At 72.5% G+C, this 113,531-nt stretch carries 108 protein-coding genes (1 of these 108 only partly in view); 66 read left to right on the top strand and 42 right to left on the bottom strand.

The features are described from left to right. Nucleotides 1-294, bottom strand: the 5' end (the start) of a protein-coding gene (locus AB0B20_RS14440; protein WP_357381976.1) for a glycosyltransferase. Its footprint begins 981 nt before the window's first position; 294 of the gene's 1,275 nt are visible here — the first part of the coding sequence; it begins with the start codon at nucleotides 292-294; the stop codon falls past the left edge of the window. 24 nt (nucleotides 295-318) lie between these two features. Here AB0B20_RS14440 and AB0B20_RS14435 point away from each other — a divergent pair, with 24 nt between their 5' ends. The 5 genes from AB0B20_RS14435 to AB0B20_RS14415 all read left to right on the top strand — a co-directional run bounded on the left by AB0B20_RS14435 (nucleotide 319) and on the right by AB0B20_RS14415 (nucleotide 5,781). Further along, nucleotides 319-1,179, top strand: coding sequence for a DNA-formamidopyrimidine glycosylase family protein (locus tag AB0B20_RS14435; protein WP_357381978.1), 861 nt, complete (start codon nucleotides 319-321; stop codon nucleotides 1,177-1,179). 324 nt (nucleotides 1,180-1,503) lie between these two features. After that, entirely contained in the window at nucleotides 1,504-3,012 is a 1,509-nt protein-coding gene (locus tag AB0B20_RS14430; protein WP_357381980.1) for a sugar transferase, read from the top strand. Between the two features lie 33 nt (nucleotides 3,013-3,045). Continuing rightward, entirely contained in the window at nucleotides 3,046-4,269 is a 1,224-nt protein-coding gene (locus AB0B20_RS14425) for a histidine kinase (protein WP_357381982.1), read from the top strand. Then, a complete protein-coding gene (locus AB0B20_RS14420; protein ID WP_357381984.1) occupies nucleotides 4,266-5,033 on the top strand; it encodes a LytTR family DNA-binding domain-containing protein in 768 nt (255 codons plus the stop codon). Before AB0B20_RS14425 ends, AB0B20_RS14420 begins: the two co-directional genes overlap by 4 nt. Nucleotides 5,034-5,082: 49 nt before the next feature. Next, the gene (locus AB0B20_RS14415; RefSeq protein WP_357470769.1) at nucleotides 5,083-5,781 is read left to right on the top strand and encodes a DUF5701 family protein; all 699 of its coding nucleotides are present in this window, start codon (nucleotides 5,083-5,085) and stop codon (nucleotides 5,779-5,781) included. 41 nt (nucleotides 5,782-5,822) lie between these two features. Here AB0B20_RS14415 and AB0B20_RS14410 read toward each other — a convergent pair whose 3' ends face one another. Then, nucleotides 5,823-5,996 carry a hypothetical protein gene (locus tag AB0B20_RS14410; protein ID WP_357470766.1) on the bottom strand — a complete coding sequence of 58 codons (174 nt, stop codon included), beginning with the start codon at nucleotides 5,994-5,996 and terminating at the stop codon, nucleotides 5,823-5,825. 52 nt (nucleotides 5,997-6,048) lie between these two features. Continuing rightward, the gene (locus AB0B20_RS14405; protein WP_357470763.1) at nucleotides 6,049-6,600 is read right to left on the bottom strand and encodes a Uma2 family endonuclease; all 552 of its coding nucleotides are present in this window, start codon (nucleotides 6,598-6,600) and stop codon (nucleotides 6,049-6,051) included. A 313-nt stretch (nucleotides 6,601-6,913) separates the two neighbouring features. Between AB0B20_RS14405 and AB0B20_RS14400 the strand changes: the two genes are divergently transcribed. From AB0B20_RS14400 to AB0B20_RS14380, 5 genes are all read left to right on the top strand, one after another. After that, nucleotides 6,914-7,264, top strand: coding sequence for a hypothetical protein (locus AB0B20_RS14400; RefSeq protein ID WP_354866788.1), 351 nt, complete (start codon nucleotides 6,914-6,916; stop codon nucleotides 7,262-7,264). Next, complete coding sequence (locus AB0B20_RS14395; protein ID WP_357381992.1) at nucleotides 7,264-8,904, top strand: cation acetate symporter; 1,641 nt, start codon at nucleotides 7,264-7,266, stop codon at nucleotides 8,902-8,904. Before AB0B20_RS14400 ends, AB0B20_RS14395 begins: the two co-directional genes overlap by 1 nt. A gap of 82 nt (nucleotides 8,905-8,986) precedes the next feature. Then, nucleotides 8,987-9,751, top strand: a complete 765-nt coding sequence (locus AB0B20_RS14390) for an ABC transporter ATP-binding protein (protein ID WP_357381994.1) — start codon at nucleotides 8,987-8,989, stop codon at nucleotides 9,749-9,751. After that, nucleotides 9,736-11,424 (top strand): ABC transporter permease, encoded by a 1,689-nt coding sequence (locus AB0B20_RS14385; RefSeq protein WP_357381996.1) that lies wholly within the window; start codon nucleotides 9,736-9,738, stop codon nucleotides 11,422-11,424. Before AB0B20_RS14390 ends, AB0B20_RS14385 begins: the two co-directional genes overlap by 16 nt. After that, nucleotides 11,424-11,915 carry an SRPBCC family protein gene (locus AB0B20_RS14380; protein WP_357470760.1) on the top strand — a complete coding sequence of 164 codons (492 nt, stop codon included), beginning with the start codon at nucleotides 11,424-11,426 and terminating at the stop codon, nucleotides 11,913-11,915. The genes AB0B20_RS14385 and AB0B20_RS14380 overlap by 1 nt, the downstream gene beginning before the upstream one ends. Before the next feature lie 21 nt (nucleotides 11,916-11,936). Here the strand turns inward: AB0B20_RS14380 and AB0B20_RS14375 are convergent, their stop codons facing one another. Further along, complete coding sequence (locus AB0B20_RS14375; RefSeq protein ID WP_357382000.1) at nucleotides 11,937-12,194, bottom strand: hypothetical protein; 258 nt, start codon at nucleotides 12,192-12,194, stop codon at nucleotides 11,937-11,939. A gap of 56 nt (nucleotides 12,195-12,250) precedes the next feature. On the opposite strand from AB0B20_RS14375, the gene AB0B20_RS14370 reads away from it, so the two are divergent. The 12 genes from AB0B20_RS14370 to AB0B20_RS14315 all read left to right on the top strand — a co-directional run bounded on the left by AB0B20_RS14370 (nucleotide 12,251) and on the right by AB0B20_RS14315 (nucleotide 24,095). Continuing rightward, complete coding sequence (locus AB0B20_RS14370) at nucleotides 12,251-12,784, top strand: flavin reductase family protein (RefSeq protein WP_357382002.1); 534 nt, start codon at nucleotides 12,251-12,253, stop codon at nucleotides 12,782-12,784. A 238-nt stretch (nucleotides 12,785-13,022) separates the two neighbouring features. Beyond that, nucleotides 13,023-13,391: a DUF485 domain-containing protein gene (locus tag AB0B20_RS14365; RefSeq protein ID WP_357382004.1), complete on the top strand. Its 369-nt coding sequence runs from the start codon at nucleotides 13,023-13,025 to the stop codon at nucleotides 13,389-13,391. Beyond that, nucleotides 13,369-15,042: a cation acetate symporter gene (locus AB0B20_RS14360; protein ID WP_357382006.1), complete on the top strand. Its 1,674-nt coding sequence runs from the start codon at nucleotides 13,369-13,371 to the stop codon at nucleotides 15,040-15,042. Before AB0B20_RS14365 ends, AB0B20_RS14360 begins: the two co-directional genes overlap by 23 nt. Before the next feature lie 67 nt (nucleotides 15,043-15,109). Further along, entirely contained in the window at nucleotides 15,110-16,087 is a 978-nt protein-coding gene (locus AB0B20_RS14355) for an NAD-dependent epimerase/dehydratase family protein (protein WP_357382008.1), read from the top strand. Nucleotides 16,088-16,161: 74 nt separating this feature from the next. After that, on the top strand, nucleotides 16,162-17,409 hold the full coding sequence (locus AB0B20_RS14350) for an LCP family protein (protein ID WP_357382010.1): 1,248 nt from the start codon (nucleotides 16,162-16,164) through the stop codon (nucleotides 17,407-17,409). Nucleotides 17,410-17,612: 203 nt separating this feature from the next. Continuing rightward, nucleotides 17,613-18,824, top strand: coding sequence for an LCP family protein (locus tag AB0B20_RS14345; RefSeq protein WP_357382012.1), 1,212 nt, complete (start codon nucleotides 17,613-17,615; stop codon nucleotides 18,822-18,824). A 176-nt stretch (nucleotides 18,825-19,000) separates the two neighbouring features. After that, nucleotides 19,001-19,939, top strand: coding sequence for an LCP family protein (locus tag AB0B20_RS14340; protein ID WP_357470756.1), 939 nt, complete (start codon nucleotides 19,001-19,003; stop codon nucleotides 19,937-19,939). 28 nt (nucleotides 19,940-19,967) lie between these two features. Beyond that, nucleotides 19,968-20,303, top strand: a complete 336-nt coding sequence (locus tag AB0B20_RS14335; RefSeq protein ID WP_013289303.1) for a rhodanese-like domain-containing protein — start codon at nucleotides 19,968-19,970, stop codon at nucleotides 20,301-20,303. A gap of 16 nt (nucleotides 20,304-20,319) precedes the next feature. Continuing rightward, entirely contained in the window at nucleotides 20,320-21,111 is a 792-nt protein-coding gene (locus tag AB0B20_RS14330) for a glycerophosphodiester phosphodiesterase family protein (protein ID WP_357382017.1), read from the top strand. A 76-nt stretch (nucleotides 21,112-21,187) separates the two neighbouring features. Beyond that, on the top strand, nucleotides 21,188-22,642 hold the full coding sequence (locus AB0B20_RS14325; protein ID WP_357470752.1) for an ATP-binding protein: 1,455 nt from the start codon (nucleotides 21,188-21,190) through the stop codon (nucleotides 22,640-22,642). Between the two features lie 65 nt (nucleotides 22,643-22,707). Then, nucleotides 22,708-23,124, top strand: coding sequence for an ATP-binding protein (locus AB0B20_RS14320; RefSeq protein ID WP_357382299.1), 417 nt, complete (start codon nucleotides 22,708-22,710; stop codon nucleotides 23,122-23,124). Nucleotides 23,125-23,210: 86 nt separating this feature from the next. After that, the gene (locus AB0B20_RS14315; RefSeq protein ID WP_357470749.1) at nucleotides 23,211-24,095 is read left to right on the top strand and encodes a DUF5926 family protein; all 885 of its coding nucleotides are present in this window, start codon (nucleotides 23,211-23,213) and stop codon (nucleotides 24,093-24,095) included. A gap of 10 nt (nucleotides 24,096-24,105) precedes the next feature. Here the strand turns inward: AB0B20_RS14315 and AB0B20_RS14310 are convergent, their stop codons facing one another. After that, nucleotides 24,106-25,320, bottom strand: coding sequence for an arginine deiminase (locus AB0B20_RS14310; protein ID WP_357470746.1), 1,215 nt, complete (start codon nucleotides 25,318-25,320; stop codon nucleotides 24,106-24,108). Nucleotides 25,321-25,482: 162 nt separating this feature from the next. Here AB0B20_RS14310 and AB0B20_RS14305 point away from each other — a divergent pair, with 162 nt between their 5' ends. The 4 genes from AB0B20_RS14305 to pheA all read left to right on the top strand — a co-directional run bounded on the left by AB0B20_RS14305 (nucleotide 25,483) and on the right by pheA (nucleotide 28,404). After that, nucleotides 25,483-26,220, top strand: a complete 738-nt coding sequence (locus tag AB0B20_RS14305) for a hypothetical protein (RefSeq protein WP_357382025.1) — start codon at nucleotides 25,483-25,485, stop codon at nucleotides 26,218-26,220. Nucleotides 26,221-26,364: 144 nt separating this feature from the next. Further along, nucleotides 26,365-26,814 carry a hypothetical protein gene (locus AB0B20_RS14300; protein WP_013289310.1) on the top strand — a complete coding sequence of 150 codons (450 nt, stop codon included), beginning with the start codon at nucleotides 26,365-26,367 and terminating at the stop codon, nucleotides 26,812-26,814. A gap of 83 nt (nucleotides 26,815-26,897) precedes the next feature. Further along, nucleotides 26,898-27,440, top strand: coding sequence for a hypothetical protein (locus tag AB0B20_RS14295; protein WP_357470742.1), 543 nt, complete (start codon nucleotides 26,898-26,900; stop codon nucleotides 27,438-27,440). A gap of 10 nt (nucleotides 27,441-27,450) precedes the next feature. After that, complete coding sequence (pheA, locus tag AB0B20_RS14290; protein WP_357382030.1) at nucleotides 27,451-28,404, top strand: prephenate dehydratase; 954 nt, start codon at nucleotides 27,451-27,453, stop codon at nucleotides 28,402-28,404. A gap of 42 nt (nucleotides 28,405-28,446) precedes the next feature. On the opposite strand, the gene AB0B20_RS14285 is transcribed toward pheA, so the two are convergent. From AB0B20_RS14285 to AB0B20_RS14275, 3 genes are all read right to left on the bottom strand, one after another. After that, nucleotides 28,447-29,166: an AIM24 family protein gene (locus AB0B20_RS14285; RefSeq protein WP_357382032.1), complete on the bottom strand. Its 720-nt coding sequence runs from the start codon at nucleotides 29,164-29,166 to the stop codon at nucleotides 28,447-28,449. A gap of 95 nt (nucleotides 29,167-29,261) precedes the next feature. After that, nucleotides 29,262-29,606: a metallopeptidase family protein gene (locus tag AB0B20_RS14280; RefSeq protein WP_176722904.1), complete on the bottom strand. Its 345-nt coding sequence runs from the start codon at nucleotides 29,604-29,606 to the stop codon at nucleotides 29,262-29,264. A gap of 88 nt (nucleotides 29,607-29,694) precedes the next feature. Then, on the bottom strand, nucleotides 29,695-30,123 hold the full coding sequence (locus tag AB0B20_RS14275) for an OsmC family protein (RefSeq protein WP_354866593.1): 429 nt from the start codon (nucleotides 30,121-30,123) through the stop codon (nucleotides 29,695-29,697). 117 nt (nucleotides 30,124-30,240) lie between these two features. Here AB0B20_RS14275 and AB0B20_RS14270 point away from each other — a divergent pair, with 117 nt between their 5' ends. From AB0B20_RS14270 to AB0B20_RS14260, 3 genes are all read left to right on the top strand, one after another. Continuing rightward, on the top strand, nucleotides 30,241-30,975 hold the full coding sequence (locus tag AB0B20_RS14270) for a hypothetical protein (protein ID WP_357470739.1): 735 nt from the start codon (nucleotides 30,241-30,243) through the stop codon (nucleotides 30,973-30,975). 167 nt (nucleotides 30,976-31,142) lie between these two features. Next, the gene (locus tag AB0B20_RS14265) at nucleotides 31,143-31,964 is read left to right on the top strand and encodes an HAD family hydrolase (protein WP_357470736.1); all 822 of its coding nucleotides are present in this window, start codon (nucleotides 31,143-31,145) and stop codon (nucleotides 31,962-31,964) included. Next, nucleotides 31,964-32,776, top strand: coding sequence for an HAD family hydrolase (locus tag AB0B20_RS14260; protein ID WP_357470733.1), 813 nt, complete (start codon nucleotides 31,964-31,966; stop codon nucleotides 32,774-32,776). Before AB0B20_RS14265 ends, AB0B20_RS14260 begins: the two co-directional genes overlap by 1 nt. Nucleotides 32,777-32,811: 35 nt before the next feature. Here AB0B20_RS14260 and AB0B20_RS14255 read toward each other — a convergent pair whose 3' ends face one another. Next, the gene (locus AB0B20_RS14255) at nucleotides 32,812-33,402 is read right to left on the bottom strand and encodes a bacterial proteasome activator family protein (protein WP_355093734.1); all 591 of its coding nucleotides are present in this window, start codon (nucleotides 33,400-33,402) and stop codon (nucleotides 32,812-32,814) included. 57 nt (nucleotides 33,403-33,459) lie between these two features. Here AB0B20_RS14255 and AB0B20_RS14250 point away from each other — a divergent pair, with 57 nt between their 5' ends. Both AB0B20_RS14250 and AB0B20_RS14245 read left to right on the top strand, forming a co-directional pair. Beyond that, nucleotides 33,460-34,287, top strand: coding sequence for an alpha/beta hydrolase (locus tag AB0B20_RS14250; RefSeq protein ID WP_357470730.1), 828 nt, complete (start codon nucleotides 33,460-33,462; stop codon nucleotides 34,285-34,287). 48 nt (nucleotides 34,288-34,335) lie between these two features. Next, complete coding sequence (locus tag AB0B20_RS14245; RefSeq protein WP_357382042.1) at nucleotides 34,336-35,559, top strand: ABC transporter substrate-binding protein; 1,224 nt, start codon at nucleotides 34,336-34,338, stop codon at nucleotides 35,557-35,559. 64 nt (nucleotides 35,560-35,623) lie between these two features. Here the strand turns inward: AB0B20_RS14245 and ddaH are convergent, their stop codons facing one another. Beyond that, nucleotides 35,624-36,457: a dimethylargininase gene (ddaH, locus tag AB0B20_RS14240; protein ID WP_357470727.1), complete on the bottom strand. Its 834-nt coding sequence runs from the start codon at nucleotides 36,455-36,457 to the stop codon at nucleotides 35,624-35,626. A 59-nt stretch (nucleotides 36,458-36,516) separates the two neighbouring features. On the opposite strand from ddaH, the gene AB0B20_RS14235 reads away from it, so the two are divergent. Next, nucleotides 36,517-36,975, top strand: coding sequence for an Lrp/AsnC family transcriptional regulator (locus tag AB0B20_RS14235; protein ID WP_013289323.1), 459 nt, complete (start codon nucleotides 36,517-36,519; stop codon nucleotides 36,973-36,975). Nucleotides 36,976-37,030: 55 nt separating this feature from the next. Next, nucleotides 37,031-37,987, top strand: coding sequence for a zinc-binding dehydrogenase (locus AB0B20_RS14230; protein ID WP_357470724.1), 957 nt, complete (start codon nucleotides 37,031-37,033; stop codon nucleotides 37,985-37,987). A gap of 6 nt (nucleotides 37,988-37,993) precedes the next feature. On the opposite strand, the gene AB0B20_RS14225 is transcribed toward AB0B20_RS14230, so the two are convergent. From AB0B20_RS14225 to AB0B20_RS14215, 3 genes are all read right to left on the bottom strand, one after another. Continuing rightward, nucleotides 37,994-39,094 (bottom strand): hypothetical protein, encoded by a 1,101-nt coding sequence (locus AB0B20_RS14225; RefSeq protein ID WP_357470721.1) that lies wholly within the window; start codon nucleotides 39,092-39,094, stop codon nucleotides 37,994-37,996. Nucleotides 39,095-39,160: 66 nt separating this feature from the next. Next, nucleotides 39,161-39,418, bottom strand: coding sequence for a DUF6457 domain-containing protein (locus AB0B20_RS14220; RefSeq protein ID WP_357382049.1), 258 nt, complete (start codon nucleotides 39,416-39,418; stop codon nucleotides 39,161-39,163). Beyond that, nucleotides 39,415-40,092, bottom strand: a complete 678-nt coding sequence (locus tag AB0B20_RS14215; RefSeq protein ID WP_357382051.1) for an NTP transferase domain-containing protein — start codon at nucleotides 40,090-40,092, stop codon at nucleotides 39,415-39,417. Before AB0B20_RS14215 ends, AB0B20_RS14220 begins: the two co-directional genes overlap by 4 nt. Nucleotides 40,093-40,335: 243 nt before the next feature. Here AB0B20_RS14215 and fdhD point away from each other — a divergent pair, with 243 nt between their 5' ends. Continuing rightward, entirely contained in the window at nucleotides 40,336-41,187 is an 852-nt protein-coding gene (gene fdhD / locus AB0B20_RS14210) for a formate dehydrogenase accessory sulfurtransferase FdhD (protein WP_357382053.1), read from the top strand. Between the two features lie 66 nt (nucleotides 41,188-41,253). Here fdhD and AB0B20_RS14205 read toward each other — a convergent pair whose 3' ends face one another. Further along, on the bottom strand, nucleotides 41,254-42,576 hold the full coding sequence (locus tag AB0B20_RS14205; RefSeq protein WP_357470718.1) for a DUF4192 domain-containing protein: 1,323 nt from the start codon (nucleotides 42,574-42,576) through the stop codon (nucleotides 41,254-41,256). A gap of 152 nt (nucleotides 42,577-42,728) precedes the next feature. Here AB0B20_RS14205 and AB0B20_RS14200 point away from each other — a divergent pair, with 152 nt between their 5' ends. The 5 genes from AB0B20_RS14200 (at nucleotide 42,729) to AB0B20_RS14180 (ending at nucleotide 49,470) form a co-directional block, all read left to right on the top strand. Then, a complete protein-coding gene (locus tag AB0B20_RS14200; RefSeq protein ID WP_357470715.1) occupies nucleotides 42,729-43,643 on the top strand; it encodes a fructosamine kinase family protein in 915 nt (304 codons plus the stop codon). Further along, nucleotides 43,640-44,656 carry a GTP 3',8-cyclase MoaA gene (gene moaA / locus AB0B20_RS14195; RefSeq protein ID WP_357382061.1) on the top strand — a complete coding sequence of 339 codons (1,017 nt, stop codon included), beginning with the start codon at nucleotides 43,640-43,642 and terminating at the stop codon, nucleotides 44,654-44,656. The genes AB0B20_RS14200 and moaA overlap by 4 nt, the downstream gene beginning before the upstream one ends. Nucleotides 44,657-44,658: 2 nt before the next feature. Further along, nucleotides 44,659-44,904, top strand: a complete 246-nt coding sequence (locus AB0B20_RS14190; RefSeq protein ID WP_357382063.1) for a MoaD/ThiS family protein — start codon at nucleotides 44,659-44,661, stop codon at nucleotides 44,902-44,904. Nucleotides 44,905-44,915: 11 nt separating this feature from the next. Beyond that, nucleotides 44,916-46,190, top strand: coding sequence for a metallophosphoesterase (locus AB0B20_RS14185; RefSeq protein ID WP_357382065.1), 1,275 nt, complete (start codon nucleotides 44,916-44,918; stop codon nucleotides 46,188-46,190). A gap of 94 nt (nucleotides 46,191-46,284) precedes the next feature. Further along, the gene (locus AB0B20_RS14180) at nucleotides 46,285-49,470 is read left to right on the top strand and encodes a UvrD-helicase domain-containing protein (protein ID WP_357470712.1); all 3,186 of its coding nucleotides are present in this window, start codon (nucleotides 46,285-46,287) and stop codon (nucleotides 49,468-49,470) included. A gap of 10 nt (nucleotides 49,471-49,480) precedes the next feature. Here AB0B20_RS14180 and AB0B20_RS14175 read toward each other — a convergent pair whose 3' ends face one another. Further along, complete coding sequence (locus AB0B20_RS14175; RefSeq protein ID WP_357470709.1) at nucleotides 49,481-50,116, bottom strand: prepilin peptidase; 636 nt, start codon at nucleotides 50,114-50,116, stop codon at nucleotides 49,481-49,483. Nucleotides 50,117-50,126: 10 nt separating this feature from the next. Further along, nucleotides 50,127-51,089 (bottom strand): EamA family transporter, encoded by a 963-nt coding sequence (locus AB0B20_RS14170; RefSeq protein ID WP_357470706.1) that lies wholly within the window; start codon nucleotides 51,087-51,089, stop codon nucleotides 50,127-50,129. Between the two features lie 46 nt (nucleotides 51,090-51,135). On the opposite strand from AB0B20_RS14170, the gene AB0B20_RS14165 reads away from it, so the two are divergent. Then, a complete protein-coding gene (locus AB0B20_RS14165) occupies nucleotides 51,136-52,026 on the top strand; it encodes a flagellar basal body protein FliL (RefSeq protein WP_357470703.1) in 891 nt (296 codons plus the stop codon). Between the two features lie 143 nt (nucleotides 52,027-52,169). Next, on the top strand, nucleotides 52,170-53,405 hold the full coding sequence (locus AB0B20_RS14160; protein ID WP_357382075.1) for an ATP-binding protein: 1,236 nt from the start codon (nucleotides 52,170-52,172) through the stop codon (nucleotides 53,403-53,405). A gap of 49 nt (nucleotides 53,406-53,454) precedes the next feature. Here the strand turns inward: AB0B20_RS14160 and AB0B20_RS14155 are convergent, their stop codons facing one another. Then, nucleotides 53,455-54,000 carry an N-acetyltransferase gene (locus AB0B20_RS14155; RefSeq protein ID WP_357382077.1) on the bottom strand — a complete coding sequence of 182 codons (546 nt, stop codon included), beginning with the start codon at nucleotides 53,998-54,000 and terminating at the stop codon, nucleotides 53,455-53,457. 135 nt (nucleotides 54,001-54,135) lie between these two features. Here AB0B20_RS14155 and AB0B20_RS14150 point away from each other — a divergent pair, with 135 nt between their 5' ends. Beyond that, nucleotides 54,136-54,681, top strand: coding sequence for a DoxX family protein (locus AB0B20_RS14150; RefSeq protein WP_357382079.1), 546 nt, complete (start codon nucleotides 54,136-54,138; stop codon nucleotides 54,679-54,681). A gap of 207 nt (nucleotides 54,682-54,888) precedes the next feature. Beyond that, nucleotides 54,889-56,313, top strand: a complete 1,425-nt coding sequence (locus tag AB0B20_RS14145) for a glycosyltransferase 87 family protein (protein WP_357382081.1) — start codon at nucleotides 54,889-54,891, stop codon at nucleotides 56,311-56,313. Between the two features lie 4 nt (nucleotides 56,314-56,317). Here AB0B20_RS14145 and AB0B20_RS14140 read toward each other — a convergent pair whose 3' ends face one another. The 5 genes from AB0B20_RS14140 to AB0B20_RS14120 form a co-directional block, all read right to left on the bottom strand. Beyond that, a complete protein-coding gene (locus AB0B20_RS14140; protein ID WP_357470911.1) occupies nucleotides 56,318-56,743 on the bottom strand; it encodes a molybdenum cofactor biosynthesis protein MoaE in 426 nt (141 codons plus the stop codon). 35 nt (nucleotides 56,744-56,778) lie between these two features. Then, complete coding sequence (locus AB0B20_RS14135) at nucleotides 56,779-58,038, bottom strand: molybdopterin molybdotransferase MoeA (RefSeq protein ID WP_357470700.1); 1,260 nt, start codon at nucleotides 58,036-58,038, stop codon at nucleotides 56,779-56,781. 37 nt (nucleotides 58,039-58,075) lie between these two features. Further along, nucleotides 58,076-58,546, bottom strand: coding sequence for a MogA/MoaB family molybdenum cofactor biosynthesis protein (locus AB0B20_RS14130; RefSeq protein WP_357382085.1), 471 nt, complete (start codon nucleotides 58,544-58,546; stop codon nucleotides 58,076-58,078). Beyond that, nucleotides 58,543-59,034 carry a cyclic pyranopterin monophosphate synthase MoaC gene (gene moaC / locus AB0B20_RS14125; protein WP_357382087.1) on the bottom strand — a complete coding sequence of 164 codons (492 nt, stop codon included), beginning with the start codon at nucleotides 59,032-59,034 and terminating at the stop codon, nucleotides 58,543-58,545. Before moaC ends, AB0B20_RS14130 begins: the two co-directional genes overlap by 4 nt. Nucleotides 59,035-59,270: 236 nt before the next feature. Next, nucleotides 59,271-62,339, bottom strand: a complete 3,069-nt coding sequence (locus AB0B20_RS14120; protein WP_357470697.1) for a BTAD domain-containing putative transcriptional regulator — start codon at nucleotides 62,337-62,339, stop codon at nucleotides 59,271-59,273. 468 nt (nucleotides 62,340-62,807) lie between these two features. Between AB0B20_RS14120 and AB0B20_RS14115 the strand changes: the two genes are divergently transcribed. The 5 genes from AB0B20_RS14115 (at nucleotide 62,808) to AB0B20_RS14095 (ending at nucleotide 68,549) form a co-directional block, all read left to right on the top strand. Beyond that, nucleotides 62,808-65,345 (top strand): bifunctional diguanylate cyclase/phosphodiesterase, encoded by a 2,538-nt coding sequence (locus tag AB0B20_RS14115; RefSeq protein WP_357382091.1) that lies wholly within the window; start codon nucleotides 62,808-62,810, stop codon nucleotides 65,343-65,345. Between the two features lie 40 nt (nucleotides 65,346-65,385). Further along, nucleotides 65,386-66,729: a glycosyltransferase family 87 protein gene (locus AB0B20_RS14110; RefSeq protein WP_357382093.1), complete on the top strand. Its 1,344-nt coding sequence runs from the start codon at nucleotides 65,386-65,388 to the stop codon at nucleotides 66,727-66,729. Then, nucleotides 66,726-67,358, top strand: a complete 633-nt coding sequence (locus AB0B20_RS14105) for a phosphoribosyltransferase (RefSeq protein WP_357382095.1) — start codon at nucleotides 66,726-66,728, stop codon at nucleotides 67,356-67,358. Before AB0B20_RS14110 ends, AB0B20_RS14105 begins: the two co-directional genes overlap by 4 nt. A 23-nt stretch (nucleotides 67,359-67,381) precedes the next feature. Continuing rightward, nucleotides 67,382-67,774 (top strand): zf-TFIIB domain-containing protein, encoded by a 393-nt coding sequence (locus AB0B20_RS14100; protein WP_357382097.1) that lies wholly within the window; start codon nucleotides 67,382-67,384, stop codon nucleotides 67,772-67,774. Nucleotides 67,775-67,868: 94 nt separating this feature from the next. Beyond that, entirely contained in the window at nucleotides 67,869-68,549 is a 681-nt protein-coding gene (locus AB0B20_RS14095) for a maleylpyruvate isomerase N-terminal domain-containing protein (protein ID WP_357382099.1), read from the top strand. A gap of 6 nt (nucleotides 68,550-68,555) precedes the next feature. Here AB0B20_RS14095 and dnaB read toward each other — a convergent pair whose 3' ends face one another. Continuing rightward, nucleotides 68,556-71,375 (bottom strand): replicative DNA helicase, encoded by a 2,820-nt coding sequence (gene dnaB / locus AB0B20_RS14090; RefSeq protein ID WP_357382101.1) that lies wholly within the window; start codon nucleotides 71,373-71,375, stop codon nucleotides 68,556-68,558. Between the two features lie 397 nt (nucleotides 71,376-71,772). Between dnaB and AB0B20_RS14085 the strand changes: the two genes are divergently transcribed. Continuing rightward, nucleotides 71,773-73,470, top strand: a complete 1,698-nt coding sequence (locus tag AB0B20_RS14085) for a hypothetical protein (protein WP_357382103.1) — start codon at nucleotides 71,773-71,775, stop codon at nucleotides 73,468-73,470. A gap of 94 nt (nucleotides 73,471-73,564) precedes the next feature. On the opposite strand, the gene rplI is transcribed toward AB0B20_RS14085, so the two are convergent. The 4 genes from rplI to rpsF form a co-directional block, all read right to left on the bottom strand. Continuing rightward, on the bottom strand, nucleotides 73,565-74,011 hold the full coding sequence (gene rplI, locus AB0B20_RS14080; protein WP_357382105.1) for a 50S ribosomal protein L9: 447 nt from the start codon (nucleotides 74,009-74,011) through the stop codon (nucleotides 73,565-73,567). 14 nt (nucleotides 74,012-74,025) lie between these two features. Next, the gene (gene rpsR, locus AB0B20_RS14075; protein WP_007073789.1) at nucleotides 74,026-74,265 is read right to left on the bottom strand and encodes a 30S ribosomal protein S18; all 240 of its coding nucleotides are present in this window, start codon (nucleotides 74,263-74,265) and stop codon (nucleotides 74,026-74,028) included. Nucleotides 74,266-74,306: 41 nt separating this feature from the next. Then, nucleotides 74,307-74,837 carry a single-stranded DNA-binding protein gene (locus AB0B20_RS14070; protein WP_281588989.1) on the bottom strand — a complete coding sequence of 177 codons (531 nt, stop codon included), beginning with the start codon at nucleotides 74,835-74,837 and terminating at the stop codon, nucleotides 74,307-74,309. 80 nt (nucleotides 74,838-74,917) lie between these two features. Further along, the gene (rpsF, locus tag AB0B20_RS14065) at nucleotides 74,918-75,208 is read right to left on the bottom strand and encodes a 30S ribosomal protein S6 (protein ID WP_013289357.1); all 291 of its coding nucleotides are present in this window, start codon (nucleotides 75,206-75,208) and stop codon (nucleotides 74,918-74,920) included. 627 nt (nucleotides 75,209-75,835) lie between these two features. On the opposite strand from rpsF, the gene AB0B20_RS14060 reads away from it, so the two are divergent. Next, nucleotides 75,836-76,618 (top strand): deoxyribonuclease IV, encoded by a 783-nt coding sequence (locus AB0B20_RS14060; RefSeq protein ID WP_357382108.1) that lies wholly within the window; start codon nucleotides 75,836-75,838, stop codon nucleotides 76,616-76,618. Beyond that, complete coding sequence (locus tag AB0B20_RS14055; RefSeq protein ID WP_357470693.1) at nucleotides 76,615-78,669, top strand: hypothetical protein; 2,055 nt, start codon at nucleotides 76,615-76,617, stop codon at nucleotides 78,667-78,669. Before AB0B20_RS14060 ends, AB0B20_RS14055 begins: the two co-directional genes overlap by 4 nt. Before the next feature lie 21 nt (nucleotides 78,670-78,690). Here AB0B20_RS14055 and AB0B20_RS14050 read toward each other — a convergent pair whose 3' ends face one another. From AB0B20_RS14050 to AB0B20_RS14040, 3 genes are all read right to left on the bottom strand, one after another. Then, the gene (locus AB0B20_RS14050; protein ID WP_357470690.1) at nucleotides 78,691-80,247 is read right to left on the bottom strand and encodes a glycosyltransferase 87 family protein; all 1,557 of its coding nucleotides are present in this window, start codon (nucleotides 80,245-80,247) and stop codon (nucleotides 78,691-78,693) included. A 119-nt stretch (nucleotides 80,248-80,366) separates the two neighbouring features. Beyond that, nucleotides 80,367-83,171 carry a transglycosylase domain-containing protein gene (locus AB0B20_RS14045; RefSeq protein WP_357382114.1) on the bottom strand — a complete coding sequence of 935 codons (2,805 nt, stop codon included), beginning with the start codon at nucleotides 83,169-83,171 and terminating at the stop codon, nucleotides 80,367-80,369. A gap of 194 nt (nucleotides 83,172-83,365) precedes the next feature. Continuing rightward, nucleotides 83,366-83,812 carry a DUF5318 domain-containing protein gene (locus AB0B20_RS14040; RefSeq protein ID WP_357382116.1) on the bottom strand — a complete coding sequence of 149 codons (447 nt, stop codon included), beginning with the start codon at nucleotides 83,810-83,812 and terminating at the stop codon, nucleotides 83,366-83,368. Nucleotides 83,813-83,987: 175 nt separating this feature from the next. On the opposite strand from AB0B20_RS14040, the gene AB0B20_RS14035 reads away from it, so the two are divergent. Continuing rightward, complete coding sequence (locus AB0B20_RS14035) at nucleotides 83,988-84,626, top strand: PadR family transcriptional regulator (RefSeq protein ID WP_357382118.1); 639 nt, start codon at nucleotides 83,988-83,990, stop codon at nucleotides 84,624-84,626. A gap of 23 nt (nucleotides 84,627-84,649) precedes the next feature. After that, complete coding sequence (locus AB0B20_RS14030; RefSeq protein WP_030499482.1) at nucleotides 84,650-85,729, top strand: inositol-3-phosphate synthase; 1,080 nt, start codon at nucleotides 84,650-84,652, stop codon at nucleotides 85,727-85,729. A 65-nt stretch (nucleotides 85,730-85,794) separates the two neighbouring features. Here AB0B20_RS14030 and AB0B20_RS14025 read toward each other — a convergent pair whose 3' ends face one another. Next, nucleotides 85,795-86,274 (bottom strand): methylated-DNA--[protein]-cysteine S-methyltransferase, encoded by a 480-nt coding sequence (locus tag AB0B20_RS14025; protein ID WP_357470686.1) that lies wholly within the window; start codon nucleotides 86,272-86,274, stop codon nucleotides 85,795-85,797. 81 nt (nucleotides 86,275-86,355) lie between these two features. Here AB0B20_RS14025 and AB0B20_RS14020 point away from each other — a divergent pair, with 81 nt between their 5' ends. After that, entirely contained in the window at nucleotides 86,356-86,898 is a 543-nt protein-coding gene (locus AB0B20_RS14020; protein ID WP_357470683.1) for a hypothetical protein, read from the top strand. Between the two features lie 25 nt (nucleotides 86,899-86,923). Next, on the top strand, nucleotides 86,924-88,432 hold the full coding sequence (locus tag AB0B20_RS14015; RefSeq protein ID WP_357382125.1) for an SPFH domain-containing protein: 1,509 nt from the start codon (nucleotides 86,924-86,926) through the stop codon (nucleotides 88,430-88,432). A gap of 54 nt (nucleotides 88,433-88,486) precedes the next feature. Here the strand turns inward: AB0B20_RS14015 and AB0B20_RS14010 are convergent, their stop codons facing one another. Then, nucleotides 88,487-89,947 carry a CCA tRNA nucleotidyltransferase gene (locus tag AB0B20_RS14010; RefSeq protein WP_357382127.1) on the bottom strand — a complete coding sequence of 487 codons (1,461 nt, stop codon included), beginning with the start codon at nucleotides 89,945-89,947 and terminating at the stop codon, nucleotides 88,487-88,489. A 132-nt stretch (nucleotides 89,948-90,079) separates the two neighbouring features. Here AB0B20_RS14010 and murJ point away from each other — a divergent pair, with 132 nt between their 5' ends. The 7 genes from murJ to AB0B20_RS13975 all read left to right on the top strand — a co-directional run bounded on the left by murJ (nucleotide 90,080) and on the right by AB0B20_RS13975 (nucleotide 98,333). Then, entirely contained in the window at nucleotides 90,080-91,822 is a 1,743-nt protein-coding gene (murJ, locus tag AB0B20_RS14005) for a murein biosynthesis integral membrane protein MurJ (protein ID WP_357382129.1), read from the top strand. A gap of 409 nt (nucleotides 91,823-92,231) precedes the next feature. Continuing rightward, entirely contained in the window at nucleotides 92,232-93,839 is a 1,608-nt protein-coding gene (locus AB0B20_RS14000; protein WP_355509490.1) for a protein kinase family protein, read from the top strand. A gap of 43 nt (nucleotides 93,840-93,882) precedes the next feature. Continuing rightward, a complete protein-coding gene (sigM, locus tag AB0B20_RS13995; RefSeq protein WP_357470680.1) occupies nucleotides 93,883-94,587 on the top strand; it encodes an RNA polymerase sigma factor SigM in 705 nt (234 codons plus the stop codon). Further along, nucleotides 94,584-95,525, top strand: a complete 942-nt coding sequence (locus AB0B20_RS13990) for a hypothetical protein (RefSeq protein ID WP_357470677.1) — start codon at nucleotides 94,584-94,586, stop codon at nucleotides 95,523-95,525. Before sigM ends, AB0B20_RS13990 begins: the two co-directional genes overlap by 4 nt. A gap of 176 nt (nucleotides 95,526-95,701) precedes the next feature. Continuing rightward, nucleotides 95,702-96,655 carry a thioredoxin-disulfide reductase gene (trxB, locus tag AB0B20_RS13985; protein WP_357382135.1) on the top strand — a complete coding sequence of 318 codons (954 nt, stop codon included), beginning with the start codon at nucleotides 95,702-95,704 and terminating at the stop codon, nucleotides 96,653-96,655. Between the two features lie 31 nt (nucleotides 96,656-96,686). After that, nucleotides 96,687-97,010 carry a thioredoxin gene (trxA, locus tag AB0B20_RS13980; protein WP_357382137.1) on the top strand — a complete coding sequence of 108 codons (324 nt, stop codon included), beginning with the start codon at nucleotides 96,687-96,689 and terminating at the stop codon, nucleotides 97,008-97,010. A 162-nt stretch (nucleotides 97,011-97,172) separates the two neighbouring features. Continuing rightward, on the top strand, nucleotides 97,173-98,333 hold the full coding sequence (locus tag AB0B20_RS13975) for an N-acetylmuramoyl-L-alanine amidase (protein ID WP_357382139.1): 1,161 nt from the start codon (nucleotides 97,173-97,175) through the stop codon (nucleotides 98,331-98,333). Between the two features lie 8 nt (nucleotides 98,334-98,341). On the opposite strand, the gene AB0B20_RS13970 is transcribed toward AB0B20_RS13975, so the two are convergent. Further along, complete coding sequence (locus AB0B20_RS13970; RefSeq protein WP_357382141.1) at nucleotides 98,342-99,007, bottom strand: GNAT family N-acetyltransferase; 666 nt, start codon at nucleotides 99,005-99,007, stop codon at nucleotides 98,342-98,344. Between the two features lie 281 nt (nucleotides 99,008-99,288). On the opposite strand from AB0B20_RS13970, the gene AB0B20_RS13965 reads away from it, so the two are divergent. Both AB0B20_RS13965 and AB0B20_RS13960 read left to right on the top strand, forming a co-directional pair. Beyond that, nucleotides 99,289-100,602 (top strand): PLP-dependent aminotransferase family protein, encoded by a 1,314-nt coding sequence (locus tag AB0B20_RS13965; protein ID WP_357382143.1) that lies wholly within the window; start codon nucleotides 99,289-99,291, stop codon nucleotides 100,600-100,602. Nucleotides 100,603-100,609: 7 nt separating this feature from the next. Continuing rightward, a complete protein-coding gene (locus tag AB0B20_RS13960; protein ID WP_357382145.1) occupies nucleotides 100,610-101,605 on the top strand; it encodes a D-alanine--D-alanine ligase in 996 nt (331 codons plus the stop codon). Between the two features lie 2 nt (nucleotides 101,606-101,607). On the opposite strand, the gene AB0B20_RS13955 is transcribed toward AB0B20_RS13960, so the two are convergent. The 3 genes from AB0B20_RS13955 to AB0B20_RS13945 form a co-directional block, all read right to left on the bottom strand. Next, nucleotides 101,608-102,477 carry a hypothetical protein gene (locus AB0B20_RS13955; protein ID WP_357382147.1) on the bottom strand — a complete coding sequence of 290 codons (870 nt, stop codon included), beginning with the start codon at nucleotides 102,475-102,477 and terminating at the stop codon, nucleotides 101,608-101,610. A 1,589-nt stretch (nucleotides 102,478-104,066) separates the two neighbouring features. After that, nucleotides 104,067-105,107 (bottom strand): ParB/RepB/Spo0J family partition protein, encoded by a 1,041-nt coding sequence (locus AB0B20_RS13950; RefSeq protein ID WP_357382149.1) that lies wholly within the window; start codon nucleotides 105,105-105,107, stop codon nucleotides 104,067-104,069. Nucleotides 105,108-105,134: 27 nt separating this feature from the next. Further along, nucleotides 105,135-106,190 (bottom strand): ParA family protein, encoded by a 1,056-nt coding sequence (locus AB0B20_RS13945; protein ID WP_357470907.1) that lies wholly within the window; start codon nucleotides 106,188-106,190, stop codon nucleotides 105,135-105,137. On the opposite strand from AB0B20_RS13945, the gene AB0B20_RS13940 reads away from it, so the two are divergent. Continuing rightward, nucleotides 106,165-106,383 carry a hypothetical protein gene (locus AB0B20_RS13940; RefSeq protein WP_357382319.1) on the top strand — a complete coding sequence of 73 codons (219 nt, stop codon included), beginning with the start codon at nucleotides 106,165-106,167 and terminating at the stop codon, nucleotides 106,381-106,383. The genes AB0B20_RS13945 and AB0B20_RS13940 overlap by 26 nt on opposite strands. A 331-nt stretch (nucleotides 106,384-106,714) precedes the next feature. On the opposite strand, the gene rsmG is transcribed toward AB0B20_RS13940, so the two are convergent. The 6 genes from rsmG to rpmH all read right to left on the bottom strand — a co-directional run bounded on the left by rsmG (nucleotide 106,715) and on the right by rpmH (nucleotide 110,511). Next, a complete protein-coding gene (rsmG, locus tag AB0B20_RS13935) occupies nucleotides 106,715-107,494 on the bottom strand; it encodes a 16S rRNA (guanine(527)-N(7))-methyltransferase RsmG (protein WP_357382307.1) in 780 nt (259 codons plus the stop codon). Between the two features lie 341 nt (nucleotides 107,495-107,835). After that, the gene (locus AB0B20_RS13930; protein WP_357382151.1) at nucleotides 107,836-108,426 is read right to left on the bottom strand and encodes a R3H domain-containing nucleic acid-binding protein; all 591 of its coding nucleotides are present in this window, start codon (nucleotides 108,424-108,426) and stop codon (nucleotides 107,836-107,838) included. A 210-nt stretch (nucleotides 108,427-108,636) separates the two neighbouring features. Continuing rightward, complete coding sequence (gene yidC, locus AB0B20_RS13925) at nucleotides 108,637-109,641, bottom strand: membrane protein insertase YidC (protein WP_357382153.1); 1,005 nt, start codon at nucleotides 109,639-109,641, stop codon at nucleotides 108,637-108,639. Beyond that, complete coding sequence (gene yidD, locus AB0B20_RS13920) at nucleotides 109,642-109,881, bottom strand: membrane protein insertion efficiency factor YidD (protein WP_013477538.1); 240 nt, start codon at nucleotides 109,879-109,881, stop codon at nucleotides 109,642-109,644. Between the two features lie 44 nt (nucleotides 109,882-109,925). Beyond that, the gene (gene rnpA, locus AB0B20_RS13915; protein WP_357382155.1) at nucleotides 109,926-110,339 is read right to left on the bottom strand and encodes a ribonuclease P protein component; all 414 of its coding nucleotides are present in this window, start codon (nucleotides 110,337-110,339) and stop codon (nucleotides 109,926-109,928) included. 34 nt (nucleotides 110,340-110,373) lie between these two features. Further along, on the bottom strand, nucleotides 110,374-110,511 hold the full coding sequence (gene rpmH, locus AB0B20_RS13910) for a 50S ribosomal protein L34 (RefSeq protein WP_091100492.1): 138 nt from the start codon (nucleotides 110,509-110,511) through the stop codon (nucleotides 110,374-110,376). A 576-nt stretch (nucleotides 110,512-111,087) separates the two neighbouring features. Here rpmH and dnaA point away from each other — a divergent pair. Further along, on the top strand, nucleotides 111,088-112,935 hold the full coding sequence (gene dnaA / locus AB0B20_RS13905; protein ID WP_357382158.1) for a chromosomal replication initiator protein DnaA: 1,848 nt from the start codon (nucleotides 111,088-111,090) through the stop codon (nucleotides 112,933-112,935). Nucleotides 112,936-113,531 lie beyond the last annotated feature (596 nt).

Here is a 113,531-nt window from a genome sequence, read left to right as displayed (position 1 = left end):
CCGCACCACCCAGGGCGAGAGCAGAGGGTACGGGTTGTGCAGGTGCAACACGTCCGGCCGGTGCTCGGTGAGCAGGCGGTCGAGGTCGTGCTGGGCCTTCGGGGCCCAGATCGGCGAGATCGGCAGCAGCGCCTTGGCCGGCTTGGACATCGACGGGATCTCGTCGGAGCTGCGCAGGAACGGCAGCACCTCCACACCGGCGGCGGTGAGCTGGGCGATCTCCGCGTCGACGATGGTGTTCTCGCCGGAGGGCTGGGCTTCCCGGTACCGGTTGTGCGCCACCACGATTCTCACGGGAAAGAAGGCTACCGTTGGACGATGCCCGAACTACCGGAGGTGGAAGCGCTCGCCGGTTACCTGCGCGAGCGTGCGGTGGGCCGCCGCGTCGAGCGGTTCGAGGTCGCCGCGATCAGCGCGCTGAAGACGTACGACCCGCCGCCGAGCGCGGTCACCGGCCGGGCGGTCACCGGCGCGGGCCGGTACGGCAAGTTCCTGGACGTCCGGTTCGACGAGGGACTGCACCTGGTGGTCCACCTGGCCCGGGCGGGCTGGCTGCACTACCGGGAGGCGTTCCCGTCGGCGGCCCCGCTGCGACCGGGCAAGGGCCCGATCGCGGTGCGGGTACGCCTCGACGACGGCTCCGGCTTCGACCTGACCGAGGCGGGCACCCAGAAGAAGCTGGCCGCCTACCTGGTCACCGAGCCGGCGCAGGTGCCGGGTGTGTCCAAGCTCGGGCCGGACGCGCTGGAGGCGGACCTGCCGACCTTCGCCGAACGGCTGCGCAGCCGACGGGGTCAGGTGAAGGGTGTGCTGACCGACCAGTCGGTGCTGGCCGGCGTCGGGAACGCGTACTCGGACGAGATCCTGCACGCGGCGCGGCTCTCGCCGTTCGCGATCACCGACCGGCTCACCGACGATCAGCTCGCCGGTCTGCACGCGGCGACGCGCGCGGTCCTGGGTGACGCGGTGCGCCGGTCGATGGGGCAGCGGGCCGCCGAGCTGAAGGGTGAGAAGCGCTCGGGCCTGAAGGTGCACGCCCGCAAGGGACTGCCGTGTCCGGTCTGTGGCGACACCGTGCGGGAGGTCTCGTTCGCCGATTCGAGCCTCCAGTACTGCCCCACCTGTCAGACCGGCGGCAAGCCGCTGGCTGACCGAAGGTTGTCCCGCCTCGTACGGTGAGTAATGGCATTCGCCGGTTACCGAGCGGAATCGGCCCGCGATCACCGAAGGTCCGGTCCGCCCCTCTACCCGAGCCGTCATCCATCGGTATAGTGGCTCGGTCCCCGGCTTCACAACTGATTCGGAGCCGGCCAGATCTCACCGAGCACCAGCGGAACGGCTTCCTCGCGGGGGCCGGTCCGGGCCGGGCCCGCGTGGGAGACTGGGACGGTGAGCGACCCGGGCCCTCACGCCGAGTGAGGACGCGGGTCATGCGGGAGGACATGGGTTGAGGTGACGACAAGCCTCCAGCGCCCGGTAACCGAAAGAGGCCGGAGCAAGAGCGTGCGGCACGTCGACAGCTTTGAGATCCAGCCGCCGACTCCGCCGTCGCACAACGGCGTGCCCCGGTCGGCGTGGGCCCGCGCCCGGCGCCGGGTGTCCCGGTGGCACCGGCCCTACATCTTCTTCTTGCTGCTGCTCGACTTCGGCGCGGCCGCGCTGGCCAGCTTCCTGGCCGTGCAGATCTTCGAGCAGGCCGACTCCGGCTTCCGCAACTCGCCGCAGGCCTGGTTCTACACCGTGGCGTTCGTGCTCCTGCCGCTCGGGTGGCTGCTCTTCCTCTGGGGCAACCGGGCCTACGACCGGCGCTACCTGGGTCTCGGCCCGGACGAGTTCAAGCGGGTGACCCGGGCCGGCGTCGCGGTGGCGGCGGCGGTCTCGTTCATCGCCTTCGCCACGAAGACCTACTCCCTGTCCCGGTGGACTGTCGGCTTCGCGCTGCTCGGCGCGATGCTGCTGATCCTGCTCGGCCGCATGATCGCCCGGGCCTGCCTGCACGCGCTGCGCCGCCGCGCCGGCCACGCCGGGCACCGGATGGTGCTCGTCGGCACGCTCCCGGAGTGCCTGGAGGTCTACACCACTGTCACCCGGAACCCGTCGGTCGGCCTGGTGCCGGTGGCCATCCACCTCACCGACGGGTACGCCGCCGCGCGCGGCCTGGAGACCCCGGTGCCGGTGTACGCGGGCCGCGACGTGCTGGCCCTGGTGCGGGAGGTCGGCGGCGACACCATCGCGGTCTGCGGTTCGGCCAGCGCCGAGCCGGGCGAGCTGCGCCGGCTGGCCTGGCAGCTGGAGGGCTCCGGTGTCGACCTTGTGGTCGCACCCCAGCTCACCGACATCGCCGGTCCCCGGGTGCACATCCGCCCGATCGAGGGCCTGCCGCTGCTGCACGTCGAGGAGCCGACCCTGTCCGGGCCGGCGCTGCTGGCCAAGAACCTGATGGACCGGGTCGCCGCCGGGCTGGGCCTGTTGCTGCTGGTCCCGCTCTTCCTCGCCATCGGCCTCGCCATCCGCATCTCCGACCCCGGGCCGGTCTTCTTCCGTCAGCCCCGGGTCGGCCACGAGGGGCGGACGTTCCGGGTCTGGAAGTTCCGCACCATGTACGTCGACGCCGAGGAGCGGCTGGCCGGCCTGGTCGACCGGAACGAGACCGACGGCATGCTGTTCAAGATGAAGCAGGACCCCCGTGTCTTCCCGGTGGGCCGCTTCCTGCGGGCCACCTCGCTGGACGAGCTGCCCCAGTTGATCAACGTGCTCTGGGGCGAGATGTCGCTGGTCGGCCCGCGCCCGCTGCCCGCCGACGACGGCGACTTCCTCGGCGACGTCCGGCGCCGCCTGCTGGTCCGGCCGGGCATGACCGGTCTGTGGCAGGTCTCCGGCCGCTCCGACCTGTCCTGGGACGAGGCGGTCCGGCTCGACCTCTACTACGTCGACAACTGGTCGCTGGCGTACGACCTGAGCATCCTGTGGCGGACCGTCGGCGTGGTGCTGGCCCGTAAGGGCGCGTACTAGCGCTATCGGGCCGGCACCCGGCAGGATCGCTGCGTGGGTGGCAACCTCTCCGCCGTCTTCGCCGTCGTCTCGCTGGTCACCGCGCTGGCCGCGGCGCTCTGGGCGGTGCTGCGGCTGCGCGGCCGGCGGGGCATCGCCACCGCCACGCAACGGGCCACGTACGAGGTTCTGCACACCGCGGGGCTCGCGGCCGAGCCGCTGCGGGCTGGCCTGACCGCGGCGGACGCGGCGAAGGCCGTACGCCATCTGCGGGCCCTGGTGGGTGCGGCCGGGCTGGCGCTGACGGACCGGGACGCGTTGCTCGCGATCGACGGGCAGGGGGCGCACCACGGCGACCAGCTGGTCGCGGCGGCCCGGCGGGCGGCCGACAGTGGGCGCTCCACGGTGCTGGGCGAGTCGGAGCTGCGCTGCGACCTGGTCGACTGCCCGGTACGCGGCGCGGTGGTGGCGCCGCTGCGCGCGGACGGGCGGGTGGTCGGCGCGTTGGTGGCGGTGGCCGACGAGCGGCCGGCGCCGGGTCTGGTGCAGGCGACGCTGGAGACCGCGCACTGGGCCGGTGACCAGCTCGCGCTGGCCGAGCTGGAGTCGTCGCGGGAGCGGCTGGCCCGGGCCGAGGTACGCGCGCTGCGCGCCCAGATCAGCCCGCACTTCATCTACAACGCGCTCACCGCGATCGGCTCGTTCGTGCGCACCGACCCGGAACGGGCGCGGGAGCTGATCCTGGAGTTCGCCGAGTTCACCCGCTACTCGTTCCGGGCGCACGGCGAGTTCACCACGCTCGCCGAGGAGCTGCGCTCGATCGACCGCTACCTGACCATCGAGCGGGCACGCTTCGGCGAGCGGCTCCAGGTGCGCCTCCAGATCGCGCCCGAGGTGCTGCCGGTGACGCTGCCGTTCCTCTGCCTCCAGCCGCTCGTGGAGAACGCCGTCCGGCACGGGTTGTCCCGCAAGCCGGGCACCGGCATGGTGAGCATCGAGGCCCGGGACGCGGGCGCCGAGTGTCACATCACGGTGGAGGACGACGGGGTGGGGATGGATCCGACGACGCTCACCGCAGGCATCGCCGAGGTGTCCGGCGCGGCCGGTGACCCGGCCGACGACCCGGGGCAGCACGTCGGCCTGTCGAACGTCGACGAACGGCTCCGGTCGGTCTTCGGGGACGGGTTCGGCCTGGTCGTGGAGACCGGCCTGGGTTCGGGTACGAAGGTCAGCATGCGTGTGCCGAAGTTCCACCCCGGGGTACGGGTGTCGTCATGACAGTCACCGGCACCGGGTTCCTGCGGGTGCTGGCGGTGGACGACGAGCCGCCCGCGCTGGACGAACTGGCGTACCACCTGCGCGCCGACCCCCGGGTGGCCCGGCTGCACACGGCCGGCGACGCGACCGAGGCGCTGCGCGTGCTGCGCGACGACGACGTGGACGTGGTGTTCCTGGACATCCGCATGCCGGGGCTGGACGGCATGGAGCTGGCCCGGGTGCTGCGCCGGTTCGCCCGCCCGCCGGCGATCGTGTTCGTCACCGCGTACGACGACGGCGCGGTGGACGCGTTCGACCTGGGTGCCACCGACTACGTGCGCAAGCCGGTACGCGCCGAGCGGCTGTCCGAGTCGCTGCGCCGGGTGATCGGTTCCCGGGTGGTGGCGTCGCATCCGGCCGCGCTGGCCCGGGCGGAGGAGGATCCGACCATCCCGATCGAGCTGGCCGGCACCACCCGGATGCTGCCCCGCTCGGCGGTGCGGTGGGTGGAGGCGCAGGGCGACTACGCGCGGCTGCACACGGCGGAGGGGTCGCACCTGGTCCGGGTCTCGCTGGCCACGCTCGCCGAGCGCTGGGCCGATGCCGGGTTCGTCCGCATCCATCGCTCCTATCTGGTGCAGCTGCGGCTGATCGCCGAGCTGCGGCTGGTCAACTCCGGCTACGTGGTGGTGATCGACGGGTCGGAGCTGCCGGTGAGCCGCCGGCACACCCGGGAACTGAAGGACAAGCTGGTCCGCGCCGCGAAGCAGGACTGGAACCGCTGAGGGCCGGGTTCGCGTCCGGCGGCTCGCCCTCGCCCGACGCTGGCGTACAATGTACGGCAGACCGTACGACAGCATGGGGGACCGCATGTCCGACGCCCGCTTCGACGCCGCCACCGAATTCGACAGCCAGCTCGACCGCCTCGTGCGGCTCGGCTACCCGGCGCTGGCCGGTCAGACCGAGGAGGAGTTCCGCGCGCTGCTCAGCCCACTGCGCGACGCGGCCGTCACCGGTGCCGCCGGGCTGGCCGCCCCCACCGACGCGCGCGTGCCGTTCCTGCTGGTGACCACGCGGGAGCTGGTGCCGGTACCGGAGCGAATCGCGCTCACCACGCTCGCCGGCAAGCGCAAGACCGGTGTCCTGGACCGCAACTTCCCCGCCGACGACCTGCCCACCTTCCACCCGATCAAGGAACTGGAGGTGCCGGCCGGTCCCGCGTACCTGCTCTTCGACGTGGACCGGGGCGAGGAGTACCGCAACGTGCCGCCGTCCGCGGCGCTGGAGGACATGACCACGAAGGACCGGCTGCCGATCACCATCGACGAGGGACTGGCGTTCGTCACGCTGCACCCGGCGGCGCTGGCGAGCAACAGGTGCTTCTCGCTCGTCGGATCGCGCTGCCGCGACCGGCGGGTGCCGGCGCTCTGGATCAGCCAGGGTGCGCCGAAGCTCGGCTGGTGCTGGTTCGGCAACCCGCACACCTGGCTCGGTTCGGCGACCGCGAACCCGGTCCGCGTGGGGCTGGGCTGACCCGGCCGGGGCGGGGCCGAACCGGTCCCGCCCCGGCACGCTCAGGAGGGCGCGAGCAGGATCCGGGTCCAGAAACGCCCGTCCGGCGTGAGGACCAGATGGTCCGCCTCCCGGGCCTCGCTCAGGTCACCGGTCACCGCGTAGAGCTGGACCACCAGCCGGCGGAAGGACCCCGCGTAGAGCTCCGCGATCAGATCACCGTCGGACACCGTCACCCTCTCTCCCCACCTGTCCACTCACGGGACGGCGGCAAGGTTCCGGGGTCGTTCAGAAGACCTCGCCGACCGGCAGGACGAGAGGGAACGGCCGGCCGGCGCGGTACACGTCGGCCGTGGAGAGCACCACTGACTCGCGGTAACGGCCACCGGCGTTCTCCAGCACCGTCACGGTCTGCTTGCGCGGCTCCACGAGCCAGTAGTTCGCGATGCCGGCCACGCCGTACTCGTGGCGCTTGAGCACCAGGTCACGGCCGGCGTTGCCGGGCGAGACGACCTCGACCACGAGCAGCACGTCGGCCGGGGTGAGCGCCGGGCCTCCACGCTCCAACGCCTCCTCGCGGGCGACGAAGACGTCCGGCACGAAGTAGGACGAGCGGTTCGCGCTGACGCCGACGTCCTGCCCGACGAGCAGACCGGGCGGCGCCTGCCGGTCGAGGAGGCGACGGAGACGGTTGGCGATCGCCCCGTGGCGGACGTCCGCGTGTGGGGACACGAGCAGGCTCCCGTCGAAGATCTCGTAGTCCTGACCGTCCTCGGGGAGATCCTGGAGGTCGTCCACCGTCCAGACGTCGCCGCTGCCGGGCCGTGCCGGGCTGGTCACTGTCACACCTCCTCTCTACCGGCTCACCCTGACACCCCGTCCGGTCGTCCACAACGACTCCGCGCCATCCATCGGGTTATCCACAGGCGTGAAGCGTTATCCACAGGTTGTGCACAGGGCTCGGAATTGTGCCCTTGACATTCCCGCTGAGCGGGCGAGACTGCCGGGGGTGACCGGAGCCGAGGAACAGCACCCTCCGGGCCGGGCCGCCGAGGCCGCCCCGGTTCCGGGCCCCCGCACGCCCGGCCTCCGCGAGCCGGCCAGCAGGCCGGAAAGCGGGCCGCAGCCGGCCGCCGCGCCGAAGCGGACCCGGATCGTGCTGGCCGAGGTCTCCCGGGTGGGCAGCCCGGCCGACCGCGCCCGCTCCGAGCTGACCCAGCAGACCCCGGTCGGCGAGACGCTCGTACGTGGGCTGATGCGCGCCCAGCTCTCGCTGGCGCTGCGGCTCAGCCTGCTGGTGCTGATCGGGCTCGGCGGCCTGCCCTGGCTGTTCGCCATCGCGCCCACCGTCGGCCGGGTGACGGTGCTCGGGGTCAACCTGCCGTGGCTGCTGCTCGGCGTCGTGTCGTTCCCGTTCCTGATCGTGGTGGGCTGGGCGTACGTGCGGCTGGCCGAACGCAACGAGCAGGACTTCGTCGACCTGATCCGACGGCCGGAACGCTGATGTCGAACGACTACGTGGTCCCGGCGATAGTCGCCGTCACACTGGTCACCGTCGGCATCGGCTTCTACGGGCTGCGGCTGGCCCGGACCACCTCGGACTTCCTGGTCGCCTCCCGGGCGGTGAGCCCCACCTGGAACGCCGCCGCGATCGGCGGGGAGTACCTGTCGGCGGCGAGCTTCCTCGGCGTCGCCGGGCTGATCCTGAAGTACGGCGTGGACGTGCTCTGGTACCCCGTCGGCTTCGCCGCCGGATACCTGGCGTTGCTGCTGTTCGTGGCCGCGCCGCTACGCCGCTCCGGCGCGTTCACGCTGCCCGACTTCTGCGAGGTGCGGCTCGGCTCGCGCCGGCTGCGGACGCTCGCCACCGTCTTCGTGATCTTCATCGGGTGGCTCTACCTGGTGCCGCAGTTGCAGGGCGCCGGGCTGACGCTCGCCACGCTCACCGGCTCGCCGTACCCGCTCGGTGCGCTGCTCGTCGCCGTCGTGGTGACCGCGAACGTGGCGCTGGGCGGCATGCGGGCGATCACGTTCGTGCAGGCGTTCCAGTACTGGCTGAAGCTCACCGCCCTCGCCGTACCCGCGATCTTCCTGGCGTTGCAGTGGCAGGCCGACGCCCGCCCGGCGGTGACCCCGCCCGACGGGCCGACGTTCCGGACCGCGACCACAGTGGTGGTCGAGCACCGCGCGACCCTCACCCTGCCCGACGGCGACATCCGGGAGGTACGCCCCGGCGACCGCATCGAATTCGCCGCCGGTGACCCGGTGCCGGAGGTGTCCGGCGCGGCCAACGGCGCCACCGAATGGCTGCTGCCGGACACGGCCGGCGAGGACGACCGCGGGCTGTTCGCCACGTACTCGCTGATCCTGGCCACGTTCCTCGGCACCATGGGCCTGCCGCACGTACTGGTCCGCTTCTACACCAACCCCGACGGCGCCGCCGCCCGCCGCACCACGCTCGTGGTGCTGGCGCTCGTCGGCGTCTTCTACCTGTTGCCCACCGTCTACGGCGTGCTGGGCCGCGTCTACACCCCGCAACTGCTGGTGAGCGGCCAGACCGACGCGGTGGTGGTGCTGCTGCCCGGTGCGGCGCTCGGCGACGGCACCACCGGCCGGCTGCTCGCCGCGCTCGTCGCGGCCGGCGCGTTCGCGGCGTTCCTCTCCACCTCGTCCGGCCTGCTCACCAGCGTGGCCGGGGTGATCTCCACGGACGTGCTGGGGCGCGGCTCGGTACGCGGCTTCCGGCTCGCCACTGTGATCGCCGGGGCGGTGCCCGCGGTGCTCTCCCTGAACGTCTCCGGGCTCGACGTGTCGCAGGTGGTCGGGCTGGCGTTCGCGGTGGCAGCGTCGAGTTTCTGCCCGCTGCTGGTGCTCGGCATCTGGTGGCGTGGCCTGACCGACCTGGGCGCCGCCGCCGGGGTGCTGGTCGGTGGCGGCGCGGCGGTCGGGGCGGTGCTGCTCACCGTGCTCGGCCCGCCGCTGACCGGGTGGCCGGCCACGCTGACCACCCAGCCCGCCGCGTGGACGGTGCCGCTGGCGTTCACGGTGATGGTGGTGGTGTCGATGGCGAGCCGGCGGCGTCTTCCCCGCGACGTCGGCGCCACCATGCTCCGCCTGCACACCCCGGAGTCGCTGCGCCTGTGATCCGCGCCGTACCTCTCAGGGATGACGCGAGATCATCCTGCCGCCCGAGCAGCCGCTGGCCGGAGCCCGATACGGTCGGACCATGACCGATCAGCACGCGGCGCTCTCCCTTCGCGGTCTGGCCAAGCGCTTCGACACCAAGGTCGCGGTGGCGGGCGTCGACCTCGCCGTGCCGACCGGCTCGTTCTACGGCCTGCTCGGCCCGAACGGCGCGGGCAAGACCACCACCCTCTCCATGGCCGTCGGCCTGCTGCGGCCCGACGCGGGTGAGGCGCGGGTGCTCGGGTACGACGTCTGGGCCGACCCGGTGCGCGCCAAGAGCCTGCTCGGTGTGATGCCGGACGGCGTACGCCTCTTCGACCGACTCAGCGGGGCGGAGCTGCTGGCGTACCACGGTCTGCTGCGTGGCATGGACCCGGCGGTGGTCGACCAGCGGGCGGCGGAGCTGCTCGACGTGCTGGCGCTCTCCGACGCCGGCCGCACGCTCGTGGTCGACTACTCGGCGGGCATGAAGAAGAAGATCGGGCTGGCCTGCGCGCTGCTGCACGGTCCGCGCCTGCTCGTGCTGGACGAGCCGTTCGAGGCGGTCGACCCGGTCTCGGCGGCGCTGATCCGCGACATCCTGCACCGGTACGTCAGCGGTGGCGGCACGGTGATCTTCTCCAGCCACGTGATGGAGGTGGTCGAGCGGCTCTGCTCCCACGTCGCGATCCTGGCCGAGGGCCGGATCAAGCAGGTGGGCACGCTGGCCGAGGTGCGCGGCGACCGGTCGCTGGAAGACGTCTTCGTGGAGGTGGTCGGCGGCCGGACCGCGACCGGCGAGGAGCTGTCGTGGCTGTCCCGGTGACCGTCCCCGAGCGGCCGGCCCGGCGCGTGTCACCCTGGCACTTCGTCCGGCTCAAGCTGCGGGTGCTCGGCAACAACTTCCGGGGTCAGACCTGGCGGATCGCACTGTTCGTCCTCGGCCTGCTGTTCGGGCTCTGGTTCGCCGCCGTCGGGTTCTTCCTGCTCGCCGCGCCAGGGCTGGCCGACGAGTCCCGGTACGCGCTGATGGTCTCCGCCCTCGGTGGTGGCCTGCTGACGCTCGGCTGGCTGCTCCTGCCGCTCGTCTTCTTCGGCGTTGACGAGACGCTCGACCCGGCCCGGTTCGCGCTGCTGCCGCTGCCGCGCCGCACCCTGGTCACCGGCCTGCTCGCCGCCGCCCTGGTCAGCGTGCCGGCCCTGGCGACGGCGATCACGGCAGCCGGGCTGGTGGTCACCGCCGGTGCGCTCGGCGGCTGGGCGGCCGCCCTGGCCGGCGCGCTCGGCGTGGTCGTCGGGCTGCTCGTCTGCCTGGCCGGCGCCCGCGCGCTGACGAGCGCGTTCGCCACCATGCTGCGCTCCCGCCGGGTACGCGACCTGGCCGCCGTGCTGCTGGCCGTGCTGGCCGCACTGCTCGGGCCGCTGCAGTTGCTGGTGCTCGCGGCGGTACGGCAGACCGACTGGGGCCGGCTGGACGGTGTGGCCCGGGTGGTCGGCTGGACGCCGTTCGGCGCACCGTGGACCGTCGGTCTGGAGGTGGCCCAGGGCCGGGCCGGCGCGGCGGTGGTGAAGCTGCTGATCGCGCTCGCGACGCTCGGCGTACTCCTGTTCTGGTGGTCCCGGTCGCTGGAGACGGCGATGGTGGGCGCGGCGAGCAGCGGCCCCGCGCGGACGCCGCGCGGCGTGACCGGCGGCGCGGTCACGCAACTCTTCCCCCGCGCGGTGGGCTGGGCCCGGCGGGACCGGTTCGGCGCGCTCGTCGCCCGCGAGTGCCGCTACTGGTGGCGGGACGCCCGGCGGCGGGCCAACCTGATCACCGTGGCCGTGGTCGGTGTGTTCGTGCCGCTGATGGTCAACCTCGGCGGCGTGTCGTTCACCACCGAGGGCGGGGCGGAGTTCGGTGGCGGTGATTCCTCCCCGGCGCTGGTCAGCCTTTCCATGATCTTCGTCGGGGCGCTCGCGTCGTTGACGCTGGCCAACCAGTTCGGCTTCGACGGCAGCGCGTACGCCGCGAACCTGGTCGCCGGGGTGCCCGGCCGGGTGGAGCTGCGGGCACGGATGGCCGCGTTCTCGATCTACGTGCTGCCGATGCTCGTCGCGATCGCGATCGCGCTGGCCGTCATCCTCGGCCGGCCCGGATGGCTCGGCGTCATGGGTGGCGCGTTGATCGCCTCGTACGGCTGCGGGCTCGCGATCAACGCGTACGTCTCGGTGTTCGGCGCCTACTCGCTGCCCGAGTCGAGCAACCCGTTCGCCATGAACAGCGGTGCGGGTTTCACCAAGGGCCTGCTCACCCTGGTCTCCATGGTCGTCTCGGCGGTGGCGGCGGTGCCGTTCGTGGTGGCCGCCGCGCTGCTCGGCGACGTGTGGCTCTGGCTGGCGCTGCCGGTCGGCCTGGCGTACGGCGGGGGCGCGGCACTGCTGGGGGCGTACCTGGCGGGGGACACACTCGATCACCGGCAGCCGGAGCTGCTGGCCGCTGTCACCCCGAGGCGCTGATGCCCGTCGTCGAAGCGGTCACCACGGTCCCGGTTCCCCCGGAGCTGGCGTTCGCCGTCTCCCAGACCACCGCCCCGGTGCGGTACCGCTGGGATCCGTTCGTCCGCGAGCAGCACTTCGTCGACGGCGCGACGCGGCCCGGCCGGGGCGTGCGGACGTACACCCACTCCCGGCACGGACTGGTCATGGTCAGCGAGTACGTCTCCTGGTCACCACCGACGAACGTCGGCATGAAGATGGTGCGCGGACCGTGGTTCTTCGAGCGGTTCGGCGGCGGCTGGCGCTTCGCGCCCGGCCCGGAGCCCGGCACCACGCTCGCGACGTGGCGGTACAACTTCCGCTGCCGCCCCGCGTTCCTGCGCCCGGTCGCCGAGCGGATCGGGCAGTGGTTGCTCGGGCGCGACATCCGCCGCCGGATCGCCGGGTACGCGGCCGGCTGCGCCGACCCGGAGGTGCTGGCCGCCGCCCGCCGGCTGCTCGCCGACGACTGATCCGCGCGCCCCCGGCCGCCGTCAGGCGGTGCGGCGCATCACCGCGTAGACGGCGGGACCCTCGGAGAGGGCGAGCACGTTCACCAGATCCCAGCCGTAGTTCGACAGGTGCTCGACCGCCGCCAGGAGCAGCGGTAAGCCGCTTCTGCCCCACCTGTGCCGGGTGACGATCATCAGGTGCCGGTGCGGATAGGCCCGGAGATCGACCTGGCCGCCGAGGACGGCGTCGGCGTCGACCGTCCGTTCCTGGGCGATCTGGTGCGGGGGGATCAGCGACATGCCCGGCAGGGTAGGCGCCGGCGTCGAGCCGCGCCCGGGCCGGACCGGGCGGCACAATGTTTCACGTGAATCCAGAGCCGGGCGCGCAGATCCATTCCACCGACCCGTTCGCGGCACCGGCCGCGCAACGTTCACCGGTACGCCGGCTGCGCGGGCGGCTGGCCGCCCCGGTGACGCTCTGGACCGCGCCCGGCCCGGCCGGGCTGACCGTCTCGTCCACGCTCGTCGCCGAGGGCGAGCCGGACCGGCTGCTCGGGTTGATCGATCCGGAGTCGGACCTGTGGGCGGCGGTCGAGGACGCCGGGCGGTTCGCGGTGGCCGCGCTGGGCCCGCGGCACCGGCAGCTCGCCGACCGCTTCGCCGGGCTGTTCCCGTCCCCCGGCGGCCTGTTCGCTCTGGACGCCTGGACCGAGACGCCGTACGGCCCGGTGCCGGCCGACGCCGGCGGGTGGGCGGGCTGCCGCCTCGACACCGCCCGGGAGTACGGCTGGAGCCTGCTGATCGAGGCGACCATCGAATCGGTGGATCTGCCCCGGGACACCCCTCCGTTGCTCCACTACCGAGGCCGCTACCACGACCTCCCCGGCTGACCCCCCAGCTCCGTCGATCATGAAGTTGACGGCGCTCGGCGTCCGATTTGTCGCCGTCAACCTCATGATCGGCCGGGTGGGGGTGACCGGTTAGCGGAGTGATGTGGGTCACTGGGCGCAGTGGGGGTGCCGTTCGGCGCAACCGTTCGCCGCCGGGCGGCGGAGCCTTCCGGGGCCGGGAGCGCGCTCTCTACGGTGCGCGAAACTCCCCACGCCTTGCGAAGGTGGTGATCCACAGATGTCCACGGACACACCCGCGTCCGCACCCGCCGAGTCGGCGGCGGAACGGTACCTCGCCGTCCAGCGGTCGGACGAGTTCGCCGGGTTGCGGCGCACGCTGCGCGGCTTCGTCTTCCCGATGACCGTCGCGTTCTTCCTGTGGTACGCGCTCTACGTCATCCTCTCCGCGTACGCGCGGGGATTCATGGGCACGAAGCTGATCGGCAACATCAACGTCGCCCTGGTCTTCGGCCTGCTCCAGTTCGTCTCCACGTTCCTCATCGCCTGGTTCTACTCGCGGTTCGCCAACCGCCGGATCGATCCGGTCGCCGACCGGATCCGCGACGAGATGGGGGAGGTGACCCATGAACACGGTCCTCGCGGCTGAGGCGGGCAGCACCACCGCCCGGAACCTCACCATCACGCTGTTCCTGGTCTTCGTGGCCATCACGCTGGCGATCACCGTCTGGGCCAGCCGGCAGACCAAGACCGCCACCGACTTCTACGCCGGCGGCCGGTCCTTCTCCGGCTTCCAGAACGGCATGGCGATCGGCGGCGACTACATGTCGGCCGCGTCGTTCCTCGGCATCGCCGGCATCATCGCGCTCTACGGCTACGACGGCTTCCTCTACTCGATCGGCTTCCTGGTCGCCTGGCTGGTGGCGCTGCTGCTCGTGGCCGAACTGCTGCGCAACTCCGGCCGGTACACGATGGCTGACGTACTCGCGTTCCGGATGCGGCAGCGGCCGGTGCGGACGGCGGCGGCGGTCTCCACCATCACCGTGTCGATCTTCTACCTGCTGGCCCAGATGGTCGGCGCGGGCGCGCTCGTCGCCCTGCTGCTCGGCATCAAGCCGGACACCACGTTCCTCGGCATGGACGCCGACACCGCCAAGGTCGCCACCATCATCATGGTCGGTGCCCTGATGATCATCTACGTGACGGTCGGCGGCATGAAGGGCACCACGTACGTACAGATCGTCAAGGCGTTCCTGCTGATGGGCGGCGCGCTGGCGATGACGCTGCTGGTGCTCGCCAAGTACAAGTTCAACCTGTCCTCGCTGCTCGGCGACGCGGCCAGCGCCTCGGGCAAGGGAGCGGCGTTCCTCGAACCCGGGCTGCGCTACGGCGTGGAGACACCCGGCGACGCGCTGAAGACGTTCTACAGCAAGATGGACCTGCTCTCGCTGGGCATCGCGCTGGTCCTCGGCACGGCCGGCCTGCCGCACATCCTGATCCGCTTCTACACCGTGCCGACCGCGCGGGCGGCCCGCAAGAGCGTGCTCTGGGCGATCGGCATCATCGGCACCTTCTACCTGCTCACCCTGGCGCTCGGCTTCGGCGCGGCGGCGATCGTCGGCGGGTCGGAGATCACCGCGCAGGACAAGGCGGGCAACACCGCGGCGCCACAGCTCGCCGAGAAGCTGGGCGAGCAGTTCCTCGGCGGGGACCTGGGCGGCGCGACACTGCTGGCGATCATCGCGGCGGTCGCGTTCGCCACGATCCTCGCGGTGGTCGCCGGGCTGACCCTGGCGTCGTCGTCCAGCCTGGCGCACGACTTCTACGCCAACGTGATGAAGAACGGGCAGGCGTCGGAACGGCAGGAGGTGACTGTCGCCCGGGTCTCCGCGCTGGTGATCGGCGCGGTCTCGATCGTGCTGTCGATCTACGCGCAGAACCTGAACGTGGCGTTCCTGGTCGCGCTGGCGTTCGCGGTCGCCGCGTCGGGCAACCTGCCGGCGATCCTCTACAGCCTGTTCTGGAAGCGGTTCAACACCTCGGGCGCGGTCTGGGCGATCTACGGCGGCCTGCTCGCCGCCGTGGTGCTCGTCTTCTTCTCGCCGGTCGTCTCCGGCGTGCCGACGGCGATGTTCCCCGACCACGACTGGCACTGGTTCCCGCTGTCGAACCCGGGCATCATCTCGATCCCGTTCGGCTTCCTGTGCGGCTGGCTCGGCACGATCCTGTCGAAGGAGAGCGACGAGGAGAAGTACGCGGAGCTGGAGGTGCGCTCGCTCACCGGAGCCGGCGCGCACTGATCACCACCGTCGAGCGGGGTCCCTGCCTTACGCGGGGGCCCCGCCTCGCGTGTATAGGCTGACCGCCATGAAGGTCGCTCCCCGCTTCGGTACCGGACACCGCATCCTCGTCACCGGCGGCGCCGGTTTCGTCCCGTCACACCTGGTCGACCGGCTCGTCGAGCGCGGCTGCACCGTCGTGGTGCTGGACAACTTCGTCACCGGGTCCAAGGACAACGTGGCCCACCTGCTGGACAAGCCGACCTTCACCCTCGTCGAGGCGGACATCTCCGAAGGCCTGCCGCAGCACCCGGCGATGGCCGAGCGGTTCGACGCCATCCTGCACATGGCGTCCCCGGCCAGCCCCACCGACTTCGAGAAGCTGCCGGTGGAGATCCTCCGGGTCGGCTCGGTAGCCACGCTGGCGCTGCTGGAGCGGGCCACCGACGACGGCGCGCGGTTCCTGATGGCCTCCACCTCCGAGGCGTACGGCGACCCGAAGGAGCACCCGCAGCGCGAGACGTACTGGGGCAACGTCAACCCGATCGGCATCCGGAGCGTCTACGACGAGGCGAAGCGGTTCTCCGAGGCGGCCACCATGGCCTACCACCGCAGCCGGGGCACCGACACGGCGATCGTGCGGATCTTCAACACGTACGGCCCCCGGATGCGACCGGACGACGGCCGGGCCATCCCGACGTTCATCTCCCAGGCGCTGCGCGGGGAGCCGATCACGGTGCACGGCACCGGCAACCAGACCCGGTCGATCTGCTACGTCGACGATCTGGTGCGCGGCATCCTGCTGCTGCTGGACTCGACCGAGACCGGGCCGATCAACTGCGGCACCGAGCACGAGATGTCGATGCGGCAACTGGCCGAGACGATCGTGTCACTCACCGGAAGCACGTCCGAGGTGAGCTACATCACTCGTGCTTCCGATGACCCGGAGATGCGCCGCCCGGACCTGACCCTCGCCCGCGAACTGCTCGGATACGAGCCGAGCGTCACGCCCGAAGACGGCCTCCGACGCACCATCGAGTACTTCCGCGAGCGTCTCGGGTACTGAACCCGCCGAGGACGCGGCTGACATCGGCGCGCGTACGAGGGCGTCGGTGGCCCGGCCGACCTACCCTCGGTTACATGTCAGCGACCTCGTCTGCCGGCGCCCCGCTCCCCCGACACCTGAACCGGGGCGCGGGCCGCGCCCCGGTTCCCGGCTCCGGCCGGGCCGCCACCGGGCGTGCCCGGCCCTCGGAAACCAGGTGGTACCCCGCGCACGACGAGGCGCCCCGCTCCGGCGGTCCCGGCGGCCCGGCGGGCCCGGCCGGTCCCGGTGGTCCGGGCGGCGGCGGTCCGGGTGGGTCCGGCCGGCGTGGTCCCCGGCCGCGCTGGGGGCGCATCGGCCTGGTGGCCGGCGTGGCGGTGCTGGTGCTGGCGCTGCTCGGCGGCCTCGGCGCCTGGTTCTACGCCCGCAACCTGGACGACGACCTGGCGCGTACCGACCCGTTCGCCGGGATCACCGGGGGACGGCCGGCCAAGCAGGTCGAGGGCGCGTTCAACATCCTGCTCGTGGGCAGCGACTCGCGGGACCCGGACGCCCCTGTCGACGGCTCGGGCAAGTGGCGCGCGGACACCGTGATCGTCATGCACATCCCGGCCGACCACAAGAGCGCCTACCTGGTCTCGGTGCCGCGCGACCTGTACGTGCCGATCCCGGAGAGCGCCGGCGCGTCCTGCGACTCCGGCTCACGCAACAAGATCAACGCGGCGTTCGCGTTCGGCGGCCTGCCGCTGGCGGTGAAGACCGTGGAGTGCTTCACCGACGTACGCATCGACCACGTCATGGCCATCGACTTCGGCGGCTTCAAGGAGGTCACCGACGCGCTGGGCGGGGTCGACCTCAAGGTGGAGCGGACCATCACCTCGATTCACAAGCCGTACCGGACGTTCACCAAGGGCGTGAACCACATGAACGGCGCCGAGGCGCTGGACTGGGTCCGGCAGCGCAAGCAGTTCCCGGACGGCGACTTCGCCCGGATGCGGCACCAGCAGGAGTTCCTGAAGGCGCTGATGGACAAGGCGGCGAGCACCGGGACGCTCACCAACCCGAAGAAGCTGAACGACTTCCTCAAGGCGGTGACCGCCGCCGTCACGGTCGACCAGGGATTCTCGTTGACCGACATGGCAGTGCAGTTCCGCAGCCTGCGGGGCGAGAACCTGACGTTCGTCACCAGCCCGCACCTGGGCGGCCAGACCATCGACGGCCAGTCGGTGGTGGTGTCCGATCGGGAGAAGGCGCTGGCGATGTACAAGGCGATCGCCGCGGACCGGATGGCCGAGTGGATGCAGGCCAACCAGAAGGGTTCGGGCGACAGCGCGGGCGGCTGACGCCGGCACGGCACGACCTGTGTCGCGTGCTGGATCCTCGCCACCACGGAGGCCAACCGCCGACCGGCTCCTTACTCCTGCCCGTTCGGCCACACCCCGAGGATGTTGGCCGGGATTGACGGGAATTGCCGCCCGACGAGGTCGCAGAAACGAGAACCAGTACGTAAAGTGGTCCCGCCCCCGATCCCCGAGCTGGAGCACGCATGTCGGTCCAGACCAGCCGTCGCACCCACTCACCGGCACCCGGGTCATCCGGGCGGGTTCCTCCGGTCATCCCCACACAGCCCGGTTCCGGCGGTCGCGGTCCCGGCGGTGGCAAGAAGAAGCGCACGAAGCGCAAGGACCCGCTCTGGGCGAAGCTCACGCTCGTGCTCGGCGCCGTGCTGATGGTGACGAGCGGCGTGGCGATCGTCGGCAGCAAGGCGGTCATCGGCCAGGCCACCAACAACATCGCCCAGCGCAACCTGCTCGGCGAGGCGGGCAAGACCGAGGCCGAGGGTGGCAACAACCTCGAAGGCCCGATCGACATGCTGCTGCTCGGCGTGGACGCGCGGGCCCGCTGGGCCGCCGACGACGTCCGGGCCGACACGATCATCGTGCTGCACATCCCGGCCAGCCACGACCAGGCGTACCTGATCTCGATCCCGCGTGACACCGAGGCGCACATCCCGGCGTCCGACAACGGCTTCAAGGGCGGCACCGACAAGATCAACGCTGCCTTCCAGATCGGCGCGCGCAACGGCGGCGGCTGGGAGGGCGGCGCCCAGATGATGGCCAAGACCATCAAGGGGATGACCGGGATCAGCTTCGACGGGGCCGCGATCATCAACTTCGGCGGCTTCAAAAACGTCATCGACGAGCTCGGCACGGTGCGGATCTGCGTGACCGAGGAGGTCTCCTCCCTGCACATGTCGTACGTCGACGGCAAGCCGATGTGGAACGCGGACGCCAAGAAGACCGGCAAGGCGCGCAAGCCGGTGACGTACAAGAAGGGTTGCCAGGAGATGGAGGGCTGGCAGGCGCTGGACTACTCCCGGCAGCGCAAGACCCTTCGCAACGGCGACTACGACCGCCAGCAGAACCAGCAGCAGCTGATCAAGGCGATGGCCAAGAAGGCCTCCGAGAGCGGCACGCTGACCAACCCGATCAAGCTGAACGGGCTCATCAAGGCGGCCGGCAAGGCGTTCGTGCTGGACACCGGCGGCGTGTCGATCGAGGACTTCATCTTCACGATGAAGGGTGTGACCGGCAACGACCTCGTCACCCTGCGGACCAACGGCGGCACCTTCAACGGCAACGGCAACAACCGCGAGGTGCTCAACCAGCTCAGCATGGACATGTTCCAGGCGGTCAAGGACGACAAGCTGGCCGAGTTCGTGGTGAACAACCCGGACGTCCTCTCCACCCGTAAATGACGCTCTGACCTGCGCGAAAGCGATACCGGTCGGCCGATCCCCCCGTAGCCTGACGTGAGCGGGTCTCATGTCGCGGCTACGGGGGGATCGTCACGTCCAGGCCAGCACGGAACCGACGCGGGCGGGGTGGACCCGCCCGCCGGGCCCGGTTCCTGCTCGGCGCCGGGCTCGCCCTGGTGCTGCTGGCCACGCTCGGCGTCGCCGGTCTGCACTGGCTCACCTCGCGCTACGACCGCACCGTCGCCAAGGAGCAACTGCTCGACCCGGCCGCCCGGAAGAAGCGGACAGACCTGGACGGCGCACTCAACTACCTGCTGATCGGCTCGGACCACCGGCCCGGCGCGAGCCCGGAGGACCAGCGCTCCGACAGCATCCTGATCGTGCACGTACCGGCCGGGATGCGGCAGGCGTACCTGATCTCCGTGCCGCGCGACCTGCTGGTGGCGCTCCCCGCCGCGCCCGGATTCCCCGGCGGCCAGGACAAGGTGAACGCCGCGTACGAGCACGGCGGCGGCGGTGAGGGCGGCGCGCGGCTGCTCAGCACCACCCTGAGCCGGCTCACCGGGATCCGCTTCGACGGCGCGGCGCTCGTCGACTTCTCCGGCTTCAAGCAGGTGATCGACCAGCTCGGCGGCATCCGGATGTGTGTGGACACGCCGGTGCGCTCGATCCACACCCAGCACCAGTTCGACGCCGGCTGCCAGCAGATGGACGGCGCGCGGACGCTGGACTACGTACGGCAGCGCTACGACCTGCCCGGCGGCGACTACGACAGGCAGCGGCACCAGCAGCAGATGCTGCGGGCGATGGTCGACCGGGCCGGCCAGACGCGGCTGCGCGACGACCCGGTCAAGCTGGACCGGGTGCTGCGCGCGGCGGGCGGGGCGCTGACCGTGGACACCAACGGCGTACCCCTCGGCGAGCTGCTGTTCGCGCTGCGCGGCCTGCCCGCGGACGCCCTGCGCGGGGTCCAGGTGCCCTCCTACCCGCAGACCATCGACGGCGTCTCGTACGTGGTGCTCGACGACGGTGGCGCCGGGCTGTTCGCCGCGCTGCGCGACACGCGGGTGCCGCAGTGGGCCGGCGCGAATCCGCGCTGGGTCAACCGGCTGTGAGCGGCTCGGGCGACTAGGCTTGGTTACCGTGTTCGGAGCCTCACTACCCAGCGTCCCCGCGTCGGCCGTGCCCGACGACGTCTACCTGCTCGACGTCCGGGAGGACGACGAATGGGCCGCCGGCCACGCGCCGGCCGCCCATCACCTGCCGATGACCGAGCTGCCCGCCCGGATCGCCGAGATCCCGCAGGACCGCGACGTGGCGGTGATCTGCCGCTCGGGCGGACGGTCCGCCCAGGTGGTCGGTTACCTCATGCGCAACGGCTGGGACCAGGTGCGCAACGTCGACGGAGGGATGGGCGACTGGGCCGCCGCCGGCCGTCCGGTGGTAACCGACGACGGGCAGCCGGGCCGGGTCGCCTGAAGTCGGTGACGCGTCCGTGACCGCCCCCCTGGTCTTCGCCCATCGCGGCGCCTCGTACGACCTGCCGGAGCACACGCTCGCCGCCTACCTGCGCGCCCTCGACGAGGGCGCGGACGGGCTGGAGTGCGACGTCCGGCTGACCCGCGACGGGCATCTGGTCTGCGTCCACGACCGTCGGCTGGACCGCACCAGCAACGGCCGTGGGCTGGTCAGCGCGCGTACGCTCGCCGAGCTGGAGGCGCTCGACTTCGGCTCCTGGCACCGCGCCGCGACGCTCGCCGAGGACGACGTGCGGCTGGACGAGTCGCACACCCGGCTGCTCACGCTGGAACGGCTGCTCGACGCGGTGCTGGCGGCCGGGCGGCCGGTCCGGCTGCTGATCGAGACCAAGCACCCGTCGCGCTACCGGGGCGACGTGGAGCGGCGCCTGGTCGAGATGCTGCGCCGGTACGGGCTGGCCGAGCCCCGCCCGGACGATCCGGTCCAGGTGACCGTGATGTCGTTCTCGCCGCTCGCCGTACGCCGGGTCCGGGAACTCGCGCCGGCGCTGCCCACGGTGCTGCTGCTGGAGGTCCTGCCCCGCCTGCTGCCGCTGGGCCGGCTGCCGTTCGGCGCCCGGATCGCCGGTCCCGGCGTGGATCTCGTCCGGGCCCGCCCGCGCCTGGTCCCCGCGCTGCGCGCCGCCGGCAATTCGGTCTACGTCTGGACCGTCAACGAGCCGGAGGACCTGGAACTCGTGCTGGAAGCGGGCGTGGACGGGGTGATCACGGACCGGCCGGCCCGCGCGCTGGCCCGGTTGGGCCGGTGAGTCCCGTCGATCGGTACGGGGGACGGTCGACCGGCCGGGGGTGTCCCGGACGCGGACGGCGCGGCACACTCGGGACATGCCGGAGCGAACCGACTACCCCGCCTTCATCGCCGGCCACACCGCAGTGATCAATATGATCAACTCCGGCGAGTCCGGTCTCGCCGTGCTCACCCGACTCCTCGGCGAGGTCCAGCCGGCGGTCGGCGCGGCCGGCCTGGTCTTCGTGGAGTTCACCCCGGCCGGCGGACGGGTCGTCGCCGCGACCGGCAGCGCCGAGTTCGTCCTCGGCCGCCCGCTGCCCGCCACCGACCCGGCCACCGTCTGCCTGCTCGCCGGCCCGCCGGTACGGGAGGTCCGGGTCGACGCGATCCCCGGTGCGCTCGCCGACGAGGTCGCCGGCCGGGGCCTCTGCCGGATGATCGTGGCGCGCGCCGAGATCGGCGGGCTCACCGTCGGCAGCCTGCACGCGCTCTACCCGCTGGGCGAACCGCTGCAACCCTCGCAACGCGCCGTCATCGGCTACATCGCCGCCTGCGTCGCCCACATGTACGGCGACCAGACCGGCCTGCCCGTACACGGGGACGGCCCGGTCGTGGCGGCGCTCGCCGACGGCCTCGCGGTGGTGGACCGGGACGGCCGGGTCCGGCTCTGGAACCCGGCCGCGGTACAGGTGACCGGCCGGCCGGCGGACGAGGCGCTGAGCCGCCCGCTGCCGTTCCCGCTGCCGCCGCCCGGCCAGGTGCTCGACCACCGGCTGCCGGACGGCCGCTGGCTGCGGATCACCTCCGGCGAGCTGCCCGGCCCGAACGCGCTGCGCGTGGTCACCTTCCGCGACACCACCGACCAGCAGCGGCGCGACCACGACCGGGACCTGTTCGTCGCGGTGACCAGCCACGAGCTGCGTACCCCGGTCACCGTCATCAAGGGGTACGCGGACACGCTCACGGACCACTGGGACTCGCTGAGCGACGGCGACCGCAGGCAGGCCGCCCGGATCATCGGCCAGCGCGCGAACGAGCTGGCCCGCCTGGTCGACCGGCTGCTGACCGCCGCCACCGAGAACCGTCCCGGCGGTGAGCCGGCCGCGCCGTTCGACCTGGTCGACGCGCTGCGCGCGGCGGTGACCGACCTGCCGGCCGACGTCCGGCACCGGGTCGTGCTCGACCTGCCCGCCGACCTGCCGAAGGCGCTCGGCGACCGGCACAGCCTCGCCACTGTGCTCACCGAACTGGGCACCAACGCCGGGAAGTACTCGCTGCCGGACACGCCGATCGAGATCACCGCCGAGGCGAACGAGCGGACCGTCTCGTTCCGGGTGGCCGACCGGGGCATCGGCATCCGCCCGGAACACGTGGAGCGGGCCTTCGAACGGTTCTGGCAGGGGGAGTCCGGCGACCGCCGCCGCTATCCCGGCGCCGGGCTCGGCCTCTATCTCGTCCGCCAGATCGTTGAACAGCAGAATGGATGGGTATCCCTCCGGCCCAGAGCCGGTGGCGGTACGGTCGCAGAGGTGCGGCTGCCCCGGGGCTGACCCGGGGCGCTCACGGGCGGGGAAGGAACGACGTGTCGACTGGTCCGGCCGAACGGTCGTGGTGCGTGGTGGTGCCCCACGACGCCACCGGCGCGCGCCTGGCCCGGCACCGCCTCGCCGACGAGCTGACCGGCGTCGTACCCCCGGTCCTGATGGCCGACCTGGTCGCGGTCCTCGCCGAACTGGTCGGCAACGCGGTCCGGCACGCCGACGCCCTGCCCGGCGGCGTGGTGCGGGTCGCCTGGCGGCTGCGTCCGACCGAGCAGGGGCCGAGCATCGAGCTGCGGGTCACCGACGGCGGTGCCGGTGCCGGCCCGTGCATGCGTACCGCCTCGCCGGACGCGGCCGACGGGCGTGGGCTGCACATCGTCGCCGGGCTCGCCAGCGGCTGGGGGGTGGAGCGCGACGGTCTGGGCCAGAGCGTGTGGGCCCGGTTCGACCCGGTCCCGGCGCATCGGACGGACCTGGTCGCCGCGGGCTGACCGGCGCGACAGCCGGGTCCGGCCCCCACCGCCGGGGCCCGGCATCTAGGCTGTCTCGCCATGGGCGAGCGGAGCGGAGCGGGCGCATGAGCAAGCGTCGGAAGAACCAGCGGGCCGTCGAGGCCACCCCGAAGCGGGAGAAGGTGCGCGACGTCTTCGTGCCCCGGCCGTTCGAGGGCCTGGCCGACGAGCCGGAGTGGATCGCCCTGCGCGAGCTGGTCCCGGCCGCGTCCGCGCCGCTGCGGCTGACCCCGGAACTGATCGAGGAGTACGGCGACCGGCCGGTCACGCTGGCCACCGTGCTGCCGATGGCCGCCCCGGCGATGACCAAGCCGGACGGGCGGGTCTTCATCGGCCTGCAGCGGCACCAGCAGTCCGGCGACGTCTCCCGCGACCTGGCCGACGCGCTGATCTCCGCGCTGCGTACCGAGCCGGGCGGCCAGGTGAGCGTGCCACCGCTGCCCGGGCCGGGCCCCCGCCTCCAGGACATCCTGGTGGACGGCCCGCTGGAGATCACCATGCACGACGGGTTCGACTTCTGGCTCGACCCGGGCGCCGCCGACGACCCGAACGTGCAGGCGTCCCTGGAGCGGGCCAACTCGGCGATCTACCCGACGGTCAAGCTGGCCGCCGCGCGGGCCGCGTACTGGTGCCAGGTGCCGGAGAAGGCCCACGTGCGCCTGGTCCTGCCGGAGGACGAGGACGCCGCGCTGGACGCGCTGTCCCGGCTCGCCGCGGCGGGCGCGCTGACACTCGGCGACGACACGAAGTTCGCTGGCATGTTCCGGGCACACGGACGGCTGGCGCCGGTCTGGGACCTGCCGGAGGACACCCCGGCCGCCGAGTGGGAGGCGCCGGTGGCGGAGTTCGCCAAGCGCTACGCCGAGGCGGTGGCGGAGCGGGAGCCGCTCGACGCGGCCGGCCGCCGGGCCCGCCAGGGCCTGCTCGGCCGCCAGCTGACGCTGCGCTGACGGCTCCGGGTCAGGCGGCCCCGCCCTTCTCCCGCACCAGCGGGCAGGACATACAGCGCGGGCCGCCCCGCCCGGAGCCCAGTTCCGACCCGGCGATGGCGATCACCTCGATGCCGGCGCGTTCCAGTTGCGCGTTGGTCTCCACGTTGCGCTCGTAGCCGACGCAGAGCCGGGGCGCGAGCGCGAGCGTGTTGTTGCCGTCGTCCCACTGCTCGCGTTCGGCGGTGACCGGGTCGAGGCCGGTGTCGATCACGCGGAGCTGGTCGAGGTCCATCGCGTCGGCGGCGGCCCGCAGGAACGGCGCCGGCCCGTCGACCCGCAGGTCGTCGCCGTCCGCGCCGGCGATGACCGTGTACGCGGACAGCTCGTGGGCGACGTTCGGGTACATCAGCACGGCGTCCACGTCGACCATCGTGCAGATCGTGTCCAGGTGCATGGTGGCGCGTTCCTGCGCGATCGGCACCACCAGGATGGTGTGTGCCAGTCCGGCCGCGAACACCTGCCGGGCCAGCCGTTCCGCACCGGCCGGGGTGGTGCGCTCACCGACACCGACGGCGAGCACTCCCGGCGCGAGCAGCAGCACGTCGCCGCCCTCCAGATGCTCCAGCCGGGGGTGGTAGACGAACTCGGTGCCGGCGAAGCGCGGGTGGTGGCGGTAGATGGCGTCGGTGAGCGTGGTCTCCCGCCGCCGGGCCGGCATGGCCAGGCTGGTCACACCGACCCGGTCGCCGATCCAGACCGACGAGTCGCGGGTGAACAGCAGGTTCGGCAGCGGGTCGATGACGAAGTCGTGCCGGTTCATGAGCGTCCAGACCAGACCGCCGGGGCGGTCGGCGCCGAGCCGCAGTTCCTCGTGGGCGAGCCCGGCGGTGAGCACGTCGGCCAGCCCGGCCGGGTCGAGGTACGTCAGATGGTCGGCGACCCGGCGCCGCAGGGTGTGGCCGAGCCGGCGGGACCGCAGCACCTGCTCGGTCAGCTCGGCCCGGGCGTCTGCCACGGCGAGCGTCTCGACCAGCAGGTCGACCAGATAGAGCACCTCGACCCCACGGGACCGCAGCGCCGCCGCGAACGCGTCGTGCTCCTCCTGCGCGCGTCCCACCCACGGGATAGCGTCGAACAGGAGACTGTCGTTGTTGCGTGGGGTGAGGCGGGCCAGTTCCGGTCCCGGGCGGTGCAGCAGCACCGTCCCGAGTCGGGCGACTTCGCTGTCCACATAGTGGGTCACTCCCGCAGCCTAGGGCAGGCTTGCGCAGCATCCGGAAAAGAAGTGTGAATGAATATGGCATTCATCCGCACTCACTCCGGCGGTCCAACTTGCCGAGCCCCCGGGGGCGCAACGTAGGGTAGTGGAGACATAACTTCGAGAGACCTTTTGCCGGAGGTCGCGATGACTGTCTTTCCCGCTCGTCGAGCCGTACCGAGCAGGGCACTGCCGCCCCGCACGGTGCCGCACTCCCGGGTCGAGCCCACCTCGGTGCTCGAGCCGGCCCGACCGACTCCATTGGAGTGGGCCCGGCGTCGCCGGGCGGAGCGGGGGGCCCGCCGGTTGGAAGCGGCAGGGGCCCGCGCCCTGGGCCAACTCGACCACCTCGGTCCCGCCTGGCACGTCATCGAGTGGCCCCGGACGGATCCGGCCGACATGCTGCTCGACCGCGACGGCGACGACCGGGCCGGGTTCCTGGCCATCGGCCCGAGCGGCTTGTTCGCGGTCACCATCGCCGACCACGGCCGGGCCCGGGTGCTGGTGGCCGGAGACGTGGTCCAGATCAACGGCAAGCGCCCGCCGTACGTGGCGGAGGCACGCCGGGACGCCAAGCGCGCCAGCAAGGCCCTCTCCGACGCGGTCGGCCTGCCGATCCCGGTCACCCCGGTGCTGACGTTCGTCGGCTCCGGGGTGATCAGCGTCTACGGCCTGCCGAAGGACTGCCTCATGGCCACCCACCGCGAGCTGGACCGCCTGCTCGTGGCCGGCGGGAACCGGATCAGTCCGGCCACCGCCGAGAAGCTCTCCCGCGTCGCCCAGGCGCCGGCGACCTGGTTCAACGGCACGTACCGTCCATCCGCCGACTACCGGTGGTATGACGAGGGCCGAACGGCCGCTGACAAGCGGGCCGCCCGCCGGTAACGTCTCCGGCGACGCCACGCGGCCCCCGGCACCGCCCCCGACTGGTTCCGTCGGTCCGCGCCGTCGCCGGCCGCCCGGCAGCCGATGCTTCCGCCGCACCGACCGGCTAGCGTGGACAGACCGTCGGTGTACATAGGAGGCGCGGTGGCCCACGTCGAACTCTCACTCTCGGAAGTGTTCGCGCCCGCGGCATCCACCGAGCAGGAGTCCGACAACTTCGGGCAGTGGTCCGGCATGGTCTCCCGGGCCGCCGAGCCGTGCCTGCTGATCGACGCCGGCACCACTGTGGTGGCGATCTCCTCGTCCGGCTGCGACCTGCTCTGCCTGGGCGCCCCGGAGGACGTCATCGGCCTGCCGCTGCTGGAGGGTGGCCTGCGCCTGGTCGACTTCACGGCCAGCCCGAGCGAGCTGACCGAGCAGGAGACCGACAAGATCCCGCCGTTGCTGGCGCTGCACTCCGGGCGGCTCGCCCGCGGCCTGCTGCGCGTGCAGGGGCCCGGCTCCGACGCCGGCCGGACGGTCGACGCCATCTCCACGCCGGTGCTCACCGACGGCGCGGTGGCCGGCTCGCTCACCTTCCTCTCCGCGGTCTGACCGGCGACGAGAGCCACGCCCTTCACCCGGGCCGGTCATCCTCCTACGATGGCCTCGGCCCCACCACACGACGACATCCCTCGATGCCCGAGGACGCCCCCGTGCCCCGCACCCCACAGCCCCGACGCCGCCACCGCCCGCTGGCACTGCTGACGCTGCTCGCCCTCGCCGCCTGCGGCACACCACCCGAACTGCGCGCACCACCACCCGCCGCGGCCACGCCCGTACCGGCCCCGACGGCGTCCGCCACGCCGACCCCGAGCGCCACCCCCACCCCACCGGCGCCCGTCCTCCCGCCCACGCTCTCCCCGTCCGTGCCGTCGTCGGCGGCGCCCTGCCGGGGGCGGCCCTCCGGCGACCGGATCGTCGCGCTGCTGCGCGGCTCCGCAGGCGTGCTGCCCCGCGACGTCCGGGTCACGGTGGCGACCGGTCCGCTCTGCGCCGACGGTTGGCAGTACACCGTGCTGACCGTCCCCGGGCACGAGGAGTTGCAGGTGGTCACGCGCGGCGAGACCGGCACGCCGAGGCTGGTCACCGCCGGCACCGACGTGTGCGGCATCGAGGTGCGGACCGTGGCGCCGGCCGGCATCCGTACCCTGGCCTGCGACGGCACGCCGGGTGCGTAGGCTGGTCGGCATGCCGGGAACACCGCCGACCCGCTTCGTCTACCTGGGCCCCGAGGGCACCTTCGCCGAGCAGGCGCTGCGCACGGTGCCCGCCGCCGAGCGCGGGGACCGCACACCCGCCCGCAGCGTCGGCGAGGCGCTCGACGCGGTACGCGCCGGAGAGGCGGACGCGGCACTGGTGCCGCTGGAGAACTCCATCGGCGGCGCGGTCGGGGTGACGCTCGACGAACTGGTCGAGGGCGACCCGCTGGTGATCACCCGCGAGGTGGTCCTGCCGGTGGAGTTCGTGCTGGCCGCCCGCGCCGGCACCACGCTGTCCGACGTCCGCGCCGTCGCGGCCCACCCACAGGCGTCCACCCAGTGCCGGGGCTGGCTGCGGGAGCACCTGCCCGACGCCACAGTGGTCGACGTGCTCTCCAACGGCGCCGCCGCGGCCGGGGCGGCCGGCGGCGAGTACGACGCCGCCATCTGCGCCCCGATCGGCGCGAGCCGGCACCGGTTGGCGGTGCTCGCCGACAAGATCGCCGACCACTCGGACGCGGTGACCCGGTTCGCGCTCGTGGCCCGCCCCGGGCCGCCCCCGCCGCCCACCGGCGACGACCTCACCTCGCTCGCGGTGTTCCTCGCCCACGACCGGGTGGGCGCGCTGCTCGCGGTGCTGATGGAGCTGGCGGTACGCGGCGTGAACATGACCCGGATCGAGTCCCGCCCCACCGGCGAGGCGCTCGGCCGTTACGTGTTCTTCCTGGACTGCGCCGGGCACGTCGCCGACGTACGCCTCGGCGAGGCGTTGCAGGGGCTGCGCCGGGTCTGCGCCGACGTGCGGTTCCTGGGGTCGTACCCCCGGCACCGCTGGAGCACGGCGGGTGGCCAGCCGACGCCGGTGCCGCCCGGGCTCACCGACGCCGACTACGCCGACGCGGCGGCCTGGGTGGCCCGGCTGCGGGCCGGAGAGCTGAGCTGACCGGCCCGGGGCGACCTCGGCGGACACCCCGGGCACCGGAGGTCACTGCAGCAGGCCGCCGAGCACGCCGCCCTGCTGCTGGGAGCCGCTGCCGGCCACCGGAGGCTCCTCCGAGGGCTGGACCACCACGAAGCCCTGCCCGGCGAAGCTCATCGTGAACGCCTCGCCGGTGCTGCGGCCGAGCAGCGTGCCGAGGCCGAGCTGCTCGGCACGGTGGTAGCCGGTCTGGAGGTTCGCCGACCAGCAGACCGCCGCCTGCGGGTCCACGTACGTCGGCGCGTCCACGTTCAGCACCACCGGGGTGCCCTTTGTGGTGATGGCGATCCGGCCGTGCCCGGTGAAGACACAGTTGAACAGGCCGGAGGAGGACGCGAAACCGGCGCCGCCGACCATCTTGATGTCGTACTGAAGGGTCGGGTCGAACGCCAGCACGCTGGAGCCGTTAATGGACAGCGCGTCGCCCGGCTCCAGGTCGATGATGTGCACGTCCTTGGCGAAGTCGGCGAGGAACACGTCACCGCGGCCGGAGAGCTTCATCAGCGGCACGCCCTCACCGGTGAGCCGCTGCTTGATGAACTTGCCGATGCCGCCGGAGCCGAGCGCCTGGAACTGCACCTGCCCCTGGTAGGCGACCATCGAGCCGACGCGGGCCATCGCCTCGCCGTTCAGCTCGATCTTCAGCATCTTGGCGTTCTGCAACCGCATGCCCGGCTGCTGGGACTCCTTCTCAAGGTTCTCCGCGGAGAACAGCGCGCTGCGCATGGGTTTTCCTCCCGCATCAGGTTCTGCCTGATCCGCAGGTTAGGGGACCGGCGCAACCGCCGGGACCAGCCGGGCGGGGACGCGCCGGAGGCCGGTCAGCCCCAGCCCAGGGCGTGCAGCCGCTCGTCGTCGATGCCGAAGTGGTGGGCGATCTCGTGCACCACGGTCACCGCCACCTCCTCGACGACGTCGTCGTCGGTGTCGCAGATCGCCAGGATCGGGTTGCGGTAGATCAGGATGCGGTCGGGCAGCACGCCTGAGTAGTCCCAGCCGCGATCGGTGAGCGCGTGCCCCTCGTACAGGCCGAGCAGGTCCTCGCCCGGCGGCGGGTCGTCCTCCACCAGGATGACCACGTTGCTCATCAACCCGAGCAGTTCCTCGGGCACCTCGTCGAGCGCCTCGCCGACCAGTTCCTCGAACCGGTCCCGGCTCATCTCCACGGCCACGCGGCCCGGTCACTCCCTCCGGTCGGGCACACCGCACGGCGAGGGCGTCCCGCGGGACACCCTCGCCGTGCCGTGCGCGATGTCAGGCCAGACGGGCGTTCAGCGTGATCTGCGCGCCCGGGGACAGCAGCCGGGAGATCGGGCAGTTCTCCTTGGCCGCCTCGGCGAGCTTGGTGAACTCGGTCTGGTCGATGCCCGGGACCTGGCCGACGGTCTCCAGGTCGATGCGGGTCACCGTCATGCCGGCGTCGGTCTTGTCGAAGTGCACCTTGGCGGTGGTCTCCACCGCCGACTCCTGGGCGCCGGCGTCGGCGAGCTGCTTGGAGAGGGCCATCGAGAAGCAGCCGGCGTGCGCGGCGCCGATCAGCTCCTCGGGGTTGGTGCCCTCGCCCTCCTCGAAGCGCGACTTGAAGGAGTAGTTGCCGGACAGGCCGCCCTTGCCGGTGCGGACGGTGCCGGACCCCTCGGTGAGGTTGCCCTGCCAGCGAGCGGATGCGGTACGGATAGGCATGGCACCGACGCTAACCGAAAGCGGGCCGTACCGCACCGGACCTCGGGTCGCGATCCCGGCCGGTGGGCGCGGGCTGTGCCATGATTCGACCCAGGCCCGCGTACGGGAAGGGTGGCCATGTCGCAGGATCTCCCCGTTCCCCGGCAGGACAAGCGGATCCCCATGCAGGACAACAGGTCCGACGACACCACGATCGTCGAGTGGGGCGACGCCGAGCCGGAGTCGTCCGGCCGGGCCGGGCGCTCGCTCGCCGCGCTGAGCCGGGACCGTCGCCTGCCGACGGTGCTCACCGGGCTCGGCGCGGTGGCCGCTGTCGCCTCGCTGATCGGCGAGTGGCTGGTGATCGCGGTGCCGGCCGAAGTCCGGGGCGGCGAGACACCCACCCGGCTGACGAACGGCATCTCCGACATCGGCGGGTTCGGGACGGCGTACCTGGTGGGTGTGCTCGGGCTGTCGGTGGCGGTGGCGCTGGCGCTGCGCGGCACCCCGGCGGTACGGCAGCACGCCCGGCTGGCCGGGCTGGGTCTTGCCGCGGGCGTGCTCGGGGTGCTCGTCGCGACCGCCGCCTCCCTCGAACAGATCGCCCGGCGCATCCTGTTCTTCGTCGGTGAGCAGCGCCTCCAGGTCGAGCACGGACGCGGCCTGGTCAGCGCGTTCGTCGCCGTCGCGCTGCTGGCGGGCGCGCTGTACCTGGCCGGCCGGGCGGCCGGCGGTGTGACCGGCGACGCGGAGCCGGACGGGGAGCGGCCCGGCCGTGGCCGCCGGGCGGACGAGGACGATCTGCCCCCCGCCCCGGCGGACCTGACTGTGCAGCCCACGACGCCGTTCGCCGACCCCGACCGGTCCCGCTGAGCCAAGCCCGGCAGGGCGTACGCCGGCCACCGGGGCTTCGCCGCCGATTCGCCGGAAAGCCGTGGTTGCCGCCCGTCGCGCGAGATACGGTTGCTGCCCGCCGTCCCATGGTCGCGGCACCGAGGACCTGGTCGGCCGGCGTGACGGCGGCGGGCGAAGGAGGAACCATGACCCGCCCGGGGCTGCCCAAGCTGATCGCCACCGACCTCGACGGCACGCTCGTCCGCAGCGACGAGACCGTCTCCGCGTACACCCATCGGGTGCTGGACCGGGTGCGGTCCGCCGGGATCCCGGTGGTCGGCGCGACCGGCCGCGGACCGCGCCTGACCGAACTCACCCGCAACGACATCCGGGCCGCCGACTTCCTGGTGATGGCCGGCGGCGGCCGGGTGGTGGACCAGAGCGACCCCGAGGGGCCGCTGGTGCTGCGCGACGAGCGCCTGCCCGGCGAGGTGCTGGCCCGGATCCTCACCGACCTGGAGGCGGCGGTCGGTCCGCTGACGGTGATGGTGGAGGCGTCGGACGAGCACGACGCGCCGCTGTGGGGCGACTACCACCCGAGCTGGCCCTACCCGGACCGGTTCGAGGCGCGCAGCCGGATGGAGTGCCTGTCCTGCGACGTGATCAAGGCGTTCGCGCGGACCGCCGACCACCACGTCGACGAACTGCTGGCGGCGGCCCGCGCGGTCGTGCCGCCGGAGGTTGCCACGCTCACCCAGGCCGGGCTCGGCTTCGTCGAGATCTGCCCGCCGCGCACGGACAAGGCCAGCGGGCTGAGCGTGGTCGCCGAGCGGCTCGGCGTGGACCCGGCCGACGTGCTGGTCTTCGGCGACCAGCCGAACGACCTGCCGATGTTCGGCTGGGCGGGGTGGGCGCGGGTGGCGGTGGCGAACGCCCACCCGGAGGTGCGCGCCGCGGCGGACGAGGTCACCCTGCGCAACGACGACGACGGCGTGGCCGTCTACCTGGACCGACTACTGTCCCGGTGATGCAGGAAACCCCTCGCCTCGTCGCCAGCGACATCGACGGCACGCTGCTGCGCGACGACCGGACGCTCAGCCCGCGTACCGCCGCGGTGCTGGCCCGGGTCGCCGCCGCCGGCACACCGGTGGTCCTGGTCACCGGCCGTCCGATCCGCTGGCTCCAGCTCGTGTACGAGCAGCTCGCCGAGCCGCTGCCGGCGATCTGCGCCAACGGCGCGGTGGTGTACGACCCGGACACCGACCAGGTGCTGCGGGCCGACCCGCTCGCCCCGGAGTTGCTGGCCGAGGTGGCCCGGCGGCTGCGGGCCGAGGTGCCCGGCGTGAGCCTCGCCGTGGAGATCGTGGACAGCCGGCAGATGCGGCACGAGGCGGACTATCCGCTGCGCTGGGACGCCGACCACGACGCGATCCGGGCGGTCGAGTCGCCGGAGGAGCTGCTCGCCGCGCCCGCGGTGAAGCTGCTGGCGCGGGCGAGTGAGCAGGACCCGGACGTCTTCGTGCGGGTGGTGGCGGGCGCGCTGGAAGGGCTGGCCGAGGCGACGCACTCGTCGTACAGCGGGCTGATCGAGATCTCCGCCGCAGGCGTGACGAAGGCGGCCGGCCTGGCCTGGTACGCGGAGCGGCTGGGCGTCGACGAGCGGGACGTGCTGGCCTTCGGCGACATGCCGAACGACGTGCCGATGCTGGCCTGGGCCGGGCGGGCGGTGGCGGTCGCCAACGCCCACCCGGCCGTACGGGAGATCGCACACGAGGTCACCGGGCCGAACACCGAGGACGGTGTGGCGGCGTACCTGGAGAAGGTCTTCGGGGTGGACTGAGCGGCCGGGGCGCCTCACGCGCCCCGGCCGGCGGGTCACAGGTACTGGCCGGGCGCGTGGCCCTCGGCGCTCCCGGGCATCCCGGGCATGCCCGGGATCACGCCGCCCGGGCCGCTGGGCAGCGCCTGACGGCCGGAACGCATCTGCTCCAGCTGGACGCGGGCGGCCATCTGCTGGGCCACGAGCGCGGCCTGGATGCCGTGGAACAGCCCTTCCAGCCACCCCACGAGCTGGGCGTGCGCGATGCGCAGCTCGCCCTCGCTCGGCGTCTGCTGCTCGGTGAACGGCAGGGAGATCCGCTCCAGCTCCTCGCGCAGCTCGGGGGCGAGGCCCTCCTTCAGCTCGACGATCGAGCGTTCGTGGATCTCCCGCATCCGGTTCCGGCTGGCGTCGTCCAGCGGCGCGGCCTTCACCTCCTCCAGCAGCTGCTTGATCATGCTGCCGATCCGCATCACCTTGGCCGGCTGCTCGACCAGGCGGGTCGGGTCCTCGCCCTTGCCCTCATCGGTCTGCACCGTGCCGACCGGGCGGCCGTCCGGCCCGACCACCACCACGGTGCCGGGGATGCCATCGTTGCCCTGTTCGTCGTCGTGTCCGGCGGAGTGCGCTTCGGTCATGGCACCCATCTTTACCCACGCGAACCAGGTGCACGCGGCCGGACCGGGGGGCGCTACCGTCGCCGCATGCTCTCCGACCCGCGTGAGGTGCTGACCCGCCCGTCCCCGCCCCCGGATGCCACAGTCGCCTACGGCGACCACCCGGACCAGTGCGCCGACCTGCGCCGGCCGGCCGGCGACGGGCCACCCCGGCCGCTGGTGGTCGTGGTGCACGGCGGCTTCTGGCGGGCGGAGTACGACCGTAGCCACACCGGTCCGATGGCGGCGGCGCTCGCCGCGCTCGGACACCCCGTCGCGCAGGTCGAGTACCGCCGGACCGGCCGGCCGGGCGGTGGCTGGCCGCACACGCTCACCGACGTCCGCGCCGGGATCGCCGCGCTGCCGGAGCTGGCCGCCGCCGCGCTGCCCGGCCGGGTGGCGCCGGTGCCGCCGATCCTGGTCGGTCACTCCGCGGGCGGGCACCTGGCCCTGTACGTGGCCGCGCAGGCCCCGGAGACGGTCGGCGGGGTACTCGCGCTGGCACCGGTCGCCGACCTCGCGCAGGCGTACCGGCTGGACCTGGACGGGGGTGCGGTGGCCGCGCTGCTCGGCGGCGGCCCGGAGGAGGTGCCGGACCGGTACGCGGCGGCGGATCCATCGGCATTGGTGCCCGTTCGCACACGCACGGTAGTTGTTCATGGCGAGGCGGACGTCCAGGTCCCCGTGGCGATCAGCCGGTCCTGGGTGGCCGCCGATCGGGCCGCCGGCGGCTCCGCCACGCTCGTTGAGCTGCCCGAATGCGAGCATTTCGGACTCATCGCCCCGGGCTCCACCGCCTGGCCCCTGGTCATCGAGGCGTTGCGGTCGCTTCACGATGATCTTCAAGGCATTGACGCAGCGTCGCCGAGCAGGTAGAACGCCGAAGGGGTGTGCACCATGGCCACCCCGTCGGGAAGGAAATCGGTGGCACAGATGAACCGCAGGCGGGCGCTGCAACTGCTGGCCGCGCTGGGTACCACCGGACTGGCGGCGGGCTGCGGCTCCGGTGACGACGACTCCGGAGAGCAGGCCGGATCCGGCAGCCCGATCAAAGTCGGGCTGATCGTGCCCGGCAGCGGGGCGAACAAGGCCATCGGCGACGAGATCACCAACGGCTTCCAGCTCTTCCTCAGCATGCGCGGCCAGCAGATCGCCGGCCACCCGGTCACGCTCGTGACCGCCGAGGAGGGCGACACCGCCGCCACCGGCAAGGCCGCCGTCGACCGGCTGCTCAAAGAGGGCGTGCTCGCGCTCACCGGCGTGGTCAGCCCGACCGTGATGACCGGGATCAAGGACGCCGTCGAAGAGGCCCGGGTGCCGCTGCTCGGCTCCAACGCCTCCCCGTCGACGCTCCAGGGTGTGGTCTACATCTGGCGCACGTCGTACGTCCTGACCGAGCCCGGCGAGGCGCTCGGCGAGTACCTGCGCCAGAAGCTGGACGCGTCGAGCCGGATCGCCATCTTCGGCACCCGCGGCCCGGGCAGCCAGGACGTCGTCGAAGGGCTGCGGCGCGCGTACGAGCGGGGCCGCCGGCTCACCGAGGACCCGATCTTCACCGACGACGACCCCAACCCCTCCCGGACGCTCTACTCCGGGCCGATCCGCAAGGCGCTCGGGCGCAAGCCGGACGCGGTCTTCTGCCACTACTCCGGCGCGCAGGCCGTGCAGTTCGTCAAGCAGCTCTACGCCCAGGGCTACCGGGGACCGATCTACGCCCCCGGGTTCCTCACCGAGGGCACCGCGCTCGACCAACTCGACGACGGGGAGAAGGGCCGCGAGCGCAAGCTGATCCAGTCGTACGGCATCGAGACCGCGCTGAACTACTCGGCCGACCTCAACAACACCGCGAACCGGATCTTCGCCTCCGCGTACCGGAAGACGTTCAACTCGGCGCCGACCACGTACGCGATGGCCTCCTACGACGCCGCGCTGGTGCTGGACAAGGCGATCCGGCTGGCCGGGGCCAACCCGTCGCCGCAGCAGGTCAACCTGGCGCTCGGCAAGATCGGCCAGGTGGACAGCCCGCGCGGCACCTGGCAGTTCAACCAGACACGTACCCCACAGCAGAAGTGGTACCTGCGCCGGGTGCAGACCGACGGCCGGCTGCTCTCCAACGTCGTGATCAACGAACTGGCCACGCTGGGCTGACCGGCGCCCGTACACGTCGAAGGGCGGTCTCCCCGCGGGGAGGCCGCCCTTCGTCCGCGCCGGCTCAGTGCCGCAGCTCGGCGACGCAGCACTTCACGCTGCCGCCGCCCTTCTTCAGCTCGGCCAGCTCCACTCCGACCGGGTGGTAGCCGGCCGCCTTCAGCGTGCCGGCCAGCCGGGTCGCCTCGCTGTTCAGCACCACGTTGAGCCCGTCGCTGACCAGGTTCAGGCCGAACGCCAGCGCGTCCTCGTCGTCCGCGACGATCGCGTCCGGGAAGAGCTGGGCCAGCACCTGCTGGCTGGCGTGGGAGAAGGCGCCCGGGTAGTAGACGATGTTCTCGTCGTCGATCGAGGCCAGCGCGACGTCCAGGTGGTAGAAGCGCGGATCGACCAGGTGCAACGAGACCACCGGCCGGCCGAGCGCCTCCTGCGCCTGGGCGTGCGCGGCCGGCTCGGTCCGGAAGCCGTAGCCGGCGAGGATCAGGCCGCCGTGCGCGTCCGGCAGGTACGCGAAGTCACCCTCGCCCTCGTTCGTCTCGCTCGGCGCGATGAACCGCCAGCCCCGCTCCTCGTAGAACGCCCGGTGCGCGGCGGCCTCGGCGGACCGCTGCTCGTGCTTGAACCGGGCGCCGTAGGCGGTGCCGTCGACCACGAAGGCGCCGTTCGCGGCGTAGACCATGTCCGGCAGGCCCGCCTCGGGGGTGAGCAGGTGCACCTCGTGCCCCAGCCCGACGAGCGTCTCCCGCAGCCGGTCCCACTGCTTGACCGCCAGGTCGGCGTCGACCGGCGTGGTCACGTCCATCCACGGGTTGATCGCGTACTCGACCGTGAAGTGCTCGGGCGAGCACATGAGATATGTCCGCTTTCGCGGGACTCGCTGCTGGTTCACGGTCACCAAGAGTAGGTACGGTACAACTTTGGTAACAGCCACAAGCATTGCTTCCCGGGAGCAGAACGTTGCAGATTGACGCGGTTGACCAGCGAATCATTGCGCTACTCGTCGCGGATGCTCGCGCCTCGTACGCGGACATCGGCAGCCGGGTGTCACTCTCCGCCCCCGCCGTCAAGCGACGGGTCGACCGCCTCCGATCCGCCGGTGTGATCCGGGGGTTCACCGCCGTCGTCGACCCGGCCGCGGTCGGCTGGACCACCGAGGCGTTCGTCGAGCTGTTCTGCGCCGGCCGGACCACACCGGCGCAGATCGGTGCCGCCGCCCGCCGGCATCCCGAGGTGGTCGGCGCGTACACCGTCTCCGGGGAGGCGGACGCGCTCGTGCACCTGCGCGCCGCGGACATCTCTCACCTGGAGGAGGCGCTGGAACGGCTGCGCGCCGAATCGTTCGTCACCTCGTCCCGCAGCACCATCGTGCTCTCCCGGCTGGTCGAGTCCCCGGGCGTCGGGCCGTCCACCCCTTGACCTCAACCTCGCTTCATGTCGTGCACTCGTGTCCGGCGGAAGACGAGGAGGCGGTATGCGTGCGGTGTGGCTGCGGGAGTTCGGCGGACCGGAGGTGCTCGTGCCCGGGACGGCACCCGACCCGGCACCCGGACCGGGCCAGGTGCTCGTCGACGTGGCACACGCGAACATCACGTTCGTCGAGACGATGTTCCGGGCCAGCGGCTTCGGGCCGTTCGGCGCCGAACTGCCGGTGATTCCCGGCAACGGGGTCGGCGGCACGATCACCGCGCTGGGACCGGACGCCGACCCGGCGCTCGCCGGCCGCGTCGTGGTCACCGCCACCGGCGGCACCGGCGGGTACGCCGAGCGCGTCGTGGTCGACCAGGCCGCGCCGGTCCCCGTACCCCCGGGGTTGCCGCTGGACGCGGCGGTGGCGCTGATGGCCGACGGCCGGACCGCCCTCATGCTGGCGCGGGCTGCCGGGCTGCGGCGGGGTGACCGGGTCCTGGTCGAGGCGGCGGCCGGTGGCGTCGGGTCGCTGCTCACGCAGTCGGCGGCGGCGGCCGGGGCGACGGTGGTGGCCGCCGCCGGCGGCGCCCGCAAGGTCGACCTGCTCCGCGCCGCCGACCTCGACGTGGTGGTCGACTACCGGCAGGCCGGCTGGACCGACCGCGTCCGGGACGCCGTCGGCGCGGTCGACGTGGTGTTCGACGGCGTCGGCGGGTCGATCGCCCGGGAGGCGTTCGGCCTGCTGGACCGCGGCGGGCGGATGCTCAGCTTCGGGCTGGCCGGCGGCACCTGGGCGGACATCCCGGCCGAGGCGGCCGCCGCACGCGGCGTCACGCTGCTGAGCCCACGGCCCGGCCCGGACGAGCTGCGCGCCCTCACCGAGGCGGCGCTCGCCGAGGGCGCCGCCGGACGGCTGCGCCCCCTGATCGGGCAGCGCTTCCCGCTGGACCGGGCCGCCGCCGCGCACGCCGCGATCGAGGCGCGGGAGACCGTCGGCAAGACCCTGCTCGACGTACGCTGATCCGGCTCAGAGGTACATGCCGGTGCGGTGGTCCTCGGCCCGGGCCGGCTTGTCGCCCTCGCCGAAGAAGCGCTTGCCGCCGAACTCGCCGTGCAGACGGTCGTCCAGCTCGTCGGCGAGACCGGTCATCACCTGCACCGCGAGCATCAGATGGGTGGCCTGGAAGTTGCGGCCGAAGACCGGGATCGACGCCCACACCGTGTCGTCGGCGCAGTAGAGCCGGCCGATCGGCATCCGGTTGGTCAACTCGGAGAGCTTCACATACAGGCGCTCGGTCGGCTCGACCTCGGTCAGCACCGGCGAGAAGACGTCCACCAGCGGCGGGTTGTCCCGCACCCGGACGAAGACCATGGCCGACCCGGCCCGGATGTTTATGTCACCGTCGGAGTCGACCTGGAGCTTGTCGGACGTGGACTTCAGCATCGTCGACACGACGGTGCGGACCCGCTCCGCCAGCGCCAGCACGTCGTTCTCGCCGGCCTGGGCGGCCGCCGCCGCGGCCAGCGCCTCGTCCAGGTCGGCCTCGACGTCGCGGTCCGGGCCGAACTCGCTGCGAGCGGTGCCGAGCGGTTCCACAGGCAACGGCTCACCCTCGGTGTCGTGCACCAGGTAGACCAGGAAGGCGGGATGCGGGGCGCCGTAGACGTCGCGCAGCGTCCGGGACAGCACGGCGGCCAGCCGGGTCGCCTCGTCGGCGCCGCAGTCCAGCCCGAACTGCTCGCCGGAGCCCGGCACCACACCCGGCGGTGACCAGCCGAGCGCCACCATGTCGGCCACCGCCGCCCGGTCCAGCCGGTAGCCCTGCGGCAGCGTGGCGTTGCCGACCGCGCGGGCCGAGAGGTGTCCCTCCTCGCCGGCGTCCACGCTCACCGAGTAGACGGCGTCCCCCGTGCCCGAGGCGGTCGGGTCGAGCGTCACCTCCAGATGCCCGCCCGTGGGCAGCCCGCGCAGCCGGTCGGCGAGCGCCCGGGCGAACTCGCGCCAGGCCTCGGTGACCTTGGCGCGGAGATCAGCAGTGGTCGGCTCGTCGAGCAGGATCGGCTCGTGGTGCTCCGGCGTGGCGCCGGTGGCGTGGTGCTCCGGCGCCGAGGGGTGGTCTGCCGTCATAGATCGCCTCCGTCCGTTCCCGCCACCCTACCCAGGCGCGAGGGGGACCGAATCCCGCGCGAGGCGCTATTCCTTCGGTGTGGAACCGCCCAGGTCCACCGGCCAGGAGCCGGCCAGGGCGATGAGCCGCTCGGCCGCCGCGGCCGGGTCCGCGCCGCGCCCCACCGCCACCCCCAGCAGGTACGCGGTGACCGGCGCACCGGGCCGGACCACCTGGTGGGCCACGTCCCGGGCCACGTCGAGCACTGCCGACACGGGCACCCCCGCCGGGTCCAGGTCCAGTTCGGCGCAGACCGCCGTCACCCAGTCGTCAAGCACCGTCATCTCGTCCACTCCTCCGCCCGGCGTACGTCCTCGTCAGTGTCGCAGTCGAACCAGGGCGGCGGCCCTGAGCCGGACCAGGACACCTCCCGTACCGGAACCCCGGCGAGCAGCCCGCGTACCGGCGCACCGTCGAGCGAGCCGTCGCGCGTCGCGGCGAGCCGGTCGAGGGCGGCCCGCAGAGCGGGCACCCGCCAGAGGGCACAGAGGTGCTGACGGCGGCCGTCCCCGTCCACATAGCAGGCGAGCGCGGCGGCGGGCCCATCCAGCGCCTGCCGTCCGGCGGCCAGCGCGTCATCCGGCCCGGCGATCAGGGCGTCTTCCGGCCCGGCGGTCGGGGCGGCGAGGGCGCGTCGCAGCTCGGCCACCGCCGCGGCGGTGAGCAGCGGCAGGTCGGCGGCGAGCAGGGCGACAGTCGTCGTACCGGGGTCGAGCAGCGCCAACCCGGCCGCCGTGGCGGCCACCGGACCGCCACCCGGCGGCTCCTCCCGGGTCGTCCGGACTCCACTGGGCACCGGGCCGGACGAGCCGACCACGATCCGCTGGTCCGCGTCGGTCACGGCGTCCAGGACCCGGTGCAGCATCGGCCGGCCGCCGACCGCACGGGCCGGCTTGTCCACCCCGCCCATCCGCCGGGCCGCGCCACCGGCGAGCAGGATCGCCGCGTACCCCGTCACCGCCTCACAGTAGCCACAGCCACAACCGCCGCTTCCCCACCCGGGCCGGCGCCCGGCGTTGTCCGGCGTTCATCGACTGTTCCTCACCGAAGTGGTGGGGAATCCAGGCCTCCGGTACCGCCACTTCACTGAACTGGTATCGATCATCGGGCCGAGGGCTGGCCGGGGCCGGCCGAGGGCCGGGGAAGGCGGGAAGACCTGGGGCGACGTGCGGGCGGCGGGGCGCCCGGGGAGGATGGCGGCATGGGACGGGCGACGGATCGGCGTGGTGTGCTGCGGATCGACCTCGGCGCGGCCGGGGACGGCAGGGGGCGGATCCGGCGGCAGGACACCCTGGCCGTGGAGGAGCCGCTGGAGATCCGCGTCGGTGCGGCCGGTCCGGGCCGGCGCCGGCCGCTGGCGGTGACGATGCGTACGCCCGGCGACGACCTGGACCTGGCGATCGGCTTCCTGCTCACCGAAGGGCTGATCCGGTCGGCGGAGGACGTGCACACCGCGCAGCTCTGCGCCGGGGTGGAGACCCCGAACACCTACAACGTGGTCGACGTGGTGCTCTCGCCCGGCGTGCCCGAGCCCGTCACCGACCCGTCGCGCAACTTCTACACCACCAGCTCGTGCGGCGTGTGCGGCAAGGCGAGCATCGAGTCGGTGCGGACCCGCTCGCAGTTCCCGGTGCGGGACGACCCACTGGTGGTCACCGCCGAGCTGCTGGCCGGGCTGCCGGACCGGCTGCGCGCCGCGCAGCGTGCCTTCGACCGCACCGGCGGCCTGCACGCCGCCGGCCTCTTCACCGCCGACGGGGAGCTGGTCGTGCTGCGCGAGGACGTCGGGCGGCACAACGCGGTGGACAAGGTGCTCGGCTGGGCCACCCGGGAAGGGCGGCTGCCGCTGGCCGGGCATGTGCTGCTGGTCTCCGGACGGGCCAGCTTCGAACTCACCCAGAAGGCGTGGATGGCGGGTGTGCCGCTGCTCGCGGCGGTGTCCGCGCCCAGCACGCTCGCGGTCGAGCTGGCCGAGGAGGCGGGGATGACGCTGGTCGGCTTCCTGCGCGGGCCGACAATGAACGTCTACACCGGCGCGGCGCGCATCGGCTGACCGCTCACCGGGGCGTGCGTCTCGGTGGCTGACCGCTCAGCGGGCGCGCACGGCGGCGGGTGGCGGCTACCGGCGTGGCCGGCGTCGGCGGCGTCGCAGGACCGCGCCGTCGTCGGAACCGGGCCACCCGTCCAGCGCGGACGGGGCGACTCCGCGCCGGAGCGCCTCGTCGAGCAGCACCGCGAGCGAGTAGCCGGGGTGGGCGGACAGCACCCGTTCCAGGGCGACAGCCGCGAGGGCCCCGTGTCCGGCTCGCCAGGCGGCGAACGCGAGCAGACATCCCGGCGCGGCGGTCAGGTCCGGCTCGGCGCGTCGCAGCACGTCCGTCCAGAGGCTGATGTCGTCGTCCCGGCCATCGGTGCGGGACCAGGCGTGGTCGCGCACCGCCACGTGGGCGAGGAGCACCGTCAGCCAGGCCACCTCGTCGTCGTCCAGCCGCTCGCCGCGCCGCTGCCTGCGGAACGCGGCTCGCACAGCCGCCGTGCCCGCCGTCCGCACGGCCCGACGCTCACCCCCCGATCCGGCTCTGTCCGCCGGAACCGACGGCTCGCCGCCCGGACCCGCACCCTCGGCCGGAACCAGCGACACCTCGTCCGACGCGGGACCGTCCTCCAGGACCGGCGGCTCCCCGTCCGACGCGGGACCGTCCTCCAGGACCGGCGGCTCCCCGTCCGACGCGGGACCGTCCTCCAGGACCGGCGGCTCCCCGTCCGACGGGGGACGGTCGGCCGGGACCGGTAACTCCGGGGTCGGTCCGGTTCCGCCGGCTGGTGCGCCGGCCGGCGGCGGACTTCCGGTCGTCGGCGCGGACGGCCGTCCGGTGAGCGCGGCCAGGCGGAGACGGGCCCGCGCGGTGGCCCGGCGCATGGCGAGCCGGACCGGCCCGCCGAGCGGGGACACCTGCGCCGCGAGCGCCGCCCGGTCGGGCAGCGCCACCTGACCGGCGAACACCGCCGCCGCGCTGACCTGACTGGCGGCCGGGTCGTACGGGGTGCCCTCGGGCGGGCAGCAGGACGGCTCCGCGCACAGGTAGGAGAACCAGCGGCCCTCGGTGACCCGCAGCGCGTCGAGCACCACCAGGCCGGTGGCGGTCAGCGCCTCGCCGAGCGCGTCCACGATCACCGTCACCCGGGCGGCCGGACCGTAGCCGACGACAGTGGCGGCATCGGCGTCCTGCCGGGCCACCACCTGCGCCAGGTGCCGGGCCGCCGGACCGGGGTCGGCGCCCGGTGCGGGCAGGTCGCCACGGGCGGCGAAGACGACGCGCCGGCCGCGTACCGCGACCACCACGACGCTGTCGGCGGGGTGGAAGCCGAGCAGGTAGGGCACGGCCGCCACCATGTCGGCGGGCGAGCGGACGGAGAGACGCGCTGGCTCGGTGGAGTTCATGACGGGAGCGTGGGCGGCCGGGCGCCACCGCGTCAGCCCCTGTGGACGACACGCGGTCCGTCCACAGATACGGAGCGTATCGGTGCAGGTCAGCGGCGATCGGCAACGTCGCACGGCACACGGATGTCCGGGGTACCCGCTACCTTGCGCACATGGACCTGGCGTACCTGCGGGCACACCCGGAGCACCTGCCGACCTTCCTGACCCACCAGCGGATCCGGGAAACCCCGGTCTCCGGCGGTGACATCTGCGCCGCCTCCCGGCTCACGCTCGACGACGGGCACTCGGTGTTCGCCAAGACCTGGCCGGAACAGGCCGCGCGTCCGCTGCCGGAGGGCTTCTTCGCCGCCGAGGCGTCCGGGCTGCGCTGGCTGCGCGAGGCCGGTTCGGTGCCCGTACCGGATGTGCTCGTCGCCCTGCCCGGCCTGCTCGCGCTCGACTGGGTGGAGCCCGGCGAGCCGACGCCGGAGGCCGCGGAGGCGTTCGGCCGCGACCTGGCCGGTCTGCACCGCGCCGGGGCGCCCGCCTTCGGCGCGGACTGGGCCGGTTTCATCGGCGCGCTGCCGCAGGACAACACGCCTGCCCCCGGTCCGTGGGCGGGCTGGTTCGCCCGGTGCCGTCTCCTGCCCTACCTGCGCATGTCGGTCGACGGCGGCGCGCTCGACCACGCCGGTGCGGCGCTCGTCGAGCAGGTCGTCGACCGGATCGGCGAGTTCGGCGGGGACGAGCCACCGGCCCGGCTGCACGGCGACCTCTGGCCGGGCAACCTGCTCTGGGGTGCCGACGGGCGGGTCTGGCTGGTCGACCCGGCCGCGCACGGCGGGCACCGCGAGACCGACCTGGCGCAACTCGCGCTGTTCGGCGGCCCGCCGCACCTGGACCGGATCATGGCGGCCTACCGGGAGGCGTGGCCGCCGGGTGACGGGTGGCGGGAACGTGTGCCGCTGCACCAACTGCACCTGCTGCTCGTGCACACCGCGATCTTCGGAGCGGGGTACGCGGATGCCGTGCGCTCCACCGCTCGGGCCGCCCTCCGAGGGCTCGACCGCGCTACGGTCGACGGATGAGCGCCCCCCGGACGACGACCGACGGCCCTCTCGCCGACCGGTACGGCCGTGTCGCCCAGGACCTGCGGGTCTCGCTCACCGACAAGTGCAACCTGCGCTGCACCTACTGCATGCCGGCGGAGGGCCTGCCCTGGCTGGCCAATCCGCAGCTGCTCAGCGACGACGAGGTCGTCCGGCTGGTGGGTGTCGCGGTGAGCCGGCTCGGCGTCACCGAGGTGCGCTTCACCGGCGGTGAGCCGCTGATCCGGCCGGGCCTGCCGGGCATCGTGGCGGCGGTCGCCGCGCTCACGCCCCGGCCGCGCATCTCGCTCACCACGAACGGCATCGGCCTGGCCCGGATGGCGACGGCGCTGCGCACGGCCGGGCTGGACCGCGTGAACGTCTCGCTCGACACGCTGGACCGGGACCGGTTCACCGCGCTGACCCGCCGTGACCGGCTCGCCGACGTACTCGCCGGGCTGGCCGGCGCGGCGGACGCCGGGCTGACCCCCGTGAAGATCAATTCGGTGCTGATGCGGGGCACCAACGACGACGAGGCGCCCGCATTGCTCCGGTTCGCCCTCGCGCACGGCTACGAGCTGCGGTTCATCGAGCAGATGCCGCTCGACGCCCAGCACGGCTGGGACCGCTCGACCATGGTTACCGCCGACGAGATCCTGACCTCACTGCGGGCCGCGTTCGCGCTGACGCCGGACCCGTCCGAGCGGGGTGCGGCACCGGCCGAGACGTGGCTGGTGGACGGCGGGCCGGCCCGGGTCGGCGTGATCGCCAGCGTGACCCGGCCGTTCTGCGGCGACTGTGACCGCACCCGGCTCACCGCCGACGGCCAGGTGCGCAACTGCCTGTTCGCCACCGAGGAGTCGGACCTGCGCGGCGCGCTGCGCGACGGCGCGGACGACGAGGAACTGGCCCGGCGCTGGCGTGCGGCGATGTGGGTCAAGCGGGCCGGGCACGGCATCGACGACCCGGCGTTCCTCCAGCCCGCGCGTTCGATGTCGGCGATCGGAGGCTGAGGGTGGAGCTGACCGTCCGCTACTTCGCCGGCGCCCGCGCGGCCGCCGGACGATCCGAGGAGACCGCATCCGCCGGCCGGTCGCTGGACGAACTCCTCGACGAACTGGCCGCCCGGCACGGCGAACGCCTCGGCGTGGTGCTGAAGGCGGCGAGTTTCCTGGTCGACGGCGTCGCCTGTCATGATCGACGGGCGCTGTTGCCGGCCGGGGTGACGGTGGACGTGTTGCCGCCCTTCGCGGGCGGCTGAGGGGGGCACACGTGCTGGCCATGGCGACATTCCTGGGCTTCGTCGTGCTCGTGATCGGCCTGATCCACTTCTACCTGTGGAAGCGGCTGGTCCGGGACACCACGCGCCCCGGGCGGTGGCGCCGGGCCGGCACGGTGGCGATCGCGGCGCTGGCGGTGCTCGTACCGGTGACCCTGGCCGGCACGCGCAACGGCTGGTACTGGCTGGCCTGGCCCGGCTACCTCTGGGTCGCGCTCATGTTCTACCTGCTGGTGCTGCTGCTGGTGCTGGAGGTGCCGACCGCTGTGGTCCGGCTCGTGCTGCGCCGGCGGGCCCGATCGGCGGCCACCGCCGGCCTCGAGCCCGAGCCCGCGCCCGCGCTCGTCGGCGCGGCCACCGCGGATGGTCCGCCGCCGCCTGTCGACAGCACCGAGGCAGCGCCAGCCGGTACCGACGCGCCGGACCACGACCCCTCCCGGCGGCTGCTGCTCGCCCGTGGGGCGGCGATCTTCGCCGGGCTCACCGCCGCCGGCATCACCGGGTACGGCGTACGCACCGCGATGGGTCCGCCGCAGCTCGACCGGGTGCAGATCCCGCTGGCCAAGCTGCCCCGCGGCATGGACGGGCTGCGCATCGCCACCGTCTCCGACATCCACCTCGGGCCGTTGCGCGGCCGGGCGCACACCGAGCGGATCGTCGCGATGATCAACCGGATGGACGCCGACCTGGTCGCGGTGGTGGGTGACCTCGTCGACGGCACGGTAGCCGAACTGGGCGAGGCCGCCGAGCCGCTGCGCGACCTGCAGTCCCGGTACGGCAGCTTCTTCGTCACCGGCAACCACGAGTACTACTCCGGCGTGGAGGAGTGGGTCCGTGAGGTGGACCGGCTCGGCCTGCGGGTGCTGCAGAACGAGCGGCAGGAGATCCAGGCCCGGGGCGGTGTGCTGGACCTGGCCGGGGTGAACGACGTGAGCGCCGTCGGCACCGGGGTGGCCGGGCCCGCCGACTACGCCGCCGCGCTCGGCGACCGTGACCCGAGCCGGCCGGTGGTGCTGCTGGCGCACCAGCCGGTGGCCGCGCAGGAGGCGGCGAAGTTCGGCGTCGACCTCCAGCTCTCCGGGCACACCCACGGCGGCCAGATCGTGCCGTTCAACCTGGCGGTGAAGCTCCAGCAACCGGTGGTCTCCGGTCTCGGCGAGGTGGATGGCACGAAGGTCTACGTCACAAACGGCGCCGGTTTCTGGGGCCCGCCGGTGCGGGTGGGTGCACCGCCCCAGGTGACGCTCGTCGAGCTGCGCGCGCAATAGCGTGCCGGGGCCGCCGAGTCCAGCACCGCATTGCTCAGGTCACCCGTACGCGTGGCGGCGGGCGGGCGGGGGACCGGACGTGACAGGATGCGGCGTGCCTCCGTTCAGCGCCGCACCCCCCGGTGGCCTCCCGCCATACGTCGCGGATCTGCACATCCACTCGAAGTACTCCCGCGCGTGCAGCCGCGACCTGACCCTGCCGAACCTGGCCTGGTGGGCCCGGCGCAAGGGCATCGGCGTGCTCGGCACCGGCGACTTCACCCATCCCGCCTGGTACGACCACCTGCGGGAGACGCTGCACCCGGCCGAGCCGGGCCTGTACCGGCTCTCGCCCGACGCGGAGCGGGACGTCGCCCGGCGGCTGCCGCCCCGGCTGGCGAGCGAGGCGGAGGCCGACCCGGTCCGGTACATGCTGAGCGTGGAGATCTCCACGATCTACAAGCGCGACGACCGCACGCGCAAGGTGCACCACCTCATCTACCTGCCGGATCTGGACGCGGTGGCCCGGTTCAACACGGCGCTGGGCCGGATCGGCAACCTCGGCTCGGACGGCCGGCCGATCCTCGGGCTGGACTCCCGCGACCTGCTGGAGATCACGCTGGAGGCGAGCCCGGACGGCTTCCTCGTGCCCGCGCACATCTGGACGCCCTGGTTCTCCGCGCTCGGCTCGAAGTCCGGCTTCGACGCTATCGCCGACTGCTACGCCGACCTGGCCGGGCACATCTTCGCGGTGGAGACCGGCCTGTCGTCCGACCCGGAGATGAACTGGCGGGTCGGCAGCCTGGACCGCTACCAACTGGTGTCGAACTCGGACGCCCACTCGCCGCCCGCGCTGGCCCGGGAGGCCACGGTCCTGACCGCCGCCCGCGACTACTTCGCGATCCGCGAGGCGCTGCGTACCGGCGACGGGCTCGCGGGCACCGTGGAGTTCTTCCCGGAGGAGGGCAAGTACCACGCCGACGGGCACCGGCTGTGCGGGGTGAACTGGTCGCCGGAGCGGACCCGTGAGGCCGGCGGGCGCTGCCCGGAGTGCGGCAAGCCGCTCACCGTGGGCGTACTCAGCCGGGTCGAGGAGCTGGCGGACCGCCCGGCCGGGCACCGTCCGGCGCACGCGCGCGAGGTGACGCACCTGGTGCCGCTGGCCGAGATCCTGGGCGAGCTGAACCGGGTCGGCGCGCGGTCGAAGAAGGTCGAGGGCAAGCTCAACGAGCTGATCGCCGCGCTCGGCCCGGAGCTGGAGATCCTGACCCGTACCCCGATCGAGGAGATCGGCCGGGTCGGTGGCGAGCTGCTCGCGGAGGGCATCGGCCGGCTGCGCCGCGGCGACGTGCGCCGGGTGCCGGGCTACGACGGCGAGTACGGCGTGATCACCCTGTTCGACCCGGCGGAACTGGGCGGACCGGGTGCCGGGGCGGGGCAGGAGACGCTGTTCGACGTACCCGTGCCGGTGCAGCGGCGGCCGGCGGAGCCGGCGCCGAAGCCGAAGGCCAAGCGCCCGGCGGCGGCCCGGCCGGAGCCGAGGCGCACGCCGCCGCCCGCGCCTCCGATCGCGCCGTCACCGTCCCCACATGAGCCGTTCGAGCCGATGCTCGCCGGGATGGAGGAGGTCGGCACCGGCCTGCTGGACCGGCTGGACGCGATGCAGCGGGTGGCCGCGTCCGCGCCGGGGGGTCCGCTGCTCATCGTGGCCGGTCCGGGCACCGGCAAGACGCGGACGCTCACCCACCGGATCGCGTACCTGTGCGCGGAGCTGAACGTCTTCCCCGACCAGTGCCTGGCGATCACGTTCACCAGGCGGGCGGCCGAGGAACTGCGGCACCGGCTGGACGGGCTGCTCGGCCCGGTCGCCGAGGACGTCACAGTGGGCACGTTCCACTCGCTCGGCCTGACCGTGCTGCGGGAGAACGCGGCGGCGGCCGGGCTGCCGGCGGACTTCCGGATCGCCGACGACGCGGACCGGGCGGCGGCACGCGCCGAGGCCGGTGCCGACGACGAGCGGTACGCGGCGCTGCTGCGCAAGCGGGATCTGGTCGACCTGGACGAGCTGCTGACGCTGCCGGTGGCCCTGCTCAAGGGCGACCGGAAGCTGGTCCGGGAGTACCGCGAGCGCTGGAAGTGGATCTTCGTCGACGAGTACCAGGACGTCGACGCGGTGCAGTACGACCTGCTGCGGCTGCTCAGCCCGCCGGACGGGAACCTGTGCGCGATCGGTGACCCGGACCAGGCGATCTACTCGTTCCGGGGCGCCGACGTCGGCTACTTCCTGCGCTTCTCGCAGGACTTCACCGACGCCCGGCTGGTGCGGCTGAACCGCAACTACCGCTCTTCGGCGCCGATCCTGGCCGCCGCGGTGCAGGCCATCGCGCCGTCGTCGCTGGTGCGCGGCCGTCGTCTCGACCCGGCCCGGCTCGATCCGGAGGCGCCGCTGGTCGGCCGGTACGCGGCGAGTTCCGCCTACGACGAGGCCGACTTCGTGGTCCGTACCGTGGACGAGCTGGTCGGCGGCCTGTCCCACCGCTCGCTGGACTCGGGGCGGATCGACGGGCGGGCCACCTCGCTGTCCTTCTCCGACATCGCGGTGCTGTACCGCACCGACGCGCAGGCCGCGCCGATCGTGGACGCGCTGGCCCGGGCGAACATCCCGGTGCAGAAGCGCTCGCACGACCGGCTGCGTGACCGCCCCGGCGTGCCGGCCATCGCCCGCGAGCTGCGCCACGCCGGTCTGGACGGCTCGCTCGCCGCCCGGGTACGCCAGGCCGGGCAGATCCTGGCCGAGCGCTTCGCGGTGCCCACGCTGGACGGCTCCGGCGCGGTACGCCCCGAGGACATCCGCACGGCGGTGGACCTGCTCACCCCGCTGGCCCGGCGCTGCGACGACGACCTGGAGCTGTTCCTCAACCAGCTCGCCACCGGCGCGGAGGTGGACGCGCTGGACCCGCGCGCCGAGGCGGTCACGCTGCTCACGCTGCACGCCGCCAAGGGGCTGGAGTTCCCGGTGGTGTTCCTGGTCGGCGCCGAGGACGGCCTGCTGCCGCTGCGCTGGCCCGGCTCCGAGCCGGACGACGACGCGGTGGCCGAGGAGCGCCGGCTGTTCTTCGTCGGGCTGACCCGGGCACAGGACCGGCTCTACGTCAGCCACGCGGGTCGCCGCGCCCGGCACGGGGCGGAACGCGACACCCGCCCGTCGCCGTTCCTCGACGTGATCGACCCGGCGTTGTTCGAGCGCCTGGACGCGACCGAACCCCGCCGCCCGAAGGACCACCAGCTCCGGTTGATCTGAGCGGCGCGCGTCAGGTCAGCACGGCGGCGAGCCAGGCGCCGCCGAGCAGCGCCGGGCCGAACGGCACCGGCGTGTCAGGGCGTACCCGGCGGGCGGCGAGCAGGAGAAGGACCGCGACTCCGGCGAGCACGTGCGGCAGGAGCAGTCCGAGGCGCAGGGCCGGCCAGCCGAGCCAGCCCAGCGGCAACCCGAGCGCGGCGGCAAGCTTCACGTCGCCGAAGCCGAGGCGGGCGCGGGGCAGCAGCGCCAGCACCGCGTACCCGGTGAAGGAGAGTGCGGCCCCGGCCACCGCGACGGCCAGGCGGCGCGGCTCGCCGGTCGCCGCCGTGGCTGCGGTGAGGCCGAGCCCGCCGCCGAGCGCGGCCACGCCGACCAGCGGGTCGGGCAGGCGCAGCGCGGTCAGGTCGGTGACCGCGAGGACCAGCCCGGCGACGGCGACGAGCAGCAGCGCGGGCAGCACCGGATCGGCACCCCGGGCGGCGGCGAGCCCGCCGAACGCCACGACGCCGGCCAGTGCGAACGCACCCCGGCTCGGCGCGTGCCTCCCGGCGATCCGATCCGTGCAGAACGACCGGCCGACCGGGACAGCAGCCCATCCGGCCGCCGCGCCGAGCAGCGCGACCCCCGTCACCAGCAGTGCCGACACGGGCGGGACGCTACCGCCCGGCGGGTTCTCCGGCCGTCCCGTCGACGGCTGGTGGCGGGGACCGGCGCGGGCGTTCGGTGCTGACCACCACCGCCACGCCGACCACGATGACCGCGCCGCCCATCAGCACCTGCGAGGTGACGGGTTCCGCGACGAACAACGCGCCGAGCGCCACCGCCACCACCGGATTCACGTACGCGTACGTGGACACCAGCGAGATCGGCGCGTGGGCGAGCAGCCAGACGTACGCGGTGAAGGCGACCAGCGAACCGGCCACCATCAGGTACGCCATCGCCGCCCAGGACCGCCCGGTCACGTCGGCGAAGGAGAAGCCGCGCAGCTCGCCCCGGGCCACGCCGACGAGCGCGAGCACCGCCGCGCCGGCCACCATCTCGTAGACGGTGGCCACGAACGGGTCGGCGGGCATCGGGATCTTCCCGGACAGGTACGAGCCGACCGACCAGCTCACTGCCGCGGCGACCACCGTGAGCGCCCCGGCCACCGGCACCGCGTCCACCCCGTCCCGGGGCAGCACGAGCAGGACCAGTCCGGCGAAGCCGAGCGCCACCCCGACGAACGTCCACGGCCGCGGCCGGTCGCCGCCTGCCGTACGCAGCAGCACCAGGAGCAGCGGCACGGTGGCGACGAGCAGCGCAGCCACACCGGACGGTACGGCGGTCCCGGCCGGGCCCGACTCGGCCAGCACCACCAGGCCGTTGCCGCCGGCCAGCAGCAGCACGCCGATCAGCGCGGCGGAGCCGACGCGGCGCGCGGGTACCCGCAACGCTCCCGGTCCGCGCCGCAGGCGCAGCACCACGGCGAGCACCACCGCGGCGGCGGCGAACCGCATCGCCGAGGAGACGAGCGGCGGCAGGGACTCGACAGCGACCCGGATGCCCAGGTAGGTCGAGCCCCACAGCAGATAGACCAGCACGAGGGCGGCCCAGATCAGTGCGGTGCGGGCCGGTGGCATCGCGGAATCGACAACGTTCGTCGCACTCGTGGGGCGTGAGCTCATCGTGGGACCACGCTACGGTGACCACGGCGTCGGCGTCGCCAGTTGGTGGCCGGCCTCTCAGCACTGGCGTACGCAGGAGGCGTTCATGTCGAACTTCGGTCCACCGGGCGGCGGCTCTCCCGAGCCGTGGGGACGGCGCGACGACGGCTACGCCCCGCAGCCCGACCCGCGCTACGCCCCGCAGGGCGACCCGCGCTACGCCCCGCCGGACGCGCGGCCGTACGGCCCGCCCGCCGATCAGTACGGGCCGCCCGACCAGTACGGAACGCCCACCCAGCAGTACGGGCCCGCCGACCGGTACGGCCCGCCGGCCGATCAGTACGGCCCGCCGACGCAGCGATACGAGCCGGGTCCGGCCTGGTCCCCCGGCCCGCCGCAGGGCCACCCGGCCGGCCCGTACGCCGGGCCGCCGCCCAACGCCGAGCCGACTCCACCGAAGCGCGGGAAGGGCCCGCTGCTGGTGGTCGTGATCGTGCTGGCCGTGCTGCTGCTGGGCGGCGCCGGGGCGTACTGGATGCTGGGCCGGGACGAGCAGACCCCGACCGGCGGCACGACCGCCGCCACCGCGCCGGCCGCGGATCCGACCGGGGCGGCGCCGAGCGAACCGGCCGGCACGACGCCCACGACGGCGTCTCCGGCCTCGTCGACCGATCCGCGCTTCGTCAAGGCGGGCCAGTGCGTCGCCAACGAGGGTGGCGGCGGCCAGCCCAAGCTGGTGATCGCCGACTGCGGCCCGAAGACGTACGAGGTGCTGCGCCGCATCGACGGGGCGACGAGCGGCAAGAAGGACGCGGAGGCGAAGTGCGGGAAGGTGGCCGGTTACACCGACTGGTACTTCTTCGACAGCGAGCTGGACACGCTCGACTTCGTGCTCTGCCTGAAGCGCCGCTGACGCTCCACGGGAGTCGGTAACCAAAACTAGGGCTGTCTAGCATCCACGCTAGACAGCCCTAGTTTCAGGTCGAGGCCGACACGCGGTAGCCGCCTCTACGCGCATCTAGCCTGGTCGCTAGAGAACCCGATACTGTGCGATTCGTGGATCCGGTCCGCAACCCGTACGCGCCGGGCGCCGGCCAGCGCCCGCCCGAACTCGCCGGGCGGGGGCGGGAACTGGACGTCTTCGACGTGGTGCTGGAACGGATCGCACGCGGCCGGCCGGAACGCAGCCTGATGCTCACCGGCCTGCGTGGAGTGGGCAAGACGGTCCTGCTCAACACGCTGCGCTCGGAGGCGATAAACCACCTCTGGGGCACCGGCAAGATCGAGGCGCGGCCCGACCAGTCGTTGCGCCGGCCGATCGCCGCCGCGCTGCACATGGCGGTCCGTGAGCTGGCGCCCCGGCACCGCGCCCCGGACCGGATCGACGCGTTCCTCGGCGTCCTCAAGGCGTTCGCGCAACGCTCCGCGCCGACCGGCCGGGGTGGCACGGCACCCAAGCTGCGCGACCGCTGGCAGCCCGGCATCGACGTACCGGCGAGCAGCGGACGCGCCGACTCCGGCGACATCGAGATCGACCTGGTCGAGCTGCTGAGCGACGCGGCGGCGGTCGCCACCGACGTCGGCACCGGTATCGCCGTCTTCATCGACGAGATGCAGGACGTCGGCGCCGAGGACGTCTCCGCGCTCTGCGCCGCCTGCCACGAGCTGTCCCAGCTCGGCGCACCGCTGATCGTCGTGGGCGCGGGCCTGCCGCACCTGCCGGCCGTGCTCAGCGCCGCCAAGTCCTACTCCGAGCGGCTCTACCGCTACCAGCGCATCGACCGGCTCGACCGGATCGCCGCCGACCAGGCGCTCTGCGCGCCAGCCGAGCGGGAGGAGGTCGAGTACGAGCAGAAGGCCCTCGACCTGCTCTACGAGAAGTCCGGCGGCTATCCCTACTTCGTCCAGGCGTACGGCAAGGCCACCTGGGACCACGCGCCCCGCTCACCGATCACCGCGGCGGACGTCCGGGTGGCCGCGCCGGAGGCGGAGGCCGAGCTGGCGGTGGGCTTCTTCGGCTCCCGGTTCGAGCGGGCCACACCCGCCGAACGCGAGTACATGCGCGCGATGGCCACGCTGGCGCTGGTGGACGGCGAGGAGGGTGGCCGGGACGACATGGACGCGGCGGTGCCCACCGCCGAGATCGCCCGCGCGCTCGGCCGCAAGCCGGCCAGTCTCTCCCCGGCGCGGGACGCGCTGATCAAGAAGGGGCTGATCTACTCCGGTGAGCGGGGAACTGTGGCGTTCACGGTGCCGCACTTCGGCCGCTACCTGCGCACCCAGCCCGCCTGAGGGGCCGGATCGCGTCGGCTCAGACCGTGTCGGCCCGGATCGCGTCGGCTCAGACCCGCGACCAGGGCGCCGGGAAGACCACCTCGCCGGCCGGCGGCGGTGGCTCGTCGCTCGCCGACGGCGGCAGCACCAGCGCCTGCCACGGCTCCCCCAGCCCGGACCAGGGACTGGTCAGGCCGAGCCGGACCGCCGGGCCGAACCCGAACCGCCGGTAGTAGGCCGGATCGCCGAGCACCACCACCAGCCGTTCCCCCAGCTCGGTCGCGGCATCCAGTGCCGCCTGGACGGCTGCCGTGCCGTGCCCCAGCCGCTGCCGGTGCCGGGCCACCGCCACCGGACCCAGTGCCAGCGCCGGCCAGGTGCCGCGCCCGGTGCGTACATCGACGCGCGTGAGCAGCGCGTATGCCACCACCTCGCCGCCGTACTCGGCGACCATGGCCAGCTCCGGGATCCACGCCGGGCTGTGTCGCAGCTCCTCGACCAGACCCACCTCCGGTGGGGCGGCCACGTCGGGCCGGGCGAAGGCGGCGGCCAGCACCCGGGCCACCGGCGCCTCGTCGGCCGGGCCCTCCGGGCGCAGTCGCAGCGTCGTCACCCGCGCGACCTTACCGAACGCGACGGGTCCATCCGCGACTGTCGCTGAAATCGATACCGTTCGGACGTCCACGCCGGCCGATACCTTTCGTGTGTTGCGGGGATGACGACGCCCTCGACGGGGTAAGACTGAGCCATGAAGCCCGTGCGTTCCCTCGCCCGAGTCATGTTGAGCGGCATCTTCGTGGTCAGCGGCGCCCGTAACCTGCGCAACCCGGAACGCGTGGCGCAGGCCGCGGAACCGGTCACCGGGAAGGTCGCCCCGCTGATCCGGAACGTCCACCCCCGCATCCCCACCGACACGGTCTCGCTCATCCGCGCCAACGCCGCCGCCCAGCTCGCCGGCGGCCTGATGCTCGCCACCGGCCGGTTCACCCGGCCGGCCGCGCTGGTGCTCGCGGGCACGCTGATCCCGACCACCGCCGCCGGTCACCCCTTCTGGACCAACGACGACCCGGCCACGCGAACCAGCAACCAGGTCCACTTCCTGAAGAACCTCGGCCTGCTCGGTGGCCTCCTCCTCGCCGCCGCCGACACCGAGGGCAAGCCGGGGCTGCGCTGGCGCGCGGGCCACCGGATCGACCACTCGCGCCGGTCGGTGAAGCGTGCGGTCCGCACCGCGCGACGCGAGGCGAAGATCGCCGTACGCTCCGCGGCGACCGCCCGCCGCATGCCCGGCTGACCAGGCGTTTCGTACGGCCCATCACCCCCCGCAAGGCCATCAATCACCTGAACCGTCCGACACCCGTTAACGCGGTGGAAATGTCGCAAACACGTGTGGGATCGGACACGGTCGCGTAACGCGGGAGGCAGCAACGTGAGGCGCCGTTCTAGGCTCCGTTCTGGACCTGAACGGGTACGACGACCTTGGTACGGGGGTGGCCACGCCATGCCGACGACAGTCGGTAGACGGACCAACCGCCTCGCCCCGGCCTCCCGCGTCGACCGCCGGATCGCGATGCGTCTCGGCGTGGTCGCCGCCGTGTCGTACGCGGCGTGGCTCGCCATCGGCGCCTTCGGACGGCCCTACAACTTCTTCGACATGAAGATCTACCACGGCGCGGTGCTGTGGTGGGCCGGCGGCAACGAGCTGTACGACTTCGTCGCGCCCTCGACCACGCTGGGCTTCACCTACCCGCCGTTCGCCGCGCTGGTCATGCTGCCGATGTCCTGGCTCCCGGTCGACGGCGCCGGTTTCGTGAACGCGCTGGCCAGCATCGGCGCGCTCGCTGTCGTCCTAGCGGCGCTGCTCCGTCCCATCGTGGACCGGCTCGGCTGGCCGCTCTGGTTCAGCGTCGGCATCGCCACCCCGCTCGCCGTCGCCATCGAGCCGTCCCGGGAGACGCTCGGCTACGGGCAGGTAAACCTGCTGCTGTTCGCGCTGATCATGGCGGACATGGTGGGCCTGCGCTGGCGGGCCAAGCGGGGCACCCACCACGAGACGGCCGACTCGCCGCTGGCCCGGTTCGTCTACAGCGGCGCCTGGGCCGGTGTGGGCATCGGGCTCGCCACCGCCGTCAAGCTCACCCCGGCGCTGTTCGTGGCGTACCTGATGCTCACCCGGCAGTGGCGGGCCGCGCTCACCGCTGTGGCCACCACGATCGGCGTGACGATCGCGACGTTCGGCGTGCTCGGTGAGGAGTCCCGCGCGTACTTCACCGGCGTGCTCTGGCAGACCGAGCGGGTCGGCGCGGCGGACATGACCGCCAACCAGTCCCTCGCCGGCCTGCTGGCGCGGCTCTACGACTCGATCGAGACGCCCGGGCTGCTCTGGTTGGCGTTCTCGGTGCTGGTCCTGGCGCTGGGCCTGTCCCGGGCGATGAGCGCCCGCGCCGACGGCGACGAGCTGACCGCGTTCACGCTCGTCGGGCTCACCGCCAACGTGATCAGCCCGATCTCCTGGTCGCACCACCTGATCTGGGTCATCCCGGCGATCATCGTGCTGGCCGACGCCGCGGTACGCCGCCGCGAAGCCAGTCGCGGCCTGCCGCCGCGCGGCACCGGCAGCCCCTCGGCCACCGGCGTGCCGGCACTACGCCCGCCGATCTGGTATCCCACGCTGACCGGGCTCCGCCACGGTGCCGGCGCGCTGGTGCTCTACCTGCTGTTCCTGATCTCACCGATCTGGCCGTACGAGCACCAGCTCCCCGAGGTGTCCCACTACCAGGACGGCCTGTTCGGCGCGCTCATGGAGAACTCCCTGGCCATCGCCCTGATCGTGCTCGTCGCGGCGCTGCCGTGGCGCCCTGGCGCCGAGCCGGCGTTCTACCACGACCGGTTGGGCCGCACCGCCGCGCTCGCCGCCCGGCGCTGAGCCTTCAGGGGCAGTTCACCCACTCTTCGGTGCCGTCGTCGAAGACCTGGCGCTTCCAGATCGGCAGCCGCGCCTTCACCTCGTCGACCAGCCGGGCGCAGGCGGCGAACGCGGCCGCCCGGTGCGCCGTGCTGACCGCCGCTACCAGCGCCACGTCCCCGATCTCCAGCGGGCCGATCCGGTGCGACACCGCCACCGCGTAGACCAGCGGGTCGGCCGCGATCTCGGCCGCCACCTCGCGCAGCACCGCCTCGGCGGAGGGGTGGCCCTCGTATTCCAGCCGGGTGACCGCCCGCCCGTGGTCGTGGTCGCGGACGACGCCCTGGAAGGACACCACCGCCCCGGCCCGGCGGTCGGTGACCGCCGCCTCGTGCGCGGCCAGGTCGAGCGGCCGGTCGGAGACCGTCCCGATCGTCACGCCTGCTTTCACGGTCACGGCGTCTCCCGTCGGCTCGTTCGTCGCGCTCACCCGAATCGCTCCCCCGGGGTCAGCGGCAGCGGCACGAACGGCACCCGGTCGCCGGCCGCGCCGCTGGTGCCGGGCCGGATCACCGCGAAGCCGTCCGCGCCGGCCAGCCCGCGCAGCATCGCCGAGCCCACGTGCCGCACCGGGTACGCCGTCCCGGCGACCCGGTCCCAGCGGGCCAGCGCCAGATGGGTGTAGCGACCGCGCCCGGCAACCGGCTCGGCGAGCGTCACGTGTGGCAGCACCGGCATCGGCCGGCCGGTGAGACCGGCGAGCAGCGGCGCGACGAGCGACACGAGCGCCACCACGGCTGACTGCGGGTTGCCGGGCAGGCCGGCCACGAACCGGACCCGCCCGTCGCCGTCCACCAGCCGGGCGAGCAGCATCGGGAAGCCCGGGCGCACCGCCACCGTGTTCACCACGTAGTCGGCGCCGAGCGCCTCCAGCGTCGGGTGCAGGTGGTCGACCGGGCCGTGCATGGTGCCGCCGGTGGTGCAGACCAGGTCGGCGTTGGCGAGCGCGCCCCGCACCGCGGCGACGTGCGCGGGCAGCGTGTCGGCGACCGGGCCGACCACGTCGGCCGCGCGCACCTGGCAGCCGTAGCGGCGCAGCCAGCCCGGCACCGACGGGCCGAGCGCGTCCCGGACCCGCCCGGCGCCGGGCGGACCCGAGGTGAGCAGTTCGTCGCCGAAGACCAGCAGCGCGGCCCGGGGTGGGCGGCGGACCCGCAGCGTGTCGTGCCCGCAGGAGGCGGCCAGGCCGATCACCGCCGGGTCCACCGGCGTGCCGGCGGGCAACAGCTCCTCCCCGAGGTACGCCTCCTCGCCCGGCTCCCGCCACTCCGGCGCCGGGCGGGGTGTGCCGGACACCAGGCCGTCCGCCGTACGTGTCGACTCCTCGATCCGCAGGATCGCCGTCGCGCCCTCGGGCACCATCGCACCGGTGGCGATCTCCACGGTGCTACCGTCCGCCTCCAGCGGCGGCGCGGTGTGCCCGGCGAGCACCCGCCCGACCACCCGCCACGGCCCGGGACCCCGCACCGCCCAACCGTCCACGCTGGAGGTCGGGAACGCCGGCAGGTCGGTGCGCGTGCCCAACGGCTCGGCCAGCGTGTGCCCGTCGGCCTCGGCCAGCGGGCGGGCGACAGCGGGCAGCGCGGCGGACAGGCCCACCGCGTACACCCGGGAGCGGGCCTCCTCCCACCCGGCCGGGGGTGGCGTGCCCGCCTCGGCTGCGGCGGCTTCGGTTTCCGTGCTCATCCGGCGAGCCTAGCGCCGGGGCACGTGCCTCGCGGGTTCAGTGGTCACCGCCGCGAAGCTGGTCCACGGCATGGCGCAGGATCGGCCCGAGCACGGCCAGGCCGTCGCGGGCGCCGCCGCGCGAACCGGGCAGGTTGACCACGAGCGTCCGGCCGGCGACCCCGGCCAGCCCTCGGGACAGCGCGGCGGTCGGCACGCTGTCGCGGCTGTGCGCGCGAATCGCCTCGGCGATGCCGGGGATCTCGTAGTCGAGCAGCTCGCGGGTCACCTCGGGCGTGCGGTCGGTCGGGGTGATGCCGGTGCCGCCGCTGGTCAGCACCACGTCGACGCCGTCGGCGCGGGCCGCCCGCAGGGCGTCGCCGACCGGTTCGCCGTCCGGCACCACCACCGGAGCGTCGACCTCGCACCCCAGCTCGCGCAGGCCGGTCACGAGCAGCGGGCCGCTGGTGTCCTCGTAGACCCCGGCGGCGGCCCGGTTGGACGCCACGATCACCCGGGCCCGGATCACGGCCGGTCCTCCGGCCGGACCCACTCGCCGGTCTTGCCGCCCTCCTTGCGGAGCACCCGGACGGCGTCCACCGAGGCGGCCGGGTCGACCGCCTTGACCATGTCGACCAGGGCGAGACCGGCGACCGCCACCGCGGTCAGCGCCTCCATCTCGACGCCAGTGCGGTCGGCGGTCCTCGCGGTCGCGGTGATCTCCACCGTGTCGGCGGTGAGGTCGAGGTCGACGGTGACGCCGTGCAGCGCGATCGGGTGGCAGAGCGGGATCAGGTCGGGTGTGCGCTTGGCCCCCATGATGCCGGCGAGGCGGCCGACGGCGAGCGCGTCGCCCTTGGGCAGGCCGTCGCGGCGCAGCAGCTCCACCACCTCGGCCGTGGTGCGGAGGCGGCCGGCGGCGACGGCGAGCCGGCCGGAGACCGGCTTTGCGGAGACGTCGACCATCCGGGCCGCGCCGGCCGGATCGACGTGGGTGAGCTGCGCGGGTTCGGTCACGGCCCGACCCTATCCGCCGGGTACGACACGACGCGGCACCCGACCGGTGGCGGGGAAGGGCGCCGCAGCGGCTGCTGGTGCACGACGCCCCTCCCTCGCCTGCCCACCGCCGATTCGTCTGGGAATCGGCGGTGAGGGTCCCGTCCGGCCGGGTCCGCTCCCCCGGGATGAACCCTCCCCGTGGCCGTTGCGGGGGACGCTAGCGAACGCCGCGATAAGAAATCGATAAGCCGCGGTCAGGCCGAGACGGAGAGCTGTCGGCGCAGGTCGTGGCGCTCGGGAGCGCCCGTCCGTTCGAAGATCGCCATCGCTCGCTGCCGGTAGCGGTCCGCCTCGGCGGGGTCGGTGACGGACAGATGGTCGGCCAGCGCGTTCAGGGCCCGGGCCTGCTCGTACGGATGCGCGATGCGGTTGGCGAGGGCGAGGGCCTCCAGGTGCATGGACCTGGCCTGGTCGGCGTGCCCGGCGGCGCTCAGCGTCAGGCCGAGGTCGTTCAACGCGGCCGCCCGCAGATGTCTGTCACTGGAGTCCCGCGCCAGGTCGAGCGAGAGTTCGTGCTGGACGCGGGCTTCGTCGAGCCGGCCCAGACGGCGGTACGCGATGCCGAGGTCGTTGCGGGCCTCCGCCTCACCGAACCGGTGCCCGGTCTCCTCGCGCAGCCGCAGCGACGCCTTGATCAGGCGCACCGCCTTGCGGTGGTTCCCGAGTCGGTTCTCCACCGAGGCGATGTGCCCGAGCGCGTTCGACATGTGGAACAGGCTGCCCTGGCACCGGGCCAGGAACAGGTGCTGCCGGTGAGCCCGGAGCGCTTCGGGATAGCGCCCGACCGCGGTCAGCGCGTACCCCAGGTTGGGCAGGGCCGAGATCGGGTCGACGGCGCCTCGCGTGTCCTCCCGCAGCAACTGCCGCCCGAGGCTCACCGCCCGCTCGGAGTTGCCGGTGAGCCAGTTGACGACCACGAGGTTCGCCCGGTAGCGGTACTCGCCGCGCCGGTCGTGCAGGTCGCGGGAGATGGACACCGCCACCTCGAGGTGGCGCAGCGAGTCCAGGTAGCTGCCGGTCCGGGTGTACGCGGACGCGAGGTAGTTGTGCATCACCGCCTCTGCCGCGCGGTCGCCGGTGCGCTCGGCGGCGGTCAGGCCGGCCTGGTGGGTGGCGACGATGTCCTCGAAGTACCCCCGCATGTAGCAGAACCGCCACATGGCCCGGGCCAGGCGCCACGCGTATCCGGGGTGCTCCTCGTCGAGGGCGAATCTGATCAGGGCGATGAGGTTGGGCCGCTCCCGTTCCAGCCATTCGACGTCGGCCCGGTCGGTCTCGTCGACCAGGTCGGGACGCAGCGGCGCCCCGAGGCGCAGGTGGGTGGCCAGCACCTGCTGGTCCAGTGAGCCGGCCCGGACGGCCACCTGGTGCAGGACGTGGTCCAGCAGGCGCCCGGCCGCCTCGCGGCGTCGCTCGGCGTCCGTCGACTCGCGCAGGAGTTCGGCCGAGTACTGACGCATCAGGTCGTGCATCCCGTAGTGCCCGGGAGTGACCTCCTCGATCAGGTGCCGGTCGAGGAGGTCGTCGAGCATCCGTTCGGTGCCCTCGAGCGGGGAACCGGCGAGCGCGGCGGCCGTACGCGCGTCGAAGGAGTCGCCGGGATGCATGCTGACCAGCCGGAACAGCCACTTCACGGGTTCGCTCAGGTGCTCGTACGAGGCGGAGAAGGCGCCACCGACGGTCTGCTGCTCCACCGCCAGCTGCCGCAGCACCGTACCGCCGGCCTCGAGCCGCCGGGCCAGGTCGGCGACTCGCCAGGCCGGCCGGTGGGCGAGCCACCCGCCGGCCAGCCGGACGGCCAGCGGCAGATGCCCGCAGCGGCGGACCACCTCGGTCGCGGCCTCCGGTTCCCCGCTGATCCGCTCCGCACCGGCGGTCCGCGCCAGAAGCTCCACCGCCTCGTCGGAGGTCATCACGGGCAGCGAGACGGGCGGCCCGATGTCGCTGACCGACAGCCTCCGGCGGCTGGTGACCAGGACGGCCGGTCCCGGGCCGGCGGGCAGGAGCGGGCGCACCTGGCGGCTGTCGGCCGCGTTGTCCAGCACCACGACCACGCGACGTCCCCGCAACTCGCGCTGCCACAGTTCGGCGCGTTCCTCGTGATCTCCGGGGATCCGCGCGGCCGGCACCTCCAGCTGGCGCAGTAGCACCGTGAGCGCGTCACCCGGTTCGACCGGCGCCCCTTCGGTGTGGCCCCGCAGGTCGATGAAGAGTCGCCCGTCCGGGTAACGGTCGCCGAGCAGGTGCGCCAGGTGCAGCGCGAAGAGGGTCTTGCCGCTGCCCGCCATACCGTCGACCACCCGTACGGCCGGTCTCCCGCCGGCCGCCGAGCCCATCTCCGCCAGCGTCCGCTCGACGAGTTCCCGCCGTCCGACGAAGGGGGCGCCGCCGCGCGGCAGGTGGCGGGGGCGCACCCGCCGCGTGTCCGGGGCGTCCACGCCCGCCCGGCCCGACCCGGCCGGGGAGACCGCGCGTGCCGCGGCCGTGCCCAGCAGGGACCGTCGCAGGCTGAGCAGTTCGGGTCCCGGCTCGACGCCGAGTTGCCGGGTGAGGATCGACTCGGCCCGGTGGATGGCGGCGAGGGCGCCGCCGGCGTCCCCGTCCGCCTTCAGCGCGCCGGCCAGCAACGCGTGCGCCTGCTCCCGGTAGGGATGGCTGGTCACGTGGTCGGTGAGGAGGGCGATGGCCGCTCTGGTGCGGCCGAGTGCGACGTCGAGCCGCGCGCGGAGTTCGATCGCCGCCAGCCGCTGCTCCTCCAGCGCCGCCCGGCGTGCCGACAGGACCGGCCCCACCCGCAGGCCTGCCACCAGAGGGCCGCGCCACAGGCATTCGCCCTGGCGGAGCAGTTCGTCGGCCCGCTCGTGCCGCCCGTCCGACCAGGCCGAGGCCGCGTCGCCGGTCAGGTGCTCGAACCGACGTACGTCCACCCGCTCGTCGGCCACGTCCAGGCGGTAGCCGCCGGCGAGCCGCACCAGGATCGGCCCGTGGTGCCGGTCGAACGTCCGCCGGAGGTTGCCCACGTAGGTCCGCACGTTCGCCAGGGCGGAACGGGGTGGGTCGTCGGGCCACAGTTCATCGACGAGGGTGTCGACGGTGACCAGGTGACCGGCGTGCAGCACCAGCACCGCCAGCGCCGTCTGCTGCTTGGGCGTGCCGAGCGGCAGGGGATCGGAGCCCTGCCACACCTCCGGCACACCCAGCAGCCGGATATCCACCAACTGTTCCCCCCGCGCGACGAACGCGGCGAATCCCTTTACCCGCACCCGTGTGGACCATGCGAAATGCAGACTTACGGAAGATAGCACCCAATACTCTGCCGACGTTCCGGTGCCGGAGAGCGACGAGGCTTTTTCTGTGAGTTGTCGTGGCGGATGTTACGCAAGGGGAAACCGAACGGCTACAGACACCCGGTGAGGAAGAGCTTGATAATCCCACTTGAAAGCACGCACTGAATATGCGTTCAGTCTCCACTCAAAGACCGAGCGTAACAAGAACCAGGTGCATTGGCGCAATATGCGCATATGGACATCTAATGGATGTATCCGGGCCTAAAAGCCATAACATGTTCGACGTCGGATGGGCCGGCTGGCGCCGGTTCCGGGGGTCGAACGAAGGGGCGAGGCCATGCGCGGCAACGACTGGCTGTGAAGCGAACTTCCGAGGGCGCCTGAGCGGGCCGTACAGTACGGACACACGCTCAGCTACGAACGAGCGCGGTGGAGGCAGACCACGTGACTCGCGCCCACGCACGCGACAATGGGACCGATCGGCGGCTCTTGCTGCTTGTCGGTCTCGTCGTGTTTCTGGCCGGGCTGGCCACGCTGGTGAGCATCCACCTGATCGGCGCCGGCGACCTGGCCACCCGGAAGGACGTCACCCGCGCGGCGACGATCACCTTTCTGGTCGCCGCGGCCGCGACGGTGAATGTGCGAATCCGCATTCGTGCCACCACCCACGGCGTTTCCTGGACGGACGCGGCCACCGTGATCGGGCTCGCCGTCGCACCCGTGCCATGGGTCGTCATCGCCACCGGCGTCGGTGTCGCCATCACCCGCCTCATCGGCCGCCTCCCCCCGATCAAGCTGGTCTTCGGCATCGCCAAGGAGATGACGCTGGCGGCGGCCGGAGGCCTGGTCCTCGTCGCCGCCGGCTGGTCCTGGCCCTGGTCCGGCCCGATCAGCCGCTCGCTGCCCGCCCTGGTGCTGGCCTACGTGACAGTCGTCGCCCTCGACGAGCTGCTCACCTTCCCGGTCCTCGCCTTCGCGACCGGAACACCGATCCGCAAGCGCTTCCGGGAGCAGTGGGACCTCCGGCTGGCGAGCGTGCTCGCCCGCTTCTCGGTGATCCTGTGCACGCTGCTCATCCTCCGGATCGACCCGACCTTCCTGATCGTCGTACCGCCTCTCGTGCTGAGCCTGCATCTCGCCTACTCCAGCCGGCTTCGCAATCGCGCCGAACGGGAAGCCTGGCAACGGCTGGCCCGGACGACTGACGCATTGAATGTAGTCGATCTCAATCGGGTGCTCACGACAGCCGTCACACAGGCGACCGAGCTGTTCTCCGCCGACGAGGTGGAAATCGAACTACGTGAGGAAGCGCTGGTGGTACGCGGCGTCGGCGGAGCGATCACCTACCGTGGCCCGGCCGGCGAACCCAGCACAATCGAAGGTTCGGTACTGACCAACCGCCTCGAAGGCCACGACCGGACCGTCGATGTCGGCGTGCTGCGGCTACGGTTCGCCGGGCCGGTCGAACTCTCCGAACGAGAGCAGTACACGCTGCGCACCTTCGCCTCCGCCCTCTGCACCGCCGTCCGCAACGCCCAGGCGTACGCCGAACTCGCCCGCATCGCCGAGGACCACGCCTACGCCGCCACCCACGACGCCCTCACCGGCCTGTCCAACCGCCGCCACCTGCTCGACGAGGGCGGCGCCCAGCTCACCACCCGGCACGCCGACGGCGTCACCGCCCTGGTGCTGATCGACCTCAACCACTTCAAGGAAGTGAACGACACCCTCGGCCACGGCGCCGGCGACCGGGTGCTCATCCAGGTCGCCGAACGGCTGCGCGGCGCGGCCCGCCCCGACGACCTCGTCGCCCGGCTCGGCGGCGACGAGTTCGCCGTACTGCTGCGCGGCCTGCCCGCCCCGGCCGTCGCCGCGCACCGCGCCGAAGCCCTGCTCGCGGCGCTGCACGACCCGCTCGACCTCGACGGCATGCGGATCAGCGTCGAGGCCAGCGGCGGCATCGCCGTCGCCCCCGCCACCGGCGGCATGGCGGAACTGCTACGCCGCGCCGACGTGGCCATGTACCAGGCCAAACGCGCCGGCCAACGGGTCGCCACCTACGCCCCCGCCCGCGACACCGCCGACCTGAGCCGGCTCACCCTCGGCGGCGAACTGCCCCGCGCCGTCGCCGACCACGAATTCACTGTCAACTTCCAGCCCATCGTCGACCTCGGCAGCGGCCAGGTGATCGGCGCCGAAGCCCTGGCCCGCTGGCACCACCCCACCCACGGACTCATCGACCCGCTGCGGTTCCTCGAAGCGGTGGAACGCTCCGGGCTGCTCCCCGCGTTCGCCGAGGCCATCCTCGACCAGGCGCTCATCGCCGCCGGCTCCTGGCGCGACGCCGGCTTCGACCTGCCCGTCTCGGTGAACGTGTCCCCGCGCAGCCTCCTCGACGCCCGCTTCCCCGGCGCGGTGCTGGCCCGGCTACGCGCCCACGACCTCCCGCCGGACCGGCTCGTGCTGGAACTCACCGAGACACTCACACTCAGCCAACTCGACGTCGTCGACCGCGTCCTCAGCCGGCTACGTGACTCCGGCGTCCGGCTGGCACTCGACGACTTCGGCACCGGATACTCGTCGCTCTCCCTGCTCTCCCGCATCCCCGTACACGAATTGAAGATCGACCGCAGCTTTGTCGGCGCGATGGAGACCGCCCCCGAAGCCGCCGCCGTCATCCGCTCCACCCTCGACCTCGGCCGCAGCCTCGACCTCACAGTCGTCGCCGAGGGCGTGGAGAGCGAACCGCAACGCCGCGCGCTCTGGGAACTCGGCTGCGCCGCCGGGCAGGGCCACCTGTTCGCCCGGCCACTGCCCGCCGCCGCGCTGCTCGCCACCCTCCAACGCGGCCACGGCGGCCGGACCGGCGCGCTCGCACCGGCACTGCACGACGCCGGCGCCGTGATCCGCCTCCCCGGCCGCCGCACCGGCCGCACCCGCCCGTCACCCCCCGCCGCCACCGGCGACGCCCGGCAACCCTGACCCGGCCGGGACACACCACAGGTCTGCCAGACTGGCCCGCGTGACCGCCCTCGCCGACCCACCGACCGCCCTCTCCCGCCGCTGGTCGGCGCTCGACACCGCAGCCGGCGGCCTCGCCCTCGACCTGGGCCTCTACGCCGCCGCCACCGCCTTCGCCGCGATCACCGCCGCCACCTCCACGCTCCCGCCGCACCGCGCCTGGGGAGCCGTCGCCACCATCGGGTACGCGCTCGCCGCGCTCGCCGCCACCACCCAACTGCTCGCCCGCCGCCGCGACCCCGGCACCACCCTGGCCCGCCTGCCCGCACGGTGGGCCATCACCGCCCTCACCTGGGCCACCACCGCGCTGCTGCCCGTCGTCACGCAGAGCGTCGAACGCGCCGCCGGACGCACCGACCGCGCCCAGGAGGAGGTGATCGTCGTCGAACACGCCGGCACCCGCCTCGCCGAGCACGGCACCCCCTACCTCGGACCCGACGCCATCGCCGCCCTGCCCCCCGGCGAGCAACTCCTCGGCTACACCCCCTACCAGCCCGGCATGGCACTGTTCGGACTGCCCAGAGCCGCCGTGGACGCCTGGTGGACCGACTCCCGCGTCTGGTTCGCAGTGGTCACCGCACTCACCCTCGTCGCCCTCGTCGCCACGCTGCGCGCACACGGCGGCCCCGCCGCACCCCGCCGCGACGCCGCCGTCCTGCGCGCCGTCCAGGCCGCCACCGTCCTGCCCGTCTGCGCGCTCACCCTCGCCACCGGCGGCGACGACCTCCCCGTACTCGCGCTCTGCCTGCTCGCCCTCGCGCTCGCCGCCACCGGACGACCCGGCCGCGCCGGCCTCGCCGTCGGCGTCGCCGGCGCGCTGAAACTCCTCGCCTGGCCGGTCGCCGTCGTCCTGATCTGCTGGGCCGCCACCCGCCGGGCCGCGCCCCGCACCGCCCTCGGCGCCCTCGGCCTCCCCGTCCTCGCCCTGCTCCCGGTACTGCTCGTCGACCGCGACGCCCTCGTCGAGAACGTGCTGCGCTTCCCCCTCGGCCACGGCCTCGTCACCAGCCCCGCCCAGTCACCGTTCCCCGGGCACCTCATCGCCGAGACCCTCCCCGCCGGACGCGCCGTCGCCGCCGCACTGCTCGTCGCCGCCGGACTCGCCATCGCCGCCCGACTGCTGCGCCGCCCGCCCCGCACCGCCGCCGCCACGGCGCTCATCTGCGGGTACGGGCTGCTCGCCGCGATCCTGCTGATGCCCTCCACCCGCTTCGGCTACCTGCTCTACCCGGCCGCCCTGCTCGTCCTCGCCCCCGCACTGGCGCTCACCCGACCGGGCGACCCGGCGGCATTCCCGGCAACCGCCCCGCGCGAGGGGGCCCGAAGGCGTACACCTGAGGAATGACCACCTACCGCGACCGGGCCGAGGCGGGACGGGAACTCGCCGAGCGACTCACCGACCTCGCCGGCCGGCCCGACGTCATCGTGCTCGGCCTGGTACGCGGCGGCATACCCGTCGCCCGGGTGGTCGCCGACCGGCTCGGCGCACCACTCGACGTGCTCGTCGTCCGCAAGCTCGGCGTGCCCTGGGCGCCCGAGGTCGCGTACGGCGCACTCGGCCCCGGCGGCGTGCAGGTCCTCAACGAGATGGTCGCCGGCCGGATCAGCGAGAACGACAGGGCCCAGGTCCGCCGCCGCGAACAGGCCGAACTGGAACGCCGCGAACAGCGCTACCGAGGCGGCCGGCCACCACTGGACCTCACCGGACGCACCGCCGTCATCGTCGACGACGGGCTCGCCACCGGCGCCACCGCCCGCGCCGCCGTCCAGGTCGCCCGCCACCTCGGCGCCGCCCGCGTCCTCGTCGCCGTCCCGGTCGGCTCCGAGCAGGCGTACGACATGCTCGCCGCCGACGCCGACACGGTCGTGAGCTGCCAACTCCCGCACGACTTCGCCGCCGTCGGCGCGTACTACGAGGACTTCCACGAGGTCTCCGACGACGAGGTCACGCAGGCGCTGACCGCCCCCGCGTGAGAACACCCGGTACCTTCGTTGTCATGCAGATGACCTGTCCCAAGTGCCGGGGAGAAATGCGCCAGTACGAGCGCAGCGGAGTAGTCATCGACCAGTGCGGCGAATGCCGCGGCATCTTCCTCGACCGCGGCGAGCTGGAGAAGCTGTTCGACGCCGAGGCCAACTGGAACCGGCAGCACGGCGGCGCTCCGCAGCAGACCGCGCCGACCGGTGCCGGCTACCCACCGCCCCCGCCCCCGCCCGCCGCCGCGCCGCACCAGCCCGGCTACGGCGCCGTCCCCCCGCCCCCTCCGCCGCCGCCCGGCCACGGCTACGCGCAGCCCGCGTACGGCCACGGTCAGCAGCAGCACTACGGCTACCACGGCCACTACCGGCGCAAGAAGAAGCACGGCTTCCTCGGCGAACTGTTCGACTGACCGCCGACCACACGCACGCCGGGCCGGTGCACCGCATCGACCCGGCGCGCTCGTCGCCGTGCCGCGCCTGCCACACCGTGGCAGGCTGCTCGGCATGAGCCCGATCCGGCAGCACGAGGCGCTGGCCCAGGCGTACGACGGCATCACCGCCGTGGTCACCCCGCTCGACGACGCCGGCCTGCAACGGCCCACCCGGTGCCGCGGCTGGCTCGTCGCCGACCTGCTCTTCCACGTGCTCTGCGACGCCCAGCGCGCACTCGTCGCCCTGGCCAGCCCCGCACCCGGACCGGCCGACGTGGACGACGTCAGCTACTGGCGCGCCTTCACCCCCGGCGACGACGACGCGAGCGCCGGGCACGCCTGGTGGGCACGCCGCTCCGCCGTCGCCTTCGACCGGCCCACCGGCGTGGTCCGCCTCTGGACCGACACCGCACCCGCCGCCGTCCGCGCGGCGACCGCAGCCGACCCCGACGGGTACGTGACCACGCAGGGCCACGTGCTGCGCGTACCCCATCTGCTCGCCACCCTGACCACCGAGGCGGTCATCCATCACCTGGACCTGGTGGTGGACCTGCCGGACGCGCCGCGACCGGCGGCGGACCCGACGCGGGTCGCGGCGACCACCATGGACGGCCTGCTCAGTGACGACGCGGTGCGTCCGGCCGGCTGGGACGACCACGAATACCTGCTGAAGGCGGCGGGACGGGTGCCGCTCACCGACCGGGACCGGCTGGAGCTGGGCGAGGCCGCCGGCTGGTTCCCGCTGCTCGGCTGACGCCGGTCAGACGATCGCCATGTCCACGAAGCGCGACAGGTGGAGCTGCGCCGCGACCGTCACGGTGTCGGTGGGCCCGTTTCTGTGCTTGGCGATGATGAAGTCCGCCTCGCCCGCTCGCGGCGACTCCTTGTCATAGTAGTCATCTCGGTGCAAAAGAATGACAACGTCTGCATCTTGCTCAATAGACCCGGATTCCCGCAAGTCGGACAATTGCGGCCGCTTGTCAGTGCGCTGCTCGGGACCACGGTTCAGCTGACTCACGGCGATCACCGGGCACTCGACCTCCTTGGCCAGCAGCTTCAGGCCACGGGACAGGTCCGCGACCTCCTGCTGCCGGCTTTCGGTGCGCTTCGGCGAGGTCATCAGCTGGAGATAGTCGACGACGATCAGCTTCAGGTCGTGCTTCTGCTTGAGCCGCCGCGCCTTCGCCCGGATCTCCATGAGGTTCATGCTCGGCGTGTCGTCGACGAAGAGCGGCGCCTCGCTGATCTCGCCCATGCAGCGGGCCAGCTTGGTCCAGTCGTCGTCGGAGAGCTGCCCGCTGCGCAGCACGTGCAGCGGTACGCGCGCCTCGGCCGAGAGGAGTCGCATGACGATCTCGACCTTGCTCATCTCCAGCGAAAAGATCGCCGACGCCTGGTTGGCGCGGATAGCCGCATTTCGGGCGAAGTCCATACTCGCCGTGCTGTTGTGCGTCGGGATCATCGAGCGGCCCGCCAGATACAGATGGTCGGGATTGTCGACAGTCACACAGCGCACCGGAACGCTCGGCACCGGACGGACGTCCACGATGAAACGCGAGTGGGAGCGGACGTCCGAGAGCGTCCGGCGCCGGGCCGCATGGGCGGTCCGCTTCCGGTCCAGCCGGAAGACCGGGTCCGGCGTGGAGAAGTTCAGCGTGTACGCGATCGACGATTCCTCGGTACGGCCGCGCACCTTGCGCTCGGTCATGGTGCACCGATAGCCCAGGCTGACGACGAGTTCCCGTACGCCGTCGATCAAACGCCGCGAGGTGGACGTGTACCGCAGGTTCCCGGTCGGCGCCACCGTGCCGTCGGTGTCCATGAGACCGGCGAGCAACGCCCGGCGCTGGGTCTCGGAGGCGCGTAGATAGTCGTCCGGAATGTGCTTGTCGTAGGCCACCCCGACTTCGCGGAGCAGGGCCAGGAAGGAACCGTTCCGTTCGTAGCACTCGGCGCAGCGGCGGGTTCCGGGGTTCTCCCGCAGGGCACGGGTGGAGCCGCCGCAGTCGACGCAGGTGCGGTCCGCCGTCCTGGCCGACGTGGGCAGATGCACGCTGTAGACCATGGGCCCGCTCGGGCGCACCAGGAAGCCGTCCTGGGCCACGAGGTCGAGCATCTCCGCGTCCGCGGTGGTGAAGCGGCTGGCCCCGGTGTGCCCGTCGCCGAGCCACACCCCGAGGGTGTACGGCGGGACGGCCAGGTCGCGTTCCGGAAGTCGGAGCGGTGCGCAGTTCCGCACGGCGTGGTTGAGACGGCGGTCGGCCGTCTCGGTACGAAGCGTGGCCGCGATCTGCGCCGTCGTGACGATCCCGTCATGCTCGGCGCGGCTGCCGGCGTTCACCGGTCGTTCCGCGCGTGCACCGAGGCCGGAGATCAACGCGCCCACCGGGTAGCCCGGAGCCGTCCAGTTGCGTGTCTTGCCGGCCCGGGTCACCGGGCGGGCGACCTTGCCGTTGGAACCCACCGTCTGCGCCACCGTGTGAAGCACGTTGCGGAATTCCGGGCCGACCTGTTCCAGGGTTTCCGCGAGAGTGACCAGGCGGTGCGGTTCGGCGGATGCGGTCGCCTCGGCCGCCCGTACCTTCGCCAACGCCGGCTCGGCCCAGTGGTGCCGCCGGCGTGCCTCCGGCTGGCGTCGGCCGGCGCGGGTGTTGGTCTTCCACAGGTGCTCGGCGTCCGCCACGATGACGCTTCCGTCGGAGAACTCGACCTCGTAGCAGGGGCGGTCGTACATCACGTCGAAGACGTTGGTGATCGTCGTCGGGGTGCCGTCCGCGGCGAGGAGCTGCTCACCGACGCGCACCTCACCCATGGTTGTCCAGCCCTGCGGGGTGGGCAGCGGGGTGTCGAGTGCGAGCGCCTTACCGAGACCAGGCCGGCCGGCCACGATGATGAGCTGGCCGGCGTGCAGGCCGTTGAGCAGGCGGTCGAGGTCGGTGAACCCGGTCGGCACGCCCGTCATCACCCCGCCCTGGGCGCCGACCGCCTCGATCTCGTCGAGCGTCGGCTGGAGCATGTCGGCCAGGACGGCGAAGTCCTCGCTGACGCGCTTCTCGGTGATCTCGTAGACGGCCTGCTGAGCGAGGTCGACGATGTCGTCCACGTCGCGGCTGCCGCTCGGGCCGGTGCCGTAGCCGAGCTGCACGATCCGGGTGCCGGCCTCGACCAGCCGGCGGAGCACTGCCCGTTCGCCGACGATGCGGGCGTAGTAGGCGGCGTTCGCGGCAGTGGGCACGCTCGCGATGAGCGTGTGCAGGTAGGGGGCACCGCCGATCCGGGCGAGGTCGCCGGAGTCGGCGAGCGCGGCCGCCACGGTGATCGGGTCGGCCGGTTCGCCGCGTCCGTAGATGTCGAGGATCGCGTCGAAGATGGTGGCGTGGACCGGGCGGTAGAAGTCGTTTGTCTTCAGGATCTCCACGACGTCGGCGATGGCGTCCTTGGACAGCAGCATGCCGCCGAGTACGCACTGCTCGGCGGCGACGTCCTGGGGTGGTGTCTTTTCGAACGCAGATTCGCGCGGCGGTGGCTCGGGCGATTGTCCCCCGGTCCGTTCCGCACGCGTCTCGTCGGTGACCGACACGGGTTCCCCCCTCGCTGCGTCGGATCGAGTCCAGCTCTATCGCCGGGGTATGACAACTCTGCGCCGACCCTCCGGTCGATCGGGGGTCATCGCCCGGCGGTCGGGGGCCAACGATACGGAACCCGAGGTCAGCCGCTCAACAAGGCCGGTGGATGAGCCTTGGGACAACCTGTGGACGCCTGGGGACAGGCATGTGCGCAGGGTGTGCACAGGGGTGTGGAAAAGTGATGGGGAATTCTGGGCGTATCGCCTCTGACCTGGGCTTTTCCTATCCCCACCCTGTGGACGGAAGATTTCCGGTCGAGCTTTGTCGTCGTTCGTCCCGTACTATCGCTGCGAACGGCGACACCTGGGACAGCGGGTTTACTTTCGGGTTGAGAGAGGTCACGCTCCGGCCGTGAGACACCGGGACTGGGCAAGCGGAGAGGACAGCCCGCGCGAGCGACGGCCGAGCGGTTCCTGGGACGAGCCCGCCGGGCCGCGCCGGGTCGACTCGTACGCGCCGGAGGGCTACCGCACGGCGAGCCGGCGGCGGGCGATCGAGCGTGGCCAGGACGAGCCGGTGGAGACGTACCTTCCGCGGTGGGCGCTGGAATCCGGGGTGAGTCGCGCGGACGGCGGCGGGCGGCATGCCGCGCCGGACGACGACGAGGTGGAGCCGCCCACCTCGGGAAGTGCCCGGCGGGATCTGCGCGCGATCGGTGCGGGTCCACTGTCGGATCACACCGCCGAGTGGACGATGGACGCCCCGCAGGAGCGGGGGTACGTGGGTAACCGGCGGGCGGACCAGGACGACGAGCCGGTGTCGGGGGCGGTGCCCCGGAGTCGTCCGCGTCGCGCGGCGACGCGCCGGCCGCAGGTGACCTGGTCGGGGCTGCCGGAGCCGGCGGGTTCGGGCGAAGGGCCGGCCGGGCCGGAGGGTGGGCTGCCGACGGGTCGGCGGCGCCGGCCGGCGTCGGGTTCCTCCTGGCCGCCGCCAGCGGGGTCGGACTCCGCCTGGTCGCGGTCGGCGGCTTCGGATGGCGCGTGGTCCCCGTCGGCGTCGGATGCCGAGTGGCCGGCGGCGCCGGATGCGGGCTGGTCGCCGTCGAGGGCCGCGGAGCGGGAGGCCACCTGGGGACGGGCGACGGAGACCGCGAAGGCGGCGGAGCCGGAGGCCACCTGGGGACGGACGGCGGCGTCCGCGAAGGCGGCGGAGCCGGAGTCGGCCCGGTCGCGGCCGGCGGCGGATCCGTGGCAGCGTCGCCGGGCGGCCGGGCGTGAGCCGGTGGACCCGCCCGCTGTGGATCCGTGGGACGCGTCCGGGCTGCATGCCTGGGACCGGCCGGTGCCCGCGAGCGGCCGGGGCCGGGCGGAGAGCCGGTGGGACCGTACCGAGCACACCGGTGAGTGGGACCGGTTCACCGACACGGGTTTCATGGAGCCGGTGCGGGACACCGACGACCGGTACGCGGATGCCGATCCGTGGGACCGTTCGGTGCCGCCGGTGCGGGAGGGCTGGGCGTCGCCGGAGCGGGCCGAGGCGTTCTGGTCGGGTACCCGCCTCTCGGGTGACGATCCGCGCTGGATGGAGACGCCGTCGACGGCCCCGCGTTCACCTGCGGTGGCGTACTCGGCACCGCGTCCGCGTACCGCGCCTCGTCGTCGCCCGGTGGAGCCGGCGCCGTCGACGTTGCGGCGGCGGGTGGAGACGATCGGCGGCGGTTCGTGGGGCCGGCGGCTGGAAGACGACCTGCTGGATCCGGATCCGGGTGGCCCGTTGCGTCCGCTGGTCTACACGGCGGCGTGTTATCTGGTGCCGGCGGTGCTGCTGGTGGTCGGTCTGCTGCTCCTGAGTGGTCAGCCTCCGGCGGGGTGCGTCACGGACATCACCGGTGGCGGCTGTGATTCCCCGCGCGCGCACGCGCTGGAGTCGTTGCTGTCGGCGGCACCGCGGTTCGGGTTGGCGATGGTGAGCAGTCTGGTGGTGGCGGTGTTGTTGCGGCAGGTCGGGACGACGTGGCGGTCGGCCACGGTGGCGCTGGCGGCCGCCGTGGTGGGTGGTGGGCTGTCCACGGTCGTGATCAGCGCGGTGACGGGCAAGCCGCTCGGTTGAGCGGCTTGCGTCGAGCGACTCCGGCCGAGCGCCGGGGATGCTGAAAGGCCCGCACCGGCAAGCGGTGCGGGCCTTTCACGTCGTGCTTCGGGTGTCAGCCCTTGACCACGTTCAGGTCGAACTTGGCGGTCACCTCGGGGTGCAGCCGGATGCTGACCGGGTAGGAGCCGAGCGCCTTGATGTGGCCGGGCATCTCCAGCCGGCGGCGGTCCAGGGTCGGGCCGCCGGCGGCCTTGACGGCGTCGACGATCTCGGCCGGGGTGACCGAGCCGAAGAGCCGGCCGCCGTCGCCGGCGCGGGCCTTCAGGTTGACCTTCAGGCCCTCGACCTGGGTCTTCACCTCGGTGGCGTGGCCGAGGTCGCGGATCTCGCGGGCCGAGCGGGCCCGCTTGATGACCGTGACCTGCTTCTCCGCGCCCTTGGTCCAGGCGATCGCGAAGCCCTGCGGCAGCAGGTAGTTACGGCCGAAGCCGTCCTTCACCTCGACGATGTCGCCCGGAGAGCCGAGGCCGGACACCTCCTGAGTCAGGATGATCTTCATGTCCGTGCCTCCTCTCAGCGGGCCGTGGCCGTGTAGGGCAGGAGCGCCATCTCACGGGCGTTCTTGACCGCACGGGCGATCTGCCGCTGCTGCTGCGAGGTCACGCCGGTCACCCGCCGAGCGCGGATCTTGCCGCGGTCGGAGATGAACTTGCGCAGCAGCGCGGTGTCCTTGTAATCGATATAGGTGATCCCGTCCTTGTCGAGCGGGTTCACCTTCTTCTTCGGCTTGCGCAGTGCCGCAGCCTTCGCCATTGCTCTTGCTCCTGGTTTGCGATCGCGGGCGCTCGGCGCCATCAGAACGGGGGCTCCTCGTCGAAGTTTCCGCCGCCCGAACCACTGCGGGAGGGGGCAGGGGCAGCAGAGGCCCAGGGGTCGTCGAAGTTGCCTCCGCCGCCACCCTGGCCGCCACCACCACCGAAGCCGCCGCCACCGCCACCGGAGCGGGACATCTTCTGCACCTTCGCCGTGGCGTAGCGCAGCGACGGGCCGATCTCGTCGACCTCCAGCTCGATGACGGTGCGCTTCTCACCCTCACGGGTCTCGTACGACCGCTGACGCAGCCGGCCGGACACGATCACGCGAGCGCCGCGCTGCAGCGACTCGGCGACGTTCTCGGCGGCCTGGCGCCAGACCGTGCACGAGAGGAACAGCGGCTCGCCGTCCTTCCACTCGCCGGAGGCCTTATCCATGAAGCGGGGCGTCGAAGCGACCCGGAACTTGGCGACCGCCGCGCCGGAGGGGGTGAATCGCAACTCGGGGTCATCGGTCAGGTTGCCGATGACCGTGATGGTGGTGTCTCCTGCCATGACCATCTCCTCGCGCACTCATCGTTGTGCCGTACAGGCTCTCAGAGCCGTACGACAGCGTGGATGAGGCTTGATCCGGACGTGCCGGGTCTAGATGCTCAGCGCATCTCCGGACGGATGACCTTGGTGCGCAGCACCGACTCGTTGAGTCGGAGCTGACGGTCCAGCTCGCCAACGGCCTCCGGCGTCGCCTGGAGGTCGATGACGGCGTAGATGCCCTCGGCCTTCTTGTTGATCTCGTACGCGAGGCGCCGGCGGCCCCACACGTCGGTCTTCTCCACCGAGCCACCCGCGGTCCGGATCACGTTCAGGTACGTGTCGAGCGACGGGGCGACGGTGCGCTCCTCGAGGCTGGGGTCGAGGATCACCATTACTTCGTAATGACGCAAGACGTGCTCACCTCCTGTGGGCTAAGCGGCCACGGTCCTTCCGTGGCAGGAGGTCGTGCGTCGCTGCCGCGGCCGGTGCCGGGGGAACCCGGCCGGACACGGACAACCGCACCAGGATAGCCGGTCCGGACGATCATGGCCGGGCCGGTGGCCCCGGTGCGCCGGATGCGTGACAGGGGTCCACCTCCGGATGAGAGGTGGACCCCTGTCCACGAGACCGCGGGGCGTCCCGTCCGCATTCCTTGGGTGGGACCTGGGGAGGAACGACCACACCGATGAGGTTGGATCGAAGACGCCCCGCGGAGCTTTATCGTGTTGTCACCTGGTCTGACCATACAATGGCTCTCGTCACCACTTGGGGTAAATGGAAGAATTGGTCCGACTGCTGGTCTCCCGTACCGGAATGACGAGCGGATCCCGCCCCGTCGCGCCGGGCCGCACGGCGGGGCGTCCCGTTGCCGGGGGTCCACCCTCGCCCGTCCGTGCTGTGGACCACGTTCGGGCGGAGCGTCGACCATCGATCCCATCTCGGACAACGACCGCCGGGCCCGGTGGTGACGCGTCCGACCCGCCGGGCACCCCGCGCGAGCGCGCCGACCGTCGCAGGCGCGACGTAGGCTGCCCAGCATGCGAATCGGAGCCCACGTCGATCCGACCGACCCGCTGGCCGAGGCGACCGCACGGCAGGCCGAGGCGGTCCAGTTCTTCCTGGCCGACCCGCAGGGCTGGAAGGCCCCGAAGCCACGCGAGGACGCCGAGCGCCTGCGCTCCGCCGACGTCGACCTCTACGTGCACGCGCCGTACGTGATCAACGTAGCCACGCTCAACAACCGCATCCGCATCCCCAGCCGCAAGCTGCTGCTCGCCCACGCCGCCGCGGCGGCCGACGTCGGGGCCAGCGGGCTGATCGTGCACGGCGGCCACGTCAACGCCGGCCACGACGTCGCCGTCGGCTTCGACAACTGGCGCAAGACCTTCGCGTACGCGGCGGACTCCGGCGGCTTCCCGCTGCCGGTGCTGATCGAGAACACCGCCGGCGGTGACAACGCCTGTGCCCGGCACCTCGACTCCCTGGCCCGGCTCTGGGACGCGCTCGGCGACTACGAGGTCGGCTTCTGCCTGGACACCTGCCACGCGTACGCGGGCGGCGAGGAACTGCTGGGCCTGGTCGACCGGGTGAAGGCGATCACCGGCCGGATCGACCTGATCCACGCGAACAACTCCAAGGGCGCGTTCAACTCCGGCCAGGACCGGCACGACAACCTCACCGGCGGCACCATCGACCCGGAACTGCTGGTGGCGGTGATCCGCGCGGCCGGCGCACCGGTGATCGTGGAGACCCCCGGCGGCGTCGAGGGCCAGGCCGCCGACATCGCGTTCCTGCGGGGGCAGTTGGGCGCGACGGCGTGACGACCGAGCAGTCCGGCACGACCGGCCGCCGGTCCCGCGCCGAGAACCGGCCGGACGACGGCACGAACGCGCCGGACCGGCCGGATGACACGGCCGGGGCAGCCCTGCCCGGCGAGGCCGACACGGAAACCGCCGGGGCCGACAAGACCGCCGGGGTCCGGGACGGGGCCGCCGCCGACAGGGACGACGCCCGGCCGGACGACGGCGACGCCGGCACCGCCGATGACGGCGAGAGTGCCGACGCCGGGGACGAGAACACAGCGGGTACGGACGGCGACAAGCCCACCGACCCCTGGTCCGCGTTCGGGCCGGCGCCGGAGCCGGTGCTCGGCCGGCCACGCCGGGCGATCCGCGCGGTCGGCCGCTTCCTGGCGCACGAGTGGACGCTCGCCGCCGTCGCCGCGCTCGCGCTGGCCGCGGCGATGACGTGGCCCACGCTGCGCTATCCGCGGCACACGCTGCCGCAGGACTACTGGGATCCGAGCCTGCAGGCGTGGCAGATGGCGTGGTCCGGGCACATCCTGCGTACCGACCCGGCGATGCTGTGGCACGCCAACGCGTTCTATCCGGAGAACTGGAGCTTCGCGTTCTCCGACACGCTCCTCGGGTACGCCCCGGCCGGCCTGATCGGGGTCGGCCCGGAGCACGCCGTGCTGCGCTACAACATCATGTTCGTGCTGGCCCACGCGCTCGCCGCGTTCGGCGCGTACGCGCTGGCCCGGCAGCTCGACGCGGGCCGCATCGGCGGTGCGGTGGCCGGGGCGAGCTTCGCCTACGCGCCGTGGCTGCTGGCCCAGGCGGGGCACCTGCACATCATCTCCAACGGGGGCATCCCGCTGGCGCTGGCCATGCTGGCCCGGGGTCACGGCTGGTCGCTGCGGTACGGCTACCGGCCGCGTCGCCGGCACGCGGGCTGGGCGCTCGCCGGGTGGCTGGTGGCCGCGTGGCAGCTCAGCCTCGGCTTCGGCATCGGGCTGCCGTTCGCGTACATGCTGGCCGGGGCCGTGCTGGTCTCGGTGGTGCTGTGGTTCGTGCGGCGGCGCCGGGTGAGGCGTCCGTTCGGCCGGCGGCTGTTCCTGGCCGACGTGTTCGGCGGGCTCGCCTTCGCCGCGGTGGGCGCGGCGCTGGCGGTGCCCTACTTCAAGGTCGCCGAGCTGCACCCGAACGCGGAGCGGACACTCGGCGACATCGGGCTCTACTCACCACCCGCGAGCGGGTTCTTCACCGCGCCGGCCGAGTCGCGCGTCTGGGGCGGCCTGCACGAGGGCGCCCGCGCCGTGCTGCCCTGGCATCCGGAGATGACGCTGCTGCCGGGCTTCGCGCTCTACGCGCTCGCCGCCGGTGGCCTGTTCTTCTCGGTCTGGCGGGTCCGGCACCGGATCTTCCTGCTCGCCGGGGTGCTCGTGACGATGGCGCTGGCCATGGGCACCCGGTTCTTCGGCGGCCGGTTCACCTACGTGCCGTTGTTCGACTACCTGCCGGGCTGGAGCGGGCTGCGGACGCCGGGCCGGATGATGCTCTGGGCCACGCTGCTGCTGGGCCTGCTCGCGGCGGGCGCGGTCACCGCGTTCTGCATGCGGGTACGCGAGCTGGCCGCCGAGCGGGTGCCGCCGTGGCCGGGCCCGTGGCTGCGCCTGGCCACGCTGCTGCCGTTGGCGCTGGTGCTCGTGGAAGGGCTGAACGCCACGCCGCAGCCGGTGGTGCCGCGGCAGCCGGCGGCGCTGCGCACTGTGGACGGTCCGATGCTGGTGCTGCCGAGCAGCCAGAACCTGGACCAGCCGGTGATGCTCTGGTCCACCGACCGGTTCCAGCCGATGGTCAACGGCGGCAGTGGCTTCACGCCGCGCTCCCAGGCGCAGATCCGGGAGGCGACTGTGAGCTTCCCGGACTACGCGAGCGTCGACTACCTGCGGCAGATCGGCGTGAAGAACGTGGTCGTGTTGCGCGACGAACTGGCGGGCACTCCGTGGGAGGGGATACTCGACCGGCCGGTCGACACGCCGGGGGTGACCCGCGAGCAGCTCGGCGAGGCGGTCGTGTTCCGGCTGTAGACCGGAACACGACCGTCTCGGTCACACCGGGACGGGTTCGTCGGATCGTTCGGCGGCACGCGCCCGCCACCGCTGATGCCAGGGCGCGTCGGGGGCGCCGTCGAGCACCCCGCCGTCCGGGTCGTCGGCGTAGGTGTGCCGGACGACGTCCAGTTCGGGCCGCAGGACGTCCCGGATCACGAACCCGCAGAGCACCACGACGGTGATCAGCCGCAGGCTCGACGCCAGCACGAAGACGCCCTCGGGGAAGACCGGCCGGGACATGGCGGTGCCGAGCAGTTCGCCGTAGAACGCGGCGAAGTAGCAGACCTCGGCGATCTGCCAGGCCAGGAACGCGCCCCAGCGCGGCCGGGCGAGCACCGCGAGGGGCAGCAGCCAGAGCACGAACTGCTGGGACCACACCTTGCTGAAGATGAGGAACGCGGCGACCACCAGGAAGGCGAGCTGGGCCAGGCGAGGGCGGCGCGGCGCGAGCAGCGCCAGCCCGGCCACGCCGAGGCAGGCCAGTCCGAAGAGCAGGTACGACAGCCAGTTGAGGGTGGGGATGTTGGCGTTCAGCCACTCGAACGGCCCGAGTTCGCCCGGCGAGGACGGGCTGATCCGGCCGTCCAGGTAGCGGCCGATGTACCAGAGCGTGCCCCAGTCGATCGGGCGCGTGGTGTTCAGGTCGAAGAAGCGTTCCCAGTTCTCCCGGTAGGGGATCGCCACCGGCAGGTTCACGGCCACGAGCGTCACCAGGGCGGTCGTCGTGGCGACAAGCCCGGCCAGCAGCTTGTCGGCGCGCAACGCGAGCACCAGGATCGGCCCGAGGAGGAACAGCGGCCACATCTTCGCCGCACCGCCCAGTCCGATGAGGACTCCGGCCACTGCGGGCAGCAGCATCCCGTACCGGTCGGGTCGGGCGCGTGCCCAGGCCAGCAGACCGAACGCGGCCAGGCCGATGGCGAGCAGGTCCCAGTTGACGGTGGCGGTGAGCACGAGCGCCGGGGAGAGCGCGAACAGGGCGGCGTCCCAGGGTCGTCGTCGGCGCAGGCTGAGGATCACGGCGACGGTGGCGACGGCGAGCGCGCCGAGCACCAGCGCGTTCAGGTTGTAGAACCACTGCCCCTGGTTGATGGTGGGGTTGTCGCTGCCGAGGGCGTGCACCGGCAGGCCGAGGGCGCCCATGAAGTAGCCGGTCAGCACCGGGTACTCCACCGGGTGGTCGGCGTAGGGCACCTTGCCCTCGTTGAGCCCTTCGGCGTAGTAGAGCGCCAGCACGTCGGTGTAGCACATCCGGGTGTACTGGACGTTGTTCTGCCAGGCGCCGTCCTGGCAGGGCGACTTCTGCACCCAGTGCAGAGCCAGCGTGAGGCAGACGAGCGCCAGCACGATCCGGCCGGCGGTCCAGAACCGGCTCTCGCGGTCGGCGGGCCGGTCCAGGGCGGCGGCGTGGTCGCCGAGTGGCCCGCCGATCAGACCGGAGGCACCGCGAACGAACCAGTCCGAGCGGGACGGGTGGTCCACCGTCTCTGCGGATCGTGGCGCCGCCTCGGACGCGCCGGGCTCATCGATGCCTGCGGGCGACTGGGTGCTCATGAAGACGCATCCTGCCGTACACCGGGGGTCGCCGTCCCGTCGCGCGCGGAGAAATTCCGGTACGCGAAACGCGGCGGCGGCCGGACCGAGGTCCGGCCGCCGCCGTCGGGTGGTACGCGTCAGTTCTGTCGTGCCGGTGGAGTGCTCGGTAGCAGCCCGCCGCCGCCACCGCCGCCGCCGGGACGTCCACCGCCGCCGGGGAGCCCGCCGCCGGGGTTGTTGCCACCGCCCGGGTTGCCGCCGCCGGGCGTGCCCCCGGGGCAGAACAGGCCCAGCGGGTCGCAGTTCTGGCCAGGCTGGCCGGGCTCGTTCGGGGGCGGCGCCGGGGCCTCGCCGTTGCCGGTGTCGTCCTCGCCGACGTTGGCCGCGGGCGGGAACTCTTCCTTGTCCTTGCCCTTGAGCGCGTCGTTCATGAAGCGCTGGAAGATGTCACCCGGCATCCGGGCACCGCTGATGTCCCGGCCGTCCTTGTATTTGATCGCCTTGCGGTCGGCCTTGTTGCCGACCCAGACGGCGGTGGCGAGCTGCGGTGTGTAGCCGATCATCCAGGCGTCGCCGTTGCTTGACGTCTTGTCGTTGAGTTCCCAGGTACCGGTCTTCTCGGCGACCTGCCGGCCCTCTTCGAGGCGCTTGTTGATCTGGCCCGGGTACTGCTTCAGCACGGACGTCACGTCGGCGACGACGTCCTTGTCGATCCGCTGTTGCCCCTTGAGCTTCTCCCCGCCGACCGTGTCCCACTTGCCGGTGACCGGATTCTGCTTCTCCACCTTGCGAATGAAGTGCGCCTTGTGGTAAACGCCCTGGTTGGCGAAGGTGGCCACGCCGTTGGCGTGGTCGAGCACGGTGATCGGGTACTGGCCGTAGCCGATGACGTGGAAGAACGGCGACGGCGCCAGGTCCTTCGGGTCCGCCTTGGTCAGGTCGTGCGCCTTGGCCGGGTTGGTGTCGGTCTGCCACATGGTGGTGACGCCGGCCTGCTTGGCCATGTCGAGCACCTTGTCCGGGCCGATCTTCTCGGTGATGTAGTAGAACGGCACGTTCAGCGACTTGAGCGTCGACAGTTCGAGCGTGCAGGAGTCACCACAGGAGACCTTGTCCGCGCCGGCGTTGCTGACCTTGAACTTGGTGTCCTTCGGGGTGAATGCCGAGCCCTTCCAGCGGGACTTGATCGAGATGCCTTCCTTCAGCGCCGCGGCGAGCGTGTAGATCTTGAAGCTCGAGCCCGGTGAGTGGCCACCGCTGACGACGCCGTTGTCCACGTTCTTCCCGGCGTAGTCGGTGCCGGTGCCGTTGTCGCCGCCGTAGTAGGCGAGCACACGCCCGGTCTTCGGGTCGATCGCCACCACGGCGGCCATCAGGTTCGACGGCTGGCCGGCGAGTTCGGAGCCCTTCTTGGCCCGCTGTGCCGCGGCGAGCGCCGCCTCCTGCATCTTCTTGTTGATCGTGGTGGTGATCTTGTAACCACCCCGGCTCAGCGCCTTGGCGCAGAGCGGCTTCTTCTCGGTCACCTCGGCCTCGTTGTCGGTGCAGAGCTTCATCTCGCGCAGTTCCTGCGAGACGTAGTTGACGACGTTGCCGTACGGGGTGTCGATGCCGAATCCGCCGCCGCTGTTCTTCGACGGCTTCGCGATGTTCTTCGGGTACTCGGTGGGGTGCGGCGGCATGTTCGGCGCATCGAGCCACTTCTCGGTGATCATGCCGTTGATCACGTAGTTCCACCGGTCCAGCGCGGCCGTCTGGTTGATCGCCGGGTCGTAGCCCTGGTGGGTGGCGCTCGGCTCCGGCTGCTTGATCAGGGCGGCCAGCACCGCGGCCTCGGCCACGTTCAGGTCCTTGGCGTTCTTCTTGAAGTACGTCTGCGACGCCGCCTGGATGCCGTACGCGCCGCGGCCGAAGTAGATGACGTTCAGGTAGTGCTGCATGATCACGCGCTTGTCGTACTTGTCGTTCAGCTTGGAGGCGAGGATCGCCTCCTTCACCTTGCGGCCGTACGTGTCCTGGTTCAGGTTCTCGAACGCGTTGCGCGCGTACTGCTGGGTGATGGTCGAGGCGCCCTGCTTGTCGCCGCCGGTGAGGTTGTTCCACGCGGCCCGGGCGATGCCCTTGTAGTCCACACCGGAGTGCCGGTAGAAGTTCCGGTCCTCCGCCGCGGCGACGGCGTGCTGGACGTGCTCCGGGATCTGGTCGATGGTGACGAGCTGCCGGTTCTGGTCGCCGATCCGGGCGATGGCCTCTTTGCCGCTCGAGTCGTAGATGGTGGTGGACAGCGGCGGGATGGTGTCCTCCGGGAGCACCACCTTGGTGGAGTACCAGGTGAAGCTCACCACGCCGATGCCGGCGAGCATGATGAACACGGCGAAGCCGGCGATCAGGATGTTGATCCGGCGGCGCTTCTTGGCGCGCGCCGGGTCCTCACCGCGGCCACCCCGGCCGGGGCCGGTCGGACCACCGGGACCACCGGGACCGCCACCGGAGGGGCCGGGCACCCGGGCACGGCCTCCGACCGCCGCGGCGCCGACGCTCGCGCGCCCGCCCACGCCTGCCCGCCCGCCGACGGCGGCCGCGCCCACGCTCGCCGCGCCCACCGAGGCACGCCCGGCCGGAGCGGCCGGTGAGACCGGCACAGACGCACGACCGGCGCCCGCGCGCCCGCCCGGTGCCGGCGACACCGGTACCGAGGCGCGGCCCGCGCCGGCCCGGCCGACCGAGGCCGATCCGGACGCTCCGCGTGGCGCCGGAGCGACGCCGCCGACCGGGGCCCGGCCGCCCGCGCCGTACGGTGTCACGGAGGCTCGCGCCGAGGCGCCGCCGTCCGCAGCGCCGGACCAACCGTTCCCGCCCCGGCTCCTGTCGGAACCGGGGTCGCCGTCCGGGCCCGGGATCTGGGCTCGCGCACGCGAAGAACTGGGATCGCCGTAGTTCATTCCTCACACCCTGCCGGTCGCGGTGGGACGCGGGGGCGCCGCCACCGGGTTGCCGTGAGCTGGAACACGGGACGCTACCCGCCGGTGATACCGGCGCGCGCCCGCCAAATCCGACCTATTCGGACCAATTACGCTTAAGGGCTGTCGCTCCTGCCGCCCGGGGAATGGGCCGGCAGCGATCGGGACAGCCGCGTTCACCGTTGCGCCTCTCGCCTTCGCCGAGGGGTGGAGCCGTTGGCCGCGACCGAGTCGTCCGCGTCCTCCGCCTCGCCCGTGAGACCGTCCCGTCCGAGCAGGAACTGCTCGACGAGATGGTTCCAGTCACAGCCGGGGCAGACCTCCACCACGAACACCTGGAACTCACGCAGCGTCATGGCCAGGACGGGCAACTCGGCCCGGGTACGCGCCTGGCCGGCCGACTGCTTGAGTTCGTCACCGTAAATGTAGTGGACGTGGATCAGGTTCTCGCTGCGGCAGATCGGGCAGCGGTGGTCGGTCGGCTCGCCGTGGAAACGAGCAGCGTTCTTCAGGTACGGCGAGGCGTCGCAGACGTCGTACGTGCCGACCCGCCCGGCGAGCAGTTCACGCAGCACAGCCCGCTTCTGAAGCGAGTAGTCGACGACCTGGCGCTGCGTACGCATGCGGCAAAGGGTACGCGCTCCGGCGAACCCAGGCGACCATGGTCACGAGGTGTGACGGCCGCGTCGCGTAAGCAGGGGGTTTGCCCCACCCTCACCTCTCCGCTAACGTGCGATGTATCGGTCCGATACATCGCGGTGGTTAGTGGTCCGCGCAGGGGGAAAGAGGGGACGGCCCGTGCTCGAGCTCGCCATCCTCGGCCTCCTGCAGGAGGCGCCGATGCACGGCTACGAGCTGCGCAAGGAGCTGACCGCCAAACTCGGGGCCATCCGGGCGGCGATCAGCTACGGCTCGCTCTATCCGACCCTGCGCCGGCTACAGGCGGCCGGATGGATCACCGAGGCCGCTGAGGCACCCGCGACCGCCGAGGAGGTTCCCGCGCTGACCAGCCGACGCGGTCGGGTGGTCTACACCATTACCGCGGAGGGCAAGGAACGCTTCGCCCAGCTCATAGCGCAGGCTGGACCCGAGACGTACGACGACACGGGCTTCGGCGTGCACTTCGCGTTCTTCGCCCGGACCGACCAGGCCACCCGGCTCCGGATCCTGGAAGGTCGTCGCCGCAAGATCGAGGAGCGTCGCGAAGGCCTTCGTGACGTGCTCGGCCGGGCAGCCGAGCGGCTCGACGCGTACACCCTGGAACTGCAACGCCACGGGCTCGACGCCTGTGAGCGCGAGGTCCGCTGGCTGGAGGAGCTCATCGCCAACGAGCGCTCCGGCCGGGCCCCCGCCGACCCGCGACCCGGGACGGCCGGTGGCCGAGGAGACAACGACAGCCCGCCCACGCCTGGAACGTCCAGGAAAGAGCGGCCGTGATGAAGAAGAAGGAGGCAGACGCTATGGGCTCCGTCCGCGTCGCCATCGTCGGTGTGGGTAACTGCGCCTCGTCCCTCGTACAGGGCGTGGAGTACTACCGGAACGCCGACCCGAACGACCGCGTCCCGGGTCTCATGCACGTCACCTTCGGCGACTACCACGTCTCGGACGTGAAGTTCGTCGCGGCGTTCGACGTGGACGCCAAGAAGGTGGGCATGGACCTCGCGGAGGCGATCGTCGCCAGCGAGAACAACACGATCAAGCTCTGCGACGTGCCGCCGACCGGCGTCACCGTGCAGCGCGGCCCGACCTTCGACGGTCTCGGCCAGTACTACCGCGAAATCGTCGAGGAGTCGGACGCCAAGCCGGTCGACGTGGCGCAGGCGCTGCGCGACGCCCAGGTCGACGTGGTCGTCTCCTACCTCCCGGTGGGTTCCGAGGAGGCCGACAAGTTCTACGCCCAGGCCGCGATCGACGCCGGCTGCGCGTTCGTGAACGCCCTGCCGGTCTTCATCGCCTCCGACCCGGAGTGGGCGAAGAAGTTCACCGACGCCGGCCTGCCGATCGTCGGCGACGACATCAAGAGCCAGGTCGGTGCCACCATCGTGCACCGCGCCCTGGCGAAGCTCTTCGAGGACCGCGGGGTCGAGCTGCTGCGCACGTACCAGCTCAACTTCGGCGGCAACATGGACTTCATGAACATGCTGGAGCGCAACCGCCTGGTCTCGAAGAAGATCTCGAAGACCCAGTCGGTGACCTCGCAGATCCCGCACGAGATGCAGAAGAGCGACGTGCACATCGGCCCGTCCGACCACGTGCCGTGGCTGGACGACCGCAAGTGGGCGTACATCCGCCTGGAGGGGCGCTCCTTCGGTGACACCCCGCTCAACGCGGAGCTGAAGCTCGAGGTGTGGGACTCGCCGAACTCGGCCGGTGTCATCATCGACGCCGTCCGCGCCGCGAAGATCGCGCTGGACCGCAAGATCGGCGGCCCGATCCTCTCCGCCTCCTCGTACTTCATGAAGTCCCCGCCGGAGCAGTACGCCGACCACGACGCGCACGCCGCCGTCGAGGCGTTCATCGCCGGCGAGATCGAGCGCTGACGCGCCGAGAAGCAGAAGAAGGAAGGCCGGGTCCGCGCGGACCCGGCCTTCCTTCTTCTCGTACGTCAGGACCAGGCTCGCCGCAGCGCCACGGACGCCTCCAGCTCCAGCAGCGTCACCTTGCGCGGCAGTCCCCCGCCGAAGCCGACGAGCTTGCCGCCCGCGCCGACGATCCGGTGACAGGGCACGATCACCGGCACCGGATTGCGGTTGCAGGCCACCCCGACCGCCCGGGCGCCGCCGGGATCGCCGACCGCCTTCGCCACCTCGCCGTAGGTAGTCGTCTCGCCGTAGGGGATGCGGGTCATCTCCCGCCAGACCGCGCGCTCGAACTCCGAGCCGCGCGGGGCCGACACCGGCACTGTGAACCCGGTCAGCTCACCGGCGAAGTACGCCCGCAGCTCCGCCACCGCCAGCCGGGCCACCGCGTCGCCGGGGTCGTCGGCCGCCCCGTCCACCCGGCCGAAGTGCGCGCCGCGCACCGCGTCGCCGTCGGTGCCGACGGAGAACTCCCCGATCGGCGAGTCGAGCACGGTCCAGCGCATGCCACCCATTGTCCCGCCCACGCCGACATCCCCCGCGACCGGCTCTCCGGAGGCGGACCGGACGACCGCTGAGCGAAGTCGATGTTGCACGGCGTCGATACTGTGCAGGTCATGGCCACCGGGACGCTCATCTTCCTGATCATCGGCGGGATCGGGGTCGGCGTGCTGACCCTCGCCCTGCTCGGCTCGGGAGTGCTCCACCTCGGCCAGCCGGACGTCGACGGGCCGGTGTCGCTGGAGGCGGCCGCCGGGTTCACCGGGGCGTTCGGTTTCGGCGGCGCGATCGTCAACGAGCTGCTCGGCGGACGTACCCCTGGAATGATCGCGGCGGCGGTGGCCGGCGGCGCGCTGGCCGCCGTGCCCACCGCGTGGCTGGCGGCGCGGCTGAGCCGCGCGGCCCGCAACATGCGCACCGACGCCACCCCCACCCGCGACCACCTCGCCGGCGCGATCGGGCTGGTGGTGACGCCGATCCCCGGCGGCGGCTACGGGGAGGTGCGGGTACGCCTCGCCGGCCAGCCGGTGAAACTCAACGCCCGTGCCGACCAGGCGATCCCGGTCGGCGCCCGGATCTTCGTGGTCGAAGCACTGAGCGAGACCAGCGTGCACGTCGAGACCTACTGACACCACCACACAGACGGGATCATCCATGCCCCTGCTCGTCGCCATCGGCGGCGCGGTCCTCCTCGCCGTCGTCCTCGTCCTCTTCGTGTTGTCCCGGATCAAGGTGGCCGGGCCGAACCAGGCGTTCATCGTCACCGGCCGCAAGGGCCGCACCACCCAGACCGCCGACGGCGGCCGGGCCACCGACATGTCCGGGCAGAAGGTGGTGCTCGGCGCCTCGGTGTTCGTCCTGCCGGTGGTGCAGAAGCTCCAGTCGCTCGACCTGTCCAGCCGCCGGATCGACGTCAGCATCCGTGGCGCGGTGAGCAAGCAGGGCATCCGCACCGAGCTGCACGGCGTCGCGATCGTCAAGGTGGGTGGCACCGAGGACGCGATCCGTGCCGCCGCCCAGCGCTTCCTGAACCAGCAGGAGGAGATCGACAACTTCACCCGCGAGGTGCTCGCCGGCGCGCTCCGCTCGATCGTCGGGCGGCTCACCGTCGAGGAGATCATCCGGGACCGGGCGGCATTCGCCAGCGCGGTGGCCGAGGAGGCCGAGCACTCGATGACCAACCAGGGTCTGGTGCTCGACACGTTCCAGCTCCAGGACATCCTGGCCGAGGGCTCCTACCTCCAGGACCTGGGCCGGCCGGAGGCCGCCCGGGTGCTCAAGGACGCGGCCATCGCCGAGGCGCGGGCCCGCCAGCAGGCCGAGCAGGAGCGGCTGCTCGCCGAGGAGGCGATCGCCGAGGCGAACCGGAACCTGTCGCTCAAGCAGGCCGGCATCCAGGCCGAGATCGACGCGGCGAAGGCGAAGTCGGCCGCGGCCGGGCCGCTCGCGCAGGCCGAGCGGGACCAGGCGATCCTCTCCGAGCAGCAGAAGGTTGCCGAGCGCAACGCCGAGCTGAAGCAGCGCCAGCTCGACACCGAGGTCCGCAAGCCGGCCGACGCCGCCCGGTACAAGGTCGAGCAGGAGGCCGAGGCGGCCCGCAACGCGGCGGTGCTCAACGCCGACGCGCAGCGCCAGGCCACCATCGCCGCCGCGCAGGCCTCCGCCGAGCAGGCCCGCCTCACCGGTGAGGGCGAGCGGGCCCGCCGGGCCGCGCTGGCCGAGGCGAACGCGATCGAGGGCGCCAAGGAGGGCGAGGCGGAGCAGCGCCGTCGTTCCGCGATCGCCGAGGCGGTCGAGCGGGAGGGCCAGGCCGAGGCGGCCGCCATCCTGGCGAAGGGTCAGGCCGAGGCCGACGCGATGGCCCGCAAGGCCGAGGCGTTCGCCGCGTACGGCGAGGCAGCCGTGCTGGACCTGCTGGTCAAGGTGCTGCCCGAGGTGGTCGGCGCGGCCAGCGCCCCGATCGGCGCGATCGACAAGATGACAGTGATCTCCACCGACGGCGCGTCGTCGCTGACCAAGTCCGTGGCCGGCAACGTCGCCCAGGGTCTCCAGCTCGGCAGCGACCTGACCGGCATCGACCTGGCCGGTCTGCTGGCGCGGCTGGGCAGCAGCGCGCAGCCCAACGGCAAGGCCACCGTGGACGGCAGCACCGTCACCCAGTGACACGACGACGCCCGCCGGTTCCCCTCGGGGAGCCGGCGGGCGTCGTGCTGTGGTTCAGCCGGTGATGCCCTCGTCGCGCGCCCAGCGCAGCAGCTCCGCCTCGGCCTCGTCGCGGTCGAGCGGGCCGCGCTCCAGACGCAGCTCCTTGAGGTGCTGCCAGGCGCGGCCGACCACCGGCCCCGGCGGTACGCCGAGCAGCTCCATGATCGCGTTGCCGTCCAGGTCGGGCCGGACCCGGGCCAGGTCCTCCTCGGCGGCGATCCGGGCGATCCGCTCCTCCAGCGCGTCGTAGTCGGCCGCGAGCTGGGCGGCCTTGCGCCGGTTGCGGGTGGTGCAGTCGGACCGGGTCAGCTTGTGCAGCCGGGACAGCAGGTCGCCGGCGTCCGTGACGTACCGGCGCACCGCCGAGTCGGTCCACTCGCCCCGGCCGTACCCGTAGAAGCGCAGGTGCAGACCGACCAGCTTGACCACCTGGGAGGTGATCTCCTTGGAGTAGCGCAGCGCCTTCATCCGGTTCTTGGTCAGCCGGGCGCCGACCACCTCGTGGTGGTGGAAGCTGACCCGGCCGTCCGCGCCGACCGCCTTGGTGGCCGGCTTGCCGATGTCGTGCATCAGCGCGGCCATCCGCAGCACGAAGTCGCAGCCGTCGGTCTCCAGCGACATGGCGTTGCTGACCACCGTGAGCGTGTGCTCGTAGACGTCCTTGTGCTGGGCGTGCTCGTCGATGGTGAGCTTCAGGCCGGTCAGCTCCGGCAGGAAGCGCTCGGCCAGGCCGGTGTCGACGAGCAGGCGCAGCCCGGTGATCGGGTCGGCACCGCAGAGCAGCTTGGTGAACTCGTCCCGGATCCGCTCGGCGGTGATCCGGTCCAGGTCGCCGGCCATCTCGGCCATCGCCGCGCGGACGTCCGGGTGGACGGCGAAGCGGAGCTGGGCGGCGAACCGGGCCGCGCGCAGCATCCGCAGGGGGTCGTCGCGGAACGACTCCTGCGGCGTCCCGGGGGTACGAATGATCTTCGCGGCCAGGTCGGCGAGCCCGCCGTACGGGTCGGTGAACCGGTGATCGGGAAGGCTGACCGCCATCGCGTTGACAGTGAAGTCGCGACGCTTGAGGTCTTCGGTGAGGCTGGTGCCGTACTGCACCACCGGGTTGCGGCTGACCTGGTCGTAGACCTCCGCCCGGAACGTGGTGATCTCCAGGTTGAGGCCGTCGCGCTGGCAGGCGATGGTGCCGAACTCGCGTCCGGTCTCCCAGATCGACTCCGCCCAGCCGCGGATCACCTTGATCGTCTCGTCGGGGTGGGCGTCGGTGCAGAAGTCGAGGTCGTTGCCGAGGCGGCCGAGCAGCGCGTCGCGGACGGATCCGCCCACCAGGTGCAGTTCGTGACCGGCCCGGGCGAAGCGCCGGCCCAGCTCGTCGGCGACCGGTGAGACTCGGAGCAGTTCGGCGACGGCGTTGCGCTGCGCGGCGGTCAGCTCGCGGCGATCGGCGGCGTGGGAGGCGGAGGCTTCGGACATGGGATCGCCAGCCTATCGGGCCGGGGGTGGATCGACCGCGCCGGGCGCGGGTAACGGGCCCGGGTTGACTAAGGTTCCGGTTGGGCGGGGCCGGCCGGGCCCGGTCGCCACGTACCCCTTGGAGGCTGGCAGATGAGCGGCGGGCTCTACCGCAGCGCGAACGCGCACGGCGGCGGCCTGCCGCCGGACGACGGCGCCACCTTCATCTCGGCCGAGCCGCTGAACCAGCCCGGCGCCGAGGCCGTCGCGCCGCCACAGGAGGTGGTCGCCGAGACCAGTGCCGCGGCGAACAGCGCGGTGATGGCGATCGGCAGCCTGGTCAGCCGCGGCACCGGCTTCATCCGCAACCTGATGATCGGCGCGGCGCTCGGTGGCGCGCTGGTCGGTGACGCCTTCACCACCGCCATCTTCCTGCCGAACCAGGTCTACGAGTTCCTGCTCGGCGGCGTGCTCACCAGCGTGCTGATCCCGGTGCTGGTCCGGCGGCGCAAGTCGGACCCCGACCGGGGTGAGGCGTACTCCCAGCGGCTGCTCACGCTGGCCGTGCTGGCCCTCGCCGCCGTCGCGCTGATCGCGATGATCGGCGCACCGGTGCTGACCGCCATCTACGCGGGCGGCAAGGACGACAACTATCAGAACCTCGTCACCGGCCTGTCGTACCTGATGTTGCCGATGCTGTTCTTCACCGGCGTGAGCGCGCTGATCGCCGCGGTGCTGAACACGCGCGGGCACTTCGCCGCCCCGATGTGGGCACCGATCCTGAACAACCTCGTGGTGATCGGCGTCTGCGGGCTCTACATCGCGGTCTTCGGCGCCAAGATCATCGAGCCCGGCGAGATGGGCTGGGACCGGATCCTGCTCATCGGCGGTGGCACGCTGCTCGGCGTCGCGGTCCAGACCGCCGGCCTGCTGCCCGCGCTGCGCAAGGTCGGCTTCCGGTGGAAGTGGCGGTTCGACTTCCGCGCCCTCGGCCTGAGCGAGCTGGCCCGGCTCGGCGGCTGGATGTTCTGCTACGTCGGGGTCAACCAACTCGGCCTCTTCGTGGTGGTCAACCTGCTCACCCGGGCGGCCGGCGGCGACAACGCCGGCCTGCTGATCTACAACAACGTCTTCCTGCTGCTGATGATGGCGCACGGCATCATCGCGGTCTCGATCATCACCGCGCTGATGCCCCGGATGAGCGCCGCCGCCGCCGAGAACCGGTTCGGCGACGTCACCGCCGACCTGTCCCGCGGCACCCGGATGGTCAGCGCGGTGCTCGCACCCATCGCGGTCTGCTACGCGGTGCTGGCCGCCCCGATCTCGGTGGTGGTCTTCCGGTACGGCGCGTTCACCGGCGACAACGCGGTGGCCACCTCGACTGTGCTGCTGGTGGCGGCGCTCGGCCTGGTGCCGTTCGCGGTCAGTCAGCTCTTCACCTTCGCGTTCTACGCGCTGCCGGACACCCGCACCCCGGCTCTGGTCAACATCCCGGTGGTGATCCTGCGAGTTCTGCTCCAGGTTGGCCTGTTCCTGCTCTTCTCGAACACGTTCGCGGCGGCCGGGATGATGCTGGGCAACGCCGTGTCGTACCTGGCGGCGGCGATCATCTCGGCGATGCTGCTGCGGCCCCGGGTCGGCCGGATCGGGCTGGGCGGGATCATGCGGACGCTCGGCCGGGTGGTCGTGGCTGCCCTCGGCGCGGCGGTCGTCGGCCTGCTCGTGGTCGCGGTGCTCCCCGGCGACCCGGCGAACCTGAGCTGGCTCGCCGCCGCGGTGCAGTTGGTGATCGGCGGCGCGGCGATCGGCGCGACCTATCTCGGACTCGCCATGGTGCTGCGGATCGGCGAGATCACCGAGGTGGTCGGGATGGTCCGGCGCCGCCTCGGTCGTTGACGTCTCCGGTGACCGACGGTGAACGAGGATCACCAGCCTGGGGATACGGCTGTGGATAACTCGGAATTCCCCCGTCCACTGGGCCTCTCGGCCTGTGGACAACCAACCGTACGGACGAGGGAGCGCAGGCCGGGGCGGGGAAAACCAGTCCGCCGCCGCACCAGTACGCCCCTGTGCCGCCTCGTTGCCGTCAACCTCTAGATTGGCGGTGCGTGTCCGGCTCGCCCGCCGGGTGGGCGGGTGACCCGGCCGGGGCCCGTGGCGACTGGCCTTCCGGCCGGTCACAGCGGGAAGATGACATGTCGGAGAACCGGGCATCCCGGGTAAGGTCGCTCTCGACGGGTACGACCGGGATCGACGCGGCGTCGAGACCGCCGGCCGTTCCACCAAAGGCAGAGCGGGAAGCCACATGCCCAGCAGCACGGGTCCATCGATCGACGCGATCACCGAGGGAGGACGGGTGACCCAGGTCGGCGAGGGTCAGGAAGCGGAGGAGACCACTCCTGCGGACGTGACCCTCGGTGCTCCCACGGTCGGTGAGCTGCTCGCCGAGCGGTACGAGCTGGTCGAGCACATCAACAACGACAGCGCGGGCCGGCTGGTCTGGCGCGGTGTCGACGTGGTGTTGCGCCGTCCCGTCGCCGTGGTTCTCCGCTACCCGGGTGGCGACTCCGCCACCGAGATGCTCCAGGCCGCCGTCGCCGCGAGCCGCGTCATCCACCCCAACCTGGTCGGCGTCTACGACGCGATCGACGAGGACGACCGGGCCTACGTGGTCCGCGAGTGGGTCGACGGGCAGTCGCTGCGCGAGCTGGTCGCCGCCGACGGGCCGCTCGATCCGGCGCGGGCCACCGCGATCGGCAACGCCGTCGCCAGCGCCCTCGCCGCCGTGCACGCCACCGGGATGGTGCACGGCAACCTGCACCCCGGCACCGTGATGATCAGCGACGACGGCCGGGTGGTGCTCGCCGACGCGCGTACCGATGGGGCGGACAGCCAGGAGAACGACCTGCGCGCGGTCGGCGGGGTGCTCTACTTCGCCCTGACCGGGCACTGGCCGCACGGCGAGGCCCCGCTGCACGGCGCCACCGCCGGGCACGGCCGCGCCGCCCTGCCGGACGCCGTCCGGGACGCCGGCGGCTCCATCGCCGCGCCCCGGCAGATGCGCGCCGGGGTGCCGGCCTACCTCGACGACCTCACCATGGACCTGCTCGACCCGGAGATCCCCCCGCCGTCGTCGGACGTGCTGGCCGCCGAGCTGAGCCGGCTCGACATCCCTGCCGACGAGCAGTTCCTGGAGCAGGCCGGCCCGCTGCGCTTCACCGCCGAACCCGGCGAGGAGCCCTCCCCGCTGGCCGCCGCCGGCGGGCGCAAGGTCGCCATCGGCATCGCCGGTCTGCTGGCGGTGGCCCTGGTCGGGCTGCTCATCGGCATCAACGCGCTCGGTGGCGACGACGGCGACAAGGAGCCGGTCGCCCAGCCGTCGAACAGCGCGCCCGCCACCGGCGGCGGGGCCGAACCCGCCGCGCAGGTCCGCAAGCTCACCATCCAGGACGTACGGATCATCGACCCGGACGGCGACCGCGCCGAGGTGCGCAACGCCGAAAAGGTCATCGACGGGGACGACGACGAGGGCTGGGAGACCAACAGCTACCGCGACAGCGGCAAGTTCAGCGGGGTCAAGAAGGGCATGGGTGTCTGGATCGACCTGGGCGCCCCGCACTCGGTCAAGCAGCTGGAGGCCACGCTCTCGGCCACCGGAGCCACGGTCGAGCTGCGCACCGGCGCCCGCGGCGACTTCCCGTCCAGCTCCGCCGGCGACAAGCAGCTCATCAACGCCTACTCGACGCTGATCGGGCCGCCGAACGAGGACGGCGGCACGAAAATGATCTTCAACGCCTTCGAGCCGGACCAGAAGTACCAGTACCTGCTGTTCTGGATCACCAAGCTGCCGAAGAAGGAAGACGGCAACGGCTGGAAGCTCGGCGTCCAGGAGATCGTGGTCCAGGGCTCGTGACCCGGCCGCCGTCCCCGCCGCGCCACCACCGCCGGACGTGGTGATGGCGGAACGCGACGGCGCGCAGCCCGGCCGCTCCGACCTGGAGCTGCTGCGGGCGCACGCGGCCGGGGACCGGACCGCCTTCACCGAGCTGTTCCAGCGGCACCGGGACCGGCTCTGGGCGGTCGCGCTGCGGACCATCGGCGACCGCGAGGAGGCCGCCGACGCCCTCCAGGACGCCATGCTGTCGGCGCACCGCGCGGCGGCCCGGTTCCGGGGCGACTCGGCGGTCACCACCTGGCTGCACCGCATCGTGGTGAACGCCTGCCTGGACCGGATCCGGCGGCGTCAGACCCACGCCACCGTCCCGCTGCCCGACGGTGTGCACACCGACGGCGAGCCGGGCCGGCACACCGGCGGTCCGGAACCCGCCGCGCCGGCCCGCGACCACGACACCGCGCTCGTGGTCCGGCAGGCGCTCGCCGCACTGCCCGCGGAACAGCGGGCCGCGTTGGTCCTGGTCGACGTGCAGGGCTACCCGGTTGCCGAGGCCGCCGCCGTGCTCGGGGTCGCGGAGGGCACCGTCAAGAGCCGGTGCGCCAGGGGCCGGGCACGTCTCGCCGTGCTGCTCGGGCACCTGCGGACCGGCACCGACGCTCCGGCCGGTGACGTGCCGCGGCTCACTCCCGGGAACCGCCGGCGTCCCGAGGGCGTCGGATCCTCGTCGGGAGCTTCCCGTCAGGCCGTCAGCCAGGAGGAGCCGTGACTTCCCGGGAGTTCAGCGAGGTCGATCACGACCTGCTCGCCGACTACCTCGGCGGGGCGCTGGACGGCACCCCCGAGCAGGCCACCGTGGCGCGGCTGGTCGAGCAGGACCCGGCCTGGCGGGCCGCGTACGAGAATCTCGCCGACGCGGTCGACCTGGTCCGCGCCGACCTGGCCGGCTGGGCCGCGGCCCCCGCGCCGGAGATGCCACAGGCGGTGACCGACCGGATCACGGCGGCGCTCTCCGGGGCCGGACCGGCGCTGCGTGAGGGTACGCCGGTCGTGCCGGCGCAGTCCGGCGGCACGAGCCGGCCACCCGGCACGGCCCCCCGTACCGGCCGGCCCGGCGGTCCCGGCCGTCGTCCCCGGCGCTGGGCCCGCATCGCCGGGCCGGTGGCCCTGGCGGCGGCCTCGGTCGCGGCGGTGGGACTCGGTGTCGGCCGGCTGGCGGGCCCGGGCGACGGCGGTGCGGCCGACCGGGCCGGCGGGGAGGCAGCGCCGATGGCTGCCGCGCCGTACCGGACCACCGGGCCGGCAGTGCGCAGCGACACCGACTGGACCCCGGAACGCCTCGCCGCCGGCCGTGTGCCCGCCATGGCGAAGTCGATGCCGGGGGACATGGCCGGGCCGTCCGGCGCGGCGAAGGACGGCGCGGAGACGCCCCTGTCCCGCGACGATCAGCGCCTCAGCGTCCTCGGCGGGCTGGACCGGCTGGTCCGGCCCGAGACACTGGCCGCGTGCCTCACCGCGATCGGGACCGAGCACGGCGCCACGCCGCTGAGCGTGGACATGGTCGACTACGCCCGGTTCGGTGGCGCTCCGGCGCTCGTGGTGACGTTCGCGGACGCGAGTGGTGCCCGCTGGGGCTGGGTGAGCGGGCCGGAGTGCGGGGTACCCGGGTCCGGCGCGGACACCCGGTTCCGGACGCGGGTAGGGTGAGGACGCGGTCACGACGCTTGTCCCGCCACGTGACCTGACCCACCGGATGACCGGCTCGGGAATCCCCGCTTCGTACGATGACGTTCTGCAAGTCAGGCGCCGGCGCCCCTGAGCGGTCGGCATCCGGGATCGACATCGGTGCGGCCGGTGACGAACACACACATCGGGAGACGGCAGTGGACGAGGTCCGCAACCTGATCATCATCGGCTCCGGTCCGGCCGGCTACACCGCGGCGGTCTACGCCGCGCGTGCGAACCTGAAGCCGCTGGTGATCGAAGGCGTGCAGTCGGGTGGCGCGCTGATGACCACCACCGAGGTGGAGAACTTCCCCGGTTTTGCCGACGGCATCCTCGGCCCCGAGCTGATGGACAACATGCGCAAGCAGGCCGAGCGTTTCGGCGCCGAGTTCCTCACCGACGACGTGACCCGGGTCGAGCTGAAGGACACCGGCGAGATCGGCTCCGACGCGGTGAGCACCGTCTGGGTGGGCGAGACCGCCTACCGGGCCCGCGCCGTGATCCTCTCCACCGGCTCGGCCTGGCGTCCGCTGGGCGTGCCGGGCGAGCAGGAATACCTGGGCCACGGCGTGTCGTCCTGCGCCACCTGTGACGGCTTCTTCTTCCGCAACCAGCACATCGTGGTGGTCGGCGGCGGCGACTCGGCGATGGAGGAGGCGAGCTTCCTCACCCGGTTCGCCGAGTCGGTGACGATCATCCACCGCCGTGACTCGTTCCGCGCCAGCAAGATCATGGCCGACCGGGCGCTGGGCAACGAGAAGATCAAGGTCGAGTGGAACTCCGTGGTCGAGGAGATCCTCGGCGACGACGGCAAGGTCAACGGCGTACGGGTGCGCAACGTGCACACCGGCGAGAGCAAGGTGCTCGACGTCACGGGTGTGTTCGTGGCGATCGGGCACGACCCGCGCAGCGAGCTGTTCCGCGACCAGGTGGAGCTGGACGACGAGGGATACGTGAAGGTGCAGGCCCCCAGCACCCGTACCAGCGTGCCCGGCGTGTTCGCGGCGGGCGACGTGGTCGACCACACCTACCGGCAGGCCATCACGGCGGCCGGCACCGGCTGCGCCGCCGCGCTGGACGCCGAGCGGTTCATCGCCACCATCCAGGGCTGAGGGTTCAAGGTTCGGAGGAGGAGAGTTCATAGTGGGAGCAACCAAGGCGGTCACGGACGCCAGCTTCGTCAGCGACGTGCTGCAGTCCGAGAAGCCGGTCCTGGTCGACTTCTGGGCGGAGTGGTGCGGCCCCTGCCGCAAGGTCTCGCCGCTGCTGGAGGAGATCGCGGGTGAGATGAAGGACCAGGTCACCATCGTCAAGCTGAACATCGACGAGAACCCGGAGACGGCCCGCGCCTACCGGGTGATGTCGGTGCCGACGCTGACCATCTTCAAGAACGGCCAGCCGGTGCAGTCGATCGCCGGTGCCAAGCCGAAGGGCGAGCTGGTCAAGCTCATCGAGTCGGCGCTCTGAGCCGTACCGACCCCTCCGGAACCCCCGTCACCCCACCCGGTGACGGGGGTTCCGGCGCTTCTGACCTGCATGAACACGAACCCGTCGGGTATCGGCCACGGTACGCTCCGTAAGCATCCGTCGGAGTTCCGGTCCGCCAACGTCCGTGCAGAGGGGGTCGTCGTGCGTCCGATCCGACCCGGTGACCAGGGACCGGCGGTGGCCGAGATCCGTACCGTCCTCGCCGGCCTGGAGCTGCTTCCCGCCGAGGCGGCGGGCGACGACTACGACGCCCAGACCGAACGCGCGGTACGGGCCTTCCAGCAGTCCCGGGGCCTCAGCGTCGACGGGCGGGTCGGCGCCGAGACCTGGCGGGCGCTCGACGCGGCCCGCTGGCGGTTCGGTGCCCGTGCCCTGTACCACGCCGTGCCCGAGCCGCTGACCGGTGAGGACGTCCGCTCGCTCCAGGAACGCCTGCTGGAGATGGGGTACGACGTGGGCCGCGCCGACGCCATCTACGGCATCCGCACCTCCCGCGCGGTGGCGCAGTTCCAGCGGGAGATGGGCCTGAAACCGGACGGCTCGTGCGGGCCGCACACCGTCAACGCGTTGCGCCGCCTCGGCCGCAAGGTGGTCGGCGGACGCCCGCAGTGGCTGCGCGAGTCCGACGCCATCCGGCAGGCCGGGCCGGCGCTCGTCGGGCGGACCGTGGTGATCGACCCGGGGCACGGGGGCACCGACCCGGGTGTGGTGGTGCCCGACGGCACGCTGCGCTGGACCGAGGCGGACCTCGTCCACGACCTGGCCAGCCGGCTGGAGGGGCGGCTCGCCGCCGCCGGCGTACGCGTGCAGCTCACCCGGGGCCCGTCGCCCGGCGACTGCCTGCCGGACGCGGACCGGGCCCAGCTCGCCAACTCCCTCGGTGCCGACGTGTTCATCTCCCTGCACACCGACGGGCACGCCAACCCGGAGGCCGAGGGGGTGGCCACCTACCACTACGGCACCGACAACGGCGTCACCTCGGCGACCGGTGAACGCCTGGCCGGGCTCGTGCAGCGGGAGATCGTGGCCCGCACCGGGCTGCGTGACTGCCGTACCCACGCCAAGGCATGGGAGCTGCTCCGGCTCACCCGGATGCCAGCGGTACGCGTCGAGGTCGGCTACCTCACCTCACCTGACGACCGGGCACGGCTCGTCGAACCGCGCTTCCGGGACCGGGTGGTCGAAGCCATCGTGGCCGGCGTGCAGCGGATGTACCTGCCAATCGAGCGGGACGTGCCGACCGGCTCGATCGACGTGAGCGAACTGCGGGCGATCGTCGCCGCCGGCAACATCGTCGACTGACCCGCGGCTCAGCCGGTGGAGCGGGTGGCGGGTGCCGGGCGCACCGGCCGCAGCAGCGTCTCCGGGCTCATCGAGCCGAGCAGCTTCTCCAGCGCGTACTCGACGTCCGACTTCCAGCTCAGCGCCGTACGCAACTCCAGCCGCAGGCGGGGGTAGCGCGGGTGCGGCCGGACCGTCTTGAAGCCCACCGAGAGGAAGAAGTCGGCGGGTGCCACACAGGCGCGGGCCGGGTCGTCCGCGTCGTCGCCGAACTTGGCGTCGCCGAACGCCTCGATCGCCTTGATGCCGCGCTTGGTCAGGTCGCGGGCCACGCCCTGCACCAGCATCCGGCCCAGGCCGCCGTCGGCGAAGGCGGGCACCACGTGCGCCGTCATCAGCAGCGCCGCGTCCGCCGAGACCGGCGAGGTGGGAAACGCCATCGAGCGCGGAACGTACGCGGGCGGGGCGTACATGACGAAACCGGCCGGCATGCCGTCGACGTAGACGAGCTTGCCGCAGGAGCCCCACTCCAGCAGCGTCTGGGAGACCCACGCCTCCTTCTCCAGGCCCGGGTCGCCCGCGGCGCAGGCCCGCTCGGCGGAGACCGGATCCAGCTCCCAGTAGACGCACTGCCGGCAGGATCGAGGCAGGTCCTCCAGCGTGTCCAGGGTCAGGCTGACCAGACGTCGCGACATGAGCGCACCCCACCACTAGGCTCGGAGCGCCGGTGAGTCCCGCGCCCTCCTACTCCCGACGAGCGATCGTACGCGTCTGTCCGGCGGGACGGGAGGGAACGCGCGAACGCCCACCCGGACGGCCGATCGACGGTCCGGGATGTGGACGTGTCCACACGGCCGGTGCCGCTGCCGTCACCGGGGACTACGATCGACAAACGGCCCCCGCCGCCAATGGATGTCGGCATCGCGGGTACCACACCGGGCGGCAGCCCCGCCGACACCCGATCGAGGTGATGTCCATGACCGGCACGACGCTCGACGACTACACCGACCGGTACGCCCGGCGTGTCCGTGGGATGACCGCCTCGGAGATCCGGGCACTCTTCGCGGTGGCCAGCCGGCCGGAGGTCGTCTCGCTCGCCGGTGGGGCCCCCTACATCGCGGCGCTGCCGCTGGACGCGGTCGGCGAGATGCTCGGCCGGCTCGGCTCCGAGCACGGCTCCACCACCCTCCAGTACGGCATCGGCCAGGGCACCCTCGAACTGCGCGAGCGGATCTGCGAGGTGATGTCGCTGTCCGGGATCGACGCCTCCTGCGGCGCCTCACCGGAGGACGTGGTGGTCACTGTCGGCGGCCAGCAGGCCCTCGACCTGGTGGCCCGCCTCTTCCTGGACCCGGGTGACGTGGTGCTCGCCGAGGGCCCGACGTACGTCGGCGCGCTCGGGGTGTTCCAGGCCGCCCAGGCCCAGGTGGCCCACGTGCCGATGGACGACGAGGGGCTCATCCCGGAGGCGCTGGAGACGGCCATCGCCGACCTGGCCCGCGCCGGGCGGCGGGTGAAGTTCCTCTACACGATCCCCACCTACCAGAACCCCGCCGGTGTAACGCTGAGCGAGGAACGGCGCGAACGGGTGCTCGACATCTGCGAACGCGCCGGACTGCTCGTGGTGGAGGACGACCCGTACGGTCAGCTCGGTTTCGAGGGTGAGGCGCCCGCCCCGCTGCGGGCCCGCCGCCGCGACGGCGTCTTCTACCTGAGCACGTTCTCCAAGACGTTCGCGCCGGGCCTGCGGGTGGGCTGGATCCTGGCGCCGCACGCGGTCCGCGACAAGCTGGTCATCGCCAGCGAGGCGCAGATCCTCTGCCCGAGTGCCTACGCGCAGGCGGCCGTCTCGACGTACCTCGGCACCATGCCCTGGCGGCAGCAGCTCAAGGTCTACCGCGAGGTCTACCGCGAGCGCCGGGACGCGCTGCTCGACGCGATGGCCGACCTCATGCCGGAGGGCACCACCTGGACCAGGCCGCAGGGCGGCCTGTTCGTCTGGGCGACGCTGCCCGACGGCCTCGACGCCAAGGCGATGATGCCGCGCGCCGTGGCCGCCCGCGTCGCCTACGTGCCGGGGACCGGCTTCTACGCCGACGGCACCGGCACCGGCAACATGCGGCTCAACTTCTCCTTCCCGACGCCGGAGCGGATCCGCGAGGGCGTCCGACGGCTCGCCGGGGTGATGGAGCAGGAGATCGCCATGCGCAAGGTCTTCGGCGCGGTCGGCACCGCCGGCCCCCGCCGTCGCCAGGGCGGCTCGGACGCGCCCGGCCCCGACTTGGCATGATGCCCGCATGTCCGACAGCACCGCCGCACCCTCTCCCGTGACCGGATCCGCCGTCGACGAGCTGCACGTGCTCGTGCTCGCGGGTGGCCTCTCCTACGAGCGGGACGTCTCGCTGCGCTCCGGCCGCCGGGTCCTCGACGCGCTGCGCGCGGTGGGCGTGCAGGCGGAACTGCGCGACGCCGACGTGGCGCTGCTGCCCGCCCTGACCGCCGACCCGCCGGACGCGGTGGTGATCGCCCTGCACGGCGCCACCGGCGAGGACGGCTCCCTGCGCGGCGTACTCGACCTCTTTGACGCGCCCTACGTCGGCTGCGACGCCCGCTCGTCCCGGCTCGCCTGGGACAAGCCGTCGGCGAAGGCGGTGCTGCGCGAGGCGGGCATCCCCACCCCCGACTGGGTGGCGCTGCCGCACGACCGCTTCTCCGAGCTGGGCGCGGTGGCCGTCCTGGACCGGATCGTCGAGCGACTCGGGCTGCCGCTGATGGTCAAGCCCGCGCAGGGCGGTTCCGGACTGGGCGCCGCCGTGGTCCGGGAGGCGGCGTCGCTGCCGGCCGCGATGGTGGGTTGTTTCGCGTACGACCAGACGGCGCTCGTGGAGCGCTACGTCCCCGGAATGGACGTGGCCGTCTCCGTGCTCGACCTCGGCGAGGGCCCGCAGGCCCTGCCCCCGGTCGAGATCGTGCCGCGCAACGGCGTCTACGACTACGCGGCCCGCTACACCGCCGGGCGCACGACCTGGCACGCGCCCGCCCGGCTCGACGCCGCGACCACCGCCCGGGTGACCGAGGTGGCGCTCGCCGCACACACCGCGCTCGGCCTGCGCGACCTGTCCCGGGTCGACCTGATCGTCGATGCCGAGGGCGAGCCGCACGTGCTGGAGGTGAACGTCTCGCCGGGCATGACCGAGACGTCGCTCCTGCCGCTGGCGATCCAGGCGGCCGGGCTGGACTTCGGCCGGGTCCTGGGCACGCTCGTGACCCGGGCCGCCGCCCGCCGGCGCTGAGCTCAGCTCTCCGGGGTACGCGCCCGGCCCGGCCGGTCGTCCGGCGTGTTCTCCCGGTCGTCCGCGTCTTCGCCGTCCGGGGCGGTGTTCGGCTTGGCATCCTGGGCGGCGTCCGGCTCCGGACCGTCCTGCGACTCCGGGTCGGGCTCCGACGGGCCCGCCGAGGGGTCTGAGAGGTCCGCTGCCGCGTCGGACTCCGGAATCTCGTCCGCTGCCTCGATCACCGACACGGTCTCCTCCTCGGGCTCCTCAGGAGTGTTGGCTGGGGAGGTCGGGGAGAGAGTCGACGGTGCCTGCCAATGGATGCGCGGCGGCTCGGCCAACGGACGGCCACCGAACTCGGCGAGCCACGCGGCCACCATCGCCAGGTTCTCCCGCCACTGCTCCTCGGAGATCGGCGGCAGGATCGAGTCCCACAGCGACAGGAACGTGCCCCGCAGTTGCAGTCGCCCGTACGGCCGGGCCAGGAACCACAGGTGCAGGTGCGCCGACCCGTCGCCCCACCGGTTCACGTGAACCCGGGCCACCCCGTCGAGCGAGCGCACGGCCCGCTCCAGGCGCACGGTCATCACGCCCAGCTCGGCGGCGAGCAAATTCGGCAGGTCGCCCAGATCCAGGTGGGAGCGGGACTCCAGGATCAGGACCATCGGCAGGCCGGTGGGCCGGTCCATGGCGCGTACGCGCCACCGCTCACCGACCCAGATGTACGCCTCGTCGGGCGCGTTGCAGGCGGTGCACTCCCGGTCCGCCTCGCCACGGCGGGGAGGTTCGAACGGTACGGGCTCGTCGAGCTGCTTGACGCGGAGATCGCCCTCGAAGGGGAACGACGGCCACTGGGTGAAGTCGGGAACTGAGGGAGGGGTGTCCGGCACGACGCTGACCCTAACCGAGTTGGCGACGCCTGTCCCTACCCGTTCCGCTGGCCGCACACAGGTTGTCCACCGCGTTGTCCACAGGCTGCCGAGATCACCAGCACAGCGCGTCATGCACTGCTCAGCAAGGGTTTCATCGCTTCGTTTCACGTGAAACGAAGCGGGCCTGTGGACAACGGCTGTGGATAACCGGGGATGACTCCGGGCCCGTTCTTCAAACGATCCGGCGACGGATCCGCACCGGGTCGCGGTGGCTCCTCGTGTTCGTTTCACGTGAAACGCGCGGTGGCCGTGATTCGCCTCTTGCTCGGCGGCTGTCGGCTGTCGGCTGTCGGCTGTCCCAGACTCGGCCGTGCCCGGGCTGCTTCCTTCTCGTCGAGGGCCGGGCTACCGAGCTATCGCGAGGCGGCTCCTGAAGCGGCCGAGACGGTCACTCGTCGACCGGGGCCACATCGGCGTCGGCGGGATGGAGGCTTGGGCTGATACGGCTTGCAGCCATGCCGCCAGCCCGCGTGTCATCGTTGGCCGGCCTCACCGAAGCCGACGCGGCTGCTGTTTCACGTGAAACGGCTCGCCCTCGTCAGCCACTGCCCTGAGCGGATGAGCCTCGGGCCGGATGTCGTTTCGGCAGCGCGACGACCCGGTGCCGAATCTTCAGCCGTCTCATCCACGCCGGCTCGATCGCTCGGACCGTCGGACACTGCTCTGATGTACGTCCGCGCATGGCGAAGGCGGCGACGCGCCGCCGGATCCGCACCGGCGCGGACCGGCCTTGCGGCCTCCGGCTCTCCTGGGCCGAACCCCGAAGTGTCCGCCCTCCGTCCACCGGGTGGCACCGGCGCATGGGGCGGCCAGGCCGGCGGTGTCGGTTCACCAGGATGCCGGTGGGCTCGTTTTCGCCGCCACGCTCCCGGTGGTCCGGCTCGCCACGGCCTGTCGAGCGTCGCTCGTACGAGGGCGGCATGTGTGAGATCGGGCTGCCCCACGCGAGCGCACTGATCCGGACTACAGCCGTCGGACCTTCTCACGCCAGGGCCGGGCACTCCGGTTGAGGAGTCCACGGCCACGGTTCGCGCCTCAAGGCTCGCCCTTCAAGCCTCGTACTCCATGATCTGGCGCTCTCGTGGCTCATGCTTCAGGGCTCCGCTCGCCGCGCCCCATCGTTCGACGCGCCACGGACGCTCCGCCCCTCAGGCTCTGGCCCGCCGATCTCCGCCGCTGGACTGGCCGCTCCTCGCTCGGTACTTCGCCTTTGCCTAGAGGCCAAATCGTCCGCCCGCCTGACATCTGACACCTGACGCTTGCCAGCTGCCAGCTGCCGCCTGACGCCCCCGCCGCCGCCATCGCCTGACGCCAGTCGCCAGTCGCCAGTCGCCAGAACTCAGGGCTGGCGACCGAAGCATCGCTCGACCACGGCTCCCCGTTTCACGTGAAACGGCGGCAGGGGCGGGAGACTCGGCGACCGCTCACGGGCTGGCGAGAGCCCAAACTTCGACGCCTCGGCCAGCAGAGCAAGCAGGCCCCGTAACAGATCCGGCCGCACCGCCTCGTCGGGCGGTGCGGCCGGATCAACAGTCGGAGAAGTCGGGCTACGCCTCGGGCTGCCCCTCCTCGCCCATGCCGATGATCCCGACGATCCGCTCCAGGTCGTCAACGGTGGCGAACTCTATCGTGATCTTGCCCTTGCTGCGGCCGATGTCGACCTTCACCCGGGTGTCGAACCGGTCGGAGAGCCGGTCCGCCAGATCGGTAAGGGCTGGGGCGTGCGGCTTCGGCCGGCGCTTGGCCGCGGCCGACTTCGCCGGTTCCTCGGCGAGCGCCAGGTGCACGAGTTCCTCGGCGCCGCGTACGGTGATGCCCTCGCGGACGATCCGCTCCGCCAGCGCCTCCTGTGCCTCCGCGTTGTCCAGGCTGAGCAAGGCCCGGGCGTGGCCGGCGGAGAGAACGCCAGCGGCGACCCGGCGCTGCACGGCGGGCGGCAGGTTCATCAGCCGGATGGTGTTGGAGATCTGCGGGCGGCTACGGCCGATCCGCCGGGCCAGTTCCTCGTGCGTGGCGCCGAACTCCTCCAGCAGTTGCTGGTACGCCGCCGCCTCTTCGAGCGGGTTGAGGTTCGCGCGGTGGATGTTCTCCAGCAGCGCGTCGCGGAGCATCGCGTCGTCCTTGGTGTCCCGGACGATGGCGGGGATGGTCTCCCGGCCTACCGCCTGGGCGGCACGCCAGCGCCGCTCACCCATCACGAGTTCGAACTTCTCGGGGTCGAGCTGGCGAACCACGATCGGCTGGAGGAAGCCGACCTCCTGGATCGAGGTCTTCAGCTCCTCCAGTGCCTCCTCGTCGAAGACGTGCCGGGGCTGCTTCGGGTTCGGCACGATCGAGTCGACCGGGATCTCCGCGAAGCGGGCGCCGGGTACCGGGCTCAGATGAGACTCGGGCTCGGCCGGCGGAGGCGGGGCGCTTCCGACGCCACCGGTGATGGCAGCGGTCGCGCCGGCAACCGGGGCCGACGGAGACGCGGCGCCGGCCGGCGGCTCCGGCTCGACGGCAGCCGGTTCGGTGCCCGGTACCGGGCCGGTGGGGATGAGGGCGCCGAGCCCTCGGCCCAGCCCGCCGCGGGGACGGTTCTTCATACGATGCCTCCCAGCGACATCTCCGCACTACGCATTCCGGCTCACCGGCTCCTTGACGCCTCGCTCCGCGATCTCCTGGGCGGCCTCGAAGTAACTCGTGGCCCCCCGCGAACCGGGATCGTAGGTCATCACCGACTGGCCGTAGCTCGGTGCCTCGGAGACACGCACGTTGCGGGGGATGACGGCCTGGAGCACCTTGTCCCCGAAGTGGTTCCGGACGTCCTGCTCCACCGCGTCGGCCAGCCGCGTACGCCTGTCGTACATGGTGAGCAGGATCGTGGAGACCTCGAGCTGCGGGTTGAGGTGCTGGCGTACCAGGTTGATGTTGTTGATCAGCTGGTTGAGGCCCTCCAGCGCGTAGTACTCGCACTGGATCGGAATCAGCACCTCCTGCGCGGCCACGAGGGCGTTGACAGTGAGCAGGCCGAGCGACGGCGGACAGTCTATGAAGACGTAGTCGAAGTGCCCCGGGTATGCGGCGATGGCCCGCGCCAGACGCGACTCCCGGGCCACCACCGAGACCAGCTCGATCTCGGCACCGGCCAGGTCGATGGTGGCCGGCACGCACCACAGGTTGGGGATGCCCTCGACAGCCTGCGCCACCTCTTCGAGCGGCACGCTGTCGATCAGGCAGTCGTACACGTCGGGCACGCCTGTGTGGTGCGGCACGTTCAGACCGGTGGAGGCGTTGCCCTGCGGGTCAAGGTCGACCACGAGCACCCGGTTGCCGTGCAGCGCGAGCGCCACTGCGAGGTTCACTGTGGTGGTCGTCTTACCGACGCCGCCCTTCTGGTTGGCGACGCACATCACCCGGGTCCGGTCGGGGCGCGGCATGGTGACCTCGCCACTGGGATTCAGGATCTGCACGGCGCGCATCGCCTCCATAGCCAACGGTGGATCATCCTCTTCGCGCGTCGGGGTTTCACGTGAAACGTACGTGCTGGCGTCTACCTGGTCCCCGTACCCGTCCGCCTGTGGCGTGTCGGACGGTGCCACGGTGGCCTCGGGGGCGGCCTGGTGCGGCACGGCCGAGACAGGCGGCTGGGGTTCGTAGCGGGTGGGTACCGCGACGTTCGCCCGCACTGCGGGCGGACGCGGGGCCGGCGCGTTCACCGGGCCGTCGGCCGGGTCGAGCGGGTCGCGGGCCGGCGGCACGTTGGCAGGCGCGGACGAGACCGGGCGCACGCCGCCGACCGGTGACTCCCGTCGCTTCGACGGCTGGACCGGATGCGGGGAGGGCGGCTCGCCGGACTCGTTCACCGTCCACTCCTGGTAGTTGGTTTCACGTGAAACGGGGTCGGCGGAGGACTGGCCTCCTGGTCCGGTCAACCGTGGATCGTCGTACCTGCCGTCGTCATGCACCTGTCATCCCTACCCGCTCCGGATGGTCGGTCCGCACCCGTCGAATCGCGTCCGCGCCGCGCGCGGCGCCATCGGCTCGGCGGGAACCGTCGGGCTCGGGTGCCGCCCGGCACCGCCGTTTCCACACTATCGACGCGCGGTCAGCCTACGGCCGACGGGCGTGGTGGGTCCATGTCGGGTTGTGATCGATCACGTCACGCCCACCGGTCCAACGACCGGACCGGGCGTGCGGAATGGCGTACCGATCAGCGGTCGCCGCGACGGCGGCCGCCCCGGGACCGCTTCGGCTTCTTGGGACGGCGCGGGTTGACCACGCGCTCCCGGACCACCTCGACCACAGTCGCCGGGGGTTCGATCACGCCGGCACCGCACCTGTGCAGTTCCGGCGTTCCGCCGCCGAGACGGGTCACGGCCTCGGCGTGCTCGGTGATCTCGTCGGCCGCCGAGGCGCCCTTGAGCGCCACGAGCCGGCCTCCGGGCGCCAGGAGCGGCAGGCACCACGAGGCGAGCCGGTCCAGCGGCGCCACCGCGCGGGCCGTCACGATGTCGGCGCTCAACGGTTCCCGGTCACGCGAGCCGGCCGCCGCCTCCTCGGCCCGCCCACGGAACACACGCACGTCCCGGGTCAGGCCGAGGCGCTGTACCGCCTCGATCAGGAAGGCGGTGCGCCGGGCCAGCGGCTCCACAAGCGTCACCGTGAGGTCGGGACGCGCGATCGCCAGCACCAGGCCGGGCAGCCCGGCTCCGGAACCGACGTCGATCACTGTGGCTCCCTCCGGGATCCGTTCCGCCACCACCGCACAGTTGAGCAGGTGTCGTTCCCAGAGCCGGGGCGTCTCGCGGGGACCGATCAGGCCGCGGACCACGCCGTCGGTGGCGAGCAGTTCGGCATACGAGGCGGCCAGGTCGAGCCGGTCACCGAACAGCGCGCGGGCGGCCTCCGCCAGTTCCGGCGGGAGCGTCGCCGACGCCGGGTCGGGTGGCAGCGCGCTCGACTCCGGGTCGGGTGCGCCTGAACCGTCCATTAAGGACGGCGGCTCCTCCGGCGGTTCCGCGAAGACCGGGTCGGCCTCCGTGACCGGAGCGGCGGGCGTGGCCTCCACCGGCTGCTCGCCGGAGAAGGCGGGCGTCACGTCCACCGCCGGATCGGCGGGCTCGATCCCCGCCACCACCGCCGGCTCGCCGGAGAAGGCGGGCTCGCCGGGGTCGGTCGCGGCCTTACCGGGGTACGCCGGGTCGGCCGGCCCGTCGTCGTCGGAGAAGATCGGGTCGACAGTGGGGTCAGGGCGCACAGCCGACGGCCCGGGCGGCGTACCGCCCGGGCCGGTCGCGGCTCCTGCCGTCGTCTCGTCGGAGATCACTGACCTCAGTCCGCCACCGGCCGGACGATGATGCGGCGGTTGGGCTCGACGCCCTCGGACTCGCTCTCCACCCCGCTCATCGCGTTCACCACGTCGTGCACGCACTTGCGCTCGAACGCGGACATCGGCTCCAGGCGCACCGGCTCACCGTGCTCCTTGACCTTCTCCACCGCGTTCTTCGCCACGGCGGCCAGCTCCTTGCGCCGGGCGGCCCGGTAGCCGCCGACGTCGAGCAGCAGCCGGCTCGGCGTGCCGGTCTGGCGGAACACGGCCAGCCGGGCCAGTTCCTGAAGCGCCTCAAGGGTCGCGCCGCGCTGGCCGACCAGGTTCTGCAGCCGGCCGCCGACCACCTCGACGACCGGGCGGCCACCGGACACCAGCTCGTCGATGTCGCCGTCGTAGTCGAGGATGTCCAGCAGACCCTCGACGTAGTCGGCGGCGATCTCGCTCTGCCGGAACAGGTCGCTCTCGGCCGGGGCCTTCTTCTCCCGGGCCTCGCCCGCGGTGTCGTCGGCCTCGGTGACAGCGGTAACGGGGGTCTCCTCGTCCAGGGACTGGTCGGCGCTGGGGGTGCTGGTCTCGGTCACGGGTCTCATCTCCGTACTCGCTCGGCCGGACCGTCGGGGGTCCGCTGGTCTCCCGGGGCCGGCGGGAGGTTCGCCGGGTGCCCTCGGGCACGTCTGTACGGGCCAGTTTCGCCCGTGTCCGCGCTCCGCGCGGCGATTCCGGCCCGGCGCCGACTCCTCGGATGGCAGCACGCGGCCGGAACGGGCCACCGTCGGCGTCGCGACGGTGGCCCTGTGGGCTCAGCCCTGTCGCTTGGCGGGCCGGTTGCCGCCCTTCTTCGGGTTGGTCGGCTTGGCGCCCGGCTTCGGGCCGGCGACCTTCGGCGCCGCGGCCGGAGCCTTCGCCGGCGGCTGCGCCGCCTTGCGGCCGAACAGGCCACCGGTCTTGGCCGGCTGCCCCGGGCCCTTGCCGGCGCCGGTGCCCTTGGCGGCGCTGGTGCTCTTGGCGGTCACCGGCGGCGGGAACTTCCGCAGCACCCACTGCTGCTGGCCGAGCGTGAAGAGGTTGTTCGTGACCCAGTAGATGATCACACCGATCGGGAAGATCGCGCCCGAGATCAGCAGCGACAGCGGGATGCCGTAGAGCATCAGCCGCTGCACCATGCGCTGCTGCGGGTCCTCGGCCCACCCGGTCTTGAGGATCATCTGCCGGCTGGTCAGGTAGGTGGTGGCGATCATGATCAGCACCAGGATGCCGGCGACCACCTTGACCGTGCCGGTGCTCGCGCCCAGCCGGCTCAGCTCCTCGGCGGTGGAGCCGAACTTGCCGGAGATCGGCGCGGTGAACAGCGTCGCGTTGGAGGCGCTGTTGAACTGGTCGACGGTCCAGCCGTACAGCGTCTTGCCCTGGTTGTCGGGCGTGAGGCGGCGCAGCGTGTGGAACAGGCCCAGGAAGACCGGGATCTGGAGGAACATCGGAAGGCAGCCCATGAGCGGGTTGGCCTTTTCCTTCCGGTAGAGCTCCATCATCTCCTTCTGGAGCGTCTCCCGGTCCCCCTTGTGCTTCTCCTGGAGCTCCTTCACCTTCGGCTGGAGCGCCTGCATGGCACGCTGCGACTTGATCTGCTTGACGAAGACCGGGAACAGGATCACCCGGACCGTCACCACGAGGAACACGATGGCGAGGATCCAGGCCCAGTTCGTACCGATCACGGTTCCGACCGGCACTCCGATGGCGTCCCAAGCCGAGTGCCAGGCCAGCAGGATCCACGAGATCGCGTAGTAGATCCAGTCGAGACTAAACACTCAGGCTCCAGTCACGTCGGAACGGCGGCGGTCGCCCGGCTCGGGGACCGGGTCGTGTCCACCTGGGTGGAAGGGATGGCAGCGCGACAGCCGACGGACCGTCAGCCAGGCGCCCCGCAGCGCACCGTGCCGAGACACCGCCTCCACGGCGTAGGCACTGCACGACGGGTAGAACCGGCAGCGGGCCGGCAGAGCCGGACTTATCCACCGACGGTACGCGATGATGGGCGCCAACAGGATGCGGGCACCGGTTGTGGGGGACGGCGTCGCCGTCGTCGGGCCGTTCACCGCGACCGCCGTCCCCGGGGGGACCGCGCGGCGGCGAGGGCTGCGTCCAGGTCGGCCCCGAGCCGGGCGTACGTCGTGTCGGCGGAAGCGGGCAGCGCGCGTACCACCAGGGTGGTGCCGGCGGGCAGCTCGGCCAGCCGCTCGCGGACCAGGTGCCGCAGGCGACGGCGGACCTTGTTACGGACCACCGCGCCGCCGACGGCCTTGGACACGACGAAGCCGGCGCGGCTGGGTGCGGAGGTCTCCGCACCGTTGCTCCGCGCCGGCTCCGGCGAGAGTGTCGCTGTGGTGCCGATCGGCTCGGGGATGGTCAGGTGGACCACGACGGCGCCACGGCCGACTCGTCGGCCACCGCGAACCGCTGCGGCGAAGTCGCTACTGCGCCGCAGTCGTTGCGCGGCGGCCAGCACGACTGCCCACGTCCCCGGACCGGACCTGTCGGCGTCAGGCCGACAGGCGCGCGCGGCCCTTGGAGCGACGGGTCGAGATGATGGCGCGGCCGGCACGGGTGCGCATGCGCAGCCGGAAGCCGTGGGTCTTCGCGCGCCGGCGGGTGTTCGGCTGGTAGGTGCGCTTGCTCACGTCAGGCTCTCCGTTGTCGTACGCCCCGCGCGGCGGATCGCCCGGGGTCGTGTGCTGGTCCAGATCACCTGTCGGTGACCTCCGATCGGCGCTGCCGTGACACGCGCCCCGGCGATGCGGGGTGACAGCCACGGACAGCAAGCATCAATCACCCTAGCAGAGGGCGAGAGAGCAGCCGCTCCAGCCTACGCAGGGGCGCAATGACCGTCAAACGTCACACTCGGGCGTCCGACCTGCGCGCAACCGCGGCCGAAGGGGCGGTTTTCACTGATGTTGCCAAGGTCGTCAGGGTGTCGCCGGTTGATGCTGTGGGGTCCGCGCTGTTAGCGTGCGCGATTGCGGTCGGCGTCGGGGTCCGGGGTTTGTCGCCGATCGGCAAGACCGGACACGCTGTTGAATCGTTCGGCACGGTGAACCCGCTTCAACGCCTCCCTGGATCGAGGGGGGGCAGGTCCGACCCGCGTCCGGTGGGCGGCCACAATCGGTCGGTACACAGGCTGTGGATAACTTGTGGATGACGACCGGTCAGCCGTCCGGGCGGGCGTGAGAAGGAGCAGGCGAGGGGGTGGCACGACGGTGACCGGAGCGACCGACCTTGCCGCGGTGTGGACGGCGACCACCGACGAACTCGCCGACGAGATCATCTCCGCGCAACAACGGGCGTACCTCCGGCTCACCCGGCTACGGGCGATCGTCGAGGACACCGCGCTGCTCTCGGTGCCCGACGCCTTCACCCGGGACGTGATCGAGTCCCGGCTCCGCCCGGCCATCACCGAGGCGTTGAGCCGGCGGCTCGGCCGGCCGATCCAGGTGGCCGTCACCGTACGGGTCGCCGACGACGCCGGTGCCCGCCCGGCCGGCACGGTCTACCGCAGCAACCCGGAGCCGCTGCCCGAGCACGACGGCGCCGCCCCGCTGCCCGGTTTCGACCAGCCCGGCCCGCCGGCGTCCGGCCCGCCCTTCCCGTCTCGGCGCCCGGAATCCGGGTACGGCGAGCCGGGGTACTCCGATTCCGGGTACGGCGAGCCGCGGCCGGAGCAGCCGATGGACGAGCCGGCACCCCGCCAGCGGACCGCCGACGGTTCCCGCCCGCACCTGATCCCGGCCGGCCGCGACGCGCAGGACACGCTTTTCGGCGCCGCGTTCGGCGAACCGGTGCGTAACGCGCCCGACCGCCGCGCCTTCGACGAACGCACCCGGGTCGAGCCGCACGTGCCCGACGCCGGGGGATACGAGCCCCGGTACCGGGAGAGCCCGGCCGCCGACCCCGCGCCGATGCGCGGCCTGCCCCGCGACGGCGCCACCGACAACGGCCCCGGCCGGGGCGGCGCCGACCACCGCCGCCCGGGTGGCGGCCAGGCCGACCGCAGGCTCCCCGGCGGTACGGAGAGCGGCGGCAACCGGCTCAACCCGAAGTACATGTTCGAGACGTTCGTCATCGGCTCGTCCAACCGGTTCGCGCACGCCGCGAGCGTGGCGGTGGCCGAGTCACCGGCCAAGGCGTACAACCCGCTGTTCATCTACGGCAGCTCCGGGCTGGGCAAGACCCATCTGCTGCACGCCATCGGGCACTACGCCACGACGCTCGGCAACGCGCGCTCGGTCCGGTACGTCTCGACCGAGGAGTTCACGAACGACTTCATCAACTCGCTGCGCGACGACAAGACGAGCGCGTTCCAGCGCCGCTACCGGGACGTGGACATCCTCCTGATCGACGACATCCAGTTCCTGGAGAACCGGGAGCGGACGCAGGAGGAGTTCTTCCACACCTTCAACACGCTGCACAACGCCAACAAGCAGATCGTGATCACGTCCGACCGCTCGCCGAAGCAACTGGCGACGCTGGAGGACCGGCTGCGTACCCGGTTCGAGTGGGGCCTGCTCGCCGACATCCAGCCGCCGGACCTGGAGACGCGGATCGCGATCCTGCAGAAGAAGGCGGCGCAGGAGCGGCTGTACGCCCCGCCGGACGTACTGGAGTTCATCGCGTCCCGGGTGTCGAACTCGATCCGCGAACTGGAGGGGGCGCTGATCCGGGTCACCGCCTTCGCCAGCCTCACCCGATCCTCGGTCGAACTGTCGCTGGCCGAGGAGGTGCTGCGGGACTTCATCCCGGACGGCGCCGGCCCGGAGATCACCGCCGACCAGATCATGGTGTCGACGGCCGACTACTTCGGGGTGAGCCTGGAGGACCTGCGCGGCCACTCCCGCTCCCGGGTGCTGGTCAACGCGCGTCAGGTGGCCATGTACCTGTGCCGCGAGTTGACCGACCTGTCGCTGCCCCGGATCGGGCAGGCGTTCGGCGGCCGCGACCACACCACTGTGATGCACGCGGACCGCAAGATCCGTCAGCAGATGGCGGAGCGGCGCTCGCTCTACAACCAGATCGCCGAGCTGACCAACCGCATCAAGCAGAACACCTAACCCTGCCCGCCTCTCGCCTCTCGCCCTCACCGCCCGGCCACTTCGGCGGTGATCAAGGAGTTTGTGTAGGCCGGGCACGTGTTTTCCGACCAAAACTCCTTGGTCAACAGGAGAAGCCGGGCGCGGGGGCGTAGCTGGGGTTGGGTTGGTCCCGCCTGGGGCGCCAATACCGTGATCGACGCGCCGCTTGGTCGCTCGACACGCTTCGTCCGGAGCGAAGGGTGGGCTCCGTCGCAGATCTTGGAAGTTCTACGCCCCTGTGGCGGCCGTTTCATACCAAGATCGCGCAGAGCCAGCCGAAGCAGGCCGGAGTGGAAGGCCAGTGCGGAGCCGGAGCGGAGCGAGAAGCCGGAGCTGAACCGACAGCCGGGCCTTGGGAACAAGGTCGGAGACGGGCAGCCGTAGTTGGCCGCGCGGGGCGACCAAGAGTCGGCGCCGCGGTGAGTCCGCCTCGTCCAGCCATTCCCTGGTCCGCGAGTCCGCCCGTCTACCAGGGCTGACGGGCTGACGGGCTGACGGGCTGACGGGCTGACGGGCTGACGGGCTGACGGGCTGACGGGCTGACGGGCTGACGGGCTGACGGGCTGACGGGCTGA

The organism is Micromonospora sp. NPDC049151, from assembly GCF_040648395.1.
GTDB lineage: Bacteria > Actinomycetota > Actinomycetes > Mycobacteriales > Micromonosporaceae > Micromonospora.
The sequence above is the reverse complement of the archived record's forward strand: the minus strand, read 5'-3'. Positions and strand labels throughout refer to the sequence as shown.

Bases quoted from the DNA above. Each gene is read 5' to 3' on its own strand.
- AB0B20_RS14020 (WP_357470683.1), top strand. From the start codon at position 86,356: ATGTTGCACGGCGTCGATACTGTGCAGGTCATGGCCACCGGGACGCTC.
- AB0B20_RS14345 (WP_357382012.1), top strand. From the start codon at position 17,613: ATGTCGGTCCAGACCAGCCGTCGCACCCACTCACCGGCACCCGGGTCA.
- AB0B20_RS14145 (WP_357382081.1), top strand. From the start codon at position 54,889: ATGCCGACGACAGTCGGTAGACGGACCAACCGCCTCGCCCCGGCCTCC.
- AB0B20_RS13930 (WP_357382151.1), bottom strand. From the start codon at position 108,426: ATGAGACCCGTGACCGAGACCAGCACCCCCAGCGCCGACCAGTCCCTG.
- AB0B20_RS14025 (WP_357470686.1), bottom strand. From the start codon at position 86,274: ATGCGCTGGACCGTGCTCGACTCGCCGATCGGGGAGTTCTCCGTCGGC.
- AB0B20_RS14015 (WP_357382125.1), top strand. From the start codon at position 86,924: ATGCCCCTGCTCGTCGCCATCGGCGGCGCGGTCCTCCTCGCCGTCGTC.
- AB0B20_RS14355 (WP_357382008.1), top strand. From the start codon at position 15,110: ATGAAGGTCGCTCCCCGCTTCGGTACCGGACACCGCATCCTCGTCACC.
- AB0B20_RS14225 (WP_357470721.1), bottom strand. From the start codon at position 39,094: ATGACGGCAGACCACCCCTCGGCGCCGGAGCACCACGCCACCGGCGCC.
- AB0B20_RS14285 (WP_357382032.1), bottom strand. From the start codon at position 29,166: ATGCGCAGCGCGCTGTTCTCCGCGGAGAACCTTGAGAAGGAGTCCCAG.
- AB0B20_RS14380 (WP_357470760.1), top strand. From the start codon at position 11,424: ATGCCCGTCGTCGAAGCGGTCACCACGGTCCCGGTTCCCCCGGAGCTG.
- moaA (WP_357382061.1), top strand. From the start codon at position 43,640: ATGAGCGCCCCCCGGACGACGACCGACGGCCCTCTCGCCGACCGGTAC.
- AB0B20_RS14350 (WP_357382010.1), top strand. From the start codon at position 16,162: ATGTCAGCGACCTCGTCTGCCGGCGCCCCGCTCCCCCGACACCTGAAC.
- AB0B20_RS14040 (WP_357382116.1), bottom strand. From the start codon at position 83,812: ATGCGTACGCAGCGCCAGGTCGTCGACTACTCGCTTCAGAAGCGGGCT.
- AB0B20_RS14370 (WP_357382002.1), top strand. From the start codon at position 12,251: ATGTTTCACGTGAATCCAGAGCCGGGCGCGCAGATCCATTCCACCGAC.
- pheA (WP_357382030.1), top strand. From the start codon at position 27,451: ATGCCGGGAACACCGCCGACCCGCTTCGTCTACCTGGGCCCCGAGGGC.
- AB0B20_RS14135 (WP_357470700.1), bottom strand. From the start codon at position 58,038: ATGAGCACGGAAACCGAAGCCGCCGCAGCCGAGGCGGGCACGCCACCC.
- AB0B20_RS14170 (WP_357470706.1), bottom strand. From the start codon at position 51,089: ATGCCACCGGCCCGCACCGCACTGATCTGGGCCGCCCTCGTGCTGGTC.
- AB0B20_RS14050 (WP_357470690.1), bottom strand. From the start codon at position 80,247: ATGAGCACCCAGTCGCCCGCAGGCATCGATGAGCCCGGCGCGTCCGAG.
- AB0B20_RS13960 (WP_357382145.1), top strand. From the start codon at position 100,610: ATGTCCGACAGCACCGCCGCACCCTCTCCCGTGACCGGATCCGCCGTC.
- AB0B20_RS14255 (WP_355093734.1), bottom strand. From the start codon at position 33,402: ATGGGTGCCATGACCGAAGCGCACTCCGCCGGACACGACGACGAACAG.
- AB0B20_RS14250 (WP_357470730.1), top strand. From the start codon at position 33,460: ATGCTCTCCGACCCGCGTGAGGTGCTGACCCGCCCGTCCCCGCCCCCG.
- AB0B20_RS14390 (WP_357381994.1), top strand. From the start codon at position 8,987: ATGACCGATCAGCACGCGGCGCTCTCCCTTCGCGGTCTGGCCAAGCGC.
- fdhD (WP_357382053.1), top strand. From the start codon at position 40,336: ATGGGACGGGCGACGGATCGGCGTGGTGTGCTGCGGATCGACCTCGGC.
- AB0B20_RS14100 (WP_357382097.1), top strand. From the start codon at position 67,382: ATGCAGATGACCTGTCCCAAGTGCCGGGGAGAAATGCGCCAGTACGAG.
- AB0B20_RS14395 (WP_357381992.1), top strand. From the start codon at position 7,264: ATGTCGAACGACTACGTGGTCCCGGCGATAGTCGCCGTCACACTGGTC.
- rpsR (WP_007073789.1), bottom strand. From the start codon at position 74,265: ATGGCGAAGGCTGCGGCACTGCGCAAGCCGAAGAAGAAGGTGAACCCG.
- AB0B20_RS14000 (WP_355509490.1), top strand. From the start codon at position 92,232: ATGCCCAGCAGCACGGGTCCATCGATCGACGCGATCACCGAGGGAGGA.
- AB0B20_RS14200 (WP_357470715.1), top strand. From the start codon at position 42,729: ATGGACCTGGCGTACCTGCGGGCACACCCGGAGCACCTGCCGACCTTC.
- AB0B20_RS14365 (WP_357382004.1), top strand. From the start codon at position 13,023: ATGTCCACGGACACACCCGCGTCCGCACCCGCCGAGTCGGCGGCGGAA.
- AB0B20_RS14260 (WP_357470733.1), top strand. From the start codon at position 31,964: ATGCAGGAAACCCCTCGCCTCGTCGCCAGCGACATCGACGGCACGCTG.
- AB0B20_RS14030 (WP_030499482.1), top strand. From the start codon at position 84,650: ATGGGCTCCGTCCGCGTCGCCATCGTCGGTGTGGGTAACTGCGCCTCG.
- AB0B20_RS13970 (WP_357382141.1), bottom strand. From the start codon at position 99,007: ATGTCGCGACGTCTGGTCAGCCTGACCCTGGACACGCTGGAGGACCTG.
- AB0B20_RS14060 (WP_357382108.1), top strand. From the start codon at position 75,836: ATGCGAATCGGAGCCCACGTCGATCCGACCGACCCGCTGGCCGAGGCG.
- AB0B20_RS14095 (WP_357382099.1), top strand. From the start codon at position 67,869: ATGAGCCCGATCCGGCAGCACGAGGCGCTGGCCCAGGCGTACGACGGC.
- AB0B20_RS14315 (WP_357470749.1), top strand. From the start codon at position 23,211: ATGAGCAAGCGTCGGAAGAACCAGCGGGCCGTCGAGGCCACCCCGAAG.
- murJ (WP_357382129.1), top strand. From the start codon at position 90,080: ATGAGCGGCGGGCTCTACCGCAGCGCGAACGCGCACGGCGGCGGCCTG.
- AB0B20_RS14275 (WP_354866593.1), bottom strand. From the start codon at position 30,123: ATGCCTATCCGTACCGCATCCGCTCGCTGGCAGGGCAACCTCACCGAG.
- AB0B20_RS13965 (WP_357382143.1), top strand. From the start codon at position 99,289: ATGACCGGCACGACGCTCGACGACTACACCGACCGGTACGCCCGGCGT.
- AB0B20_RS14375 (WP_357382000.1), bottom strand. From the start codon at position 12,194: ATGTCGCTGATCCCCCCGCACCAGATCGCCCAGGAACGGACGGTCGAC.
- AB0B20_RS14270 (WP_357470739.1), top strand. From the start codon at position 30,241: ATGTCGCAGGATCTCCCCGTTCCCCGGCAGGACAAGCGGATCCCCATG.
- AB0B20_RS14105 (WP_357382095.1), top strand. From the start codon at position 66,726: ATGACCACCTACCGCGACCGGGCCGAGGCGGGACGGGAACTCGCCGAG.
- rplI (WP_357382105.1), bottom strand. From the start codon at position 74,011: ATGAAGATCATCCTGACTCAGGAGGTGTCCGGCCTCGGCTCTCCGGGC.
- AB0B20_RS14045 (WP_357382114.1), bottom strand. From the start codon at position 83,171: ATGAACTACGGCGATCCCAGTTCTTCGCGTGCGCGAGCCCAGATCCCG.
- AB0B20_RS14230 (WP_357470724.1), top strand. From the start codon at position 37,031: ATGCGTGCGGTGTGGCTGCGGGAGTTCGGCGGACCGGAGGTGCTCGTG.
- AB0B20_RS14205 (WP_357470718.1), bottom strand. From the start codon at position 42,576: ATGAACTCCACCGAGCCAGCGCGTCTCTCCGTCCGCTCGCCCGCCGAC.
- AB0B20_RS14295 (WP_357470742.1), top strand. From the start codon at position 26,898: ATGCCCGAGGACGCCCCCGTGCCCCGCACCCCACAGCCCCGACGCCGC.
- AB0B20_RS14325 (WP_357470752.1), top strand. From the start codon at position 21,188: ATGCCGGAGCGAACCGACTACCCCGCCTTCATCGCCGGCCACACCGCA.
- AB0B20_RS14415 (WP_357470769.1), top strand. From the start codon at position 5,083: ATGTACGGCAGACCGTACGACAGCATGGGGGACCGCATGTCCGACGCC.
- AB0B20_RS13950 (WP_357382149.1), bottom strand. From the start codon at position 105,107: ATGAAGAACCGTCCCCGCGGCGGGCTGGGCCGAGGGCTCGGCGCCCTC.
- AB0B20_RS14220 (WP_357382049.1), bottom strand. From the start codon at position 39,418: ATGACGGTGCTTGACGACTGGGTGACGGCGGTCTGCGCCGAACTGGAC.
- AB0B20_RS14420 (WP_357381984.1), top strand. From the start codon at position 4,266: ATGACAGTCACCGGCACCGGGTTCCTGCGGGTGCTGGCGGTGGACGAC.
- AB0B20_RS14360 (WP_357382006.1), top strand. From the start codon at position 13,369: ATGAACACGGTCCTCGCGGCTGAGGCGGGCAGCACCACCGCCCGGAAC.
- sigM (WP_357470680.1), top strand. From the start codon at position 93,883: ATGGCGGAACGCGACGGCGCGCAGCCCGGCCGCTCCGACCTGGAGCTG.
- AB0B20_RS14010 (WP_357382127.1), bottom strand. From the start codon at position 89,947: ATGTCCGAAGCCTCCGCCTCCCACGCCGCCGATCGCCGCGAGCTGACC.
- rsmG (WP_357382307.1), bottom strand. From the start codon at position 107,494: ATGGACGGTTCAGGCGCACCCGACCCGGAGTCGAGCGCGCTGCCACCC.
- AB0B20_RS14435 (WP_357381978.1), top strand. From the start codon at position 319: ATGCCCGAACTACCGGAGGTGGAAGCGCTCGCCGGTTACCTGCGCGAG.
- AB0B20_RS14150 (WP_357382079.1), top strand. From the start codon at position 54,136: ATGAAGCCCGTGCGTTCCCTCGCCCGAGTCATGTTGAGCGGCATCTTC.
- AB0B20_RS14265 (WP_357470736.1), top strand. From the start codon at position 31,143: ATGACCCGCCCGGGGCTGCCCAAGCTGATCGCCACCGACCTCGACGGC.
- AB0B20_RS14305 (WP_357382025.1), top strand. From the start codon at position 25,483: ATGACTGTCTTTCCCGCTCGTCGAGCCGTACCGAGCAGGGCACTGCCG.